Here is a 110,842-nt window from a genome sequence, read left to right as displayed (position 1 = left end):
CTGGGGGCTGCCCGACGAGTGGATCGAGGACGGCGCCGAGATCGTCGTCGACGCCGACGCGCGGGACCGCCGGGTGCTCCGGGCCGTCGCCACGCCCGGGCACACGCGCGGGCACGTCGTGTTCGCCGACGAGGCCGGTGAGCTGCTGTTCGCCGGTGACCACGTGCTCCCGCGGATCACGCCGTCGCTCGGGCTGGAGCCGAAGCCGCCCGCGAGCCCGCTGGCCGAGTTCCTCGCGTCCCTCGAACTGGTGCGCAACCGCCCGGACGCGGTGCTGCTCCCCGCGCACGGACCCACCGGCATGAGCGTGCACCAGCGCGTGGACGAGCTGATCGCCCACCACGCGAAACGCCTCGACGCCACGCTCGCCGCCGTGGAGGCGGGGCGGTCCACCGCCTACGAGGTGGCCGAGGTGCTGCCCTGGACCCGCCGGGACACGCCGCTGGCCGAGCTCGACCTGTTCAACGCGATGCTCGCCACCCTGGAGACCGGGGCGCACCTGGAGGTGCTGGCCGAGCGGGGCCTCGTGACCGCTCGGGAGCAGAACGGCATCGTCCACTACACATCGTGATAACGATTCACTCTTCGTAGAACCCCACCGGCGACAGCTGCGCCGTCCGGCCGTACGCTCTGCTCCATGTCGAGGCCCCGGGGATCGGTGCGCGCGTTCGCGCGCGGCGGCCTGGCCCTGGCCACGTGCGGTCTCGCCGTCACGGGGGTCCTCGTCGCCACGGACGGCACGACGTTCCCGGGGGTGTCGGCGCCCACCGTCGCGCTCGCCCCCGCGGTAGCGGTCGTCGAGTGCGCCGCCGCGGGCCCCTACCGGATCCCCGAGCGCGGCAGCGTCGGCGTCCCGGCCGACGTCACGCTGTGCCCGAGCGGGCCGCGCACCGTCACCGTGCCGGGCGCCGTGCTGGACGGCTGGGAGGTGCGCGGCGGGATCGTCGTCGCGGCGCCGGACGTCGTGGTGCGCCGCAGCCGGATCGTCGGCGACGGCTCCACGCCCTTCGGCATCCGCACGGAGGGCGAGGGCTCGGTGCGCATCGAGGACGTCACGCTCACGGGGGACTTCCCGGAGGCCGCGATCGGCGGGGACCACTGGAGCGGCGAGCGGGTGGAGATCTGCGGCGTGACGCGCGACGGCGCCCGGCTCGGCGACTCCGCGCGGCTGCGCAACAGCAGCGTGCACGACTTCGCCACCGCTCCCGGCGACGCGGCGTCCGCGCTGGTCGTGCGGGGCACGGGCCGCGACGTCCTCGTCGAGGACAACACCGTGGAGCTGGGCAGCGGCCCCGGCCGCGACAGCGCGGTCCTGCTGGCGCCCGAGGACCCGGCGGAGGCCCGCGAGGGACCCGTGGTGATCCGGGGCAACGTGCTCGGCGGCGGCCGCTACACGCTGCGCCAGGACGAGCCGCGGATGCCCTCGGACGTCCGGATCACCGGCAACCGGTTCCGCCGCGACGCCGAGCAGGCGCCGCTGCGCGTGTCGCGGCGCGCGGTGCTGGAGGACAACACCTACCTGGACGGGGGGCGGTTGCCGCTGCCCTGACCGGTGACGCCTCCCGGGGTGCGACACGCCCGGGCGGCAGCCCGGCTGGCGCGAGTCGCGCCGCACCGGGCAGACTGATCACCACAACCGAGATCGGCGGACCCGAACGGGACACGAGGGCGTAGGGGAAGACGTTCCTCGTCGACGTTGGAGGTCTGCAGTGAATGCACGCGGCGTGGTCTTCGTCCACTCGTCGCCGACTGCGGTCTGTCCGCACGTCGAGTGGGCGATCTCCGGCGTGCTCGGGTCCAAGGTCTCGCTGCAGTGGGCTCCACAGCCCGCCGCTCCCGGCCAGATGCGGGCCGAGTGCAGCTGGAGTGGTCCCGCGGGCAGCGGCGGGGCGCTCGCCGGCGCCCTGCGGGCGTGGCCGATGTTGCGCTTCGAGGTGGCCGAGGAACCCAGCCCGGGTGTCGACGGCGAGCGGTTCTGCCACGTGCCGACGCTCGGCCTGTGGAGCGGGCGCACGAGCGCCAACGGCGACATCGTGGTGGGGGAGGACCGGCTGCGCAGCCTGGTGGCCGAGGTGCCGGCGAACCGCCTCGCCGGGCGGGTGCACGAGCTGCTCGGCGGACCGTGGGACGACGCGCTCGAGCCGTTCCGACTGGCCGGCGACGGCGCCCCCATGACGCTGCTGCACCAGGTGGGGTGACCGGCCGGTAACGATCCGGACGAGGAGTCGGACGAAACGGTCCGAACCTCACCCGGACGAGCGACCGCTACTCCGTTCGGCCGTTAGCATCGCCGGGATCCGCGGGGCAGATCCCCTGCGCGGCAACGGGAGGACGGCAACGGTGGCGGACACAGTCGGGACGGCCGGCCCATCACGTCGAACGGTCTTCGGTCACCCGATCGGGCTGACGAACCTGTTCGGTGTGGAGCTGTGGGAACGGTTCTCGTTCTACGGGATGATCCTCATCCTGGGGTACTACCTGTACTACAGCCTCGAGGAGGGCGGGCTCGGCCTGCCGCAGGCCACCGCCACGGGCATCGTCGGTGCCTACGGCGGCGTGGTCTACCTGAGCACGGTGCTGGGCGGGTGGCTCGCCGACCGCGTGCTCGGCATGGAGCGGATGGTCTTCTACGGCGGCGTCGTGGTGATGCTCGGCCACATCGCGCTCGCCGTGCTGCCGGGGCTGTCCGGCGTCGGGGTGGGCCTCGTGCTCGTCGCGCTGGGCAGCGGGGCGCTGAAGGCCAACGCCTCGTCGCTGCTCGGCACCCTCTACGAGAAGGACGACCCGCGCTGCGACGGCGGCTTCACCCTGTTCTACCTGGGCATCAACCTCGGGGCGTTCATCGGGCCGCTCATCACCGGGCTGCTGCAGACCTCCGCGGGGTTCCACGTCGGGTTCGGGGCCGCGGCCGTCGGCATGGCGCTGGGGCTGCTCCAGTACGGGCTGTTCCGCCGCAACCTCGGCGACGCAGGACGGCACGCGCCCAACCCGTTGCCGCGCTCGGCGCTGCCCAAGGCCGTCGGGATCGGCGTGGCGATCGTCGTGGTGATCGCGGTCGTCGCGCTCACCGGGCTGGTGACGCTGGCGACGTTGCCCCGCGTGGTCACCGGTGTGCTGGTCGTCGGGTCGATCGCGTACTTCGCCACGATGTTCACGAGCCCGAAGGTGACGGCGAGCGAGCGCACCAAGCTGCGCGCCTACATCCCGCTGTTCATCGCCAACGCAGCGTTCTGGTCGCTGTTCCAGCAGATCTTCACCGTGCTCGCGGTGTACTCGGACGAGCGGATGGACTGGACGATCTTCGGCTGGACCGCGCCCGCGTCCTGGATCGGCTCCCTGGAACCGATCTGGATCATCATCCTGTCGCCGGTGTTCGCGGCGCTCTGGACGCGGCTCGGGCGGCGCGCGCCCTCGACCCCGCACAAGTTCGCGTTCGGCGTGATCGGGATGGGCGTGGCGTTCCTGCTCTTCCTGATCTTCGCGGGCGGTACCGGGCCCAGCACACCCGCCGTGGCCGTGCTGTTCATCCTCGCGCTGTTCGCGATCTCCGAGCTGATGCTCTCGCCGATCGGGCTGTCGGTCACCACGAAGCTCGGGCCGGAGTCGTTCCGCGCGCAGATGATGGCGCTGTACTTCTTCTCCGTGGGCCTCGGGACGTCGATGTCCGGCGTGCTGGCGAAGTTCTACTCGCCGGACGCCGAGTTCGCCTACTTCGGCCTCAACGGTGCGGTCGTGATCGTGATCGGGCTGGTCGTGCTCGCGCTCAGCCCGTGGATCGTGCGCCACATGGAAGGCGTGCACTAGGTGTACTGCCCTGGGAGGACCCCGCTGTGACCCGCTGGGCGACGCCTGCCGTCGCGCTGCTGCTCGGTGCGCTGCTCGTGGCGGGCGGGGCGACCGCGCTCGCCACCCGGGCGACGGCCGGGCCCGCACCGCTCGCCGCACCACCGTCCGTGCCCGCCGAGGGAGTGGGGTCGGGGGAGGTTCAGCTCTCCGCGGACGCCGCGCAGCACCCGGCGGCCGACTCCGTGCGCGCGCAGCTGCAGCGCCACTACGACGCGATCAACGAGCGCGACTACGCCGGGTGGCGCACCACGGTGGTGCCCGCCCGGGCGGAGGCGCTGCCCGAGGACGACTGGCAGGACGCGTACGCGACGACCCGGGACGGCACGATCCGGGTGGACCGGATCGACGCCGATGTCGACGGCGGCCTGCTGGTGCGGGTGCGTTTCGTCAGCGCGCAGGCGTTGCAGGACGCGCCGGCAGACCTGCAGGCGGAGCGCATCTGCTGGCGCTCGACCCTGCCGATGCGCGGAGTGCCGCCCCTGATCGACGTGACCGGGGGCGGCAGCTCCGCGCCCGAGGAGTGCTGACGCGGGGTCCGGTCAGACCTTCGTGAACGCGACGGCGGCGTTGTGACCGCCGAAGCCGAACGAGTCGCAGACCGCCGCCGTGAGGTCGACCTTGCGGGGCTCGCCCGCCACCACGTCGAGCTCGACGCCCGGGTCGAGCTCCTCGAGGTTGAGCGTGGCCGGGATGACCCCCTCCTTGATCGAGAGGAGGGTGACGATGCTCTCGACGGCGCCGGCCGCGCCGACCAGGTGCCCCAGCGCCGACTTGGGCGCGGTGAGCACCGGGTGGTCGCCGAGCGCCTTGCGGACGGCACGGGTCTCGCCCACGTCGCCCGCCACCGTGGAGGTCGCGTGGCAGTTGACGTGCCCGACGTCGGAGGGGTCGAGCCCGGCCTCGCGGACCGCCTTGGCGATGGCCCGCGACTGCCCGACGCCCTCCGGCTCGGGGCCGGTGATGTGGTAGGCGTCGGCGGTGAGCCCGGCCCCGGCGAGGCGGCCGTGCACGGTGGCACCGCGGGCCGCGGCGTGCTCGGCCCGTTCCAGCACCAGCACCCCGGCTCCTTCGCCGAGCACGAACCCGTCGCGCCCGGTGTCGAAGGGACGCGAGGCCCGCTCCGGGTCGTCGTTGCGCTGCGAGAGCGTGCGGGCCTGCACGAAACCGGCCACCGTGATGCCCGTGATGCAGGCTTCGGCGCCGCCGGCGAGCACGACGTCGACCTCGCCGCTGCGCAGCAGGGTCAGCGCCCAGGCCAGCGCCTCGGCGCCGGACGCGCACGCGGAGACCGGTGCGTGCACCCCGCCGCGGGCGCCGTACTCGATGCCGACCCAGGCCGCGGGACCGTTCGGCATCAGCATCGGCACGGTGAGCGGCGAGACCTTGCGCAGGCCGTCGGACTCGAGCAGGTCGTCCTGGTCGAGGAGGGTGACGGCGCCGCCGATCCCGGTGCCGATGACGACGCCGAGCCGCTCGGGGTCCACCTGCTCGCCCGGCTCGCCCAGTCCGGCGTGCTCCCACGCCTCCTTGGCGGCGACGAGGGCGACCTGCTCGCAGCGGTCCAGGCGCCGGGCCTTGACGCGGGGCAGCACCTCCGTCGGCGCCACCGCGAGCGGCGCGGCGATCTTGACCGGGAGCTGGTGGCGGGTCACCCACTCGTGCTCGTCGTCGTCGATCCGCCGGACGCCGGAGCGCCCGGCGAGCATGGCTTCCCAGGTCGACGCGACGTCCCCACCGAGCGGGGTCGTCGCGCCGAGCCCGGTGACGACGACCTCGACCTGGGTGCCGCCGACCTGGGAAGTCACTGGTTCTTCTGGATGTAGTCGACGGCGTCGCCGACCGTCTTCAGCTCGGCCAGCTGGTCGTCCGGGATCTTCACGCCGAACTTGTCCTCGGCCTGCACGGCGATCTCGACCATGGACAGCGAGTCGATGTCGAGGTCGTCGACGAAGGACTTCTCGGCGGACACCTCGGCGGTGTCGATGCCGGCGACCTCCTCGACGATCTCGGCGAGCCCGCTGAGGATCTCGGTGTTGTCGGCCACGGTGGTTCTCCTTCTGGTGGGGGACTGGAGCTTGTCACGCGAGCTGATCCGCGCGGGTTCCGCAGGGATCCTAAGGACAGACGACGACCTGGCCCGCGTAGGACAGGCCGGCGCCGAAACCGACGAGCAGCACGGTGTCGCCGGAGCGCACGCGGCCCGCGGCCCGCATGTGGTCGAGCGCGAGCGGGATCGACGCCGAGGAGGTGTTGCCGGAGTGCACGATGTCGTCGGCCACGACCATGTCGTCGCGGGCCCCCGAGGCACGCAGCCGCTTGGCGACGGCCTCGACGATGCGCAGGTTGGCCTGGTGGGGGACGAAGACGTCGATGTCGGCGGGCGTGACGCCGGCCAGCTCGATGGCCTTCAGGGCGATCGGGGCGATCTTCGTGGTCGCCCAGCGGAAGACGGCCTGGCCCTCCTGGTAGAGGGCGTTGGTGTCCGGGTTGACGCGGATGGTCTGGGCCATGTCGCCCGCGCTGCCCCAGGCCAGCGGCCCGACGCCGACCGAGGCCTCGTCGGCGGCCGGTCCGAGGACCGCGGCGCCCGCGCCGTCGGCGAAGATGATCGCGGTGGAGCGGTCGGTCCAGTCGATCCAGTCCGACAGCTTCTCCGCGCCGATCACCAGCACGTTCCGCGCGGAACCCGCGCGGACGAGGTCGGCGCCGGTGCCCATCCCGTAGCAGAAGCCGGCGCAGGCGGCGTTCAGGTCGAACGCCCCCGGCGCGGGGATGCCGATGCGCTCCGCGGTCTGCGCCGCGGCGTTCGGGATCCCGTTGGGCATGGTGCAGGTCGCCACGATGACGGTGTCGATCTCGGTCGGGGCGAGGCCGGAGTCCTTGACCGCCCGGGAGCCTGCCTCGGCCGCCATGTCGACCAGCAGCGTGCCCTCCTCGGCGATGCGCCTGCTCTGGATGCCGACGCGCTCGCGGATCCACTGGTCGTTGGTGTCCATGCGCTGGGCGAGGTCGTCGTTGGTGACGACGTTCTCGGGCTGCGTGCTGCCCAGGCCGAGGAGCCGGGCGCCGGCGGCGGCCCGCGCGGTTCGGAGGGATGTCACGTGTCGGCTCCCGCGTGCTCGGTGATGAGGGCGACGGCCTTGTCGAGGTCGTCGGGAGTCTTGAGGGCCAGCGTCGCCGTGCCCTTGAGCTCGCGCTTGACGAGGCCGACGAGCGTGCCCGCGGGCGGCAGCTCGATCACCGCGGTGACGCCGAGCTCGCGCAGCCGGGCCATGCAGGAGTCCCACCGCACGGGGCGGGTGACCTGCGCGACCAGCCGGCGCAGCGCCTCCGCGCCGCCGGTGACGACGTCGCCGTCGGCGTTGGAGAGCAGCGGCCGCGCGGGGTCGGCCGCGGTGACGGACTCGGCGTGGCGGCGCATCGCGTCCTCGGCGGGGGCCATGAAGCGCGTGTGGAACGCGCCCGCCACCGGCAGCGGGATCACGCGGGCGCGTTCGGGCGGGGCGGCGGCCAGTGCCTCGAGCGTCTCGAGCGGACCGGCCGCGACGACCTGACCCGCTCCGTTGCGGTTCGCCGGGTCCAGCCCCAGCTCGGCGAGCTTCGCCAGCACCTCGTCGGGTTTCCCGCCGAGGACCGCGCTCATGCCCGTCGGCTCGAGGGCGCACGCGGCGGCCATCTCCCGGCCGCGCACCGCGGCGAGCGACACCGCGGCGTCGGGGGAGAGGACCCCGGCCACGGCGGCCGCGGCGAGCTCGCCGACGGAGTGCCCGGCGACGGGCGCGGCGGCGGGGAGCGCGGTGCGCTCGCCGAGCCGGGCGGCGGCCAGCAACGCGGTGGCGACCACCAGCGGCTGCGTGACGGCGGTGTCCTTGATCTCGTCGGCGTCGGCCGTGGTGCCGAGGCGGCGCAGGTCGAGACCGGTGTCGGCGGACCAGCGGGCGAGGGTCTCCGCGGCGGCGTCGGAGCCTTCCCGCCCGTCGAGCCACGGGGCGAGCATTCCCGGGGTCTGCGAACCCTGGCCGGGCGCGAGGAGGGCTATCACGACTGCGAGCAAACCCGGTCGCGGTCCGCGGGGGCACCCCTGACGCCCACCAAGTCCGGCAGCGGGGTTTGGAGGTTTCCTCCAACGACGTCGTCCCGTCCGTCGGGGTACTGCACTGCGCCACCGTCCTCGTTCGTCGGGTCTCCGCAGCTCACCCGGGGTCTTCCGGGCCGCGGTCGGTGCCCAGTCTGGCGGCCAGGACGGCGATGCGCAGCACCAGCGCGTCGCGCGGATCGGTGGGCTGCAGCCCGGTGAGCTCGCTCACGCGGCGCAGCCGGTAGCGCACGGTGTTGGCGTGGACGAACAACGCGCGGGCGCACGCCTCGAGCGCGCCACCGCCGTCGAGGAACGTGGCGAGCGTGGTGAGCAGCTCGCCGCCCGCCGCGGTCAGCGGGTCGACGTAGGCCGTGACGAGCTTGCGGTGCGCCACCGGGTCGCCGGCGAGCGCGCGCTCCGGCAGCAGGTCGTCCGCCGCCACGGGGCGCGGGGCGTCCGGCCGGGCGGGCGCCGCCCGCAGGCCGGCGAGCGCATCGCGGGCGCTGACGTGCGCGGTGGTGAGGTCGGCGACGCGTGGCCCCACGACGACGGGGCCGGGCCCGAAGGCCTCGACGACCGTGCCGATGTCACCGCCCGTGTCGAGCCCGGGCGGCTCCGAGAGCAGGACGACGAGCCGGTTGCCCTGCACCCCGACGAGCACGGACTGGCCCGAGCGGTCCGCCTCGCGGCGCACCTCGGACAGCAGGTCCTCACGGGCTTCCGGCGCAGGGGTGCCGACCACCACGCGCAACGGCTCGGTCGGGTCCCACCCCAGCGCGGACGCGCGTGAGACGAGGCCGTCGGCACTGCTGCGGGCGGTGCTGCCCGGATCCGCGCCGGGCCCGCGGACGACGGCGTCGACCACCACGGCCTCGACGCGCGCGTCCCAGGCCCCGCGGTTCTCCGCCTCGCCCGCGTACACGGTGGCCGCGGAGAAGGCGATCTCCCGCCCGAACCGCAGGACGCCCTCGACCAGGGCGCGGCGCTCGGCCTCGTCCGCCGCCAACGGTGGCAGCTGCTGCTCGAAGACCTGCGTCGCGATGCGGACGAGGTCGACGGTCTGGGACAGGGTGAGCCGGCGCGCCAGATCGCGCGGCGCGATGCGGAACGCCTCCGCCGTGAGCCGCACCCGTTCGCCGCGCTGGCCGAGCCAGGCGACGAAGTTGGCGACCCCGGTCTGCGTGACGAGCTGGACGCCCGCCCGCATGCCGGCCGGCAGCCGGGCGAACCACGGCAGCCGCTGCTCCATCGCCGCGAGGCATGCGGCAGCCAGGTCTCCAGCGGCCAGCTCCAGCCTGCGGAGGGTGGCCGTCGATACCGGCGCGGCAGCGCCGGGACCTGCAGCGTCAGGACCTGCCGGTGTTCCGGCGATCAGCCGAGCGGGGTGACCTTGGTGGCCTGCGGGCCCTTCTGGCCCTGCTCGATGTCGAACGACACCCGCTGACCCTCGTCGAGGCTCTTGTACCCGTTGGTCTGGATCGCCGAGTAGTGCACGAACACGTCCGCGCCACCACCGTCAGGAGCGAGGAAGCCGTAGCCCTTCTCGCTGTTGAACCACTTGACGGTGCCCTCTGCCATTCTTGCTCTCCTCGTACCTGGTGCCGGGGCACGTCCGCCCCGGTCGGGACACCGTTCGCGAGATCACCCGCGCCGGCGTCGCGCCGGAGCGTATCGTGTTCGGGCCCCGCTGCCGAGAGTTGATGACCAGTGTTTTTTCGGCGACCGGTGGCGTGGGAGAGCCGCGTTCGCGCGGCGACGCGGCTCTCCCGCACCGGCGGGGTCAGGCCACTCCGCTGTCGCTGGTCTGCGGTCCGGCGGCCTGCGGGTCGTCGATCCGGTACTTCGCGGCGGCCTCGGCCACCGCGGCGCGGTCGAACTCGCCGCGCCCGGCGAGCGTGGCCAGCGCCGCCACCGTGATGGACTCGGCGTCGACGTTGAAGTGCCTGCGCACCGCGGGGCGCGTGTCGGACAGGCCGAACCCGTCGGTGCCGAGGCTGGTGAACGGCGCCGGTACCCACTGGCGGACCAGGTCGGGCAGCGCCCGCATCCAGTCCGAGGCCGCGACCACGGGGGCGTCCCCGTCGAGCGCCCGGGTGACGTGGGGGACGCGCGGCTCGGCGTCCGGGTGCAGCAGGTTGTGCTGCTCGCACTCGACGCCGTCGCGGCGCAGCTCGCCCCACGAGGTCACCGACCACACCTCGGCGCCCACACCCCACTGCTCGGCCAGCATGTCGCGGGCCTGCAGCGCCCACGGCACCGCGACGCCCGACGCCAGCAGCCGCACCTGCGGGCCCTCGGACCGCGGGCTGGCCGCGTACCGGTAGATGCCGCGCAGCAGCCCGTCGACGTCGAGGCCCTCGGGCTCGGCGGGCTGCACGTAGGGCTCGTTGTAGACCGTCAGGTAGTAGATGACGTTCTCGCCCTCGAGCGTGTCGCCGTCACCCCCGTCCGTGCGTGCCCCATACATGCGGCGGAGCCCGTCCTTGACGATGTGCGCCACCTCGAAGGAGAACGCCGGGTCGTAGGACACGACGGCCGGGTTGGTGCCCGCGAGCAGCATCGAGTGCCCGTCGTTGTGCTGCAGGCCCTCGCCGGTGAGCGTGGTGCGTCCGGCCGTGGCGCCGACGAGGAAGCCGCGCGCCATCTGGTCGGCCGCGGCCCAGATCGAGTCGCCGGTGCGCTGGAACCCGAACATCGAGTAGAAGACGTAGACCGGGATCATCGGCTCGCCGTGCGTGGCGTACGAGGTGCCCGCCGCGGTGAACGAGCCCACGGAGCCCGCCTCGTTGATCCCCTCGTGCAGCAGCTGGCCCTGCTCGCTCTCGCGGTAGGCCAGCATCAGCGAGGCGTCCACGGACGTGTACTGCTGCCCGTTCGGGTTGTAGATCTTCTGCGTCGGGAACATGGAGTCCATCCCGAACGTGCGCGCCTCGTCCGGGATGATCGGCACGAACCGGCCGCCGATCTCGGGGTCCTTGACGAGCTCGCGCAGCAGCCGGACGAACGCCATCGTGGTGGCGACCTCCTGCTTGCCCGAGCCCTTGCGGACGATGTCGTAGACCTTGTCGCCCGGCAGCACCAGCGGTTTCGCCGTGACGCGCCGCGAGGGCAGGTGCCCGCCGAGGGTCCGCCGCCGCTCCTGCATGTAGCGGATGGCCGGGTCGTCCTCGCCCGGGTGGTAGTACGGGGGCAGGTACGGGTCGGCCTCGAGGTCCTTGTCCGGGATCGGGATGCGCTGCGAGTCGCGGAACTCCTTGAGGTCGTCCAGCGAGAGCTTCTTCATCTGGTGCGTGGCGTTGCGGCCCGCGAAGTGCGAGCCCAGCCCGTAGCCCTTGATGGTCTTCGCGAGGATGACGGTGGGCTGGCCCTCGTGCTCCAGCGCCGCCGCGTAGGCGGCGTAGACCTTGCGGTAGTCGTGCCCGCCGCGCTTGAGGTTCCAGATGTCGGCGTCGGACATCGGCTCGACCAGGGCCTTCGTCCGCGGGTCGCGGCCGAAGAAGTGGTCGCGCACGTAGCCGCCGTCGTTGGCCTTGTAGGTCTGGTAGTCGCCGTCCGGCGTCTGGTTCATCAGGTTGATCAGCGCGCCGTCGCGGTCGGCGTGCAGCAGGGAGTCCCACTCCCGGCCCCAGATCACCTTGATCACGTTCCAGCCGGCGCCGCGGAAGAACGACTCCAGCTCCTGGATGATCTTGCCGTTGCCGCGGACCGGCCCGTCGAGGCGCTGCAGGTTGCAGTTGATGACGAACGTGAGGTTGTCCAGACCCTCGGTGGCCGCCACGTGGATCATCCCGCGGGACTCCGGCTCGTCCATCTCGCCGTCGCCGAGGAACGCCCACACCTGCTGCTGGGAGGTGTCGGACAGCCCGCGGTCACCCAGGTACCGGTTGAACCGGGCCTGCATGATCGCGTTCATCGGGCCGATGCCCATCGAGACCGTGGGGAACTCCCAGAAGTCCGGCATCAGGCGCGGGTGCGGGTAGGACGGGAGGCCGTGGCCGGGCCCGCCGTGCGAGAGCTCCTGGCGGAACCCGTCGAGCCGGTCCTCCGTCAGCCGCCCCTCGAGGTAGGCGCGGGCGTAGATGCCGGGGGAGGCGTGGCCCTGGATGTAGATCTGGTCACCCCCACCCGGGTGGTCCTTGCCCCGGAAGAAGTGGTTGAAACCCACCTCGTAGAGCGTGGCCGAGGACGCGTAGGACGAGATGTGCCCGCCCACGCCGATGCCGGGCCGCTGCGCGCGGTGCACCGTCATCGCGGCGTTCCAGCGGATCCAGCGGCGGTAGGCCCGCTCGGCCTCCTCGTCACCGGGGAACCACGGCTCGCGGTCGGTGGGGATGGTGTTGACGTAGTCCGTGCTGGTCAGCGAGGGAACGCCGACGTGCCGCTCCCGGGCGCGCTGCAGCATCCGGAGCATCAGGTACCGAGCCCGCTGCTGACCCGCGGCGTCGAGCATGGCGTCGAAGGAGTCGAGCCACTCGGCCGTCTCCTCGGGATCGATGTCCGGCAGGTGCGCGGCGAGCCCGTCGCGGATGACGTGCACGCGGCGCGGCCCAGACCCAGAAGTCCGGGTACTGCCGTCGTTGTTCTGGCCGGTCAAGGGATCTCCCTGCATGGCTCGTGCTGAGTCGGTGGACGCTGCTGTCGTCCCCTATCGTGCCCCTCGGCGCTCGATCTCGTAACGAGTGGTTGCGCGCCGGACAGTCGTCGTGTTCGGATTCCGCAACCGACGGGCCGGACCTGCACCAGTCAGGGCCGGTCGAACCAGGGTACGAGGTAAAGGGGTACACGCGTGGTCGCCGCGGATGATGCCGGACGTTCGTCCGACATCGCGGGCAAGCTCGGCGTCGAGCCGGGAATGGTCGTCCAGGAGCTCGGTTGGGACACCGACGTCGACGAGGCGGTGCGCGACGCCGTCGAGGAGAGAGCCGGGGACGAGCTTCTCGACGAGGACGCCGTCGAGGTGGTGGACCTCGTCCTGATGTGGTGGCGGGACGGGGACGGCGACCTGGTCGACGCCCTGATCAACGCCATCGGTCCGCTCGCGGACAACGGCGTGATCTGGGTCCTGACCCCGAAGACCGGTCGGACCGGGCACGTCGAGCCCAGCGAGATCGCCGAGGCCGCCCCGACGGCGGGGCTCTCGCAGACGTCCAACGTCACGGTCAGCGACAGCTGGGTCGGGGCGCGGCTGGTGTCGCCGAAGTCGGCGAAGTCGAAGCGCTGAGCGGAGCGAACAGAGGGCGCTGAGCGGAGCGAACAGAGGGCGCTGAGCGGAGCTCGCGGAGCGAACAGACGGCGCTGAGCGGAGCTTGAGGAGCGAACAGGCAGCGCTGAGAGCCGAGCCCCTGCTCCCGGCAGGTCCTCACCAGCGGTGCCGGAAACGGTCCCGCCAGGGGCGGCCGTCCGGGTCGTAGAGCATCCGGTACGCGGGCACCGCCCACGACCGGGTGAGCTTGCTCATCCGTTCGGGTCGGTGCCGGCGCAGCCGGCCCGCGGGTCGTGGGCCCGTCCGGCCGGCGTCGTGCCATGCGTCCAGCGCGTCGGCCGCGGCCTCGACGGCGCGCACTGCGCCGTCCGCCTCGACCAGGTCGGCGTCGTCGCCGGGGTCCCGGTCGAGGTGCTCGCGCAGCAGCTCCAGCCGCAGGTCGCGGGCGAACGCAGCGTCCAGGACGGCGACCGACAGCTCGCTGTCGTGGGTCCAGGAGCGCCGGTTGAGGTTCGCGCTGCCCGCGCACGCCCACGTGTCGTCGACGACGGCGACCTTCGCGTGCACGTACACCGGCGTGCCCTCGTGGTTCTCCAGGTCGTAGACGTGCACGCGGTCCGGGGCCGCCCGGTGGCACACCTCGATGGCCTGCAGGCGCCCGACCTGGTTGGGCGGCAGCGCGAACCCGCCGTCGACGTCGGGGTGGCGGGGCACGACCACGACGAGGTGCAGCTCGGGGCTGCGGCGCAGGGCGTCCGCGAGCAGCTCGGCGATGTGCGGGGACCACATGTACTGGTCCTCGAGGTAGACCAGCCGCCGCGCCCGCCGCAGCACCTTCGCGTAGCCGCGGGCCACCGACCGCTCGCCGCGGGGCGCGAAGGGGTAGCCGGGCCGGATGGCCGGGTAGGTGCGCAGGACCTGCACGCGCGCGTCCCCCGCGGGTGGCGGGTCCGGCGGGCGCTCCGGCAGCGGGTCGGCGACCAGGTCGGCCCGGAAGAACAGGTCGCGCAGGTGCGCGATCGGGTTGTGCGTGTCCAGCGAGTGCGGGTCCTCCCAGCGCTCCCGGAACACCGCGTCGAGCAGGCCGACGGCCGGGCCGCGCACCTCGAGCTGCACGTCGTGCCACGGCGGCCGGTCGCCGTATGCCCCCGACATCGGCACCGCTTGCGGGTCGCCCGCGTGCGTGGCGTCGTCGCGGCGGGAGTGGCACAGGTCGATGCCGCCCGCGAACGCGACGTCGCGCTCGGGGGCACCGGGGCGGCGCAGCACCACCAGCTTCTGGTGGTGCGACCCGGCCCGGCGCACCCGCTGGTCCAGCAGCACCTCGCCGCCCGCTGCGCTGACCTCGTCCCCGAGCTGGCGGTTCTGTTCCTCGCTGTAGGACAGCTCGTCGCGGTGCGAGCGCCACATCAGCCCCTTCACGAGCACGCCGCGGCGTGCGGCGTCGCAGAACAGCTCGCCGACGGTCGGCCCGCCGGGGCAGAGGCGCTCGTCGGCGTCGCCGCGCCAGTCGGTGAAGAAGAGGTGGTCGCCGCGCCCCAGCCGCCGCACCTCGTCGACGAGGCGGGCGAAGTAGGCCGACCCGTGCACGTGCGCCACGACCCGGTTCCCCTCGCACCACTCGGGCAGCCGGCACGCGTCGTTGCCGCGCTCGGCGCCCGCGAGGAACCAGTCCTCGGTCCGCATCCCCACCCCTTCCCGCCGGCCGCGGAGACTAGGCTCCCCGCGACCGCACCGCACGAGTCGAGGAGATCACGCGATGGCGCCCGAGGCCGGCACCGAGGCACCGGACTTCACGCTCAAGGACCAGGACAACCAGGAGATCACGCTCTCGTCGTTCCGCGGCGAGCGCAACGTGCTGCTGGTCTTCTACCCGTTCGCGTTCTCCGGCACCTGCCGGGGGGAGCTGTCCGCCGTGCGCGACGACCTCGCGAGCTTCCAGAACGACGACCTGCAGATCCTCGCGGTCTCCGTCGACCACCCGTACACCCTCAAGGCGTGGGCGGACGCCGAGGGCTACCGCTTCCCGCTGCTGTCGGACTTCTGGCCCCACGGCGCCGTGGCCCAGGCCTACGGTGTGTTCCAGGAGGTCCGCGGCATGGCCCTGCGGGGCACGTTCCTGGTCGACAAGTCGGGCGTCGTGCGGTTCGCCGAGGTCAACCAGCCCGGTGAGGCGCGCGACCAGGCGGTCTGGAAGAAGGCGGTCGCGGCGCTCGCCGGATAGGGTCGGTCCCGCCCTCAGGGCGCGTAGCTCAGCGGGAGAGCACTCGGCTTACACCCGAGCGGTCGCAGGTTCGAACCCTGCCGCGCCCACCAGTCCGACCAGGACATGTGCCGGGACGTCCGACGGGCGGGACGCGCGAGGAGCAGCGCAGCCTCGTCGAGCCGACGACGGGCTACCGCGTCCCGGTGGGTCCTGCTCCGGGTCAGCTCGACGTACGGCCGGTGCAGCGGTCCCGATCGGCGAGCGCTGCGGCGTACAGCTCGATGTCTCGCAGGCCGACGCCCCGCCCGCTCGCCCGCAGCCGACCGACCAGCGGCACCACCTCGTCGGCCCACCAGCGCTGCCCCAGCTCGCGCGGGCCGATACCGGCCAGTCCACGGCGAAACCCCCAGGCCTCGGCGGCGTCGGCCAACCGCGCCCAGTCGGCGGGACGGTCCAACCACAGCTCGGACCGGGTCTCGTCGGGCAGCGACACCCGCAGCAGGAACTCCCGCTCGGCCGCCTTGCTGGCCAGGTGCGACAGCCGCAGGCACCACATCGCGTACGCCGTCGTGCAGATTCGACGGACGATCGCCGGTACGCTGTGCTGCTCGCGCTCCCGGGCCACCGACACCCGGTGGTGCCCGTCGACCACGAAGTACATCTCGCCGAGCTGGATCAGCTCCACCCGGGGCAGCACGATCCCGCAGGCCACGGCATCCGCCACCGAGCGGTGACGCGACCGCAACGCCCGGTTCAGCAACCGGAACCGCGCGTCGAAGTCCCCGGCACGCCCCACGGTGCCCACGATCCGGTCGGTGCGCACGTCGTCCGGGTAGACGATCATGTCGCCGTCCCGGCCCAACGCGGCGATCGCGTCCGCGAAGACCAGCGGCGCACGGCCGTCCGGGTCGTCGCCGCGCAGGTCCCGCCACCACTCACCCATTCCCTCACTGTAAGGCGGCACTGCGGCCCACCTCGTGTCTTCGGGGCCCGGGTTGCGTGGGCGGCCGATGGCAGGTCACCGCGGCGATCAAGGGCTGACGGTCGCTGTTGGAGATCGTTTGTGGTCCTCGGGACCATCGCGCCCGCGAGGCCTCTGATCCGCCGGGAGCGATGGCGGCCTACCGGCCGACCGCTCCGTCGATCCGCTCGCGCAGGATGTCGGCGTGGCCCGCATGGCGGGCCGTCTCGGTGATCATGTGCTGGAGGATCCATCGGGCGGTGCAGCGCGGCCTGCCGTTCGCCGGAGTGTCGATGATCTGGTCGAGGTCGGTCCACCCGGCGATGATCACGTCGGACTCCTGCGTGGAGCGGTTGTACCCGGCGACGAGTCCGGCCACGGTGTCGTCACTGGCGAGTGCCGCGGCCGCCGCCATGTCGTCGATCGTGGCTCCGCCGAACCAGAACCGCTCGGATACCGTCAGGTGCTTGATCGTGAGCCGTACCTGACGGTGGCGGCCGCTGTGGGGTGCGGCTCGGACCGATCACGTCCTCGTGATCGCAGTGAGCCGCACGTGAGGGTGGCGCCGGCGCTGTGGCGTACGGCTCGGAGTGACCATGGCCTCGTGATCGCTGTGAGCTGCACGTGGGGGTGGTGCCGGCCGCTGTGGGGCGCGGCTCGGATCGATCACGGACCTGATCGTTGCGCGCCGCACGTGGCGGTGGTGCCGGCCGCTGTGGCGTGCGGCTCGGATCGATCACGGACCTGATCGTTGTGTGTCGCACGTGGGGTGGCGTCGGCGCTGTGAGGCGCGGCTCGGGCTGATCACGTCCTAGTGATCGTTGTGAGTCGCACGTGGGGGTGGTGCCGGCCGCTCTGGTGTGCGGCTCGGGCCGATCACGTCCTGTTGGGCTTGCGCGCCTCGACCAGATAGCGGTGGTCGTGGAACACGACACGGCCGTTCGCGCGGATCGTCGCGTCGAGCTCCCGCAGCCGTGCCTCGTGCCGGTCCACGGCGAAGTCCGGCACCTGCCAGGACACGGCCTTCAGGAAGTACACGAGCGCACCGATGTCGTGGAGGGCGTGCTCGGGCGTCTCCTCCCGGCTGTCGACGATCTCCAACCCGGCTGCCTGCAACGCCGCGCTCGCGGCGGCGAGCGTGGACGTCTCCGCGTAGTCACCGGGCGGGGCGCCCAGTGCCCTGTTCAGGTCGTCGAGGTTGTGTGCGCCGACGCCTTGCTCCAGGTAGGTGCCACCCGCGCGCAGGACGCGGGCGATCTCCCGGGCCGGGGCAGCGCCGTGGTGGTTGAGGACGAGGTCGAACTCGCCGTCCCGGGCGGGGAGCGCGTCGCCGTCGGGCGTCCGCACCTCGACGCCCAGCGGAGTGAGGCGCTCGCGGGCGAGCGGGACGTTCGGCTCCCAGCTCTCGGTCGCGACGGCGTGCCCCGGCAGCGGTGCCAGGCTCCCCAGCAGCTCGCCACCGCCGGTGTCGACGTCGAGGAGGCTCGTGGCGCCGGCGATGAGGTGCCACGCCCGCGTGTCGTAGGACCAGGACGGTTCGGCCTGGTGGGCCCGTCCGCGGAGCCAGCCGAAGTCCCAGCCCTGGAAAGGAGCGGCGAGCGCAGCGGCCACCAGCTCCTCGTAGGACTTCATCGAACCTCCCGTGTCCGGTGCTGACGTCGTGAGGTCATCGGCGCGGAAGCCTCCGTTGCTGGCGAGGAGCTGACCGTTGATCCACTGTCCGTCGGGCGAGCAGAGGAACCGGATCAGGTGCGCGGTGTCCTCGGGTGTGCCGAGGCGCCCCAGCGGCGTGGCGGTCGTAGCGCTCGCGCGGATCTCCTCGGACATCCACCCGGTGTCGACCGGGCCGGGGTTGATGACGTTGGCGGTGACGCCGAGGTCGGCGAGCTCGTGCGCCGCGGCGAGGGTGATGCGGTCCAGAGCGCCCTTGCTGGCGCCGTAGGGGAGGTTGTGGGTCGTGTGGTCGCTGGTGAGGCTGATGATCCGCCCGGATCCGTGCGGGCCGGTGAAGCGCATGGCGAACTGGCGGATGAGCAGCCAGGTCGCGCGGGCGTTGACCGCGAAATGCCGGTCGAAGCTCTCCACACTGGTGTCGAGCAGGCCCGAGGCCACGGACTCGCAGTGCGCGATGATCAGTGCGGTGACCGCACCGAGGTGCTCCTCGACGGCGTCGAAGATCCGGTCCGGGGAGTCGGGGTCGGCCAGGTCGGCCTCGAGGGGAAGGACAGCGCCCCCGTGCCGGCGGCAGGCGTCGGCGATCGAGCTGGTGGCCCCGGGCTCGGCACCCCATGGCATGCGGCGGTCGTAGGCGTCCCAGTGGGTGAAGGCGATGTCCCAGCCCTCGGCGGCGAGCCCGGTGGCGATGCCTGCGCCGATCCCGCCGGTCCGCCCGACGCCGGTCACGAGCGCGACGGGGCGGGTCGGACTCCCGGTGCGATCAGAGTGGGTGGTCACCGTCAGGCAGCTTCGCGCGTGCCGTTGGTGGCGCGCAACCGGTTTCCTGGACGCGTGCTCGTCGCATCGGTCGTACTCACGGGCAGCCGGCCGACGGTGATCGGCCCGAGGCGTACCTCAGAGCGGTTCCGACCGCCGTGGCGTGCTTCTCGCGGCGCTCGTGGAGCGGCTCGGCTGCCGCTGCGTCAGGGCGCGAGGTGGCGGCGGAACCACCTGGTCAGGCCGGAGTCCACCTCGCGGGCCAGCGGCAGCTGTGGCGCCGGCTCGATGCCCGGCTCCTCGGCGAGGGGGTGCGCCAGCCCGGAGATCGACAGCAGTTCGGACTCCGGCCCCAGCGCGTCGACGAGGCGCAGCGCGTCGGCACGCAGCCCCGGGTGGTCCAGCTCGCCGCTGACGACCATTAGCGGCGCACGGCCGGCGATGGTGTCGGCGTCGGCGAGGAAGTCCAGACTGTCGACGGCCTTCTCGGACTCGGCGTCGTACGGGTAGTCGCCCGGGAACAGCTCCACGACCGACCGCATCCGGATGGCGGCGTTCACGACGGCGCCGGCGAAGACCGGGATCTCGGTGTCGGCGAGGACCCGCAGCGCGACGGCCCCGCCCAGCGAGCCGCCGAGCACGCCGATCGGGCCGTCCTCGACCGGCAGCTGCGCACGGATCGACGCCAGCGCCGCCGGGAGCTCCTCGGTCGCCTGCCGGACGAACGGGTGCAGGAAGGACATCAGGACGTCCTCGCGTATCAGCTCCCCGACGGCGTCCACGCTGCCGTCGACCATGCGCGCCCCGCACATCGGCATGCCGAGGTGCACCCGCCACGCGGGCAGGCCGTCCATCGGCAACGCGGCGGCGAACGCCGCGTCGGACCGCGGGGCGTCCAGCATGTGCCAGGTGACGATCAGCGGGGCGGGGCCGTCGCCGGGCGGCGGCAGGGCGGTGAACGGCACCCCGGCGGCCGTGCCCGTGATCGAGGACTGCATGCGGCGACGGTAGGACCCGGGCTGCGCGGGCGGAACCGGTTACGCCGTCGGCGGAATCACGGTGATCAGCGGAGGGTCGCGTCCAGCTGCCGGATCAGCTCCCCGACCCGCCCACCGCCGCTCGGGGCCGCCGGGTAGCGCCTCAGGACGTCCACCACGACGGGACCGGCGAGGGTCCGCGACAGCGCGATGTGCCCGGCTCCGACTGCGGGATCGTCGCCCGCGGACAGCTCGAGAGCTCGTGCCGCATGGGCGGCCGGTCCGAGGATGTGCCTGACCTGGGTGGCATTCGCCAGGGGGTGCAGGTACGGCGCACCAGCCGCCGCGAGGGCCGCGCGCGCCGCATCGCTCGCCGCGGCCTGCCCCGCGTCGCGGGCCTCCTGCGCGGCCCGGTGCGCGGCCCACGCGCTGTCCCGGATCGCCTTGGTGCGCTCGCCTCCCTCCGCGAACGCCTTCGCGGCCTCGAACGCGGCCCGGACCCGCCGATCCCCGGGGCGCTCCCGCTCGAAGATCGCCAGGGCCGGTAGTGCGCAGGCCACCGCGTACTCGGTGACCTCCCGGAGCTCGGACCGGCTGAGGTCGATGGCCCTGGCAGCTCCCGACATGGCCGCATCCTCCCGCGCAGCGGTGTGCTTCGCCGGGACCGGTTCCCGCCGGTGGCCGGCGGCCTCTCGAGAAGGGGACTCGCGCTGTCGGAACGGGAGACTCGCGCTGTCGGAACGGGAGACTCGCCCTGTCGGAACGGGATACTCGCCCTGTCGGAACGGGAGACTCGTGCTGTCGGAACGGGAGACTCGCCCTGTCGGAACGGGGGACTCGCGCTGCTCAGGCGGGGGACTCGCGCTGTCGAGACGGGGGACTCGCGCTGCTCAGGCGGGGGACTCGCGCTGTCGAGACGGGGGGCTCGCGCTGCTCAGGCGGGGGACTCGCGCTGTCGAGACGGGGGGCTCGCGCTGCTCAGGCGGGGGACTCGCCCTGGTCCGGTCGTGGCATCTCGCGCAGTCGCGCGTAGGTGCGGCGGAGGACGTCGAGCTGGGCGGCGTTGTAGAGGTCGTGCATCGCCCGGTTGGCCGTCTCCTGGGCGAAGCGCGAGCCGCCGGGTGCGTCCGCGTTCACGTCGACGAGCCCGGGGTTGTCGGCGAGCAGGTCGCGGACGTAGGGGGCCATGCGCACGGCCAGCGCGTCGCGGGTCTGTTCGTCGGCGTCGGGGGGCAGGTCGTCGAACTTGCCCAGGGTGGGGTCGGCGCGCAGGTTCTGCAGCATGTCCGCGTAGGTCTGCAGGCCCCGGGGGCCGAGCACGCGGGTCATGACGACGACGAGCGAGCGGTCGGCGTCGGAGAGCCCGGCCTCCGCCGCGGCCGGAGCGAAGTCGGGGGGCAGGTCGGTCGGTGCGGACCGGCGCAGGATCAGGCCGAGCTCGACGCGCACGCGCTGGAGCCGTTCGATGGTGGCGGCCAGCTCGGCGTCGAGGCTGCGCAGTTCCTCCGCGGGGTGGTCGTCGGCGTCTCCCATCGCGGCGATCTGGGACAGGGAGAACCCGAGGTCGGTGAGGCGCTTGATGCGCAGGACGCGGACGAGGTGGGCGACGCCGTACTGCTTGTACCCGTTGGCGCGACGTTCCGGCTCGGCGAGCAGCCCGACCTCGTGGTAGTGCCGCACCGCACGCACGGTGGTGCCGGCGAGCTCGGCGATCTCACGGGTGCTCCACGCCACGACTGCCACTCCTGTCCGGATCGGGCACCACCGGGACCGTGCCGCTGTGCGACATCCTGCGCGAACGGTTCCGCACAGGCACGGTCGCGGTCGGCCGTGCGGACGTGTGACACCCGTCCGAGGTGCATGATCTCGATCACCGGAGGGGGCTGCGGCGCAGCCTGCCGAGGCGGTAGCGTCGCCCGCAGAAGCGGGAGAGGCACGCGTCCGGTGGCTGGGTTGGCGCGTCTTCGAGGCATGCCTGGAGACGCCCGTGACCTGTCCCGCACCCATGTCCGAACCCGTTGCCGCCGCGCCCGGTCTGCGGGCCTACCTGCGGGTGCTGAGAACGCCCTGGGTGGCGGTGCCCGCGCTCGGCGCCGCGGTCGCGTCGGTACCGATCGGGATGCTCGGGCTCAGCCTGCTGCTGCTCGTGCAACAGCGCAGCGGGAGCTTCGCCGCGGCCGGGGCCGTCGTGGCGGTGCTGGGGATCGGCACCGTCGTCGGCATGCTCGTGCAGGGGCGCCTCCTCGACCGGATCGGGCCACGGCGGGTCCTCGCAGTGAGCTCGGCGCTGCGTGCCGTCGCCTCCGTGGCGTTCGTGGCGGTGGCCGGGACGGGGGCACCGCTGCCCGTGCTGGCGGCCCTCGCGTTCGCGATCGGGGCCGGTGAGCCGCAGGTCAACGGCGCGCTGCGCGCGATGTGGCCGTCGCTGGTCCGGCGGGAGCTGCTGCCGGCGGCCAACGCGGTGTCGTCGGTGGTGTTCGAGCTGCCCGTGGTGGCCGGGCCCTTGCTGCTCGCGCTGGTGATCGCGGTTCTCCCGGTCGAGGTCGCCGTGCTGGGCGCGGCGGGGTTCGCCGTCGCCGGCGCGTGGATGTTCGCCCGCAGCGGTGCGGCCCGCCGGTGGCGGCCGCGCCCGCCGCTGCGGGAGCGGGGCCGCGCGGCCGGGCTGCTGGGCCCGCTCGCGATCCCCGGCGTCCGGGTGATCGTGGTGGCGATGTCGGTGCCGGGCACGGCGCTCGGGGTCCTGCAGGTCACGAGCGCGGCAGCGGTGGACGCTGCGGGCGCTCCCGCGCAGGCCGGGCTGCTGTACGCGCTGCTGACCGCGGGAAGCCTGCTCGGGACCGTGCTGTACGGGAGCCGGGCGCGGGCCGTCGGCGGTCGCAGGCTGCTCCCGGCGCTGCTGGCCGCGGAGGCGGCAGCGCTCGTGGCGGCCGCGGTGGCGCCGGGTGTGCCGTTCCTGGCCGTCGTCGTGTTCGGCTTCGGGATGTGCGGCGGCCCGATCGCGGTGCGCTGCTTCATCGACCTGCAGCGGTGCACGCCCGAGGCACCCGCGGCCGCCGTCACGCTCGTGATCGCGGCAGGGCTGGCCGCGACGTCACTGGGAACCGCGGCGGCGGGCTGGGCGGCCGACACCTGGGGGCTCGCCCCGCCGCTCGTCGCCTGCTCCGGCCTGCTGCTCGCCGTCGCCGCGGGCCTGCTGCGGAAGCGGTGACGACGGGTCAGGTGTGCACGCTGCCGGAGTCGCCCCACGCCCCGCTGATGCCGCCGATCGGCCGGTGCCGGGCGGGTCGCGGCCCGTCGGGATCGGTGTCGCGCACGGGCCGGGTCGCGAGGTACCGATCCAGCGGGTCGGCGCGGCCGGCGCGGCGGGCGGCCTCGCTGATCACGTCGGACAGGTTGTGCAGGTACCAGTCGTGGGAACGGTGCGACTCGAGCCAGATCTCGTAGAGCAGCTGCCCGTCCGGGTCGGCCGACTCGTAGCGTTCCCACTGCTCGGTCCGGTAGAGGAACAGGACGCGCTTCCGCTCGTCCGCCGGGAGGTAGCCGGCGTCGATCGCCGCCGCCAGCGGCTCGACGTGGTCGGGGTACGACCGCCGCTGCGCGAGCTCGCACACCCGCTCGCGAGCCGCGCCGGGCCCCAGCCGCCGCAGGGACCGGCGGTACCGCTCGGCCAGACCTGTTCCGGTCAGACCGGTGCCGCGCACCAGCGCGTCGGCCGTCCCGGCGTGCTCGTCGTCGATCAGGTCGAGGCGGCCCTTCGCGACGGCGAGGAGCACGTCGTCCCGCTCCCGTGGGACGAGGTGGGGGTTCGCGACCGCGGCCTCGGCGGCGAGCGGGTCGGGCAGGAAGTGGGGGCGGCGCCACGGCGCCGCCAGCGCGTCGAGGATCAACGGGTGATCGGTCGTCGAGAGGAGGTCCTGCAGATCCTCGCGGCGGGGGGAGTCGGAGGAGGCGCCCATCACCAGCGAGCTGACGAGGCGCTCGCGAACGTCGCGCCCGCCGGCGGGCTCCGGGCCGGCGTCGAGGAACGCGATGAGCCGGACGTGCGGCACGTGGCGACCGGGTGGGGTGGGCGCGAGCAGCAGCGGCGCGGCCACCGACGACCACACCCGCGCCGACTGGTCCGAGTGCGGGCCGCCCGACTGCAGCAGGCACTGGAAGGCGATCTCGCCGAAGACCTCGGGGTCCGCGCTCATCCGGTCCAGCGCGGCCAACGCCCGTCCGGCGCTGGGGCCGGGCGCGCCGGCAGCGATGCGGACCAGCGGACCCGCGACGGAGGTGGCGCGGCGGCGGGTCAGCTCCCGGGCCAGCCATGCGGTGGCCGAGGAGGCGAGCGGGCCGGCGCCGCTCAGGCCCCAGCGCTCCAACCGGCGGCTCGTGCGGTGGGAGATCACCCGGTACACGCTGCGCGGCGAGGCGTGGCAGGGCAAGACCTGTCCCGTTCCGCGCCGGGTGTCATCCCCTGACGGCACGTAGCCTCTCCGACATGAGCGTCAGCACGCGACCGCTGCTCGAGCTGGGCGACGCCTACGCCACCGAACTGCCCCGGCTGTCGGTGCCGTGGACGGCCGCGCCGGCGCCGGCGCCCACCCTGCTGGCCCTCAACGAGGAACTGGCGGGCGAGCTGGGCGTCGACGCCGCGGCGTTGCGGGAACCGGCCGGCGTCGCGCTGCTCGTCGGCAACGAGGTCCCCGAGGGGGCGCACCCCGTCGCTCAGGCATACGCCGGGCACCAGTTCGGCGGCTACGTCCCGCGGCTGGGGGACGGGCGTGCGCTGCTGCTCGGGGAGCTCGTCGACGGCCGCGGCCGCCGCCGGGACCTGCACCTGAAGGGCTCCGGACGCACCCCCTTCGCGCGCGGCGGGGACGGGAAGGCCGCTGTCGGGCCGATGCTGCGCGAGTACGTCATGGGCGAGGCGATGCACGCGCTGGGCATCCCCACCAGCCGGGCCCTCGCAGTGGTCGCCACCGGGGACCGCGTCGTGCGGGAGACGGTGCTGCCGGGCGCGGTGCTCGCGCGGGTCGCGGCCAGCCACCTGCGCGTCGGCACGTTCCAGTACGCGGCCGCGTCCGGCGACGCGGCGCTCGTCCGCGCGCTCACCGACCACGCGATCGCGCGCCACCACCCCGAGGCCGCCGAGGCGCAGAACCCCGTCCTGGAGTTCTACCGGCTGGTCGTCGACGCGCAGGCATCCCTCGTCGCCCGCTGGATGCTGGTCGGGTTCGTGCACGGTGTCATGAACACCGACAACACGACGATCTCCGGCGAGACCATCGACTACGGGCCCTGCGCCTTCATGGACACGTTCGACCCCGCCACCGTGTTCAGCTCGATCGACCACGCCGGCCGGTACGCCTACGGCAACCAGCCGGGGATCGCGCAGTGGAACCTGGCGCGGCTGGGCGAGACGCTGGTGCCGCTCATCGACCCCGACCCCGACGCCGCGGTCGCGGCCGCCACCGAGGTCGTCACCTCGTTCGTCCCGCGGTACGAGGGCTACTGGGCCGACGGCATGGCCGCCAAGCTCGGCCTGGACGCGCCCGCGCCCGAGCTGGCCCGGGACCTGCTGGCGCTACTGCACGCCCAGCGCGTCGACCACACCACGTTCTTCCGGGCGCTGTCGTCGCACCTGCGGGGCGGGCAGCCGCGGTCGCTGTTCCCCGAGCCGGAGGCGTTCGACGCGTGGACCGCGCGGTGGGAGGCGCTGCTGCCCCGCGACCGCGACGCCGTGGCGGTGGCGATGGACCGGGTCAACCCCGTGCACATCCCGCGCAACCACCTGGTCGAGGAGGCGCTGACCGCGGCGACCGCGGGGGACATGGGGCCGTTCCAGCGCCTGGTCGAGGTCGTCACCGACCCGTTCACCGAGCGTCCGGGGCTGGAGCGCTACGCGGAGCCGGCACCCGCGGGCTGCGGCCCCCACGTCACCTACTGCGGCACCTGAGATGAGGATCGGCGGCGCGGACCTGACGTGACCTGGTACCGGGGCGACTGCCACGTGCATTCGGCGTACTCGTCCGGAGCCGACCTGTCGGCCGGGCAGATCGCGGCCGAGGCCCGTCGTGCGGGCCTGGACTTCCTCGCGAGCACCGAGCACAACACTCCCGCCGGGCACCGGCAGTGGGGTGCGCACACCGACGGGCTCGTGGTGGTCCTGGGCCAGGAGGTCACCACGGAGACGGGGCACTGGCTGGCGCTCGGCATCGAGCCGGGACAGGTCGTCGACTGGCGGTACCGCGTCCGCGACGACGTGATCGACCGGCACCTGGACGCGGTGCACCGGGCAGGCGGGCTCTGCGTGGCGGCCCACCCGCACGCGCCGTACGTCTCCGGCACGTTCATGTACCCCTACGAGGGGTTCGACGTGGTCGAGGTCTGGAACGGGCCGTGGACCTCGGACCGGCCCTGGCAGGCCGACAACGAGGCCGCGCTGGCCGAGTGGGGCCGCACCCTGGCCGCCGGCGTCCACCGCGGGCGGTGGATCCCCGCGATGGGCAACAGCGACGCCCACCTGGCGGGCCAGATCGGCACGCCGCACACCGTCGTGCGGGCCGAGGAGCTGAGCGCCGCGGCGGTGCTGGACGCCATCCGGGCGGGCCGGAGCTGGGTCGCCGGATCGGCCGCGGTCGACCTGTCGCTCACCGTCGCGGCAGGCGACCGCGTCGCCGGGATCGGGGACCGGTTGCCGACCCACGGTGAGCCGGTGCTGCTGCGGCTCGACGTGCGTGGTGTGCCCGACGGCACCGTCCGCGTCCACACCGACCGGGGCGCCGTGCACCGCAGCCCGTTGCCCGCGACCGGAGCCGGCACGGTCGAATGGGGGACGAGCGCGCGGGAGTCGGCATTCGTCCGCGTCGAGGTGCGGCACTCCGACGGCACCATGGCCGCGCTGACCAACCCGGTGGTCCTCAGGGGCGCAGCCGCACCAGGGCCGGGTCGAGCTGGTCGATCCGGGAGACGCCCAGCAGGTGCATCGTGCGCCTCAGCTCGCTCCCGAGGATCTCGATGACCTTGTCGACGCCCGCCTCGCCGCCCGCCATCAGCCCGTAGAGGTAGGGGCGGCCCACGAGGCAGGCCTTCGCCCCGAGCGCCACGGCGGCGGCGACGTCCGCGCCGGTGCGGACGCCGGAGTCGAGGAGGACGTCGAGCCGGTCGCCCAGTTCGGCGACGACCTCGGGCAGCACCTCCAGCGGCACCGGTGAGCGGTCCAGCTGGCGCCCGCCGTGGGCGGAGACGACCACGCCGTCGGCGCCGTGGTCCGCGGCCCTGCGGGCGTCCTCGACGGTCTGGATCCCCTTGAGCACCAGGGGGCCGTCCCACGCCTCGCGCACCATGGCGAGGTCGGCGAACGAGACGGCGGGGTCGAAGACACCGTCGATGAACGCGGCGTGCGCCTCGGGCTCGCCCGCGGGGATGGTCGCGAAGACCAGCTGCTCGGTGGTGAGGAGGTTCAGCCACCAGGCCGGGCGACGGGCGATGTCGAGGACGGTGCGCGGGGTGAGCTTGGGCGGCACCGAGAAGCCGTTGCGCACGTCCTTGCGCCGCTGCCCGGTGACCGGCGTGTCGACGGTGATCGCGAGGACGGAGTAGCCGGCCGCCTTGGCTCGGTGGATCAGCTCGACGGTCAGGCCGCGGTCGCGCATGACGTAGAGCTGGAACCACCGCTCCGCGTCCGGCCCGCCGACGGCGGCGACGTCCTCGATCGAGACCGTGCCCATCGTCGTCAGCGCGAAGGGGATCCCGGCGGTGGCCGCCGCACGGGCGGCGGCCCGCTCACCCTCGTGGTGGGACAGGCGGCAGAAGCCGGTCGGGGCGAGGACGACCGGCAGCGCCGACGGCCGCCCGAACAGCGTGGTCGACGGGTCGACCACGGCCGCCCCGCCGAGGACGCGCGGCCGGAACTCGACCCGGTCGAAGGCCTCGCGGGTGCGGCGGATCGTGAGCTCGTCCTCGGCGCCGCCGTCGACGAACTCGAAGACCGAACGCGGAACCCGGTGCCGCGCGGCGGCGCGGAGGTCCTCGACCGTGACGGCCCGCTGCAGCCTGCGCTGCCGGGCGGTCGGCCGGATCGGCTCGAACTGCAGCAGCGTCCGGACCTCGGACCACTTCGGCACGCGCCGGGCGACCTTCTGCCGCGGCGGGACGGTGCGGCCGGACCGGGCCGGCTGCGGGGCGGGCGCGGGGACCTCGGGAGTGGCGGGCGTGCGCGGGGGCGTCGTCATCGGCGTCCTCCTCGGGGACGGACGGGACGGGCTCGGCCGGTGCCGAGGATCATGCGCCGGTCGTGCGTTGTCGCTGGTAGTGGCGCGCCGCCTTGGCGCGGCTGCCGCAGCCGTCCATGGAACACCAGCGCCGAGTGCCGTTGCGGGAGGTGTCGTGGAAGAACAGGATGCAGGCCGGGTGGGCGCAGGGCCGGATCCGGTCCGGCCGGCAGCGCAGCAGGTCGAGGTAGTCGCGGACCGCACGCCAGGCGGGTAGCCAGGCGCTGTCGACGTCGTGGATCTCGCGCGGCGTCGCGTCGTGCAGCGCGTAGCGCGATGCCCCCCGGGCCAGGATCGCGTTCAGGTCGTCCTCGCTGTGGGGTCCGGGCTGCTCGAGCGCGCGCCGCAGGGCCGCGCGGGCCTGCCGCAACGGCTCCTCGGCCGACGCGGGATCACCCGGGAGGTCGTGCTCGCCGAGCCACGCGCGCACGCCTCCGGGTTCGTCGAACAGGTCCACCGCCTGACCCCGATCCACCCACTGGGTGTTCACCAGGTCCAGGGCGAGGGGCTCCCCTACCAGCGGCCGCTGCCTCATCCCCATCACCTTACCCCTGTCCGGCGTTTGACAGGTGAGTCCGTTCGGCTTACGTTCTTACCGTTCACTGCGACCACAGAGGTTAGAACCGCTGGATCGTTCCTCGCCGAGAAGGGACAACCACCATGGGGACGAGCGCACCCCGGACCGGCGCCGTCGCACCCGCCGTGTACCACCGCACCGCGGTCGTCGACGGGCGCACGGTCTACTTCCGGGAGGCCGGGGACCCGGCGGCGCCGACGGTGGTGCTGCTGCACGGCTTCCCCACGTCGTCGCACATGTTCCGGCGGCTGATCGTCGACCTCGCCGACGCCTACCACCTCATCGCTCCCGACCACCTGGGCTTCGGCTACTCCGACGCCCCGCCGGTGACCGAGTTCGACTACTCCTTCGACAACCTCACGCCCGTCACGCTCGGTCTGCTCGATGAGCTGGGGCTGGAGCGCTTCGCCCTCTACATCCAGGACTACGGGGCGCCGATCGGCCTCCGGATCGCCTCGCGCCGTCCGCAGGCGGTCACCGCCCTGATCGTGCAGTCGGGCAACGCCTACACCGAAGGGTTCACCCCGTTCTGGGACGTGCTGTTCGCCCACGCCGCGGACCGCGGCGGCAACGAGGCCGAGGTGCGCAAGCTCCTGGAGCCCGAGGCGACCCGGTGGCAGTACACCCATGGTGTTCCCGCGGACCGCCTCGACCGGCTCACCCCCGACACCTGGACGCTCGACCAGGCGCTGCTGGACCGTCCCGGCAACAAGGACGTCCAGCTGCAGTTGTTCTACGACTACCAGTTCAACCTGGACGCCTACCCGACCTTCCAGGAGTACCTCAGGGAGCACCGTCCTCCGACGTTGATCACCTGGGGAGAGCACGACGAGATCTTCGGTGCGGACGGAGCCCGGGCGTTCATCAAGGACCTGCCCGACGCCGAGCAGCACCTGCTCGACGCGGGCCACTTCGCCCTGGAGACGCACGGCGACGAGATCGCTGTGCTGATCCGCGACTTCCTCGGCCGCGTCCTGCGCTGACGACCGTCGCGACGCCACCCCCTGACCCGTACCGCGAGAGGACTCCCATGAGCACGGACGACCCCACCGCTGCCGAGCCGCCGCGCCACCCGCTGCCGCCGTTCACCGCGGAGACGGCGCGCACCAAGGTCCAGGCGGCCGAGGACGCCTGGAACACCCGCGATCCCCGACGGGTCGCCGCCGCCTACACGCGCGACAGCACCTGGCGCAACCGGTCCACCTTCCTCACCGGCCGGGACGAGATCGAGGCGTTCCTGACCGAGAAGTGGCGGCGGGAGCTCGACTACGCCCTGCGCAAGCAGTTGTGGGCGTTCCACGAGAACCGGATCGCCGTGCGGTTCCAGTACGAGTGGCACGACGACGCCGGCCGGTGGTGGCGCAGCTACGGCAACGAACAGTGGGAGTTCGACGAGCGCGGCTACATGAGCCGTCGCGAGGCCGGCATCAACGACGTCGCCATCACCGAGGACGAGCGCCGCATCCACGGCCCCCGGGCCCCGGGTGACGACGGCGGGATACCACTGCGCTGACGCCTCGGGCCGGCCGCACCGCCCGGGCGTGGTGAACGAGACGCCCCGCGTCCGGTCGGACATCATGCCGTGGCGGGTCGAGGAGCCGACCCTTCGACCGCAAGGCCGTCAACCGGCCGGAGGAGGAGTGAGAGGCATGGCGGACAACCCCTACAGCACGCTGTTCCGGCTCGACGGCAAGCGCGCGCTGCTGGTCGGAGCCGGTGGGATCGGACGCGAGGTCGCCCTCGCCCTCGCCGCGCACGGGGCCCGCGTCGTGTGCGCGGACCGGGACCCGGAGGCCGCCGGGGCGACCGCCGCGGCCGTCGACGGCGAGGCCGTGACGCTCGACGTCACCGACGCCGACGCGGTCGGGCGGGCGGCCGCGCAGCTCGGTGACGTCGACGTCCTCGTGCTCACGGCGGGCACCAACGTCCGCAAGCGGATCCTCGACTACGCGCCCGAGGAGTTCGACCGCGTCGTCGGGCTCAACCTCACCGCCACCTTCACCGTGCTGCAGGCCTTCGGGCGGGCCATGGTGCAGCGGGGGAGCGGGAGCATCGTCGTCTTCTCCTCCGTGCGCGGCCAGGTCGTCGAACCCGGGCAATCCGTGTACGCGGCGACCAAGGCCGGTGCGATCCAGCTGGTCAAGACGGCGGCGGCGGAGTTCGGCGAGGCCGGGGTGCGGGTCAACGCGGTCGCCCCCGGCGTGGTCGAGACGCCGCTGACCGCCCAGATCAAGGCCGACCCGGAGTGGTACCGCGCCTACGCCACCAAGGGCGCGCTCGGGCGCTGGGCCCGCCCCTCGGAGGTCGCCGGTGCGGTCGTGTTCCTCGCCTCCGAGGCCGCGAGCTACGTCACCGGCTCCACCGTCATGGTGGACGGCGGCTGGACGGCCGTGGACGGCCGGTTCACCCCGCCGACCTGAGCGCGGGCGCCGGTGCCGGTCAGCGGCCGTTCAGCGCGTCCGCCAGCGGACCGAGCGGCGGTGCCCATTCCCGGATCTCGGCGCGCGCGACCACGCCCGCCGTCGTGAACGGGTCGTCGTCCACGTACACCTGCACCGCGGCCTTGTCCTCGGCCCGGAAGACCAGCAGGCCGCCGGGCTCCTCGACCGGGGCCCAGGCGCCGGCCACGAGCAGCGCGCCCTCGTCGGCGAGGCCGCGCAGGTACTCCCGGTGCACGGGGCGCGTCTCGTCCCGCAGCGCGGCGTCGTCGGTGTAGGTGTAGAGGACGGCGAAGGTCGAGGCCATGGGCCGATCCTGCCATCCGGCGCACCCCCGAGGCCAAGATCCGCGGTATCGGTCGTCCATCGTCGTGCGGACGGCGATGAGCAACCGATACCGCGGATCTTGGTGCGGCGGCTCAGCTCGGCGTCACCTCGTCCCCGACGCGCACGACCCCACCGCGCACGACCTCGGCGTAGCAGCCCGCGCAGGGCAGCACCCCGAAGCCGGGCACGTCCACGCGGTTGGCGGTCATCAACGTCCGTACGGCGTGCGCGGCCCGGGGGAGCGGGCCGTGCTCGAGGGTGGGGACCGAGCAGCGCGGGGTCGGCAGCACGATCCGCAGCACCACCTCCCCGACGGCGATCTCGCGCCCGACCCAGTCGTTCTCGACGAACGGCGGCGTGCCCGGCGGCGTCTCCACGACGAGGTTCGGGCGGTAGCGGACCTGCTCGGCGCCGATCGCCTCCAGCGTCGCGCTGGTGATCAGGTGCACCGGGGCGTAGTCCACGAACGTCTCGCCGGGTGTGCCCTGCCCGATCTGCAGCGTGGCCGCGGGGACGACCGCGTCGACGCCCCGGTCCAGCACGTCCGCCGGGTCGGGGCGTTCGACGGTGGCGCCCTCCGGGCGCTCCGCGCTGACGCGGACCGCTCGACCGAGCCGGTCGGAGAGCCTGCCGTCGACGTCGTCGGCTCGCGCGTCGAGCGTCCACCCGGCGGGAGAGGTGATCACCACCCGTCCGTCGCGGACCTCCGCCGAGTGCGTGAGCAGGTCGCGCCACAGGCGCGGGTGCTTGGCGGTGGCGACGAGGCCGGTCACCTCGTCGATCACCGCGAGGCCGCGGTCGAGCGCGAGGCCGTCGGGCTCCACGCGCGCCTCGTCGAGGCGCTCGCCGAGCATGGACTTCACGGGGTAGCGCCACAGGGTCGTGATGCGCATCGGGTTCGCTCGCTCCTCCTTCATCGGTACTACGTCGTGGGCGAGCACCAGGGCTGGGCGTGCTCGGGGTCCTGCACGCCGGCGGACGGTGCGGCCTGCGCCCCGAGGCCCTTCGCGGCCGCGGCGGCCCGGACCGCCTCGATGACCAGTTGCAGGGACGGTCTGCGGGCGTCCCTGGTGCGGTAGGCGATCGAGACCGTCCGCATCACCGGTTCGGTCAGCGCCACGACGTCGACACCGGGTGGGCACAGGGAGAGCCCGAGGTCGGACACGAGGGTGACGCCGAGGCCCGCGGCCACCATCGCCAGCGCGGTGGTCTGCTCCCCGACCTCGTGGTTGATCGTGGGCTCGAACCCGCTGCGCTGGCAGGCGATCCGCACCGCCCGCCCGAAGTGCGACCGCGGGCCGGCCAGGATCCAGGGGTGCTCGGCCAGCTCCGGCAGGGACACGGTCGCCGCGGGCAGGGCGCCTGCGGGCACGGCGGCGTGCAGCCGTTCGACCGCGATCTCCGCCCGGGACAGGGCCGCGTCCCACGGCATGGCGTAGCTCGAGTAGTCGATCACGAAGGAGAAGTCGAGCGCGCCCTCCCGCACCGCGCCCGCGGTGTCCTCGGGTGCGAGCTCGCGGGTCCGGACCTGGATCCCGGGGTGCTCGGTGGCGAGCGCGGTGAGCGCCGAAGGCAGCAGGCCCGTGGCGACCGACGCCCACACGCCGGCCGTGAGCCGCACGGAGACCGTCTGCTGCGCCTCCTCGAGCGCCCGGGTGGCGCGCTCGACGGACCCGAGGATCTCCTCGGCGTGCTCGGCCAGCACCATCCCGAGCTCGGTGAGCTGGACGCGCCGGCCGAGCCGCTCGAACAGCGAGGCGCCGACGTCGCGCTCGAGCTGGGCGAGCTGCTGGGACACCGCCGAGGCCGTGTAGTGCATCGCGGTGGCGGCCGCCGTGACGGTGCCCCGACGATGCAGCTCCCGAAGCATCCGCAACCGCTGCAGCGAGAGCTCCACACGGCTCAGGGTAAGCAGTCGCGACTCGTGCTGTGTAGGAACCGTGAACGCCACCGTGCATGGTCCTTAACTGGACGCCGGCCTCGGGACCGGCGCACTCTGGGATCACCCGGGCGAGTACGCCGACGACCCGGATCCTCCGCGCACAGCAGCCGCGCACCGCGATGGTGCCGCGGCCGACGTGTGCTGCGCGGGGGCGTCCGGACGGTCGTGCCGGGCGGTGGTGGCAGGTCGAGTACGGGAGTGGAGGCGAGTCGAGTGACGACGATGCAGGACCCGATGGGGCCGGCCGGCGCGGAGGCGCTGCACGCGGTGCCGCAGGCGGGCGTTCCGGGTCCGCGGGACAGCGAGCCCCTGCTGCGCCTGACCTGGACCGACCCGGTCACCGGCGCCCACGGCTACCTCGTCGTGCACTCGCTGGTCTCCGGGCTGGCCACCGGCGGCACCCGGATGCGGGCCGGCGCCACCATGTCCGAGGTCGAGGACCTCGCGCGGGGGATGGCGGCGAAGACCGCGGTCTTCGACCTGCCCGTGGGCGGGGCGAAGGGCGGCATCGACTTCGACCCGAAGGACCCGCGCGCCGTCGAGGTCCTCGAACGGTTCTGCCAGGCCATGCGCCCCTGGCTGGACGCGCACTGGGTGACCGCGGAGGACCTGGGCGTGCCCCAGCACCTGATCGACGAGGTCTTCGCCCGGATCGGGCTCGGGCAGTCCTACCACGCCGCCATCCGCCGCTCCGCCGACCCGGAGCAGACTCTGCGCCGGGTGCGCGCCGGCCTGGACACCCCGGTGCCGGGCGGCCTGCTCGGCGACGTCATCGGCGGCTACGGCGTGGCGCAGGCCTGCCTCGCCGCCGCGGGCGCATGGGGCTGGCCCCTCCCCGACACCACAGTGGCCGTCCAGGGCATCGGGACGATGGGCGGCGGTGCCGCCTGGTACCTGCACGAGGCGGGCATGCGGGTCGTCGCCGTCGCCGACGCGGCCGGCACCCTGTACGACCCGGCCGGGCTGGACGTCCCGGCCCTGCTCGACCTGCGCGACGCCTACGGCGAGGTCGACCGCACGCGCCTGCCGGCCGGGGTCCGGCAGCTGCCGCGCACGGCGGTGATCGCCACGCAGGCCGACATCCTGGTACCCGCCGCCATCTCCTACGCGATCACCCCGGACAACTCCTACGACGTGGCCGCGCGCGTCGTCGTCGAGGCGGCCAACACCGCGACGACGCCGGAGGCCGAGGCCATGCTGGCCGGGCGGGGCATCCCCGTCATCCCGGACTTCGTGGCCAACGCCGGTGCCGCCGCGTGGGCGTGGTGGCTGCTGCTCGGGCAGGTCGGCACCGACCCCGAGGACTCGTTCCGCCGCCTGCGCACCGAGATGCGGAGCAAGGTCGCGCTGCTGCTGGACCGGTGGGACACCGACGGGGTGGCACCGCGCGAGACCGCGTGGGGCCTGGGTGCCGACCGGCGGAGCGCGCCGGCCGGGGGAGAGCCGGCAGCGGAGCTCGTCATCCCCTGACGCCACGTCGGGAGCGGATTCGCATGACGAACGGCACTTTCGTCGGTTAGGTACCGACGAGAGTGCCGTTCGTCCGGATGGGCCTGGGAACACGCTTCGGCAACCGTTGACGGTGTGGTTAGCCTAACTTCCGGAGCGTGGCCGTCCCCTTGCGCAGAGCCGCGGGTCATGTTTGGTTAGGAGAGCCTAGCCTCACCGACCGCGGGAGTAGCTCGTGCCACCGTTCGTCCCATCCGAACCGACCCTCGCTCTGGTGACGGGGGCGGCGCACGGGATCGGGGCCGCGGTGGCGCGCGCGTTCGCCGCCACCGGCGCGCCGGTCGCCCTGCTCGACCGGGACGAGGCGGTGCGCGAGGTCGCGGCGGAGCTCGGCGCCCCGGCGGTCGTCGCCGACGTCGGCGACGCCGAGGCGGTCGAGTCGGCGGTCGCGCACGTCGAGCACGAGGCCGGTCCGATCGGGGCGCTGGCGAACGTCGCCGGCGTCCTGCGCGGCGGGCCGGTGCTCGAGCTCGACGACGCCGACTGGCACACCTGCATCGCGGTCAACGCGACCGGCGTGTGGAACACCGGCCGGGCGGTCGGGCGGCGGATGCACCGGCGCCGCAGCGGCAGCATCGTCACCGTCGCGTCGAACGCCGCCGCCGTCCCGCGCACGGGCATGGCGGCGTACGCGGCGTCGAAGGCCGCGGCGGTCGCGCTGACGCGCTGCCTCGGGCTGGAGCTCGCGCCGCACGTGCGCTGCAACGTCGTGTGCCCCGGCTCCACCGACACCCCGATGCTGCAGGCCTCGCTGCCCGCGGGCGCGGGCACCGAGGCCGTGGTCGAGGGCGTCGCCGAGCAGTTCCGGGTGGGCATCCCGCTGGGTCGGATCGCCGCTCCCGCCGACGTCGCCGCGGCCGTGCTCTTCCTCTCCGGGTCCGCGGCGCGGCACATCACCCTGCAGTCGCTGACCGTCGACGGCGGCGCCGCGCTCGGCGCCTGATCCCCCTCCGGCGAAAGGAACACCTCACGTGTCCACTCCGGCCCTGGTCCGGCCGCGTCCCGAGCATCGCGCGGCCGATCTGCTGGCGGCCTACCTGCCGGGCTCGTTCTTCTACTCCTCGACGAGCGGCAGCCTGCTCGCCGACGGCGTGCACGCGCTGGTCGGCACCGGCGACGGACCGCGGGCCGACGCGGCCCGCGACGCACTGGCCGGTGCCGTCGCGGCGGGGGTCGACGACGCGGTGGTGGTCGGCGCGCTCGGCTTCGGGCCGGACGCGGAGGCGAGCCTCGTCGTGCCCGCGCTCGTCCGCCGCGCAGGCGCCCGCAGCGCCCAGCCCGCGCCGCCGCCACTGCCGGGCCGCTTCACGGTGCGGCGCCGGCCCGAGCCGCAGGGCTACGTCGACGGGGTGCGCCGCGCCCTGGGCCTGATCGCGGACGGCGCGCTGGAGAAGGTGGTGCTGGCCCGCGGCCTGGAGCTCACCGCGGACCGGGCGGTGCCGGTGCCGGCGCTGCTGGCCCGGCTGGTCGCGGCCGACCCGGCGGCGCACGCGTTCGCCGTCGACGTCACCGCCCCCGGCGACGCGGCGCCGCGCACGCTCGTCGGCGCGAGCCCCGAGCTGCTGGTCTCCCGGGACGGCGACGCGGTGCGCGCCAACCCGCTGGCCGGGTCCCTCCCGCGGGCCGGGGACGCGGCCGAGGACGCCCGCCGGATCGCGGCGCTGCGCGCATCGGACAAGGACCGCCGCGAGCACGCCCTGGTCACCGCGCAGGTGGCCGAGGTGCTCGGCCGGTTCTGCACCGACGTGGCGGTGCCCGCAGAGCCCGAGGTGCTGGGCACGGCGACGATGTGGCACCTGTCCAGCCCGGTCACCGGACGCCTCGCCGACCCCGCGGTGTCGTCGCTCGCGCTGGCCGAGGCCCTGCACCCGACGCCCGCGGTGTGCGGGACGCCGCTGGCGGCCGCGCGCGGCGCGATCGCCGAGATCGAGGGCGTGGACCGCGGCTACTACAGCGGCCTCGTCGGCTGGTGCGATGCCGACGGCGACGGCGAGTGGGCCGTGACGCTGCGCAGCGCGGAGGTCTGCGGCGACACGGTGCGGCTCTTCGCGGGCGCGGGCGTCGTCGCGGGGTCGGACCCGGACGCGGAGCTGGCCGAGACCGGCGCGAAGTTCCGCACCCTGCTGCGGGCGATCGGGCTGGAGGACGCATGAGAGGCCCGGACCACACGCCCTGGCCCCCCGACTTCGCCGCCCGCTACCGCGCGGCCGGGCACTGGCGCGGGCAGACGTTCGGCGCCCTGCTCACGGCGCTGGCGGCGGCCCACGCCGACCGGACCGCCGTCGTCGGGGAGGGCGCGCGCTTCAGCTACGCCGAGCTGGACGAGCGCGCGCACCGGCTCGCCGCCGGGCTCGTCGATCTGGGGGTGCGCCCCGGCGACCGGGTGGTGGTGCAGCTGCCCAACGTGCCGGAGTTCCTGCCGGTGGTGTTCGGGCTGTTCCGGGTGGGCGCATGGCCGGTGTTCGCGCTGCCCGCGCACCGCGACACCGAGCTGGTGCACTTCGCGGAGCAGGCCGAGGCCGTCGCGATCGTCACGGTCGACGCCCACGACCGGTACGACCACGCCGCGTTGGCGCGCCGGGTCGCCGACCGGGTGGCGTCGGTGCGCCATGTCGTCGTGCTGAGCGGAGCTTGCGGAGCGAACATCGGTGCTGTGGAGCCGCCTGCCGGGGCGCTCGCCCTCGACGAGCTGGGCCGGGCGCCGCGCGAGCTGCCCGACCCCGACCCGGCGGGCGTGGCGTTCCTGCAGCTCTCCGGTGGCAGCACCGGGCTGCCGAAGCTCATCCCGCGCACGCACGACGACTACCTCTACAGCGTGCGGGAGAGCGCCCGGATCTGCCGGCTCACCCCCGAGAGCGTCTACCTCGCCGCGCTCCCGGTGGCGCACAACTACCCGCTCAGCTCGCCGGGGGTGCTCGGGGCCCTGCACGCCGGTGCCACCTGCGTGCTCGCCCCGCGTCCCGATGCCGACACCGCGTTCCGGCTCATCGAGGCCGAGCGCGTGACGATCACGGGGGTGGTGCCGCCGCTCGCCGCCGCGTGGGTGCAGGCGGCCTCCCGCACCGAGCTGGACCTGTCGAGCCTGGAGGTGCTGCAGGTCGGTGGGGCGAAGTGCGGCGCCGAGCTGGCCGCGCGGATCGGGCCTGCGCTGGGCTGCGCGCTGCAACAGGTGTTCGGCATGGCGGAGGGCATGGTCAACTACACGCGCCTGGACGACCCCGCCGACGTCGTGCTCGTCACGCAGGGGCGGCCGATCTCGCTCGACGACGAGGTGCGCGTGGTCGACCCGCTGACGGACGAGGACGTGCCCGCGGGGGAGACCGGCGCCCTGCTCACGCGCGGGCCGTACACGATCCGCGGCTACTACCGCGCCGCCGCGCACAACGCCACCGCGTTCACGCCCGACGGCTTCTACCGCACCGGTGACCTCGTGCGCCGGTGCGCGTCGGGGCACCTCGAGGTCGTCGGACGCGTGAAGGACCAGATCAACCGGGGCGGGGAGAAGGTGGCGGCCGAGGAGGTCGAGAACCACCTCATGGCCCACCCGGACGTCCTCGACGCCGCCGTGGTCGGGGTGCCCGACGAGTACCTGGGCGAGCGCAGCTGCGCCTACGTGGTGCCCGTCGCCGGCGCCCGGCCCAGCGCCGGTGAGCTGCGGCGCTTCGTCCGCGAGCGCGGGGTGGCCGCGTTCACCGTGCCGGACCGGGTGCTCGTCGTCGACGCGTTCCCGGCCACCCCCGTCGGCAAGACCAGCAAGCGAGAGCTGCGCGCCGCGATCGCCCGGTCGCTGGTGCCCGGATCGAAGGAGAGGTGAGCAGCATGTCCCGGAACCGCGAGTCACTGCCCCGCATCGAGCCCTACCCGTTGCCGGACGCGACCGACGTCCCCGCCGGGCGTGTCGGGTGGCGGCCCGACCCCTCGCGGGCCGCGCTGCTCGTGCACGACATGCAGCGCTACTTCCTCGCCGCGTACGCGCCGGACGCGGAACCGCTGGCGAGCCTGATGCGCAACGTCGCCGCGCTCGTCGCGACCTGCCGCGAGCGCGGGGTGCCGGTGTTCTACACCGCGCAGCCCGGGCGGCAGGACCCCCGCGACCGGGGCCTGCTCACGGAGTTCTGGGGTGCCGGCATCGGTGCGGTGATCGACACCGACCCGCACGCCGCGGAGATCGTGGACGAGCTCGCGCCCGCCCCGTCGGACGTGCAGCTGACGAAGTGGCGCTACAGCGCGTTCCAGCGCAGCACGTTCACCGAGCAGCTCGCCGCGCGCGGGCGGGACCACCTGCTGATCACCGGCGTGTACGCGCACATCGGCTGCCAGACCACGGCCGTGGAGGCGTTCATGCGCGACGTGCGGCCGTTCCTCGTCGCCGACGGGGTCGCCGACTTCTCCCGCCGCCACCACGAGCAGGCGCTGGAGTACGTGGCGCAGCGCTGCGGGGTGGTCACCACGACGGCCGCGGTGCTCGAGGCGCTGGACGCGCGCGTGCCCGCCGGAGCGGCGCGGTGAACGCCGCGGGGAACGACCCGGTGCTCGCCCCCGAGCAGGTCCGCGCCGACGTCGCCGACCTGCTCGGCTGCGACCCGGCCGAGATCGACCCCGACGAGGACCTCCTCGACCGCGGCGTCGACTCGATCCGGTTGATGTCGCTGGTCGAGCAGTGGCGGCAGGCCGGCGCCACCGGGCTGGAGTTCGCCGACCTGGCCGAGCAGCCCGTGCTGCGGCACTGGGAGAAGCTGGTCGGAGGGGGAGCGTGAACCCCTTCGACGATCCGGACGGCACGTTCCGCGTGCTCGTCAACGACGAGGACCAGCACTCGCTCTGGCCGGAGTTCGCGCCGGTGCCCGCGGGCTGGCGCCCGGCCTTCGGGCCGGACACCCGCGCGGCGTGCCTGGAGTTCGTCGAGCAGCACTGGAGCGACCTGCGCCCGCGGAGCCTGCGCGCGGCGATGGGACACTGATGACCATGGCACGGGAACGGCACCTGGAGCGGATCGCCGAGGTCAGGGCGGGCACGAGCAGCGAGCGGGTTCCGTACCCGATCCACATCCGGGAGTGCGAGGTGCTCGGCGCCCGCATGCTGGGCTCGGCGCTGCTGCGCCTCACCCTCGGCGGCGACGGCGCGGCGGGCTTCGAGAGCCACGCGCCGTGCGAGCACGTCAAGCTGATCTTCCCCGACGAGCACGGCGAGCTGCGGCTGCCCGAGCCCGACGGGCTCAAGCTGCGGTGGCCGCGGCCCATGCCGGTGAGCCGCGAGTACACGGTGCGCCGCTACGACCCGGACGCCCGGGAGATCGACCTCGACATCGCGCTGCACGCCGGCGGGCTCGCGGCGGACTGGGCCACGACGGTCGCCCCCGGCGCCCGCGTGCACGTCGCAGGCCCGCCCGGCGGCGTCGTGGTGCCCGACAGCTACGACAGCTACCTGCTCGGTGGCGACATCACCGCCCTGCCGGCCATCGCCCGGCGTCTGGAGGAACTGCCGGCCACCGCGGCCGGGTGGACGTTCGTCGAGGTCGCCGACGGGTCCGAGGAGATCGAGCTCGTCGCGCCGGAGGGCGTCGCCGTCCGGTGGCTGCACCGCGGCACCGCGGCGCCCGGCACCAGCGACATCCTCGAACGCGCCGTCCGCACCGTGCAGGTGCCGCGCGGCGAGCGCGTCTTCGTGTGGCTGGCGGGCGAGGCGGGCGTGCTCAAGCCGCTGCGCCGCTGGGTGCGCGACGAGCTGGGCATCCCCCACGAGGACTGCGACATCACCGGCTACTGGAAGCGCGGCGTGACGAACTTCGACGAGGACCACAACGACGGCGAGGGCCACGGCCACGGCCACTGACGAGGCGAGCCCCCACCGAACCAACGGCACTCTCGTCGGCTAGGTAGCGACGAAAGTGCCGTTCGTCCGGTGTCACTCGCAGTGGCCCTGGGGAGGCGGGACGTCCAGGGCCGGGTTGCGGTCGAAGAAGCCCACCGGCTGCAGCAGGAAGCCCACGTGCTGCACCGGCATCACCGGCCAGTCCTCCAGCCGGGCCACGTGGTGCGAGCCGAACGTGTACCAGACCACGACGTCGGTGTCGGTGACGTCGCGGTCGGCCGCGGTCCAGCGGGGCAGGCCGTCGCCGCCGGAGTGCTGGTTGGGGTACTCGCCCGCGGCGTGCCGCTCGTGCTCGTCGTACGGGGTGACCCAGAGGTGGTGGGCCATGAACCCGGCCCGTCGCATGACGCTGGCCTCCGGCCGCACGAACGGCACCGTCGTGCCGTGCGGCTTGATCGCGTACCCGGTGGGCTCGCCGACGGCGTTGCGGGCCTCGGCGCTGCGCACCACCCAGTACCGGGCGCGGTCCAGGCTCACCCGCCGCTGCGCGGCCGACTCGGTCTCCAACCGGGTGGCGGTGGTGCGGAACGCGTTGCCCAGCGGGTTGTCCGGGCCGGGCGGGTCGGTCTCGGTGTCGATCTCGTAGACCGAGTTGGCAGTGCCGTCGACGTCGAAGTCCAGCCGCATGTTGAACACGTGCTGGTGGATCGGCGCGTAGAGGCCGTCGGCGTTGAGCAGCTGCCCGTGGGTCGGGGTGGTGCCGGGCGGCACGGCGCCGGTGGACATGATCCCGGTGAGCTTGACGTCGAACTCGATCGTGCCGTCCTGGTAGAGGTACCAGAAGAAGCCGTACTCGTAGTTGCCCACGGTGGCGACGAACGAGATCACCAGCCGGCGGGAGCGGCGGACCTCGACCTTCTCGGTGCGGAAGTCGGTGTGCTTCCACAGCAGGCCGTGGTCCTCCTCGTGCAGGCACACGGCGTTGGGGATCGTGAGCGGGTTCCCGTCGCCGTCGGCGAGCACGGCGTCGAAGTAGCGGATCTCGCCGAGGCAGTCGCAGCCCAGCTCGAGGGGGTTGGCGAGGGTGCCGATGTTGTACTCGCCGGCGTCGAACGCGTTCTTGCGCCGGTGCGTGGGAGCGGGGTCGCCGTAGGGCACCACCATCTCCGAGAGCGACGCGCGGTGCAGGACGGGGCGTTCCCGGCCGGCGTCGTCGTAGCGCACGGTGTGCAGGACCAGGCCCTCGCGCGGGGTGAACCCCACCCGGAAGCGCCACTTCTGCCAGCGCACCTCGTGCCCGTCCACGGCGAAGGACGTGCCGTCGGGCTGGGTGATCGAGATCGGCTTCAGGTCGGTGCGCGGCTCCACGTCCGCGGCCGTGTAGTTGCCGGGCTGCTGCGGCACGGGCACGACGCCGTGGTCCTCGAGCTTCGCCACCCGCCCGGCGAGGGTGTCGACGTAGACGACGAGGTTCTCGACGGGGTGCGCGTAGCCGTTGTCGTCGGGCCCGCCGATCTTGACCCAGACCAGGGCCCGCACCAGCCTGCCCTCGGTCTCGTCGCCGTAGTGGCCCGCCGACCACGGGTCCACCATCACGCCGCCGAACTCGGTGATGCCGCGCTCCCGCAGGGCCTCCTGCACGCCCGGGTCGGCCTTGACGATCTCCTCGCAGGCGAAGAACTCCTCGAGCAGCACTTGCGGCTGCACACCGGGCACGTGCTCCCAGCGCGTCACGGCCGAGTCGGTCAGCGACACGGTGGCCTCGTAGGTGCGCCCGTCGGCCCGGTCCAGCACGACCGCGGAGGCCTCGCGGGCGGTGGGGGTGCCGTCGGCGTCGAACGCCAGCACCGCGGCCTTCGGCGGCTCGTGCAGCACGAGCGAGACGAACCGGCACGTGGGGCCGGCGTGGCCGGTCTCGCGCAGCAACGCGGCTGCGGCCCCGACCTCGGCGGCCGACAACGGCTCCAGGGGATGCGTGACGGTGGTGGACGGACGCTGCTCGGTAGCGGTCACGAGAAGGCTCCTTCTCCGGGTTCGTCCCCACTGTCTCCCGCACCGGCCGGCGACACCACCCGCCGATCGGGCCGAAACCGGGTAACGAACCGCACGCCGATGCGGAGTCATCCAGGCGTCCGCGGTGATCCCCCCGGCTGCGGGCGCATCGGCCGGGGTCCGCCCCGGCCGGCGGCAGCACCCGCCCTGCCCGGGCGGGTGCTGTTCGTCGGGTCAGTACCCGATCGTGGAGGGGAGGCTCGGGGAGGAGGCCGGATCAGCCCAGGATGCGCTGCAGGCGCGGGGCGCGGCGCGGGGCGCTGGTGCGTTCGCGGATCGCTGCGCACAGCAGGCACGGCTGGCCGTCGGGCTCCACCATCGAGGCGGCGGTGATGCGGTGGCCGCAGAGCGCCTGGAAGTAGCCGTCGAGACGGCGGGCGGCCTCGGCGAGCTCGGCGTCGGGAACCTCGTGCGCGCGGCTGTCCACGCAGCAGGTCACGGTGATCGTGTCGACGGTACCCGGACCTGACCGATCGCCCCCGCTCATGGGAGTCAGTGTCCCCACTCCGGCTTGCGGATGCAAGCACGTCTGCAAGTACATTCGTCGCGTACATCTGTCGCGCCCATCTGGGATTGGCATCGGGGAGACGCACATGCAGCACATCGAGGACAACGGCATCGCCGCGGACGAGCTCGGTGCCGTGACCTGGCGCAAGAGCCGGGCGAGCAACCCGAGTGGTGACTGCATCGAGGTGGCGGCCCTGGCGAGCGGTGCGGTCGCGATGCGGAACTCGCGCGACCCGCACGGCCCCGCCCTCGTGTACACGCGGGCCGAGATCGCCGCCTTCCTCCGCGGGGCCAAGGACGGGGAGTTCGACGACCTGGCGGGCTGAGGCCGCGCACCGCGCCGTCACATGATCACGAGTTCGGCGCGTTCCCGGGCGGGATCCGCCCGGGAACGCGCCGAACGTCTGATCACATGAGCGGGCGCCTGCCCTACGCCTTGCGCGCGACCCCGCCCGCGTAGAGCGTATGCACCGGCCCGTCCACCCGGGTGTGCTCGTCGGGCCGCCAGTCGTTGGCGTACACCAGGCCCGGCTCCACCAGTTCCCAACCGCCGAAGTAGCTGCGCAGCTCGTCCCACGAGCGGAAGCGGCCCGAGCCGAGCCCGCCGTGCAGGAAGGCGCGCTCGAGCGCGAACGCGCGCGACTCGTCGTCGAAGAGGAAATGGGTGATGAGCAGGTGGCTGCCTGCGGCGAGCCGGTCGCGCACCGTGGCGACGACCGCCGCCGGGTCGTCGTCGTCGGAGAGGTGGTGCAGCACACCGCTCAGCAGCACCGCGACGGGCTCGTCGAGGTCGATCAGGTCGTTCGCGCCGAGCTGGTCGAAGATCGAGTCGGGCTTCCGCAGGTCGGCCGTGACCACCGTGGTGCGCTCGTCGGTGGCGAGCAGCGCCCGCGCGTGGGCCAGCACGACGGGGTCGTTGTCGACGTAGGCGATGCGCGTGCCCGGATCGACGGCGTGCGCGACCTCGTGCACGTTGCCGGCGCTCGGGAGCCCGGAGCCGACGTCGACGATCTGGCGGATGCCGGCCTCGCCCACCAGGTACTCCACCCCGCGGCGCAGGAAGCTGCGGTTGTCCTTGGCGATCTCGGCGGCCTCGGGGACGACGTTGAGCAGGGCGTTCGCGGCGCGCCGGTCGACGTCGAGGTGCTCCTTGCCGCCCAGCAGGTAGTCGTACACGCGGGCGATGGAGGGGCGGGAGAGGTCGACATCGGAGGACGCCGGCACCTGGTCGTCCACGCAACCCTCCTCCGGCGGCCCGTCCCGGCCGCCCCCGTCCGATGTGCGCGCCGACAGTAGCGTGATCGTCGCGCTACGGGAAGCCGCGCGGTGAGCGCTTACCGACGTAGTGTCGAGCCGTGGATGTCGCCGCCCTGCTGACCGACTCGTACTCGCGCATCGGGGAGGAGGTGCACGCCGCCGTCGAGGGGTTGTCCGCGGAGCAGCTCGCCTTCCGCGTGGACCCGCAGGCCAACTCCATCGGCTGGCTCGTCTGGCACCTCACCCGCGTCCAGGACGACCACGTGGCCGGTGTCGCAGGCACCGAGCAGGTGTGGACCGCGCAGGGCTTCGCCGAGCGCTTCGCGCTGCCCTTCGGAGTCGGCGCGATCGGCTACGGGCACTCCTCCGACGAGGTGGCCGCGGTGCGGGTGGGGTCCCCGGAGCTGCTCACCGACTACTACGACGCCGTGGCCGCGGCCAGCCTCGACTACATCGGCCGGCTGACCGGGACCGACCTCGACCGCGTGGTCGACGAGGCGTGGGACCCGCCCGTCACCCTGGGCGTCCGGCTGGTGAGCGTGGTGGACGACTGCGCGCAGCACGCCGGGCAGGCCGCGTTCGTCCGCGGGATCCTGCAGCGCCGCTGACCCGTGCGGTCAGCCCGGCGGGAGGGTGCGGTGCAGCAGGGCCGCCGCGCCCGGCCAGTCCAGGGCCAGCACCTGCGCCGCGCGGTCCGCGCCGACGCAGTCGGTGACCTTCCGGGCGAGGTCCTCCTCGGTCGGCGGGCGCAGCGGGTGGCCGTCGGGCACGTCGAGGCGGGCCTCGTCGCTCGTGCCGTCGGCGTGCTCGCGCACGATCAGCACGTCGCCGTCGAGGATCCCGGTGCCACCGGCCGGCGCGTCGACCTCGACGCAGCCGACGAGCCGCTGCGCCGCGGGCCGGGTGACGGCGGCGTCGGTGAAGCTCGCGGCGCCGGGGAAGCCGTCCAGCAGCGCGGTCGCCACGGCGTACTGCAGGGAGAACTTGCCCTCCAGGCCGGTCCGCGGCCGGTCGTGGATCAGCGGCTGCAGCGCGGCGGCCGGGGTGCGCACCCGCAGGCGCGTCACCTCCTCGACCGGCACGGGCGGCAGCGCGCGGGCGGCGGAGATCGGGCGCTGCAGCGCGTAGCAGCAGGGGTGGAGCTTGATCGCGAGCCCTTCGGGGACGAGCGGCCCGGCCAGCTGCACCTCGCCCGAACCGCCGACGAGGTCGAACCAGAGGTCGAGCGCTGCCGGGTCGGCCGAGGCCCCGGCGGCGGCCAGGTGCGCGGCGCGCACGCCCGCCGCCGCGGCGAACCCCACCTGCAGGGACTTCGCGGCGGTGCCGAACGCGCGCTGCACCCCGCCCGCGGCCGGCACCGCCAGCGCCATCGCCCGTGCGAGCCGCCCGGCGTCCAGGCCGAGGGAGAGCCCGGCGGCCACGGCGGCGGCCGGCGCGCCCGCGGTGCAGGTGGCGTGCCAGCCCGACCGGTAGTGCTCCCAGCCCAGCGCCGCGCCGAGGCGGGCCATCACGCCCGCGGCGGCGAGGTACTCCCGCGCGCCGCCGCCGCAGGCCAGGGTGGCGGCCGTGCACACCACGCTGACGTGCGAGGTCGAGGGCAGGTGCACGTCGTCGAAGTCCAGGACGTGCCCGACCGCGGCCCAGCGCAGCGCCGCGTCCGACCCGGCGGTGAAACCGGCGACCGGGTCGTCCACCGCGGCGAGGGTGACGGCCACGGTGTCGACCAGCGAGCGCCGGGCCAACTCGAGGTCGGCGTCGCCGGGGCGCACGTCGCACGCCCAGTCGGCCAGCTCGGCGATGCGGGCGCTCATGAGAGCAGCCCCGGCAGGAACGTGGCGATCTGCGGAAAGGCGATCATGATGACCAGCAGGAGCCCTTCGATGGCGACGTAGGGCGCGATGCCCCGGAAGATGTCGGCGAGGTCGAGCTCGGGGACCACCGACTTCATCGTGTAGAGGTTCAGCCCGACCGGCGGCGTGATCACCGCGATCTCGAGGTTCACGACCAGCAGCACGCCGAACCACAGCGGGTCGTAGCCCAGCTCGCTGATCGCGGGCACCAGGATCGGCGTCACGACCAGCAGCAGCGACGCGGCGTCCACCAGGCACCCGAGCAGCACCAGCACCAGCATGATCCCGATCATGATGACGGTGGGCGGGACGTCGAGCCCGACGATGAACGCGGTGAACGCGTCCGGCACCCGGGCCAGCACCAGCATCTGCGTGAACACGAAGGCCGCGCCGACGATCGCGAGGATGGCCGCGGTGACCTGCGCCGTCGAGACGAAGATCCGCTTGAGGTTCGCCCAGCCGAGCTTGTGGTAGATCGCGCCGGTGACGACGAACGCCGCGAGCGCGCCGACCGCGGCCGCCTCGGTGGGCGTCGCGATCCCGGTGTAGATCGAGCCCAGCACGAGCAGGATCAGCAGCAGCGCGGGGGAGATCCTCCCCAGCGCGACGAGCCGCTCGCGCCAGGTGAAGCGGTCGGGGTCGACCGGCGCGTCGGCGGGCGAGAGCTTCGCGCGCACCACGACGTAGGTGATCATCATGGCGGCGAGCAGCAGCCCGGGGATCAGCCCGCCGGCGAACAGGTCCGCCACGCTCTCGCCGGTCACCGACGAGTACAGGATGAACATCAGGCTCGGCGGGATCAGCATCGCGAGCGCCCCGGACGCCGCGACGGTGCCGCTCGCGAACGCCGGCTTGTAGCCGCGCTCCAGCATCTCGGGCACGGCCATCCGGCCGATCACCGCGACCGAGGAGATGCTCACCCCGGACATCGCGCCGAAGATCGTCGACGATCCCACCGCCGACGCCCCCAGGCCGCCGGGCACCCGGTTGAACCAGCGGTGCGCGGCACCGAACAGGTCCCGGCCCAGCCCGCTGACGGCCAGTGCCTCGCCGAGCAGGATGTAGAGCGGCGCCGCGACGAGCGCGTACTCCTGCAGCTGGGAGACCAGCGCCAGCGGCACGAGCTCCACGCCGGTGAACCCGCCCATGCCCAGCAGGCCGGCGACGCCGGCCACGCCGAGCGCCACGAAGATCGGCGTCCGCAGCGCGATGAGCACCAGCAGCAGCGCCACCGCGAGCGCGACGACCACACCATCGGCGATCATCAGGCCACCCCCTGCGCATCGGCGCGGGCGTCGACGTCACCGGGCACGGCGGCCGGAGCGTGCGCGTCCGGGGGAGTGGCCGGGAACAGCAGCGCCACCAGGACGAGGAACACTCCTGAGACGCCCAGGACGGCATCGGGCACCCACAGCGGGATGTTGAACGTGCCGGCACCGATGAGACCGCCCGCCCAGGCGACCGCCATGGAGTGGAACGCGGTGACGGCGAGCACCAGCCCGAGGAACGCCGTCGCCACCGTCGTCACCGCGTCGGCGGCCCGGCGCGCGCCCGCGGGCAGGGCGCGGTGCAGCAGGTCCATCGAGATGTGGTTGCCCGTCGCGTACAGGTGCGGCACCGCGAGGACCGTCGCGACGAGGACACCGGCGGAGTTGAGCGGGTAGGCCCAGTCGGTGGGGGCGACGAACGCGTAGCGCATCACCACGTCGTAGCTGATCGTCAGCATCATCACCCCGACGACGACCATCGCGACGACGGCCATCGCCCAGGTGCAGGCCAGCACGGCCCGGCGGATTCCATCCACGGTTCCTCCTAGGCCTCGTTGATCAGTGCGACGGCCCGGTCGGTGACGGCGGGGTCGCCGATCAGGTGCTCCCACCGCCCGTAGACCGGCTCCACGGCCGCGCGGAACGCCTGCAGCTTCGCGCCGCTCGGTTCGACCAGCTCGACGCCGCCCTCGAGCACCGCCTTCAGGTACTCGCCCTCGTGCACGCCGACCATCACCTCGGTGCCGTCGCGGTAGAGGGCGCGGCCGGCCTCGTCGAGCGCGGCGCGCAGCGGTGGCGGTTGGGCGTCGTACCAGTCGGTGCGGCAGTAGGCGTCGACGGTGTAGGCCCCGACGTGCGCGCGCGTCCCGTACCGGACGATCTCCTGCAGGTCCCGGGACACGATCGTGCCCAGGTAGCTCATCAGCCCGTCGATGGTCCCGCGCTCGAGGGCCTCGAACACCTCCGAGGACCCCATGAACACCGGCGCCCCGCCGAGCGCCTTGACGGTCTCGCCCTCGATCTCGCCGGCGACGCGGATCCGCAGGCCGCGGGCGTCGGCGGGTTCCAGGATCGGTCGGTCGACGGTCCAGAGGTACTCGAACGTGCACGGCATCCCGCCGAGCAGCCGCACGCGCTGCTCGGCCAGCTGCTGGTTGATCAGCGCGTACAGCGGGCCGTCGGGATCGAGGGCGCGGCGCTGCTTCGCGAAGTCCTCGGCGCCGAAGGGCAGCTCCGCCGCGCCGAGGATCGGGAAGCTCGACGAGACGTACGAGCTGGTCTGGAACATCACGTCGGTCACCCCGAGCAGCAGGCCCGGGAGGAGCTGCTCGGCGCCGAGCAGGGCGCCGGAGTCGAACATGTCGCAGGCCATCCGGCCGCCGCTCGCCGTGGCGAGGGTGTCCATGAACGTCTGGATGCCGGGGTAGAGGTCGTCGTAGGACTGCGGGATGTAGGTCGTGGTGGTGACCGTCTGCGGGCCGCCGGCCTCCGCGCGGGCGCAGCCGGAGAGGCCCGCGATCCCGAGCCCGGCCGCGGCGAGGAAGGCCCGCCGCCCGAACGTCGCGCTCATGCGGGCACCCCCGCCAGCGCGGGCAGCACCTCGTCGGTGAGCCGCTGCAGGCTCTCCATCACGCGCTCATGCGGTAGGCCGGGCCACTGCGGGCGCAGCAGGACGTGCGCGGCGCCGGTCGTCGCGATCAGCTCGGCGAGCCGGTCGCGGCAGGTCTGCGGCCCGCCGAGGACGAACCGGCCGCGGCGCAGCTCGTCGAACTCCCGGTCGAAGCTCTGCGAGTCGGGCAGGATCCGGTCCTGGCCCCACGAGCGGTAGGTCGCGTACTTCATGGCGAGCGCGTCGCGCACGTCCTCGACGGCCTGTTCGTCGCTCGCGCCGACGTAGACCTCCTGCAGCACGTTGATCTCGGCCTCCCGGCCGTGCTCGGCGCACCGGGCGCGGAAGAACGCGGCCTGCGTGTGCAGGTGGTCGGCGTCGACGTGGGCGGCGGCGGCGATCCACGGCAGCCCGGTGGCCGCCGTCCGGGTCAGCGCGGAGTCGGTGTGCCCGGCCAGCCAGATCGGCGGGTGCGGGCGCTGCACCGGCCGCAGCTGCGGGCGCAGCCCGTCGATGCGTCCCGCGTCGCCCTCGAAGGTGACCTCGTCCTCGGTCCAGAGCTTGCGGACCAGGTCGAGGTTCTCCCGGAACCGCCGCAGCCTGCGGTCGCGCGGCACGCCGAACGCGTCGAACTCGACGTCGCGGTAGCCCAGACCGGCGCCGACGACGAGCCGCCCGCCGGAGAGGATGTCGAGCGTCGCGAGCTGCTCGGCGAGGTCCACCGGGTGGGCGAGTGCCATCAGCGTGATCGCGGTGCCGATCCGCATGTCGCCGGACTCGGGCACGAGCCGCCCCAGCACGGCCAGCGGGTGCAGGTACTGCACCTCCTCGGCCAGGTAGTGCTGCGTCGCCCAGACCGAGGTGAACCCGTGGTCGCGGGCGAAGTGCACCTGCTCGACCTGCTCGGCGAAGCGGGCCGCCGCGTCGTCGCCCGGCAGGAACTGGCTGCACAGGACGAGGCCGTATTCAGGAGCGTCCATCGTTGGACTCCTCAGGTCAGAACGAGCGGGGCATGCCCAGCACGTGCTCGCCGACGTAGGACAGGATGAGGTTGGTCGATATCGGCGCCACCTGGTACAGGCGCGTCTCGCGGAACTTGCGCTCGATGTCGTACTCGGCGGTGAAGCCGTAGCCGCCGTGGGTCTGCAGGGCGACGTCCGCGGCCTCCCACGAGGCGTCGGCGGCGAGCATCTTGGCCATGTTGGCCTCGGCGCCGCACGGCTGCCCGGCGTCGAACAGGTCGGCGGCCTTCCAGCGCATGAGGTCGGCCGCCTCCACGTGGACGTGCGCCCGCGCGATCGGGAACTGGACGCCCTGGTTGCGCCCGATCGGGCGGCCGAACACCTCGCGCTCGGTGGCGTAGCGGCTGGCCCGCTCCACGAACCAGCGCCCGTCGCCGATGCACTCCGCGGCGATGAGGATGCGCTCGGCGTTCATGCCGTCGAGCACGTAGCGGAAGCCCTTGCCCTCCTCGCCGATGAGCGCGTCGGTGGGGATGTGGACGTCTGAGAGGAAGACCTCGTTGGTCTCGTGGTTGACCATCGTGCGAAGGGGCCGCAGCTCGACGCCCTTCACCTCGCGCAGGTCGAGCAGGAACAGCGACAGCCCCTCGGACTTGCGCGCCACCTCCTCGCGCGGGGTGGTCCGCGCCAGCAGCAGCATGAGGTCGGAGTGCTGCACGCGGGAGATGAACACCTTCTGCCCGTTGACGACGTAACCGTCGTCGGTCCGCCGGGCGGTGGTGCGGATGCTCGTGGTGTCGGTGCCCGCGGTCGGCTCCGTGACGCCGAACGCCTGCAGCCGCAGCTCCCCGGACGCGATGCCGGGCAGGTAGCGGCGCTTCTGCTCCTCGCTGCCGTGCCGCAGCACCGAGCCCATCGTGTAGAGCTGCGCGTGCACCGGCCCGGCGTTGCCGCCGTTGGCGTTGATGCCCTCCAGCAGGACCGAGGCGTCCCCGAGGCCCAGGCCCAGGCCGCCGTACTCCTCGGGCACGAGCGCGCCGAGGCAGCCGGTGCCGGTGAGGGCGTCGACGAACTCCTCGGGGTAGCGCCGGGCCTCGTCGACCTCGCGCCAGTAGGCGTCGGGGTAGTCGGCGCAGATGCGGTCGATGAGCTCGCGCAGGTCCTTGCGCAGCTCGGCCTTCTCGGTCATGAACCCTCCGCCCGCGGGCCGTGCCCGCGCTTGTAGACCAGCAGCGTGCGGGTGAACTCCACGACGGTCTCGCCGGTCTGCTTGTACCCGGTGGTGCTCACGGTGACGAGGCCGAGCCCGGGCCGGGACCTCGACTCCCGCACGGCCTCGACCGTCGAGCGGGAGTGGATCGTGTCGCCCTCGAACACGGGGTTCGGCAGCCTGATCCCGTCCCACGACAGGTTCGCGAACACGTTCTGCGAGACGTCGGTGACCGTCTGGCCGGTGACGAGCGCCAGCGTGAACGCGGAGTTCACCAGCGGCTTCCCGAACTCGGTGCGCTTGGCGTACTCGTGGTCGAAGTGCAGCGGCGCGGTGTTCTGCGTGAGCAGCGTGAACCAGATGTTGTCGGTGGTGGTGACCGTGCGCCCGAGCGGGTGCTCGTACACGTCACCGACCACGAAGTCCTCGTAGAACCGGCCCTGCCATCCGGTGTGGACGGTCACTGTCCCTCCTCCAGTTCGGCCAGCACGGCCGCGGTGTGCGCGCCGAGCGCGGGCACGGCGCCGTCGGTGGCCACCCGGTCGCTCGGCGCCGCGGGCGGGCGCAGCGTGCGCACCTCGCCCGCGGGAGTCGTGGTCGAGAGCCAGCGCCCGTCGGGCGCGAGCTCCGGGTGGTCGGCGAGGTCGGCCAGCTCGGTCAACCGGCTCCACGCGATGCCGGCGGTGTCGAGGCGCGCGATCAGGACGTCGGCCGGGTGCCCGGCGCACGCGGCCGCGAGCGCGGCGTCCAGCTCGGCGCGGTGGGCCACGCGCCGGGAGTTGGACGTGAACCGCGGGTCGGCGGCGAGCGCGGGGTCGTCGAGGACCTCGGCGCACAACCGCGTCCACTCGCGCTCGTTCTGCACGGCGATCATGATCGACCGCCCGTCGGCAGCCGTCACTGCCCCGTACGGGGCGATCGTGGGGTGCGCGGTGCCCATCGGCTCCGGCGCGGTGCCGGAGTGGCGCGTGTAATAGAGCGGGTAGGCCATCCACTCGGTGAGCGCGCCGAACAGCGAGACGTCCACCGGCAGCGCCTCGCCCGTCCGGTCGCGGTGGCGCAACGCCGCGAGCACCCCGCTGTACGCGTAGCAGCCGGCGGCGATGTCGGCGATCGAGATGCCGACCTTGGCCGGCGCCCCCGCGCTGCCGGTGAGCGACATCAGCCCGGCCTCGGCCTGCACGAGCGCGTCGTAGGCCTTCTTCCGGGCGGAGGGGCCGCCGGGCGGGTAACCGCTGATCACGCACGTGATCAGGTGCGGGTGCCGGGGCGCGAGCGCGGCGGCGGTGAGCCCGCGGCGCTCGAGGGCGGCGGGGGAGAGGTTGGCGACCAGCACGTCGGCGCGGGCGAGCAGGCGGTGCAGGGTCGCGAACCCGTCCGGGTCTGCCAGGTCGAGCTGCACCGACTCCTTGCCGCGGTTGAGCCAGACGAAGGCGCTGGACTCGCCTCCCACCACCGTGTCGTAGCCGCGGGCGAAGTCGCCGCCGTCGGGGCGCTCGACCTTGATGACGCGCGCGCCGAGGTCGGCGAGCTGGCGGGTGGCGAACGGTGCGGCCACGGCCTGCTCCAGGCCGACGACCGTGACGCCGTCCAGCGGGAGAGCGGTCATTCCTGCACCCCCAGCAGCGCGGTGGCCCGGCGCAGCACCGGGGCGTCCACGAAGGTGCCGTCCGCGAGGCGGAACGCGCCCGAGCCGGCTTCCCGCGCGGCCGCGACGACCTCCCGGGCGCGCGCGAGCTCGGCGGCCGTCGGGGAGAACGCCTCCTGCACCGGCGCGAGCTGGCGCGGGTGCAGCACGACCTTGCCGGTGAAGCCGAGCTCGCGGGCCAGCACGCTCGCGCGGACCAGGCCGTCGGCGTCGTCGAGGGCGGCGTGCGGGCCGTCGAGCGGGCCGGGCAGCCCGGCCGCCGCGGTCGCGAGCACCACCTGCGAACGGGCGTGCAGCAGCTCCCGGCCATCGACGGTGGGCGTCACACCGAGGTCGGAGGCCAGGTCGAGGGTGCCGAACAGCAGGGTCGCCACCCGCGGACCGGCCGCGGCGACGGCGGGCGCGGCCAGCACACCGCGTGCGGTCTCGACGATCGGGAGCACGGCCGTGGCGCCGACCGGACGGCCCGCGGCCGCCTCGAGCCCGGTGAGCAGCTCGTCCAGGCGCTGCACGGCCCTGGCGTCCTCCACCTTCGGCAGCAGCACGCCGGCCAGCCGGGGCAGCAGCGCGGCGACGGTGGCCATGTCGTCGGCGAAGTGGGGGGTGTCCAGGGCGTTCACGCGCAGGAACAGCCCGGCTCGCGGGGGTGTGGCGGCGACCGCGCCGGGGACGGCCTCCCGGGCCCGGGCCTTCGCGTCCGGGGCGACGGCGTCCTCGAGGTCGACCGCGACCGCGTCGGCGGTGGTGGCGACCGCCTTCCCGATGCGCTCCGGCCGGTCGCCGGGCACGAAGAGGAGCGTCCGGCCCACGAGCATCTCCGCTCCTCCATTCGTGCCGTCTCCCGGCACATGTTCCGTGCTGCGGTCCGGGCTCGTGCCACCATCGGGGAGTCGTCCGCGCCTGTCAAGAGGAGACCTCTGATGAGTCCTGCCGCCGAGTCGGGCATGCGCGTCGTCCGGACCGCCCTGCGCGTGCTCGAGGCGGTGTCGGAGCTGCAGCCCGTGGGGGTCTCGGAGATCGCCCGGGTCACCGGCGTGCCGAAGAGCTCCGTGCAGCGCTGCCTGGTGAGCCTGCGCGAGGCCGGCTGGATCGCGGCGCCGCCGGGTGGGCCGCAGCGCTGGTCGCTCACCGGGCGGGCGCTCGCCGTGGGGCTGCGGGGCTCGGCCGAGCACGGCCTGCGGGAGGCCGCGCACGCCGTGATGCAGGACCTGCGCGACGCGACCCGCGAGACCATCCACCTCATCGGGTTCGGCGCCGAGCACGCCCCGGCCTCCGACGCCGGTCCCGCGGCCCTCGTGGTGATCGACCGGTTGGACAGCCCCGAGCCCGTGCGCACCTGGGTGCGGCTGGGCACGCCGGTCCCGCTGCACGCGAGCTGCAGCGGGCGGGCGGTGCTGTCCCGCCTGCCCGCGGTCGAGGCGCGGTCCCTGGTCGGCGACGCGCTGGAGCGCTACTCGGAGCAGACGATCACCGATCCGGACGCGCTGGCCGCCGAGCTGCGCGCGGTGCGCGGGCGCGGCTACGCGATCGCCGACCAGAGCTGGCGCTCGGGCGTGGGCGCCGTCGCGGCGGCCGTCGTCGACGCGGCGGGCCGCCCGGTCGGGGCGCTGGCCGTCTCCGCGCCGCAGCAGCGGTTCGACGCCGATCGCGCCGTGACGCTGGGAGCCGCGGCGGTGGCGGCCGCGGAGCGGGTGAGCGCGGCCATGCGCTGACGGTTCCCGGAACGGGCGCGGAACGGACATCCCGGCTGCCCGGGAAACGGCGGGTGAACGCTCAACGACATCGCCCTGCAAACATCGGACTTCTCTCGTCGGCCCCTTGATCCCGGGCGTGTCGGCACTCTAGGGTGATCGCACCCACCAGGGAGGACCTCCCCGCAACATGTCCACCGCCACCTCGCCGCCGGACGCCCCGATCCGGCCGGCCGGGTTGCGTCGTGCGCCCGATTCCCGACGGCGCGCCCGATCTCGCAACCGGCTGCGCAACTGGCTGCTCTTCGCTGTTCTCGCCGGGCCGAACATCGCATTGCTGGTGGTGTTCACCTACCGCCCGCTGCTGCAGTCCTTCTTCTACTCCACGTTGCAGTGGAACCTGGGTTCGCCGACCGCGATCCCGATCGGGCTGGACAACTACGTGGCGTGGTTCTCCGACCCCGGTACGCCGCGCACCGTCGCCATCACGGCGGTGTTCACGCTGGCCACCGTGGGCGGTGGCATGGTGATCGGGCTGCTGCTGGCCCTGCTGCTCAACCGGAAGCTGCGCCTGCGCGGCGCGGCCCGCACGATCGTCGTGGCCCCGTACGTGCTCTCGGGCGTCGCGATCGGGTTGCTGTGGCTGTTCGTGTTCGACCCGAACTTCGGTGTGCTCTCCGCGCTGCTGCGGGTCGTCGGAATCGGTTCGCCGGACTGGTACACGGATCCGCAGTGGGCACTGGCGATGATCATCATCGTGTACCTCTGGAAGAACGTCGGATACGTGGCCATCATCTACCTCGCCGGATTGCAGGCGGTGCCCAAGGATCTGCTCGAAGCGGCCACCCTCGACGGTGCCTCCAGCACTCGGACCTTCTTCTCCGTGGTGCTGCCGCTACTCGGCCCCACCACGTTCTTCCTCAGCATCACGACGCTGCTGACGTCCTTGCAGTCGTTCGACATCATTCGCGCGATGACGAACGGCGGACCGCTCGAGGGAACGACCACGATGATGTACCAGATCTACCTCGAGGGATTCGCGAACGGCCGCGCCGGATACTCCTCGGCGGTCGCGACGATCCTGTTCGTGGTGCTCTTCGCCATCACCGTGGTCCAGCTGCGGTTCGTGGAGAAGAAGGTGCACTACTCATGAGCGTCGTGACGCGGGACGCACCGGTCGCCGCGCCCCGGGCGCCGCGGCCCGCCGTGGGCGGCTACCTCGCGCTGGCGCTCGCCGTCGCGGTGATGGTGCTGCCGCTGGTCTGGATGGTCCTGGCCAGCTTCAAGGGCCTCGACGAGATCTACCGGCTGCCGATCCAGTGGCTGCCCGAGTCGTTCGCGCCCACGAACTACGGCACGGCCACGCAGACCGTGCCGTTCGGCCGGTTCTTCGTCAACAGCGCGATCGCCACCGTGCTCGGGGCCGGGCTGAAGATGCTGCTCGGGCTCATGACCGCCTACGCGCTGGTGTTCCTCGACATCCCGTTCCGCCGGTTCTTCTTCTGGCTGGTCGTGTGCGCGTTGCTGGTGCCCCAGCAGATCGTGCTCATCCCGAACTACGTGCTGATCGCCGACCTCGGCTGGCTCAACACCTACCAGGGCTTGATCATGCCCGGGCTGGCCAGCGCGTTCGGCACGTTCCTGTTCCGTCAGCACTTCCTCACCCTGCCCCGCTCGATCCTCGAGGCCGCGGAGCTGGACGGTGCGGGGCACTGGCGGCGGCTGTGGCGGTTCGTGGTGCCGCTGTCCGGGCCCACCATCGCCGCCGTCGGCCTCGTCTCGATCGTCACCGAGTGGAACGACTACCTCTGGCCGCTGCTGGTGATCGACCGGCCGGAGATGATGACGCTCCCCGTCGGGCTCACCCTGTTGATCAACAGCGACGGCCTCACCGACTGGGGCGTGGTCATGGCCGGCACCGTCCTGGTCACGGTGCCCGTCCTCGCCGTCTTCCTCCTCCTCCAGCGCCGGATCGTCGCCGGGCTGGTCGCCGGCGCCGTCACCGGCTGAACCTCCTCGAAAGGCGTTCGATGCGTACTCTCGACCTCTCCCGGCGCGACCTGCTGCGCCTGGGTGCCCTGCTGGGCGGCTCGGCCGCGCTGGCCGCCTGCGGCGGGCCGAGCCTGAGCGGCGGCGGTGGCGCCGCGCAGAGCGACACCGACTGGTCCGGTGTGCAGCCGGCCTCGCAGATCACCTGGTGGAGCAACCACCCCGGCACCTCCATCGCGCTGGAGCAGGAGTACATCCGCCGCTTCCAGGAGCAGAACCCGGGCATCACGGTCAACCTGGTCACCGCGGGCAAGGACTACGAGGAGATCGCCCAGCGCTTCCAGGCGGCCAGCGGCACGGACAACGTGCCCGACCTGGTGGGCGCCAGCGACGTCTGGTGGTTCCGCTACATGATCAACGGCCAGATCATCCCGCTCGAGGGGCTGGCGCAGCACCTGCAGATCGACACCGCCGACTACAACCGCACCCTCTACGACGACTACGCGTTCAACGACCAGCACTGGGCGCTGCCCTACGCGCGCTCCACGCCGCTCTTCTACTACAACCGCGAGGTCTGGCAGCGCGCCGGACTGCCCGACCGCGCCCCGCAGACGTGGGACGAGTACGAGCAGTGGGCGCCGGCGCTCGCCGGGGTCGTCGGCGCGCCGCCGCTGGGCCTGGGCAAGGGCCCGTCGTGGACGGCGTGGTGGTTCTGCAACATCATGTGGGGTCGCGGCGGGGCGTACTCCGACGAATGGACGGTGACCCTCGACAAGCCGGAGACCCTGGACGCGGGGGAGTACCTGCGAGCGATGGTCAACGACCGGAAGGTCGCCGCCGTGTCCGCCGGCGCATCGGACGGGTACGTCGTGGACTTCACGGCGGGCGTCACGGCGTGCACCATGGCCTCCACCGGGTCGTTGAGCGCGATCCTGAAGCAGGCGCAGTTCGAGGTCGGCACCGGGTTCCTGCCCGAAGGCCCCGCGGGCCCCGCCTGCCCCACCGGCGGTACCGGGATCGCGATCGCCTCGGCGAAGTCGCCCGAGCAGCAGCTCGCCGCCGGGATGTTCCTGAAGTTCCTCACCGAGCCCGAGCAGACGGCCCACTTCTCCGCCGGCACCGGCTACATGCCGGTGCGCACCTCGGCCGTCGACAGCCCCGACATGGCCGCGGTGTTCGCCGAGCGCCCGCAGGCCCGCACCGCCGTCGACCAGCTCGCGACCACCCGCGTGCAGGACTGGGTGCGCACCTTCGTCCCGTCCGGCGACCAGTACCTCACCACGGCCCTGGAAAGGATCATGCTCCAGAACGAGAACCCGGCCACCGCCTTCTCCGCGGCCGCCGCCGAGATCACCACCTCGTACGAGCAGAACGTTGCCCGCTATCTCTAGCCCGCGCAGTGGGGGCACGCAGCCGAGCGACCTGCTCCCCGAAGCCCTCCGCCCGCAGCCCGGCCGGATCCGCACCATCGCCCACCGCGGCGACTCGGCGTCCGCCCCGGAGAACACGATCGAGGCGTTCGCCGCGGCCGTCGCCGCCGGCAGCGACCTCATCGAGATCGACCTGCGGCTCACCGCCGACGGCGACGCCGCCGTCATCCACGACGCGTCCGCGCTGCGGACCACCGGGATCGACGCCCCGGTGGCCGAGCTCACGGCCGCGGCGCTCGGTGCGGCCGACGCCGGCAGCTGGTTCGGGTCCGAGTTCGCCGGCGCGCGGGTGCCCATGTTCGGCGCCGTCGCCGAGTGGGGCGCGGCGCACCCGGACGTCGGCTGGCTCATCGAGCTGAAGGGCCGCTGGACGGCCGCGCAGCTCGCCGGGCCGGTCGCCGCGATCCGGCGCCACGGCCTGGCCGGGCGCACGATCCTGCAGGGGTTCGAGCCGGAGACGGTCGCCGCGGCCCGCAACGCCGCCCCCGACCTGCCCCGGTCGCTGCTCGTGCTCCGCCGCGAGGACCCCGAGGCACTGCTCGGGCGGCTGCGCGCGCTCGACGTGGCCGGCTGCAACCCGATCGGACAGCTGCCCAGCCAGGTGCCCGGCCTCGCGGCCCGGCTGCGCGAGGCCGGTTACAGCGTGTACCCGTGGACGCTCGACGAGCCCGACGAGTGGGGCGCCGCGGGCGCCTCGGGCGTCGACGGCGTCATCACCAACCGGCCGGGCCCGTTCCGGAGCTGGCACGGGCGGCGCTGGAGCCCGGCGGGTGCGGAGGCGCTGGCGTCGTAGCCGGTTCCGGCTGTTGCGCGGGGACTCCCCCGGAGCGCAGCGCGGCCGTCGAGACGGCGGCCGCGAGGCACCAGAGGAGCGGGCCGGAGAGGCCGCCGGCGACGTCGACGTGTCCGGGAACGACCATGACGACGAGGAACGCGGCGTCGACGGCCCCGAGCACCGCGAGGTTCAGCCAGTAGCCGACGCGGTCGTTGCGCCGGTTGAGGGTGAGGGCGACGACGATCGCCTGGACGCCGAAGACGATGGCGCAGAGGAAGTACATCGCGCTCTCGGCCTCGAGCTCGCCCGCGGGCGGACCGCTCGCGAGCGCGCTCCACGACATCGCCGTGCCCAGGCCGAGGTGCAGCAGTCCCCAGGCGGAGTAGAGCCCCGCGGCGATCGCGGGCAGGTGCCGGTTCGGCATGGTGGTCCTCCACGGCGGTAAGATGATTTACGCCGTGAAATGTACACCGTGCGAAGGAGTCGGTATGGACAGCGAGGCGGCCGCGGTCGTGCGCGCGGCTCGCGAGCTGCACGCCGCCACCGAGGCCCTGCTCGACGCCGTCGCGGCCCGCTACGGCGTCAACCGCAACGACCTGCGCTGCCTGGAGATCCTCGAGCGCGACGGGCCGATGACGGCGGGCGCGCTCGCCGCGGCGAGCCACCTCAGCCCGGCCGCCGTCACCAAGGTGGTCGACCGGCTCGAGGGCGCCGGCTACGTCACGCGCCGCGCGAGCCGCGACGACCGGCGGGCGCACATCGTCGAGGTCTCCGACGCGCACGCCGACCTGCGTGGCGCGGTGTGGCAGCCGCTCCTGGACGACGCAGGGCGGTTGCTGGGGTCGCGCCCCGCGCGGGAGCTGCACGGGCTGGCCGACGACCTCCGCCGCCTCGGGGAGCTGAACCGCGGGCACGCCCGCCGGTTGTCCGCGGACCGCTGACCCCTCGCCCCGGGGGACCGCGGGTCAGTAGGGGGAGCCGCCCAGGTCGCGGCCGGGCACCGGCTGGCCGGCGTGCTCGCGGCTGCCGGCCCGGGTGCGCTGCGGGTCGGGCGCGCTGTCCTGCGGGAAGCGGCGCAGGAACTCCTGCTCGAGCGCCAGCATCCGCTCGGTGTGCGCCCGCAGCGCGGACTCGCTGCCGTGCAGGAGCGTCTCGTGCCGGGTCTCGTGCAGGTGGGCCACCTCGCGGCGGAGGTCGTCGTCGGCGAGCTCGTCGGGCGCGATGCCGTGCGATCGGTCCGTCATGGGGCAGGAGTGCCCGGTGCGCGCAGCGACCATGCCTGCGGCCGCGGCACGTCCCTCGTCACGCCCACCGGCGCGCGTCCCCCGCCGGTGATCGGGCAGGATCGATCGGGTGATCGTGCGACTGACGGTGCAGGGCGCCGTCGTGCAGGACCCCGACGACCTGGCCGGCGTGCGCCTGCGCACCGACCTCGACGCCGACGGCCTGCGTACCGCCCTCCAGACGACTGGCACCGGCGAGCCGGCGGGCGCGGACGCCGTTCTGATGGACGTGGCCGTCCTCCGCTCGCTGGCGATCATGAGCCCCACCGCCCCGGACTGGCCGCAGCGCTGGGCGTCCATGATCGAGGACGCGCGGCGCAGCGGGCTGCTCGCGGCCGACGGCCGTTCGATCCGGGTGCCGATCGAGCGTTCGTAGGGCGTTGACCACCGGCGATCGCCGGCTCCCAGCACTCGCTCACGTCGATCAGGTCGGGCGACCGGTGTTCGCGCCACTGATTCCGCCGGACGCCCGCCGCCCGACACGGCATCCGCCACCGGGCATGCGGCCCCGAACGACCGGGCGAGCAGCTGCGCGCGGCGGGCTCCCGGCACCATGGAGGTGCCCTCGATCGAGCATCGGGTCGGTGCGGCCGCGGAGGCGGCGCTGGCCGGCAGCACCTCGGTGTCCCCGCTGGACGTGCTCGGTGTGCTGGGCTGCGGGTGGACGCGGTGCTCGACAGGTGGCGCTGAACCACCTGACCGCCCGCGGCGATCGGCTTCTCCGAGCCCGCCCGCCCACCGCCGTCACGCCGAGGGAGACCTCGGGCGCCCTTCGGCCGGGCGCTGATCGGGGACCACACGTGTCAACGCGATCAGCAGTACGGGGATCAGCACCGCCAGCCACAGGCTGATCACGAGGTACAGCAGCTCGCCCGTGGTGAGCCCGTCGAGATGAGCCATGTGGAACGCGAGGTGCGGCGCGGCGAACACCAGGAGGGCGCCGAACGCGGTCCTCGCCATCCACACCTCCCCCGAGCGGGTGAGCGCAACCCAGAACACGAGTGCCAGCGCCAGGTTCATGAAGCCGTAGTCGCGCAGCAGGTGCTCGTTGTAGGGCTGCATGTCGACGCCGGGCACGACGTCGTAGAAGCTGCGCGGCAGCACCGAGGTCCACAGGCCCAGGGCCGTCTCGACCACCGCGAACGCGGCGAGCCCGGCCCGCACCACGAGTCCGGCGTTCACGCGGCGGCTCCCGTCGAGTGGAGGAACTCGGTGAACGTCGTGCGGCCGTGGGCGGGCCCCCGAGTGCGGTGGTATCCCGCCCGGTACGCCGACACGGTCCTTCCCCATGCGGGGATCGGCACCACGAGGCGACGCTTCCCGAGCCGGTGGAGGCAGGCCCGGACGAGATCCTCGCCGCGATGCACGTCGGGACCGCCGATGTCGGGCATGCGGCCTCGCGGCTCGCCCGATACCAGTGCGACGAGTCTCGCGGCCACCTCGTCGGCCGCGATCGGCTGGAACCACACCCCTGCGGGCACCGGGACCAGGGGCGACCGGCTGAGCATCCTGGTGGCCTCCAGGAACAGCTCGTGGAACTGCGTCGCCCGCTGGATCGTCACCGGCAGCCCCGACTCCTGCAGCACGGCCTCGACCTGATGCTTGACCCGGTAGTAGCCGAGCGGGATCCGGTCGACCCCGACGATGCTGATGTAGACGACGTGCGGCCGTCCGGTGGCGGCACCGGCGTCGACCAGGACGCGCGCGCCGACGAGGTCGGCCTTCGACCTGACGCTGCTCGCGCAGTGCACGACGGCGCCGACACCGTCGAGGGCGGCCCTCATGCCGACCGGGTCGGTCTGGTCGCCGGTGATCCAGGTGACCGGTGGTGGCGCGTCCGCCGGCCGCGGCCGGCGGCTGACCAGCCGCACCGGAACCCCCGCGGCGGTCAGCCGCCTCACGACGAGACGACCGAGCGTGCCGCGGCCCCCCGTGACGAGTACCTCGTCACTCCTGTTCCCCATGCCTGTCCCCTTCCTGCTGTCAGGGGGAGGAACCGGTGACCGCCTCGATTCGTGACAGCTGCCGGCCGATGAACACGAGCTTGTCCGGGTTCATCACGACCCGCAGGCCGGCGATGCCCTCCGGAGCGAGCTCGAACACCGCCACGGCGATGAGCCGCTCGCCCGCCCGGGCGACGAGTGCGGGCTCGCCGTTGACCTCGACGACCCGCAGGGTCGGCTCGCCCCCGAACCGCTCCACCACGAGGTTGTCCACGGTCCTGCGCTGGAACGGCGCCCACGCGAACCGGGCGACGCGCTCGGCGCCGACGACCGGGCGCCGCCCGGCGGAGACCCTGCCCCCGCCGTCGGACCAGGAGATGACGTCGGCGGCGAGGAGGTCCTCCAGGCGTTCGAGCTCGCCGCCCCGGGCGGCGGCGAGGAACCGCGCGACCACCTGCCGGCCGTGCTCGCGCGACACCTCGTGACGCGGTCGCGCCGTCGAGAGGTGCTGCTTCGCCCGGCGGTGGAGCTGGCGACAGCCGGACTCGGTGTGGCCGATCACGTCGGCGATCTCGCGGAAGCTGTAGGCGAACGCCTCCCGGAGCACGAAGACCGCGCGCTCGGCCGGGGTGAGCCGCTCCATCGAGGTGAGCAGCGCGAACGACACCGAGTCGCGTTGCTCGACGGCCTCCAGCGGGCCGAGCGCGTCGTCTCCGCCGGTCAGGACGGGCTCGGGCAGCCACGGGCCGGTGTAGATCTCGCGCTGCGCGCGGGCGGACGTGAGCCGGTTGAGGCACAGGTTGGTGACGACCTTCGCCAGCCACGCGGGCGGTGCCGCAACCGCCGCCGGATCGACGCCGTGCCAGCGCAGGTAGGCCTCCTGCACGACGTCCTCGGCCTCGGTGGCGGACCCGAGCAGCCGGTAGGCGATGCCGAACAACCGCCGCCGCTGGTTCTCGAACACCGTCACCGGATCCGCGGTCGCCATGCCCCCAGCCTTCCGGATCGTGCCGACCCGGATCCCACGGCAGACTCGGCGGGATGCGAGGCGACGACACCCGGCAGGCCGGGACGTTTCATCACGCGACCAAGTACTACTCGCTCAGCGACACCGAGCCGGGCGACGAGCGCATCGGCATCGGCGACCCGGCCACCCGGACCGAGGCGATCTGGCAGCGGGACTGGGACATCAAGCCCTTCCTGTACAAGGTCTACGACACGGTGCCGCCGATCGCGCTGACGCGCGACCTGCCCGACACGGGCCCGCCGGCGCTCGAGGCCATCGCGGCGACCGGAGCGGACGTGCCGGCGTCGCCGGGCGTCCCCGACCGGGCGCTGCTCGGCCGGCTCGGCCTGCTGACGAACGGCTCGCTCGAGCGCACCTGGACCACGCCCGACGGCCGCCGTCATCACTACCGCACGGCAGGCGGCACCGGCGCGCAGTACCACCTCGAGCTGTACGTCGCCTGTACCGATCTCGCCGACCTCGACGCCGGCGTCTACCACTACTCCGCGATCGACCACAGCCTGCGCCTGCTGCGCGCGGGCGACTTCCGTGCCGCGCTCGTGGAAGCGACCGGCGACGAGCCGGCGATCGCCGCCGCACCGGTGGTACTGGCCGTGACGAGCACGTTCTGGCGCAACGCGTGGCGCTACCGGGAGCGCGCCTACCGGCACACGTACTGGGACGCAGGCACGTCGCTCTCCCACATCCTCGCGGTCGCCGCGTCCGCGCGCGTCGCGACCGAGCTCGTGTTCTCCTACGCCGACCCGCTGGTCAACGCGCTGCTCGGTATCGACGGGGTGCGCGAGTCCGCGGTGGCGCTCGTCGCGCTCGGCCACGCCGACGCCGCACCGGCGACCGCGCCGGCGCTGCACCCGCTCGGCCTTCCCACGAGGAGGCTGTCGCCTGCGGAGGTGACGTTCCACGCGATCACCGACCTGCACCTCGCGTCGTCCCTCGGCAGCGGCGCGGAGGCCGCGCAGTGGCGGTCGCGCCGGTGGCGCCGGCCGGCACAGCCTCCGACCGGCGAGCTGACCGAGCTGCGCCCGGTGCCCGCCGACCAGCTCGATCCCCGCCCCGTAGAGCAGATCATCCTCCGCCGCCGCTCGACCCGGAACTACGACACCGACGTGACGATCCCGTTCGACGCGTTCTCCACGCTGCTGGAGCGTTCGACGCGTGGCGTGGCGTCCGACGTGCTCACGCCGGGTGCACCGCTCACCGACCTCTACCTGATCGTGAACGGCGTCGAGGGACTGACGCCGGGCGTGTACCTGCACCACCCGGATCGGAGTGCGGTCGAGCTCCTCCGCGCGGGCACCTTCCGCAACGAGGCCACCCGCATCGCGGCGAACCAGCAGTACGCGGGCGATGCGCACGTGAACCTCTACTACCTCGCACACCTGCCGTCGATCCTGGAACGGTACGGCGACCGCGGCTACCGCCTCGCGCAGCTCGAAGGCGCCTTGCACGCCGGCAAACTGCATCTCGGCACGCACGCGCTGGGCCTGGGGGCGGTGGGCTCGACGTCGTTCGACGACGAGGTGGTCGAGTTCTTCTCCCCGCACGCCGCGGGCAAGGACTACATGTTCGTCACCGTGTTCGGCAAGCGCCGCCGGGCGTCGTGACCGTGCACCGTGCGGTGGTCTCGAGCCGGGGACGACGGCCTCGGGAGAGCGGGCCGCGTGCTCACGCCCCCCGAGTCCCCAGGCCCTGCGCGAGCCGGTGGACGTCCGGGACCGCCGGCCTCAGAGCGTCGGCGCCCCCGCGCTCTCCACGATCCGGGCCTGCACGCCGCCATCGACGACCCGTGCGGCGAAGACAGGGACGGCGGCCGTGGCCGGACCGTGCACGACGCAGCCGTCGGTGAGCGAGAACTCGCTGCCGTGCCACGGGCAGACGATCCGCGCGTCCCCGTCGGAGCCGGTCACCTCGCCGTCCGAGAGCGGCGCGGACAGGTGCGGGCAGCTGTTCGCGAGCACGGTGACCTCGGTGCCGCGGCGCAGGACGAACACCGGCACCTCGCCCGCGTCGCGGCGCACGGGCGCGCCGTCGGGCAGGTCGGCGAGCCTGCCCAGCGGGCGCCACTCCTGGGGTGCGTGGTCGCGGACGCGGTCGGTGTGGTTCGGGCCGAGGGACTGGTGGTAGGCCAGGTGCCCGCCCAGGGTGGCGCCCACCGTGCTGATGGCGGCGCCGAGCAGCGACAGCACCCGTCCGCTGCGCCCGCGGGCCCGCTGCACCAGCGCGGCGGCGTAGCAGGTGACGGCCAGGCCGTTCGCGGCGGCGTGCACGACGCCGACGCGCTGCTGGTCGGGGTTGGAGTCCGACCAGTCGGCGGCGCCCGCGGCGACGGTCGGCGGCGTGAGCAGCAACCCGGTGGCGATCAGCCCGCTCGACACGCTGCGCCGGCCCCCCACCAGGTCGACCAGCGACGCCGACAGCAGCGACCCCAGCGTCACCTGCACCAGCACGGGGTGCAGCGGGTGCCCGAGCCAGACGCCGTGCAGGGCGTCCTTGAGCGGCTTCCGGTCGTCCAGGAGGCGGTGCACGGCGGCGCGCGCCGGCGCCGCAGGCCGGTCGAGCTCCGCGCGCCGCTCCAGCCGGTCGATCTCGTCGAAGGGCCACATGGGCGCAGAGTTGCCGGGGGCGTACGGGGCAAACGCCCGGGTACCCGGACGACCATGAGCAACCCCGCACCGCTGTCCGCGCTCGCCCTCAACTGCACGCTGACCCCGTCGCCCGACGAGTCGAGCACCGAGATCATGGCCGACCAGGTCCTCGAGGCACTGGGCAAGCACGGCGTGACCGGCCAGAGCGTCCGGGTCGTCGACCTGGACGTGAAGCCGGGCGTGCAGAAGGACATGGGTGCGGGCGACGCGTGGCCGGGCATCCGGGAGCAGGTGCTCGCGGCCGACATCCTCGTGTTCGCCACCCCGACCTGGATGGGCAACATGAGCAGCATCGCCCAGCGCGTGCTGGAGCGCCTCGACGCTGAGCTGTCCGAGACCGACGACGAGGGCCGGATGGAGACCTACGGCAAGGTCGCCGTCACGGCCGTCGTCGGCAACGAGGACGGCGGCCACGCGATCACCGCGTCCCTGTTCCAGGGCCTCAACGACGTCGGCTTCACGATCCCGGCCAACGGCGGCGTGTACTGGAACGGCGAGGCGATGACCACCACCGACTACAAGGACCTCGACGAGACGCCGGCCGCCGTCGCGTCGACGCTGCAGAAGCTCGCGACCAACGCCGCCCACCTCGCCACCCTGCTCAAGCAGCAGGGCTTCCCGCCCCCCGCCTGAACCACCCGCCCGGCCGGGTGCGGTGCCCCCGCCCGTCGTAGCGGTCCGCGGTGCGGTCGACGGTGTCGCCCATCAACCACAGCATCGGCGGCCACAGGCCCACGAACAGGGCGCGCCGCTCCGCGTTGCCCCGCTCGGTCTGGTCGACGGTCTTGGCGCGCACCCACAGCCCGATGCAGAGGCCGATCGAGGCGAGCGAGGCTGCGCGGGAGGTGAGCGCGGCGCGCCGGAGCAGCGCTCCGTTGGAGATCATGCCGAGCGGGTACCCCGGCTCTCGTGCTGATACGCCGTCGCCGCCGTCCGGGCGGCCCCGTGCACCGGCTCGGGATCGCCCTGCGCTGGCCGTTGGGCCTGGCCCGGGTGAGCTGGCGCTACATGTGGCGCGTCACCGCCGTGCACCGGAGCGAGGCCGACGGCGGGCCCGCCGACGCGCCCGATCCCGTCCCGCCGGACGTCCTCGACGACGACGTCCAACGCGTCGAGGACGGCGTGGGCCCGCTGCTGAAGCGCCGCTACTCCGTGCGCATCGAGGGTTCGCCGCTGCCGCCCGACCAGGTCATCGGCCGGTTCTCCGGCGACCCGAACTGCGGCGCGCCGTCGGAGGTCGCGGTCTTCGAGAAGGTGCGCGGGCAGGACGGCAGGCTGCACGTCGGCGACGAGTTCCTGATCCGGATGCCGGGGCCGTGGGACGGGCCGGTGCGCGTGATCGGCACGGGACCGGCGTCGTTCCGGCTCGCGACGCTGCGCGGGCACCTGGAGGCCGGGCAGATCGAGTTCCGCTGCCGGGCCGACGACGGCGCGCTGCTGTTCGAGATCGAGTCGTGGGCGCGCTCCGGCGACCGGCTCTCGGACCTGCTCTACACCAGGCTGCGGCTGGCGAAGGAGATCCAGCTGAACCTGTGGGTGGAGACGTGCCTGCGCCTGACGCGCGACGCAGGCGGCCGCCCGCGCGGCGGCGTCCACGTGGACACCCTCCGCATCCCCCTCCCCACCTGACCCCGCGAGTCTCCCGTTCTGACCGGGCGAGTCTCCCGTTCCGACCGGGCGAGTCCCGCGTTCGGGCAGGGGCGTGCCTCAGACGCCGTCGGGTGCGCGGGACCCGGCGGGAGAGGCAGGGGCTCACGCCGGAGGCTGCTCCCGTGCCGTACCGGGCGTCGGGCCGAGCAGCGTCTCCGCGGCCCGCCGCACGTGGGCGGTGACGACGGCGGCGTCCGGTGCCGGGCGGGCGTGCAACCCCCGGTACAGCAGGGCGATGCCGAGCAGCCAGGCCACCAGCAGCTCGGCGCGCACCGTCGCGTCGGCCGGGTCGTCGGTGCCGGCCTGGGTGGCGAACGCGTCGACGTAGGCGGCGCCGAGGCGCTCCCGCACGCCCGCGCCGACCTGGGCGCTGCCGGTGGCCCGCAGGACCGCCATCAGGACCTCACCGCCGCGGTCGTCCTCGGCGAGGATCGCGGACAGGGTGCGCGTCAGCAGGTCCTCGCGCGACCCCTCGGCGAGCAGCTGGACCGCGTCACCGAGCACCGCCTCGCCGAAGAGCCCCTCCTTGCTGCCGAAGTAGCGGAAGAGCAGCGCCTGGTTGACGCCGGCGCGCTCCGCGATACCGCGCACCGTCGTGGCGTCGTAGCCGGCCGTGGCGAAGAGCGCGCGGCCGGCGTCGAGCAGCGCCCGGCGGGTCGCCGCGGCGTCGCGCGGACGCGTCGCCCGCTTCGGCTCGGTCATGAGGCCCTCCTGCACGGCTCGCCGGACGGCGATCGCAGCACGGCGATCAGCACCTGTGATCAGCACGGTGATCACAGCACACACCGACCACCCGGACGTGTCGCGGCCGGGTGTGGCACGACGGGGACCGGGGTAACCGGTGCCCGATCGCTATCGAGGAGGTGCACCGCCGCATGGCGCAGCGCGACTACGAGGAGCAGCCCGAGGCCCCTGACCTCGGGGCATCCGTGCAGCTGGAGAGCGACGAGCACCTCGCGGCACCACCCGGGGACCGCGACGGCCTCGACGCCGGGTACTCGCCACCCGACCGGCCCTACGCGGCGGAGGAGGACGGGGTGACCGCCCGCGGCATGCGGGAGGGCGACTCGCTCGACGACCGGCTGCGCCGGGAGCGGGGGGACGAGGCGCCGGACGAGGACCGGACCGGCCGGATCGCCCTCGAGGGGGAAGGGGCCGCGCTGGAGACGCCGGACGCGATGGACGGTGTCGACGTCGGGATCGACGGTGGTGCCGCCGGTGCCGAGGAAGCGGCCGTGCACGTGGTCGACGACCCGGGCGCGCCCGTGGAGACGGAGCCGTCGGTCGCGGGATCACCCGCACTGGAGGATCCGGAGCTGGACGAGGTCGCCGGTGGCGACCCGCAGGCGGACCGGGCGCGGGCGGAGGCCGCGCGGGACGTCCGGGCCGACGGGCAGGTGTTCGATCCCGGCTCCACGGAGGCGCCGGTGGCGGAGAGCGGTGAGGACGTCCGCGGCCCGGCCGCACCGGAGGGCGGTGACCCGGCGGGCGGGGACCTCACCGGTCGCGGTCCCGACCCCTCCCGGCCGCGTGATCCGTTCGATGCGGATCCGGCGCGCCGCGAGCTCGCCGGGTCGATCGACGAGTCGCCGGACGCAGGCGGTGCGGCCGCCGGAGCCTCGGGCCGCCAGGACGCCGGGCCGGAGGCCTGGCGCGGGTAGGGCCCTCTACTCCGCGCAGCTGCTGGTGATGCGGGCGATCTCCTCGTCGAGGTCGATCCGGCCGGACTCGTCACCGAGCGCGACGACATCGAGCGTGGCGTCCACGAAGTGGCGCAGGAGGTCGCGGTCGACCTCGAGCACGGCGCGGCCGTCGTGCGAGCAGATCTCGATCTCGACGATGTCGTAGCCCTGGACCGAGCACGGGCGCATCCGCACATCGCCCTCGCCCGCGGGGCCGGTCAGGCCGTCGATGACGAGCTCGCGGCCGACGAGCCATTCCACCCACCGGTCGTGCCGGGTGCGGACCGACAGCGAGACGGCGAACGGGTCCGCCGCGCTGTAGCCCCACCGGGTCACGACCGGTGCCGGCTGGCCGTGCAGCACGGTGAACATGTCTTGCTGAACGGTGTCGCTGGTCATCTCGCCCCCTGGGCGCCGGGGCCGCCCTCTCGTGCGGGCGGCGTCACTGGGTGCATCGCCGCCCCGACCTGAAACGCTGCACTTCCCGGCGCTCTTCACCCGAACAAGTGATCGGGTACACGCGCTCGCACGCACCGTGACGAGCCGCTACGCCGACCGAACGGGGCTGTTCCCGCAGGTCGAACGGGCGATCCGCGGCCCGCGCCGGTGCTCGCCTCAGCGCCCGCCCCGGTGCTCGGCGGTCACGACCCAGATGCCGTCGTCACCGGTGCGTGCGGGCTGGGCGAGGCTGAGGCTGATCCGGTCGCCCGCCGCGTTGCGGACGTCCACGCTGGTGCCGTCGGGGCCGGGGTAGGCCTCGGCGTCGGGCCAGCCGTGCGCCGCCGCGGCGTAGGCGATCGCGACCTCCGACGGGTCGAGCAGCCACGGCTGCGACCCCCGGTCCACCTCGGTCTGCAGCGCCGCCGCCTCGGCGGCGCCGGCGGCGGGCCACGGGAGCTCGACCGGTTCGACCGAGGCCTCCTGCCCCGGGGACGGTGCGGGCGGCGTCGCACCCGGCGCGGCGGCGCGTGGCGCGAGCTCCGCGCCCGCCGGGACGCCGGACGTCGGCGGCTCGGCCGTGCAGCCCACCAGCAGGAGCCCGCCGAGCAGGAGCCCGCCGAGCAGGGGGGCGGCGCCGGCGTGCCGGGCGGGCGTGGTCACCGTGCCACGGTAGTGCGGCGCGGACCCCGGGCCGGGGCGCGCGGCGTCGCGCGTCCGGGGGATGCCCTCGGGAGGTGCCCCGCACCGGGGGCCGATCGCTAGGGTGCGGATCGGCAGCGTGGCAACTCCCGAGGTGAGGTCATGAACCAGTCCGCAGCGTCGTCCCTGGCGAACTTCTACGCCGCCCGCGAGTTCCTCGCGGCGCACCGCGAGGACTACGACACCGCCTACCGCGACTTCCGCTGGCCCGAGATCGACGAGTTCAACTTCGCGCTGGACCACTTCGACGCCGTCGCCGCCGACCCCGAGCGCGGCGCCGCGCGGGCGCTGTGGATCGTCGAGCAGGACGGCTCCGAGGCGCACTGGAGCTTCGCCGAGCTCGCCGACCGCTCGAACCGCGTGGCGAACTGGCTGCGCTCCCACGGCGTGCGCCGCGGCGACCGGATCATCCTCATGCTCGGCAACCAGGTCGAGCTGTGGGAGACCCTGCTCGCGGCGATGAAGCTCGGTGCGGTCGTCATCCCCGCCACCACGCTGTTGACCGCCTCCGACCTCCGGGACCGGATCGACCGCGGCGGGGCCCGGCACGTGGTGGTGGGCGGCGCCGACGCCGGCAAGTTCGACGACGTCGAGGGCGACTACACCCGCGTCGCCGTGCGCGGCGCGCCCGAGGGGTGGCTCGACTACGCCGACGCCGCCGCGGCGTCCGCCGACTTCACGCCCGACGGCGTCACCCGCGGCTCGGACACCCTGCTGCTGTACTTCACCTCGGGCACCACGGCGAAGCCGAAGCTCGTGGAGCACACCCACGCGTCCTACCCGGTCGGACACCTCTCGACGGTCTACTGGATCGGGCTGCAGCCCGGCGACGTCCACCTCAACATCTCCTCGCCGGGCTGGGCGAAGCACGCGTGGAGCAACGTCTTCGCGCCGTGGATCGCGGAGTCCTGCGTGCTGGTCATGAACTACGCCAAGTTCGACGCCGAGAGCGTCCTCGGGGTGCTGGACCGCTGCGGGGTCACGAGCTTCTGCGCCCCGCCGACGGTGTGGCGCATGCTGATCCAGGCCGACCTGTCGAGCCTCGCGAACCCGCCGAGCAAGGTCGTCGGGGCGGGGGAGCCGCTGAACCCCGAGGTCATCGAGCAGGTCGAGAAGGCGTGGGGGATCCGCATCCGGGACGGCTTCGGGCAGACCGAGACCACCGTCCAGATCGGCAACCCGCCCGGGCAGCCCGTGAAGCCGGGCTCGATGGGCCGGCCGATCCCGGGCTACCCGATCGTCCTCGTCGACCCCGCCACCGGCGCCCCCGCGGACGAGGGCGAGATCTGCATCGACCTCGCGCAGCGCCCGCTCGGGCTGATGGTCGGCTACTCCGGCGACGCGGAACGCAACGCCGAGGCCATGGCCGGCGGCTACTACCACACCGGGGACGTCGGGTCCCGCGACGCGGACGGCTACATCACCTACGTCGGCCGCTCCGACGACGTGTTCAAGGCCTCCGACTACCGCATCAGCCCCTTCGAGTTGGAGAGCGTCCTCATCGAGCACCCCGCGGTGGCCGAGGCCGCCGTCGTGCCGTCGCCGGACCCGGTGCGCCTCGCCGTCCCGAAGGCCTACGTGGTGCTCGCCGCAGGCCACGAGCCGACGGAGGAGACCGCGCGGGCGATCCTGGAGTTCGCGCGCGACAACCTGGCGCCGTACAAGCGGATCCGGCGCCTCGAGTTCGCGCCCCTGCCCAAGACGATCTCGGGCAAGATCCGGCGCGTCGAGCTGCGGGGCCGCGAGGCCGAGCTGCACGCCGACGCCACGGCCACCCCGTCCGGCGAGTTCACCCTCTGACCCGGCGAGTCTCCGGTTCGGACCGGGCGAGTCTCCCGTCTGGACCCGGCGAGTCTCCCGTTCGGACCGGGCGAGTCTCCCGTCCGGACCGGGCGAGTCTCCCGTCCGGACCGGGCGAGTCTCCCGTTCGGACGGGGCGAGTTCCGCGTCCGGGAGTCCGGGCCGGCCTCCACAACCGCATGCGGCGAACGGCGGTCGCCAACCGATGATCGGTCGTGCACGACGCTATGGCGCACGTCACGAGCGGTCGATCGCGCCCCGAGCGCCGCTCGCCGACGAGCCCCTCCAGGTGGAATAGCTCCTCTGACCGGTTGCGGTTGGAACGGGCGTGATGCTTCCAGAGACGCCGGGCGGGCTCGCCGACGTCATGGCCGGGATGCCCGAGGTCTGGCGTCGGCTGCTCGCCGCGCACGTGCCGGACCGGCTCGGCCGCTGTACGGCCTGCCGGAACTCCAGCGGTTCCGGGGAACGCTGGCCCTGCTCGCTGCACCACATCGCCAGCAACGCCCAGCACCTGCACGGGCTGCGGCTGGGCCAGGCGGTCGGGGGCGACTAGAGCCTGTTTGATAAGTCGCGGAGCCAGGTGTCGATGGTGGCGACGTGGACGGTGGCTTGGTAGCGGACGGCGAGTTTGTCGTAGCGGCTGGCCACAGCGCGGTGCTGTTTGTACTGGTTGATGCCGCACTCCACGGCGTGGCGCTGCTTGTAGGTCTCAGCACAGAACGTCGGTGGGCGGCCACCGGCGCGGCCACGTCGGCGCCGGTTGCGGATCTGGTCTGACGGTTCCGGGATGGTCGCGGCGATGCCACGTCGTCGCAGGTAAGCGCGGTTGGCGCGGGAGCTGTAAGCCTTGTCGGCCAGGACGCGATCTGGCCGGGTGCGAGGCCTGCCGGGGCCGGTGCGGGCGACGCGGATGGCGTCGAGCACGGCGGTGAACTGCGGGCTGTCCCCGGCTTGCCCGGCCGACAGCACCACCGACAGCGGTTTGCGGCCCTGCTCGCACGCAAGATGGAGCTTCGTGGACAGCCCGCCGCGGGAACGCCCCAGCCCGTGATCGGCCGGCTCCGGACCGGGCGGTTCGCATTGCCGGTCCGGCTCATGGCGGGCACCGGCGGCGTGCTGGTGGGCGCGCACCACGGTGGAGTCGACCGACACATCCCAGGTGATCAATCCGGCCGCGTCGCCGAGCTCCTGCAGCCTGGACCAGACCCGGGCCCAGGTGCCGTCGCGCTGCCAGCGCCGAAACAGCCCATAGATGGACTGCCAGGAGCCGTAGCGTTCGGGCACGTCGCGCCACGGGGCGCCGGTGCGGATCCGCCAGCGGATCCCGTTGATCAGTTGGCGTCGGGTCCAGATCGGGGGCCGGCCGAGCACGCTTGTCGCTGGCAGGAGTGGCTCCAGCAGCTGCCACTGCGCGTCGGTGAGGTCCTTGCGTCCGCCCGCGGGTAGGTTCCCCACGAGGTCTCCGGTGTGATGGTCGGCTTGGTCGTTGATCCATCTACCGGAGACCTCACTTGTCTCCGCTCACCGACACGCAGGCGAAGATCGACTTTCCAAACAGTCTCTAGGTCCCCCCGCCGCAAGCCCGCTGGGTGAGTGGGTGCATCCGGGTTCTCGCTGCTGTGCCGGTCGGGTGCACTCGGGTCGTCGACCGGTGCGCGCAGCGTGGAGCTGGGCCGCCGAATCGTTCGGCGGATCCGGCGGGGCCGCTAGGGCCTGTCCTGGGCGTCCCTGCCGTCGGTGGGGCGGCGGGCCGCGAAGTGGCCGGGCCACTCCCGGTGGGGGATCCGGGTGATGTCGAGGACCTCGCCGATCGTGGACCACTCGTCACGCCCGAGGCGGGCCAGCGGGCGGAGCCTGCCGATGGCGGGCAGCCCACCCTCGTGCGGGTCGGCGTCGAACACGTCCGGGGCGACCGCGGCGTGCAGGACCCGGCCGATGACCACCGTCGAGTCGCCGAGCTCGAGCGACTGGTGCAGCCGGCACTCGAGGGCCACCGGCGACTCCGCGACCCGGGGCGGTGCCACGCGCGTGCTCCGCTCCGGGGTCAGGCCGACCTCGCCGAACTCGCTCACCCCGGCCGGGAAGTTCGTGCCCGTCGCGTTGACGTGCTCGAACAGCGGTTCCGTCGCGAGGCAGACGACGAACTCGCCGGTCTCGAGGACGTTGCGCAGCGAGTCCTTCCTGCCGACGCTGGTGAACTGCACCATCGGCGGGTCCACGCACGCCACCGTGAAGAACGAGTGCGGCGCCAGGTTGTCGACGCCCTCGGCGGAGCGGGTGGACACCCACGCGATCGGGCGCGGGACGACGACCGCGGTGAGCAGCTTGTAGAACGGCCGCGGGCCCAGCTCGGTGGGATCCAGGTCGGTGCGCATGCCCGCGATGATGACCCGCCCGCGTCGGGCGCGCTCCCGCGAGTCGTGGTCCCGAGTTCGCGGCGTACGCGACTCGCACACCGACTTCTGCCCTGGCACACCGACTGCAGTCGGTGTGCCAGCTCCAGAATCGGTGTGTGACCTCCGGGAGCCGTCGGCGGAGCGCGTACGGTCCGGGCGTGCGGAGGCGGGTGTGGGTGCGGCCGGCGGGGTTGATCGTGGGTGCTGCGGCCGACGCCCTGCTCGGCGATCCGCGCCGCGGGCACCCCGTGGCCGGCTTCGGCCGGCTCGCCGCCGCGCTCGAACACCGCTGGTACGCCGACGAGCGTGCGGCCGGGCTGGCGTACGCGGCGGTGCTCGTCGGCGGGGCGGCCGGGCTGGGAGCGCTGGGGGAGCGGCTCGCCGCGCGTCGCCCGGTCGCCGGGCTGCTGCTCACCGGGGTGGCGACCTGGACCGTGCTGGGCGGATCCTCGCTCGCCGCGCACGGCGCCGACCTCGCCCGCGAGCTCGGGACCGCGGACCTCACCCGCGCCCGTGCCCGGATGCCGTCGCTGTGCGGGCGCGACCCGGCCGCGCTGGACGCCGCCGGAATGGCGCGCGCGGGCACCGAGTCCATGGCCGAGAACACGTCCGACGCCGTGGTGGCGCCGCTGCTGTGGGGGGCGGTCGCGGGGCTGCCGGGGTTGCTCGGCTACCGGGCGCTGAACACCCTCGACGCGATGGTGGGCTACCGGTCGGCGCGGCACCGGCGGTTCGGCTGGGCCGCGGCCCGGCTCGACGACGCGGCGAACCTCGTGCCCGCGCGCGTGTCGGCGCTGCTGTTCGCCTGCCTGGCCCCGGCCGTCGGCGGGTCGCCCCGGGCGGCGCTGGCGGCGTGGCAGCGCGACGCCGGCGCCCACCCCAGCCCCAACGCGGGGCCGGTGGAGGCTGCCGCGGCGGGAGCGCTGGGCGTCCGGCTCGGGGGGCGGACCGTCTACCCGCACGGCGTCGAGGACCGACCGGCGCTCGGCTCCGGCGCCCCTCCCACCCCGGCCGACCTCGCACGGGCCGCCCGGCTGTCCCGCCTGGTCGGCGCCGCGGCGGCCGTCCTGGCGGCCGGGCTGGCCACCGGCGTGGGCCGGTGGCGCCGCGGGCGGGACGAGATCGTTCCGAACCGCACCTGACGGCGGCGCGAGGCGGGGTGCCCCGTCGCCTCCGGGTCGACTGGAGGCAGGTTGATCGGTCCGAGAAGCGCGCGAGCGACCCGTGAACAACGCTGTCGTACGTCTGAGACCGATCAGGGCTGGTGATCGATCTCAGGCGTGCGGGGCCGCGATCGAGGCGGCTCGGGCCGATCGGACCGGCGATCGGTGTGAGTCGTACGGGGGTGCGGTTGTGGGGGTGCTGGTGTGCGGCTCGGTTGGATCAGGGGTTGGTGATCGGTCCGGGGCGTACGGGAGTGCGGTCGCAGAGGCGCTGTGGTGCGGTTCGGAACGATCAAGCTGGTGATCGATGTGAGGCGAACGCCAGTGCGGTCGCCCACGCGCTGTGGTGCGGTTCGGACGGATCAAGGGCCGTGGTCGGCGGGACGCCGCCTACGTGGGCGCGGGCCCGGAGCGGGGGATCGCGGCGCGCCGGGTCAGCGGTCCGCCGGGGGCTCCGCAGGCTCGTCCTCGCCGGCCAGGGCGCGGCGCAGGGCGGCGCGCTCGGACTTCCGGTTGCCGCCGCCGCCGCGCTGCAGCAGCTCCAGCCGCACGAAGTAGGCCAGCGCGAACAGGGCGATGAGGCCGAACGTCAGCCACTGCAGCGCGTAGGAGAGGTTCGTGAACGGGGCGCCACCGCCGGTGGTGGGGGCCACGTCGAGCGGGTCGAGCACGCCGGGCTGCTCGGGGGCGAGCTGCAGGAAGCCGGGCTCGGGGTCGAGCCCGGTGGCGGCGGCGAGGGCGCGGGAGTCGGCGGCGTAGACCTGGCGGTGCCCGTCGGTCTCGATCGGGTCGCGGCCCTGGGGGTCGGTCTCGTCGAGGCGGAGCCGGGCCGTGAGCGTGACCGTGCCTGCGGGGGGTGGCGGGTAGCCGGGCACGACGCTGCCGCTCTCGGCGGTGACCGAGCCCCGGTTCACCACGAACAGCCGCCCGTCGTCGGTCCGGAACGGGGTGAGCACCTCGACGGCGGGCCGCCCGTCCACCACGCGCAGCCGCACGAGCGCCTCGCCGTCGGGCAGGTAGCTGCCGGTGACGAGCACCTGGCGCCACTCGTCGGCGGGGGACACCGCGTCGCCGGGGGGCACCAGGGTGTCGAGCGGGACGGGGGCGGTGGCGCTCGCTGTGTCGATGGCGCGCTGCTGGGCCTCGCGCTCGGCCTCGCGGCCGAACTGCCACGGGGCGAGCAGCGTGAACGCGGCGACCGCGAACCCGACGATCACCGCGATGAGGGCGAGCCAGCCGGGACGCAGGAGGAACCGCACGGTTCGACGATACTGGCGGCGTGCGGGGTGCGGTGCTGGTGGCGGGTACGACGTCGGACGCCGGCAAGAGCGCCGTCGTCACCGGGATCTGCCGGCTGCTCGCGCGCCGGGGTGTCGCGGTGGCGCCGTTCAAGGCGCAGAACATGTCGAACAACTCGGTGGTCACGACGGACGGCGGCGAGATCGGTCGCGCCCAGGCGGTGCAGGCGCTGGCGTGCGGGCTGCAACCGAGCGTCGCGTTCAACCCGGTGCTGCTCAAGCCGGGCAGCGACCGCAGCTCCCAGGTCGTCGTGCGGGGCCGGGTGGACGGCACCGTGAGCGCCCGGTCCTACCAGGAGCGCAAGGCCGCGCTGCTGGACGTCGTCACCGGCAGCCTCGCCGACCTGCGCGCCCGTTACGACGTGGTGGTCTGCGAGGGCGCCGGCTCGCCCGCGGAGATCAACCTGCGGGCCTCGGACATCGCCAACATGGGCCTGGCGCAGGCCGCCGACCTGCCGGTCCTGGTGGTCGGCGACATCGACCGCGGCGGTGTGCTCGCCCACCTCTTCGGCACCCTCGCCGTGCTGGACGCCGCCGACCAGGCGCGGATCGCGGGGTTCGTCGTCAACAAGTTCCGCGGCGACCCCGCACTGCTCGCTCCTGGCCTCGACCAGCTCGCCGCGCTCACCGGCCGCCCGACCCTGGGCGTGCTGCCGTGGGAGGAGCGGCTGTGGCTGGACGCGGAGGACTCGCTCTCGGCCGTCGCCGACGGGGTGCTCGGTCGCCCGGCGCCACCGCACGGCGCGCAGTGGCTGCGGGTGGCCGTCGTGCGGCTGCCGCGGATCTCCAACGCCACCGACGCCGAGGCGCTCGCGGTCGAGCCGGGCGTGGCCGTCCGGTACGTGACCGAGCCGTCCCGGCTGGCCGACGCCGACCTCGTGGTGCTGCCCGGCTCCAAGTCCACCGTCAGCGACCTCGCCTGGTTGCGCCGCACGGGTCTGGCGGACGCCGTGCGGCAGCACGCCCGCGCCGGACGCCCGGTCCTGGGGATCTGCGGGGGCTACCAGATGCTGGGCAGGCGGATCCTCGACCCGCTCCGCGTGGAGGGCGCCGATGCCGAGGGCCTCGGCCTGCTCGACCTGGAGGTCGCGTTCGACGCCGAGAAGCACCTCGGCAACCCCACCGGCACCGCATGGGGCGAGGCGGTGCGCGGCTACGAGATCCACCACGGGCGCGTGGTGCACAGCGGCGATCCGCACCTGCTCGACGGGGAGGGTTCGGACGGCGGCGCCGTGCTCGGCACGCACTGGCACGGCCTGCTGGAGAACGACGGGTTCCGGCGCGCCCTGCTGCGTCGCATCGCCGCGCAGGCCGGCCGCACGGGCTTCGTCGCGGCCCCCGACACGTGCTTCGCGGCCGAGCGCACCGCCCAGCTCGACGTGCTCGGCGACCTCGTCGAGCGGCACGTCGACATAGGCTCACTTGAACATGTCATCAATCACGGTTCGCCCCCGGACCTCCCGACGGTGACCTCCTCTCTGGCAGGCTCCCCCCGGTGACCGCATCGCCTTATCCCTTCTCCGCGCTCGTCGGCCACGACGACCTGCGCCTGGCGCTGCTGCTCAACGCCGTGCACCCGGGCGTGGGCGGCGTGCTGGTGCGCGGGGAGAAGGGCACCGCGAAGTCGACGGCCGTGCGCGCGCTCGCCGCGCTGCTCCCGGCCCTCGACGTGGTGCCCGGCTGCCGCTTCGGCTGCGCGCCGGGCGCTCCCGATCCCGCCTGCCCCGACGGCCCGCACGCCGCCGGCGGGGCGGGCGAGACCCGCCCGGCGCGCCTGGTCGAGCTGCCGGTCGGGGCCACCGAGGACCGGCTCGTCGGCTCGCTGGACCTGGAGCGGGCGCTGTTCGAGGGCGTGCGGGCCTACCAGCCGGGCCTGCTCGCGGACGCGCACCGCGGCGTGCTCTACGTCGACGAGGTCAACCTCCTGCACGACCACCTCGTCGACCTGCTGCTCGACGCGGCCGCGATGGGCCGCGCGCACGTGGAGCGCGACGGCGTCTCGGTGTCGCACGCGGCGCGGTTCCTGCTGGTCGGGACGATGAACCCGGAGGAGGGCGAGCTGCGCCCGCAGCTGCTCGACCGCTTCGGGCTCGCCGTCGAGGTGCGGGCGGCGCGCGAGGTCGAGACGCGCGTGGAGGTCGTGCGGCGCCGGCTGGCGTTCGAGGCCGATCCGGACGGGTTCGTCGACCGGTGGCGCGACGCCGAGGCCGACACGGCGGAGCGGATCGCCGCGGCCCGGGCCCGCCTGGCCGCGGTCACGCTCCCGGACACCGAGCTGCGCCGGATCGCCGCCGTGTGCGCCGCGTTCGACGTCGACGGGATGCGCGCCGACCTCGTGATCGCCCGCGCCGCCGTCGCGCACGCGGCGTGGCGCGGGGCCCCGGCCGTCGGCGAGGAGGACGTGCGGGTGGCGGCCCGGCTCGCGCTGCCGCACCGCCGCCGCCGCGACCCCTTCGACGAGCCCGGTATGGACGACCAGGCGCTCGACGACGCCCTGCGCGAGGCGGGGGAGCAGGAGCCCCCGGAGGGGCCGGACGACGACGGCCCCGGCGGCGGCCCCGACGGCGGCGGCGGACCCGATGACGGTCCGGACGGGGGCGGTCCGGACAACGGGGCCGACAGCGGCGCGCCGGACCCCGCGACCGGCGGAGAGCCCACTGCCCGTCCTGGAGGCGACGGGCGCACCCAGGCCTCGCCGCCGGCGTCGGCACCGTTCCGGGCGCGGCTGCTCGAGGTTCCCGGGGTCGGGGAGGGCGCGCCGGGCCGGCGGTCGCGGGCGCGCACCGGCACCGGGCGGGTCGTTCGCGCGTCCGGGCGCACCCCGCGCCGGGCCGCCGACCTGCACCTGGCGGCGACGGTCGCCGCCGCGGCACCGCACCAGCGCGCCCGCGGGCGAACCGGCGCCGGGCTGCGGCTGCACCCGGACGACCTGCGCAGCGCCGAGCGCGAGGGCCGCGAGGCCAACCTCGTCCTGTTCGCCGTGGACGCCTCCGGCTCGATGGCCGCCCGGCAGCGGATGGCCGCGGTGAGCGGGGCGGTGCTGTCGCTGCTGCGCGACGCCTACCAGCGCCGCGACAAGGTCGGCCTCGTCTCCTTCCGCGCCGGGGGCGCGGAGCTGGTGCTGCCGCCGACGTCGAGCGTGCCCGCGGCGCAGGCGCGGCTCGCCCAGCTGCGCACGGGCGGGCGCACCCCGCTGGCCGACGGGTTGCTGCGGGCGCGCTCGGTCCTGCGCGTCGAGCGGCTGCGCGACCCGCGACGGCGTTCGCTGCTGGTGCTGCTCACCGACGGGCGCGCCACGGTCGCGGCCCGCCCGGGTGGCGACGCGGTGCACGACGCGTGCCGGGCCGCCGCACTGCTCGCCGGTGACGGGGTGGCGACGATCGTGGTCGACTGCGAGAGCGGGCCGGTGCGGCTCGGCCTCGCCGGCCGGGTCGCGGCCGCGGCGGGCGGCCCGGTGCTGGGGCTCGCCGAGCTGTCGGCCGACCAGGTCGCGGGCGTCGTGCGCGCCGTGCGCGCCGCGTAGGAGGGACGAACATGCCGCAGGGTCAGGTCACCACCGTGCCCGACGACGGGCTCACCACCCGCCAGCGCCGCAACCGGCCGCTGGTCGTCGTGCACACCGGCGAGATGAAGGGGAAGTCGACCGCGGCCTTCGGGCTCGCGTTGCGCGGCTGGAACCAGGGCTGGTCGATCGGGGTGTTCCAGTTCGTGAAGTCGGCGAAGTGGAAGGTCGGCGAGGAGGCCGCGTTCCGCGCCCTCGGCCGGGTGCACTCCCAGACCGGCGAGGGCGGGCCCGTCGAGTGGCACAAGATGGGCGAGGGCTGGTCCTGGACGCGCAAGCACGGCACCGAGGAAGACCACGCCGCGGCGGCCGCCGAGGGCTGGGCGGAGATCCGCCGCCGCTTCGAGGCGCAGGCGCACGACGTCTACGTGCTCGACGAGTTCACCTACCCGATCAAGTGGGGCTGGGTGGACGTGCACGAGGTCGTGGCGGCGCTCGCGGCGCGCCCGGGCCGCCAGCACGTGATCATCACCGGCCGCGACGCCGCGCCGGAGCTGATCGCGGCGGCCGACCTCGTGATGGAGACGACGAAGGTCAAGCACCCGATGGACGCGGGGCAGAAGGGGCAGCGCGGGATCGAGTGGTGACCGCGCCCCGGCCGGGGGAGTAGACAGACGCCATGGAGTACACGCGACTGGGTTCCACCGGACTGCAGGTCTCCCGCATCTGCCTGGGGATGATGAGCTTCGGCTCGCCGAGCTGGCGCGAGTGGGTGCTCGACCTCGACGCGTCCCGGCCGCTGGTGCGCAGCGCCGTCGACGCCGGGATCATCTTCTTCGACACCGCGGACATGTACTCGCTCGGCGCGAGCGAGGAGGTCACCGGCACCCTCCTGCGCGAGTGCTTCGCCGACCGCGACGACTACGTGCTCGCCACGAAGGTCTTCAACCCGATGGGCGACGGGCCGAACGACCGCGGCCTGTCCCGCAAGCACGTCATGGCGAGCATCGACAAGTCGTTGCAGCGCCTCGGCACCGACCACGTGGACCTGTACCAGATCCACCGCTACGACCCGCACACGCCGATCGAGGAGACCATGGAGGCGCTGCACGACGTGGTGCGCGCCGGCAAGGCCCGCTACATCGGCGCGTCGAGCATGTACGCGTGGCAGTTCGCGAAGGCGCAGCACACGGCCGACCTCGGCGGCTGGACGCGCTTCGTCGCGATGCAGGACCACTACAACCTGATCTACCGCGAGGAGGAGCGGGAGATGCACCCGCTGTGCCTCGACCAGGGCATCGGGGTGATCCCGTGGAGCCCGCTCGCACGCGGCCGGCTCGCGCGGCTGCCGGAGGAGCGCACCACCACCCGCTCCTCCAGCGACCCGATCGCGGACCGCATGTACACCGAGTCCGACGACGCGGTGGTGCGCGCGGTCGCCGACGTCGCCAAGGCCCGCGGCCTGCCGCTCGCGCAGGTCGCACTGGCCTGGATGCTGCACAAGGAGGCGGTCAGCGCGCCGATCGTCGGGGCCACGAAGCCGGGGCACGTGGAGGACGCCGTGGCCGCGGTGGACGTCGAGCTGTCCGACGACGAGATCGGCGCGCTCGAGGCGGCGTACGTGCCGCACCCGGTGCTCGGTCACTAGGCGCTGCGCCGACGACGTCCGCAAGATCCGCAGTATCGGTTGTCCATCGCTGCTGTCACGACGACGAGCAACCGATACTTCGGATCTCGGCGGCGAACGCTCAGAGCTGGATCATGCCGAGCTGGCGCAGCTGCGAGAGGACGTCGACGACCCCCCAGACCTCCACCACCCGGCCGTTCGCGAAGCGGACGACGAAGATCTCGTTGTACGTGACCGACCTGCCGGTCGGCGGGAGGCCCCGGTACTCGCCGAGGTGGGTCCCGGTGACCGTGTTCCGGAAGACGACCTCGTCGCCCTCGGCGATCATGTCCTCGACCGTGACGCGGATGTCGGGGAACGCCTGCAGGAGCACGGCCCACACCTGAGTGATCGCCTGCCGCCCCGTCGCGCCCATCGGCACCGGGGCGTGGAAGAGCACGTCCGGATCGACGACCTCGTCGATGGCCTGCGCGATGAGGTCGAGATCGCGGGTGTTCAGCGCGTCGTGGAACCGGCGGTAGACCGCCTTGTTGGTCGCCGGGTCGCTCGCCGGGGCGGTCATCGCTCGTCCTGCGCGGTCAGGACGGCCTCGATCTCGAGACTGATCGACACGGTGGCGCCCACTGCTTCCACCGGTACCGTCGGGCCGATGCCGAAGTCGCGCCGGTCGATCCGGGCCGTCGCGGAGAAGCCCGCCCGCTGCCCGCCCCACGGGTCGGGGCGGAACCCGTTCACCGCGACGGCGAGCGGCACCTGCCGGGTGACGCCGTGCAGCGTCAGCTCGCCCTCGACCACCCAGCCGTCGCCGGCGGGCCGGATCCCGGTGGAGCGGTAGGTCATCGTCGGGTGGGTCTCGACCGCCAGGTGGTCGGCGGAGCGGAGGTGGGCGTCCCGGGTCTCGTTGCCGGTGTCGACGGACGCGAGGTCGATCGTCGCGACGACCGACGACGAGAGCAGGTCCTCGCCCGTGACGATCCTGACGTCGTAGCCCGTGAACCGGCCACGGGTCCGGCCGATCACGAGGTGCCGGGCGGTGAAGGCGATGTCGGAGTGCGCCGGGTCGGCCGTCCAGGTGCCCGCCAGGTATCCCGGGATCGCGGCGGTCGTGGGAGCGGTGGTCATGATTCCCTCCTCGGATGCGGGTACGTCGTCGCCGGGTACGACGGCAGGGCGCGGGGGAATGTGAGGCCTCACGTTCCGCTGTGCTGTCCCGTCGGAAGGGGGAGGACAGGGCGAGGAGGGGAGCGGCGACACCATGAGCAGCGAAGCCGGGCGAGGAGGGCCCGATCCGGGCCTGGACGCGATCATGAGCGAGCGGCGTCAGCTGCTCGGTCTCGCCTACCGGATGCTGGGATCGCTGGCCGAGGCCGAGGACGCGGTCCAGGAGACCTATGCCCGCTGGTACGCCATGTCGACCGAGCAGCAGGGCGCCATCCAGGTCCCCGGCGCCTGGCTGACGCGGGTGGCGAGCCGCATCTGCCTCGACCTGCTCGGCTCGGCGCGGGCGCGCCGGGAGCGCTACGTCGGCGAGTGGATCCCCGAGCCGCTGCCCGGACCGACGGAGTGGATCAGGGGCCTGCCGGGTGGGGCCGAGGGCGACCCGGCCGACCGGGTCACGCTCGACGAGTCGGTCAGCATGGCCTTCCTCGTCGTCCTCGAGTCGATGACGCCGGCCGAGCGCGTCGCCTTCGTCCTCCACGACGTCTTCGGCTACCCCTTCGCGGAGGTGGGCGATGTCGTCGGGCGCTCTCCGGCGGCCTGCCGCCAGCTGGCCTCGTCGGCCCGCCGCCGCGTTCGCGCGTCACCGGCGCCGGTCTCCTCGTCGGCCGAGCAGGCCGGGCTCGTGAGGGCTTTCAGACAGGCGTGGGAGGCGAGGGACATCCGGGCCCTCGTCGGCCTCCTCGACCCCGACGCCACCGCGGTCACCGACGGCGGCGGCCTCGTCAGCGCCCTGCTCCACCCGCTGGACGGCGGCGAGCGGATCGCGCGCGCCTGCCTCGACATCGCCGTGCGGGTTCCGGACATGACGGTCGTGGAGACCACGGTCAACGGCCAGCCTGGGCTGCTCGCCATGCAGGACGGCAGGACGGTGACGGTGTTCGCCTTCGCCGTGGCGCGCGGGCGGATCACGCACATCTGGAGCGTGCGCAACCCCGAGAAGCTCCGCTCCTGGACGAGCGGCTGACGCGGCTGGGTAGCCTCCCGGCCTGTGACCCGCGCCCTGGTGGTGGCCGCGCCCGCCTCGGGCAGCGGCAAGACGACCGTCGCGACCGGGTTGATGGCCGCGTTGCGCCGCCGGGGCACGGCCGTGGCGCCGTTCAAGGTCGGGCCGGACTACATCGACCCCGGCTACCACGCGCTCGCCGCGGGTCGGCCGGGGCGCAACCTCGACCCGGTGCTCGTCGGCGCCGACCGGATCGGCCCGCTGGCCCGGCACGGGTCCGCGGGTGCCGAGGTGGCCGTCGTCGAGGGCGTGATGGGGCTGTTCGACGGCCGGGTGCCCGAGCGGAGCGCAGGCGCAGCGAGCGTCGGCACGGCCGGGGCCGGGTCCACCGCGCAGGTCGCGTCCCTGCTCGGGGCGCCGGTCGTGCTGGTCGTCGACTGCAGGGGGATGTCGCGCAGCCTGGCCGCGCTGCTGCACGGGTTCCGCTCGTTCGACCCTGGCCTGCGGATCGCCGGTGTCGTGCTCAACCGGGTCGGGAGCGAGCGGCACGAGGACGCGCTGCGCGCCGCGGCCGACGAGGCAGGGCTCCCGGTGCTGGGGGCCCTCCCGCGCCGTGACGCGCTGGCGGTCCCGTCCCGGCACCTCGGGCTCGTCACCGCGGCGGAGCACGGCGCCGCGGCGACCGGCGCCGTCGACGCGATGGCCGATCTGGTGGCCGCGCACGTCGATCTGGACGCCGTGGTCGCGCTGGCAGCGCCGCTGCCGGCGGTACCGGCGTGGACGCCCGCGGACGCCGTGGGACGGTCCGGACGCGCGACTCACCCTGTCCGAACGGGAGACTCGCCGGGGCGGAACGGGGGACTCGCCGGGGTGGGGCCGGTCGTCGCCGTGCTCGGTGGGGCCGCGTTCACGTTCGGCTACGCCGAGCACGTCGAGCTGCTAGCCGCGGCGGGGGCGCAGCCGGTGACCGTCGACCCGCTGCGCGACGAGGGCCTCCCGCCCGGTACGGCGGCGCTCGTGCTGCCCGGCGGCTTCCCCGAGGAGCACGTCGCGGAGCTCGCCGCGAACACGCCGCTGCTCGCCGCGGTGCGCGAGCTGGCGGCGTCCGGAGCACCCGTGCACGCCGAGTGCGGCGGGCTGCTGTACCTGTGCGCGACCCTCGACGGCGCGCCGATGGCGGGGGTGCTGCCGGCGGCGGCGACCCGCGCCGGGCGGCTCACGCTGGGCTACCGCGACGCCGTCGCACTCGGTGACTCCCCGCTGTTCCCGCAGGGCACGCGGGTGGCCGGGCACGAGTTCCACCACTGGTCGGTCACCCCCCGTGCCGGCGCGACCGCGGCGTGGGGGTGGCGCGGGGCGGGCCCGGAGGGCTTCGTCGCAGGCGGCGTGCACGCGTCGTTCCTGCACACGCACCCCGCGGGACACCCGGAGGCGGTCGCGCGGTTCGCCGCTGCCGCCGCGGCCGCGGCGCGTCCCTGATCAGGGGATCCCGCCCGCGCCTCCTCGCTTGCTACCGTTCGGTAACCGACGCTCACCGGGGAGGTCGTCGTGCCGGACGCGCTCACGCCTCGGTCCCGCTCCCGCCGCCGCGCGCCTCGCGTGGGCCTCGTGCTCGGAGCCGGCGGACTGCTCGGGTCCGCCTGGACGGCCGGCGCCCTCGCCGTCCTCGCCGAGCGCCTCGACCGCCCCCCGGGCGATGCCGACCTCGTGCTCGGCACCAGCGCGGGCGCCGTGCTCGGGGCCGCGCTGCGGTGCGGCATGGACGTCCCCGAGCTGGTGGCGCACCAGCGCGGCGACGACCCCGCCGCCGCCCCGGACCGCAGGCCCGGCGACCTGCCGCAGGTCCGCGACCTCGAGTGGGAGTCCGGAGATGGATGGCCCCCGGTGCCGGTGCCGCTGCTCGGCTCGCCCCGGCTGCTGGCGGCCGCCGCCGCGGCGCCGCGCCGGATGAACCCCGTGGTGGCCGCGTCGGGCCTGCTGCCGCGCGGCCGGGCCCGCATGACCTCGCTCGTGCGGATGGTGGACGTCCTGGCGAGCCGCGGGGGCACGAGCGCCGACGGCTGGGTGGCGGGCCGGGCGCTGTGGGTCGTGGCGGTCGACTACGACGCCGGACGCCGGGTCGTGTTCGGACGGCCGGGCGCGCCCGCGGCCCCCGTGGCCGACGCCGTGCTGGCGTCCTGCTCGATCCCGGGCTGGTTCGCCCCGCACGTGATCGGCGGGCGGCGCTACGTGGACGGCGCCGTCGCCTCCGCCACCTCGGTGGCGCTCCTGGCCCGGCCCGGCGCCCCGGCGCTGGACGAGGTGTACGTACTGGCCCCGATGGCCAGCCACGCCTACGACCGGCCCGTCGACCCCGTCGCCGTCGTGGAGCGCCGGGTGCGCAGGCTGCTCACCCGCTGGCTCGACGCCGAGGTGCGCGCGGTGCGGGCCCGGGGCGTCCGCGTCACCGTGCTCACCCCGGGCCCCGCCGACCTGCAGGCCATGGGCGGCAACCTGATGAACCCGCGCCGGCGGGCGCGGGTGCTGGACACGGCACTGGCGACGTCGGCGGCCGCGCTGGACGCGGCTGCCCGGTGCGACGCGGCCTGATCCGGACCGGCGGCTCTCAGCCCACGGTCGGGCGCGTGTGGTCGGGCAGCGTGAACGACTGCGCCGCCCCGTCGATCCGCCCCGACAGCAGCCGCTTCAGCGGCCCGAGGTGGGGGAGCGCGGCGAGGAATCGGTCGCGCAGCCAGAGCGCGGTGCGCGTGGCCGGGATCAGCGTGGCGCCGCCGGACCGGGCGAGGTCCTGGTTGCGGTCGACGAACGGGCGCAGCGCCTGCTCGTAGGAGCCGAACGCCACGGCGGGGTCACCGCCGGCGCGGGCGAGCTCCCCGGCCAGGACGTAGGCCCCGACCAGGGCGAGGCTGGTGCCCTGGCCCGACAGCAGCGCCGGGGCGTAGGCGGCGTCGCCGACGAGCGCGACCCGCCCCGTGCTCCAGCGCGGCATCCGGATCTGGCTGACCGTGTCGAAGAAGAAGTCCTCGGCCGTCCGCATGGCGGCGACCAGTCGGGGCACCTCCCACCGGCCGTCGGCGAAGGCGGCGGCCACGACGTCGCGCTGCCCGTCGGTGTCGCCGGGCTCGACGGTGAACCCCGGCGGGGTCGCGAAGGCCAGCACCCCGACGAGCCCCGGCTGCCCGCGCACCGCGTAGTACCCGGCCATCCGCCCGGGGGTGTTGTGCACGAGCACCTCGCGCTCGACCCCTTCGGCGAACCCGGTGCGGTCCAGGGAGAAGCCGGCGAACGCGAAGCCGAGGTCGTGGCGGAAGGCGGTCTCGGCGCCCAAGGCGAGCCTGCGGACCGCCGAGTGCAGGCCGTCGGCGCCGACGACGAGGTCCACCGTCCGGGGCGGGCCGTGCCGGAAGGTGACGTGCACGCCGTCGGACCGCTGGTCGAGCGCGGTGATCGAGTCCTCGAAGACGTACTCGACGTCGTCGCGCGTGCGCTCGTACAGCAGGCGGGCGAGCTCGCCCCGGGAGAGCTCGACGTCGCGGCCCTCGGGGCTGCCGGTGAACATCTCGGGGGTGATCCGGGCGATCACGCGGCCGCGGGCGTCCACGAACGTCGTGCGCTGCGTGTCGACGTGGGCGTCCCGCAATGCGGGCAGCAGCCCCATGCGCTCGACGACCTCGATCGCCGAGCCGCGGACGTCGATCGGGTAGCCGCCGCCCCGCACGGTGGCCGCCCGTTCCACGACCACGGGCCGGAAGCCGTGGTGGTGCAGCCAGAAGGCGAGTGCCGGCCCGGCGATGCTCGCGCCGGAGATCAGGACGGTGCGGGGCATGATGTTCCCTCCTGGTTGTCTACTTGCCGCACGGTAGGCTGGTACTGACCGGCTGGCAAGTAGGTAACCGGGCGACCGGCAGTTGGCTACGCTCCGGAGAGCCGGAGGAGGGAGCGCCGTGCCGCGCCGCAACACCGACACGCGCGAGGAGATCCGCGCCGTCGCGAGGGAACTGTTCGCCGCGAACGGGTTCGAGCAGACGAGCCTGCGCCAGATCGCCGAGCGGCTCGACATCACCAAGGCGGCGCTGTACTACCACTTCCCGTCCAAGGACGACCTGCTGGCCGACCTCGCCCAACCCATGATCGACGATCTCGACGCCTTCCTCGCCGACATGGCGGACGCCGGCCCGGCTGACGCCCTCGACGTGGTCGAGCGCTACCTCGCGCTGTGCCACCGGAACCGCTCGTTGCTACAGGGCATGCTGCGCGACCCGGCGGCGCTCGCCCGGCTGGACGTGCTCACCGCGCTGCTCTACCGGCGCCTGGAGATCGACCGGGCGCTGGTCGGCAGCGACCGGCCTGCCGACCGCGTGCGCGCGATCATCGCCTTCGGCGGCTTGCAGGACTGCGTGGTGCTGATGGGTGACGAGCCGCTCTCGAGCTACCGGGACGCCGCGCTCGCGTCGGCGCTGCGGGCCCTGCAACCCGGCTGACGTCCGACGTCCTGACGTGCGCAACGTCGCAGTCCGCTCGGCTGGATGGACGCGGCCGCCGTGCGCGGCACAGACTGACCGGCGTGGAGCGCGGGAAGGTGTCGTTCATCGGGGCCGGGCCGGGCGCGGCCGACCTCATCACGCTGCGCGGGGCGCGGCGGATCTCCGAGGCCGATGTCGTGGTCTGGGCGGCGAGCCTGGTCACGCCGGAGTGCGTCACCGAGCACGCGCGACCCGGCGCCGAGCTGGTCGACTCCTCGCAGATCGCGCACGAGGACGTCCTCGCGCTCTACCGGCGCGCCGCCGAGGAGGGCCTGCGGATCGCGCGGGTGCACTCCGGCGACCCGTCGCTGTGGGGTGCGGTCCAGGAGCAGTACGACGCGGCCGAGGAGCTCGGGCTCGACGTGGAGATCGTGCCCGGGGTGTCGGCGTTCGGGGCGGCGGCGGCCGTCGCGGGCCGGGAGCTGACCATCCCGGAGGTCGCGCAGTCGGTGGTGCTCACGCGGCTGGAGGGCGGCAAGACCCCGATGCCGCCCAAGGAGCGGCTGCGCGAGTTCGCCCGGCACGGCACCACGATGGCGATCTTCCTGTCCGCGGCGCGCTCGGCGCAGATGGTCACCGAGCTGCGCGCGGGCGGCTACGCCGACGACACCCCGGTGGTCGTCGCCCACCGCACCAGCTGGCCCGACGAGCTGACGCTGCGCTGCCGGCTCGACGAGGTCGAGTCCGTCTGCAAGCGACACAAGCTGTGGCGGCACACGCTCTTCCTCGTCGGCCCCGCCCTGGGCGCGAGCGGTACCCGCAGCCACCTCTACCACCCCGGGCACTTCCACACGTTCCGCAAGCCGGACAAGGCGGCCCGCCAGGCCCTGCGCGCGTCCCGCGCCGCGTCCCGCCCGGCCCCGTGACCCGCACCCCCGAGCAACGAACGGCACTTTCGTCGGCTAGGTACCGACGAGAGTGCCGTTCGTTGCCGCAGGGGGCTCGCGTCACCGTGATCGGGATCGATGGCGGTGGCCTGCCGCCGGGTGCCGATGACGCGCTCGCCGCCGCCGAGGTCGTGCTCGGGGGCGCTCGTCACCTCCGCTCCGTGCCCGTGCCGCCGTCCGCCTCGCGCGTGGAGCTGGGGCCGGTCGAGCCCGCCCTGGAACGGCTGGCCGGGCGCCGCGGCGTCGTGCTGGCCAGTGGCGACCCCGGCTTCTTCGGCATCGTGCGGCTGCTGCGCGAGCGCGGGTACGAGCCCGTCGTGCTGCCGGCGCGCTCCAGCGTCCAGCTCCTGTTCGCCCGGCTCGGCCGCTCGTGGGACGACGTCGCCGTCGTCAGCGCGCACGGGCGCGCCCTCGGCCCGGCCGTCAACGTCTGCCGCGCGCGACCGGCCGTCGCCGTGCTCACCGCGCCGGGCGCCGGGCCGGCCGAGATCGGTGCCGCCCTGGACGGCTGGCCCCGCACCCTCGTCGTGGCCGAGGACCTCGGCGGGCCGGACGAGCGGCTCACCACGCTGCCCGCCGCCGAGGCGGCCGCGCGCGACTGGCACCCGCTCACGGTCGTGCTGTGCCTGCGCGACCCCGACGCCGTGCCCGGCCGCGGCTGGCACGCGGGTGGCGAGCCCGTCCCGCCCGGCCGCGGATGGGCCCTGCCCGACGACGCGTTCGACCACCGCGCCGGGATGGTCACGAAGGCCGAGGTCAGGGCGCTGGTGCTGGCCCGGCTCGCGCCGCGCCCCGGCACGCTCGTCTGGGACGTGGGCGCGGGCTCCGGGTCGGTCGCGGTCGAGTGCGCCCGCCTGGGGGCCGCCGCGCTCGCCGTCGAGCGGCGGGCCGACGACGCCGCCCGGATCGCCGCCAACGCCGCCGCGCACGGCGTCGACGTCCGGGTGGTCGAGGGGGAGGCGCCCGCCGCGCTCGCCGGCCTGCCGCACCCGGACGCGGTGTTCGTCGGTGGCGGCGGCCCGGAGGTGGTCGCGGCCGCCACCGGCGCCGACCGCGTCGTCGTGGCGCTCGCGGCCCTGGACCGGATCGCGCCCACCCGCGCCGCGCTGCACGCCGCAGGGCTCGCGGTGGACGGGGTGCAGCTCGCGGCGTCCCGGTTCGCCGACCTGCCCGACGGGAGCGTCCGGCTCGCGGCCACCAACCCGATCACCATCCTGTGGGGGACCCGTCCATGATCGCCCTGTTCGCCGTCACCGACGCCGGGCGCCGCGCCGCCGCCGAGGTGGCGCCCGCGCTCGAGGCGGACGTGCACCCGCTCGACGCGCTGCCCGCGCTGTGGCCCCGCCTCGACGGCGCGGTGTTCTTCCTGGCCACCGGCGCCACCGTCCGGCTGGTCGCGCCGCTGCTGGCCGACAAGCGCTCGGACCCGGGGGTCGTCTGCGTCGACGAGGCCCGCCGCTTCGCCGTCGCACTCACCGGGGGGCACGAGGGCGGGGCGAACGCGCTGGCCGAGCGCGTCGGCGGGCTGCTCGGCGCGCAGCCGGTGGTCACGACGGCCTCCGACGCCGCAGGCAGCACCGGGATGGACGAGCTGGCCGCCGCCTTGGACGCGGTGGTGGACGGCGACGCGGCCGCGGCCGGTCGGGCCCTGCTGGACGGCACGGCGGTGGTCGAGAACCCCGCGGGCGTGCCGCTGCCCCCGCTGCCGGTTCCCACAGAGGTCGGGTCGGGGCACCGGATCGTCGTCACCGACCGACCCGGGCCCGCGGGCGAGGACCTCACCCTGGTCGTGCCGCGCACGCTCGTCGTCGGGATCGGGTCCGCCCGGGGCGTTCCCGCGGAGGCCGTCGCCGCGGCGCTGCGGCGGATCGAGACCGACCACGGGTACGACCTGCGCGCCGTCCGCGCCTACGCGAGCGTCGACCTCAAGGCCGACGAGGCCGGGATCCTCGCCGCCATCGCGCCCGCGGAGCTGCGGACCTACCCGGCGGAGGTGCTCGCGCGCGTCGAGGTGCCGAACCCGAGCGAGGTCGTGCGGGCCGAGGTCGGGACGGCCAGCGTGGCCGAGGCCGCCGCCCTGCACGCCGCGGACGAACTGGCCGGTGGCGGCCCCGTCGAGCTCGTCGTGGAGAAGGTCAAGGGCGAGAACGTCACGGTCGCGGCCGCGCGGATCCGGCCCCGCGGCCGGCTGGCGATCGTCGGGCTGGGGCCGGGTGCGGCCGACCTGCGGACGCCGCGCGCCGAGGCCGAGCTGCGGCGCGCGTCGGTCGTCGTCGGGCTCGACCAGTACGTCGAGCAGGTCCGCCACCTGCTGCGACCCGGCACCGAGGTGCACGCGAGCGGCCTCGGCGACGAGGAGCAGCGCGCCGCCGACGCCGTCGCGCTCGCCGGGAAGGGCCGCGCCGTCGCGCTGATCGGCTCCGGCGACGCGGGCGTCTACGCGATGGCGAGCCCCGCGCTGCAGCAGGCCGGGGCGGACATCGAGGTCGTCGGCGTCCCCGGCGTCACGGCCGCGCTCGCCGCCGCCGCGCTGCTCGGCGCCCCGCTCGGGCACGACCACGTGCTGATCTCGCTGTCGGACCTGCACACGCCGTGGCCGGTGATCGAGCGGCGGGTCGCCGCGGCCGCGGCGGCCGACCTCGTCACCTGCTTCTACAACCCGCGCAGCCGCGGCCGGCACTGGCAGCTGGGCGCCGCCCTCGACGCCTTCCGCGAACACCGCCCGCCGTCCACGCCGGTCGGGGCCGTGCGGCAGGCGAGCCGCACCGGCCAGCGGGTCTGGACCGCGCCGCTGTCCGAGTTCGACCCGGTCGAGGTGGACATGCTCACGACGGTGGTCGTCGGGTCCTCGGCCACGCGGATGGTGGGCGGGCGGATGGTCACGCCGCGCGGCTACCGCTGGAGCTGAGCGGCGCCGAAAAAATCTCGGGGGATTCGCATCGCGGTGTCGAATCCCGGTGGGCGCGTTCGTGGCCATGGTGAGGGACCGGCATCCCGCCGGTCTCCGCACCACCGGAGGTCCCCGTGACCAGCACCGCCTCGATCGACGCCCCTGCCCGCACCGACGCCCCGACCGCCGGCTCCCTGCTGCTGGCCGGCTCGGCCGCCACGGTCGCCGCGGCGGCCGCCACCGCCCTCGTGGCCGTCGCCGGCCAGGCGGCCGGCATCAGCACGGCCGTCTCGGGCGCGTCGATCCCCCCGTCCGGGTTCGCCGTCCTGACGGTGATCTTCTCCGTCCTCGGCCTGGGGATCGCCGCGCTGCTGCGCCGGTTCGCCCGCAGCCCGCGCGTCGCGTGGGTCCGCACCACCGTCGCGCTGACCGTGCTGTCCTTCGTGCCGGACGTGCTCGCCGACGCCACCGTCACCACGAAGGTGTTCCTGATGGTGACCCACGTCGTGGCAGCGGCCATCGTGATCCCCGCCGTCGCCCGCAAGCTGTCCTGACCTGTCCTGACCGACCACCGCCGACCGACCGCACGCGAGGAGCGACATCATGACCGCCACGTACACCTTCGACGTCTTCAGCAGCCTCGACGGCTACGGCTCCTACGGGGGCGACGGCGACTGGGGCGGCTACTGGGGCAAGCAGGGCCCCGAGCTGCTCGACCACCGCCTCGCCTCGTTCGAGGCGGAGCAGCGGATGGTCCTCGGGGCCACCACGTTCCGGCAGTTCGTGCAGATGCTCGCCTCGAGCACCGAGGGGGACGAGGTGCGCGACCCGTGGGTCACCCGGATGCGGAGCATGCCGGCCACGGTGGTGTCCTCCACCCTGGACGGCCCCCAGGACTGGCCGGACGTGACCGTCGTGCGCGGCGACGCCGTCGACGTCGTCGCGCGGCTCAAGGAGGAGTCGGAGGTGCCGTTGCGTTCCCACGGCAGCCTGTCGCTGAACTGGGCGCTGATGGCCGCCGGCCTGGTCGACCGCGTGCAGGTGACCCTCTTCCCCGTGATCACCGGCCGGACCGGGACGGACCCGGTCTTCGGCGGCGCGGGCGACTTCGACCTCGAACTGCTCGAGCACCGGACGCTCGATGGCAACATCCAGGAGCTCGTCTACCGGCCCACCCCGCACGCCTGATCTTTCCGAGGAGCTCGCCATGACGAAGTACCTGCTCGCCGTCCAGTACGACGAGAGCGCGCCGGAGACCGACGAGGAACGCCGGGAGCAGATGGCCCGCACGGCCCGGGTCACCGCCGAGATGCAGGCCGCCGTCCCGTGGGTGTTCGTCGGGGGCCTGCGGCCCTCGCACGCCACCACGGTCGTGCGGCCCGCGGGCGGCACGACCACGATGACCGACGGCCCGTTCGCCGAGACCAAGGAGCAGCTCGGCGGGTTCTGGGTGATCGAGTGCGACGATCTCGACCAGGCGCTGGCCTGGGCGCAGAAGTGCGTGCTGGCCTGCGGGTCCCCGATCGAGGTGCGCCCGTTCGAAGACGCGCAGCGGGCGTGAGCGCGGATGGACCTGGACGGCGTCTACCGGGCGGAGTACGGCCGGTGCGTGGCCACGCTGACGCGGCTGCTCGGTGACATCGGGCTCGCCGAGGAGGCCGTCCAGGACGCGTTCGCGGTCGCCGTCCAGAAGTGGGATCGGGCACTGCCCCCCAACCCGGGCGGATGGATCGTGACCACCGCCCGCAACCGGGCGATCGACCGGCTGCGCCGGGAGTCCACCCGGGAGGCCCGCCACGCGCAGGCGCTGCTGCTGCACGGCCCCGACGAGCCGCAGGAGGTGGGACCGGTGCGCGACGACCAGCTCCGCATGATCTTCACCTGCTGCCACCCGGCGCTGTCGCCCGCCGCGCAGGCCGCGCTCACGCTGCGCCTGCTCGGGGGGCTGGAGGTGGCGGAGATCGCCCGGGCCTACCTGGTGCCGGAAGTGACCGTCTCGCAGCGGATCGTCCGGGCGAAGAAGAAGATCCGGGACGCCGGGATCCCCTACCGCGTGCCCGACGACGCCGACCTCCCGGATCGGCTGGCCTCGGTGCTCACCGTCCTCTACCTGATCTTCAACGAGGGCTACGCGTCCACGTCGGGGGAGCTGCTGCGCACCGACCTGTGCCTGGAGGCCGTCCGCCTGGCGCGGGCGCTCGCCGAGCTGATGCCCGACGAACCGGAGGTGACCGGGTTGCTGGCGCTGCTCCTGCTCGTCGAGGCCCGCCGGCCCGCGCGGGTGGGGCCCTCCGGTGAGCTGGTGGTGCTCCCGGAGCAGGACCGGTCGCTGTGGGACCGGGAGCTGATCGCCGAGGGGCACGAGCTGGTGCGCCGGTGCCTGCGCCGCAACCGGCCGGGGCCCTACCAGTTGCAGGCCGCGATCAACGCCGTGCACACCGACGGGCCCGCGACCGACTGGACGCAGGTGCTGGCGCTCTACGACCTGCTGCTGCAGCACACCCCGACCCCGATCGTGGCGCTCAACCGCGCGGTCGCCGTCGCGGAGGTGCACGGACCGGCGCCGGCACTGGCGATCATCGACCGGCTCGAGATCCCCGGCTACCACCTGCTGCCCGCCACCCGCGCGGACCTGCTCGCCCGCCTCGGCCGCACCGCCGACGCCGTCGCCGCCTACGAGGAGGCGATCTCCCTGGCCGCCAACGACACCGAACGGGCCTTCCTCCGGACGCGGCGGGCGCGCCTGGTCGAGGACGCCTGACCGGAACCATCTTCTGACAGCGGTGGTATCACGGCGGTATCGTCGTCGCATGGCGATGACCCTGCGACTCACCGACGAGGAGACCGAGGCCCTCCGCGCACAGGCCGAGATCGAATCGCGTTCGATGCAGGAGGTGGCCCGAGCCGCCCTGCGCGAGTACGTCGCGCGCCGCGGCAACGCCCGGCTCGTGGACGAGGAGCTGCAGTACGTCGTCACCACGTACGAGGAGGCGCTCCGCCGTCTCGGCGACTCGTGACCCGCTACCTCTCGCTCGACAACCTCCTGCGGATCGCCGACGCGTCGGTGGAGGGCGACGTCCTCGTGCGCGACATCGGGCTCCTGGATTCCGCGCTGGGTCGCCCACGGTCTTCGGCGCCGACGCCTATCCGAGCCTCCATCTGAAGGCCGCCGCGCTGCTGCACTCGCTGGCGCGCAACCACGCGCTCGTCGACGGGAACAAGCGCCTGGCCTGGGCGGCGCCCGCGGTCTTCCTCGGCATCAACGGCCATCGGGTCGTCATCGGCCAGGACGAGGTGGTCGACCTGGTGGTTGCCGTCGCCGCCGGCACCCTCGACGACCTGGACGAGATCGCGGCCCAGCTCGCCGCCTGGTCCCCGGCCCGCTGATCGCGGTCACCCACTGCCGGCCGGCGCGCCCGACGTCGTCCGGCGGGTGGTGAGCATGACGAGCAGCGACGCCGCCGTCAGCGCCGCGCCGAACCAGATGACGCTCCGTACACCGGCGTTGTCGACCAGCAGCCCGCCGAGGAGCGCGCCGATCGCGATCGACGAGTTGTACGCCAGGGTGTTGAGCGACATGGCGGCTTCGAAGGTGTCGGGTGCCGCGGCCTGCGTCATGGTGAGCTGGCTCAGTTGGACGACGCCGAAGGAGATCCCCCAGAGGCCCAGCAGGACGAGCGGGGCTGCCGGGACCTGACCGATGGCGAGCAGCAACAGCAAGGACCCCACGAGTCCCGCAGCGCCGACGACGAAGCTGGTCCGCACGCTCCTGGTCACGGTGTACCCGGCGATGACGTTGCCGATCGCACCGCCCGCACCGAAGATCATCAGCGCGGCCGTGATGTAGACGGGTGTGGCGGAGGCGTCGCTCTCCAGGAAGGGGCGCACGAAGGTGTACGCCCCGAAGTGGCCGAGCACGAACAGCACGACGACGACCAGCACCAGCCGCAGCCGCACGTTCCATAGCGGGAGCCCGAAGACCTCCCGAACCGCAACCGCGTTCTGCGACGGCAGTGAGGGGACCGTGGCGGCGACCGCGACGAGCACCAGCACGCCGAGACCGGCCCAGATCAGGAACGTGGTGCGCCAGCTGGTGAGGCTCTCGACGACCGTTCCCAGGGGGATGCCCGCCACCGTGGCGATCGAGATGCCCGACATCACGACCGCGGCCGCCCGGCTCGCGTGGTGCGGCGGAACGATGCGCATCGCCATGCTCACACCGATCGCCCAGAACACGCCGCTGGCGAATCCCATGACGAGTCGCGTGGTGAGGACCAAGGGGTAGTTCGGGGAGATCGCGGTGACGAGGTTCCCCACCGACAGCACCACCAGGAGCGTGGACAACAGGACGCGCCGGTTGACGCGCCTGGTCCAGGCCACGATGAACGGCACGCCCATCCCGGCCGAGATGCCGTACAGGGTGACCATCAGGCCGGCGGTTCCGGCAGTGATCTCCAAACTCGTGCTCAGCGGGGTGAGCAGGCCGATGGGCATCAGTTCGGTGGTGAGGAAGACGAACAGGCTCGCCGTGATCGCCGCTACTCCCAGCCATCCTCTCGCGGTGGAGTGCGTACGTTCATCCTGTGTGACCATTTCATCCTTCTGACTGTTCACATCGTGGGTTTGAATTGTGCGAGCAGCACGCCGGCGAGGATCACCAGGATCCCGACCACCTGCAGGAGCGACAGCGTCTGGCGCAGGAACAGGTATCCGAGCAGGGTGGCGACGATCGGGCTGCCCAGGGCGAGGAAGGAGACCGCGAATGCCGGCAACCTCTCGATCCCGCGGAACCAGATCGCATAACTGAGTACGGCACCCAGCACGATGAGATAGCCGAAACCGGCGATGTTGGCTCCGGTGAGTACTCTCGGCAGCCCTTCGATCGCCAGCGTGAAGGGCAACGACACGAGCCCGCCGGCGGTGAGCTGCCAACCGGTGAACGCGAGCAGCCCCACTCCGTCGGGACGTCCCCACAGCTTGGTCAGCGTGATGCCGGTGGCCATGGAGGCTGCCGCGGCCAGTGCCGCCGCCACACCGACGAGATCCGGTGCCGCCGCGCCCTGGAACACGAGCAGTACGACACCGCCTGCGCCGAGGAGGCACGCCACCACGTGCGGGACGCGGATCCGGTCCTTGAGGAGCAGGGCCGCCAGGACCAGCACGACCATCGGCTGCACCGCCATGATCATCGCTGCGACCCCACCGGGTAGGCGGTAGGCCGCGACGAACAGCAGGAAGTTGAACGCGCCGACGTTGAGCGTCCCGAGCACCAGGGCGCGCCACAGCCACATACCGGTCGGCAGCATGCGGGCGAAGGGCAGCAGGATCAGGCCTGCGGGAAGTGCCCGCACCGTGGTGGCGAGGAGCGGGCGGTCCGGCGGCAGCCACTCGGTCGTCACCAGGTAGGTGCTGCCCCAGATCGCCGGCGCCAGCGCCGTCATACCCGCGGTGCGCAACCGCCGGCGGCTCGTCGTCGCGCGCGGTCCACGTGCGTTCAGGTTCGCGGTCACGCGAAGGCGTGGTCGCGGTTGCGGTTGCGTGTGAGTTCGAAGAACCCGTCGGTGCCCGTCACGGCGAGTACGCCGTCCCAGAGGCGGCCGCGGCCTCTCCCCGCGGAGTGGGGGACACCACCGGGCCGAAGAACGCGATGAGTTCCCCGTCGGGCCCCGGGACATGGATGACGGGGGAGCCGATCTCGGCGCCGACGGGATCCATGCCGGCGTGGTGACTCGCGCGTGGCGCCGCGTCGAAATCGCTCACATCCGCCGCGGCGACGAGGTCGGCCGGGAGACCGGCATCGGCGAGCGCCATGCCGGATCCCAAGCCGGATTGCTGGTGATGGATCCGGCTGCCCATGGGCGGTGTAGAGCGGTCGCAGCACGTCGCCCCCGTACTGCTGCTCGGCGGCGATGCAGACGCGCACCGGGCCCCGACCCTCGACCATTCCCTTCCGGTACTTCTCCGGAACTTCCCGACCCTCGTTGAGGACCGAGAGGCTCATCACGTGGAAACGCGTCTCGATGGGACGGACCTGTTCGACTTCCCGCAACCAGCGCGAGGTGATCCACGCCCACGGGCAGCGCGGATCGAACCACATGTGGACGGTGGTGGACTGCTTTTCGGTCACGCCCGAAGTCTCATCCGCATCAACCTATGAGTCCAATACATGCTTGTCATTCCATCGATCTCGATGCACGATGGATGGATGGAGCTCCAGCAGCTGCGCTACGTGGTCGCCGTCGCCGAGACGAGCAACTTCACCCGGGCCGCGGAGCGCTGCCTCGTCGTTCAGTCCGCGCTCAGCCACCAGATCGCCCGCCTGGAGCGGGAGCTGGGAGCGCGGCTGTTCGAGCGCACCAGCCGGCGGGTGCGGCTGACACCGGCCGGTACAGCGTTCCTCCCGGCCGCCCGCCAGTGCCTGGACGCCGCCGAGCGCGCGGCCGCCGAGGCCGCCGCGGCAGTCGGGGAGGTGCGCGGCCGGCTCGCCGTGGGCCTGATCTCCACCGTCGCCGCCGTCGACATCCCCGCGGCCCTGCGTGCCTTCCGCGAGCGGTATCCGCACGTCCGAGTCGGCCTGCGCGTGCGCGCGAGCGAGGAGCTCGTCGAGCAGGTCGAGCAGGGAGCCGTGGATGTGGCGTTCCTGGGCCTGCCGACGTCGGTACGCCCCCGCGGTGTCCACGCCCACGAGCTCGCCCGCGACCGGCTCGTCGCGGTGGTGGCCCCGGACCACCCGCTCGCCGGGGAGCAGGTGGTCGACCTCCGCAGGCTCGCCGGCGAGGTGTTCGTGGACCTGCCGGCCAGGACGGCCGGCCGTGCCGAGTCCGACGACGCCTTCTCGGCCGCCGGTCTCACCCGCGACGTCGCCTTCGAGGTGACGACCGCGTTCCTCATCGCCCGGCTCGTCGAACAGGGCCTCGGGATCGCGATGCTCCCGTCCGCCTACGTGCCCCAGCTCACCGGCGTGACCACGATCGAGGTCGTCGACGCGCCGACCCGCGTCGAACACGTCGTCTGGAGCCGCGACGGCGCCACGCCCGCGGCCGCCGCGTTCCTCGCCGTTCTCGGCGTCGACGATCCCGGTGGTGGCTCGGCGGGTGCGACCTCGCGCACGTGACGGACGGGCCGGGGCCGACGCCGGGATAGGCTCGCCCGGCTGCGCGGGAACCCGGTGCGAGACCGGGGCGGACCCGCCACTGTGATCCGGCGCCGCGGCGCCGGGGAGCCAGACCTCGCGTGGCGCACCCACCACCGACCCCGTCCGGGCGTGGACACCCGGGGAGGAGCACCGTGAACGCGCGCGCCGCCGTGCACCCGATCGAGCAGGAGTCGTACGCGATCCTGCGCCGCAGGCTCGACACCACCGATCTGCCGCCGCTCACCCGCGCCGTCGTCGAGCGCGTGGTGCACACGAGCGCCGACACCACGTGGGTGGGCGACCTCGTCACCGCCGAGGACGCCCTGCGCGCCGGCCGGGAGGCGCTGCTCGCGGGCGCGCCGCTGGTCACGGACGTGCGGATGGTCGCCGCCGGGATCACCGCCCGGCAGGCGACGGTCGCGCTCGACCTGGCCGCCGCGCCGGAGCCGGGGCTCACCCGCTCGGCCGCGGGGATCCGCGCCGCCGTCGCCCAGCACCCCGACGGCGCGGTGTGGGCCATCGGCAACGCCCCGACCGCGCTGGCCGAGCTCGTCCGCTGCGCCGCCGAGGGGCTGCTGCGCACCCCCCTCGTCGTGGGGTTGCCGGTCGGGTTCGTCGGCGCCGTCGACGCCAAGGCGGCGCTGCGCGCGTCCGGGCTCCCGGCCGTGTCCAACCGCAGCGAGCGCGGCGGTGCGGCGGTCGCGGCCGCCGCCGTCAACGCGCTCCTCTACGCCGAGGAGGCACCGTGAGCGCGCCGCTGCTGCTCGTCGGGCACGGAACGGTCGACGCCGGGGGCGTCGCGGAGTTCGTCGCGTTCACCGACCGGATGCGGGGGCTGCTCGCCGCCGACGGGATCGATGCCGCGGGCGGCTTCATCGAGCTGTCCGCGCCGACGGTCCACGAGGCCTGGACCGACCTGTCCGGCCGCGGGCACACGACGATGGCCGCGGTGCCGATGGTGCTGGTCGCCGCCGGGCACGCGAAGGGCGACATCCCCGCGGCCCTGCAGCGCGAGGTGGTGCGCGACCCGGCCACCGGCTACGTCTTCGGGCGCCCGCTCGGCCCGCACCCGCTGCTGCAGCAGGCCGTCGAGGCCCGCATCGCCGAGGTCGCGCCCGCGGAGGGCACGGCCGTGCTGCTCGTCGGCCGCGGCTCCACCGACCCGGACGCGAACGCCGAGGTCTGCAAGGTCGCCCGGCTGCTGCAGGAGGGTCGCGGCTACGACTTCGTCGAGCCCGCGTTCGTCTCCCTGACCGGCCCGGACGTGCCCGGCGGCCTCGCCCGCTGCCGGGCGCTGGGCGCGCGCCGCGTCGTCGTGGCGCCCTACTTCCTGTTCGACGGCGTGCTGCCGCGCCGCGTCGGCGACCAGGCCCGTGCGTTCGCCGCCGCGCACCCGGACGTCGACGTGCGCGTGGCCCCGCACATCGGCGACTGCCCCCAGCTCGCCGAGCTGGTGCTCGAGCGCTACCGCGAGGCCCTGCACGGCGACATCCGGATGAACTGCGACACCTGCGCCTACCGGGTGCTGCTGCCCGGGTTCGAGGACAAGCTCGGCGCCGCGCAGACCCCGCACCACCACCCGGACGACCCGTCCCACGGGCACGGACACGGGCACGGGCACGGTCACGTGCAGGCGGGATGATGCTGCCCATGGACCCGTATCTCGTCGGGCTCGACCTCGCCGGCCGCCGCGTCGTCGTGGTCGGCGGCGGCGTCGTCGCCCAGCGCCGCCTCGGCGGGTTGCTCGCGGCGGGCGCCGACGTGGAGGTCGTCGCCCCGGAGGTCACCCCGGCCGTCGAGGGCATGGCAGGCGCGGGCGAGGTGCGCTGGACCGCGCGCGGCTACCGCCCCGGCGACCTCGACGGCGCCTGGTACGCGATCGCCTGCACCGACGACGCGGACGTGAACGCCGCGGTGGGCGCGGAGGCCCACGAGCGGCGCGTGTTCTGCGTCCGCGCCGACGACGCCCCGGCCGGCAGCGCGGTCACCCCCGCCGTCGGGCGCCACGACGGGCTCACCGTCGGCGTCCTCGCCGGGCGCAACCCGCGCCGCTCCGCCGCCGTCCGCACGGCGCTGGTCGAGGCCCTGCACGCCGGCCTCGTCGACGACTCCGCGGAGCCGGTGCACCCGGGCGTCGCGCTCGTCGGCGGCGGTCCCGGCGACCCCGAGCTGATCACGGTGCGCGGGCGGCGGCTGCTCGCACGCGCCGACGTCGTGGTCACCGACCGGCTCGGCCCCCGCGACCTGCTCGACTCCCTCGCCCCGCACGTCGAGGTGATCGACGCGTCCAAGATCCCCTACGGGCGCGCGATGAACCAGGCGCGGATCAACGAGCTGCTCGTCGAGCACGCGCGGGCGGGCAAGTTCGTGGTGCGGCTCAAGGGCGGTGACCCCTACGTCTTCGGCCGCGGCTTCGAGGAGGCGCTGGCCTGCGCCGAGGCCGGGGTGCCGGTCACGGTCGTGCCTGGCGTGACGAGCGCGTTCGCCGCCCCGGCCGTCGCCGACGTGCCGGTCAGCCACCGCGGCGTGGCGCACGAGATCGTCGTGGTGTCCGGGCACGTCGCGCCGGACGACCCGCGCAGCCTCGTCGACTGGCCCGCCCTCGCGCGGCTGCGCGGCACGGTGGTGCTGCTCATGGCGGTCGAGCGGATCGGGGCGTTCGCCGCGGCGCTGATCGACGGCGGCCGCCCCGCCGACACGCCCGTGGCCGTGGTGCAGGACGGCACGATGCGCATCCAGCGCTCGCTGCGCGCCACGCTGGCCACGGTCGCCGACGCGGTGCGCGAGCAGGGGATCAACCCGCCCGCGGTGGTCGTGGTGGGGTCGGTGGCGGGCCTGGCTGACGGGGTCACCGACGGCGGCGGTTGAACCGCCGCACAGACCCGACCTGCGCCGCACACACGTCCTGTGGTGTGTGCGGCCACGACGGGATCTGTGCGGCAGGAGCGCGGGCCCGGCGGTCTGCGAGAGTGGCCGCGTGCCCGATGCAGCCTCTGAACCGGAGCGGTCCCTGCTCGACCTGACCGTCCGCGAGTTGCTCGACTCCGTCGCCGCCCGCACGCCCGCGCCCGGCGGGGGCGGGGTCGCCGCGCTCGTCACGGCAATGGCAGCCGGGCTCACCGGCATGGCCGCCCGGTTCGGCGACGGCGCCGTGGCCGCGCGGGCGGACGAGCTGCGCGCCGCGGCGGCCCCGCTCGCCGACGCCGACGCCGCCGCGTACGGGGCGTTCCTCGCCGCGACCCGGCGGCCGCGCGACGAGCCCGGCCGGGCGGAGGCGGTCGCGCGGGCCCGCGCGGACACCATTGCGGTCCCCGTCGTGATCGCCGACGTGGCCGGCGAGGTCGCAGGCCTCGCCGCCGACCTCGTCCTGAACGGCAACCCCAACCTGCGCAGCGACGCGGCCGCGGCCGTCCACCTCGCGGCGGGCGCGGCGGCGACGGCGGCCGAGCTCCTCGCCGCCAACGTCAAGGGCGAGCAGGGGGCCGCCGAACGCGACCGCGCCCGCGAGATCGCCGAAGCCGCCCGGGTGCTCACGACGCAGGTGGGCCGGGAGTGACCGCCGCCCGCCTCCCGACGAACGGCACTCTCGTCGGTACCTAGCCGACGAGAGTGCCGTTCGTCGGTCACGCCGGCGTCGCCGGGACGGTCGGGATCATCACCCCGCGTTGACCCGCGACCCGCGGGTGTGTTGCAGTGCTCGCGACGGCAGTGCAGGAAGCCGGTGCGAGTCCGGCGCGGTCCCGCCACTGTCACCGGGGGCGACCCCGGGAGCCAGACACTCGCTGCCGTCACGACTCCACCGAGCAGAGGGCGCGGACCCTCGGGAGGAACACCGATGACGCAGCCCGTCCTGCTGCTCTCCACCGCCGACACCGAGCTGCTGGCCGCCCGCAGCTCCGGGGCGCTCTACCGCACCGCCAACCCGGCCCGCGTCGAGCCCGACGGGCTGCCTCCGTTGCTCGACGGCGTGGCCGTCGTGGTGCTGCGGCTGCTGGGCGGGCGCCGGGCGTGGCCGGAGGGGGTCGACGCGCTGGTGGCGTCCGGCCTGCCGGTCGTGCTGCTGGGCGGGGAGTCCGCGCCGGACGCCGAGCTGATGGCCGCGTCCACGGTGCCCGCGGGCGTCGCGTCGGAGGCGCTGGCCTACCTGGCGGCCGGCGGCACCGCGAACCTGCGGGAGCTGCACCGGTTCCTGTCCGACACCGTGCTGCTCACGGGCGAGGGCTTCGACCCGCCCGCCGCGACGCCGGAGTTCGGGGTGCACGGCTCGCGGGTGCAGGACCCGGCGCGCCCGACCGTCGGCGTGGTCTTCTACCGGGCCCACGCGCTGTCGGGCAACACCGCGTTCGTCGACGTCCTGTGCGACGCGATCGAGGCCCGTGGAGCCAACGCGCTGCCGGTGTTCTGCGGCTCGCTGCGGGGCGCGCAGCCGGAGCTGATGGGGCTGCTGGGCGGGGCGGACGCGCTGGTCGCCACGGTGCTCGCGGCCGGCGGCACGGTCGCCGCCGACGCGAGCGCGGGCGGTGAAGAGGACTCCTGGGACGCGGGCGCCCTCGCCACCCTCGACGTGCCCGTCCTGCAGGGGCTGTGCCTGACGACCTCGCGCGCGACGTGGGCGGAGTCGGACGCCGCGCTCTCCCCGATGGACGCCGCGATGCAGGTCGCGATCCCCGAGTTCGACGGCCGGCTGATCACGGTGCCGTTCTCGTTCAAGGAGACCGAGCCCGGCGACGACATCCCCGTCTACCGCGCCGACCCCGAGCGCGCCGCCCGGCTGGCCGGGCTCGCGGTGCGGCACGCGCGGCTGCACGCCACCCCGGTCGCGGACCGGAAGCTGGCCGTGGTGCTGTCGAGCTACCCGACGAAGCACTCGCGGGTGGGCAACGCGGTCGGGCTGGACACGCCCGCGTCCGCCGTCGTGCTGCTGCGCGCGCTGCGGGAGGCCGGCTACGCGGTCGGCGAGTTCCCCGAGGACTCCGACGAGCTGATCCACTCGCTCATCGCGGCCGGTGGCCACGACGTGGAGTGGCTCACCGAGGAGCAGCTGGCCGCGGCACCGGCCCGCGTGCGCCTGGCCGACTACCGGCGCTGGTTCGACGCCCTGCCGTCCCCGCTCACCGACGGGATGCGGGAGCACTGGGGGGAGCCGCCGGGGTCGCTCTACGTGGACGGCGACGAGATCGTCCTGGCGTCGCTGACCTTCGGCAACGTCGTGCTGATGATCCAGCCGCCGCGCGGGTTCGGCGAGAACCCGGTGGCGATCTACCACGACCCGGACCTGCCGCCCTCGCACCACTACCTGGCCGCCTACCGCTGGCTGGACGCCTCAGCAGATCAGCAGGGCTTCGGCGCCGACGCGGTGATCCACCTGGGCAAGCACGGCACCCTCGAGTGGCTGCCCGGCAAGGGCCTCGGCCTCGCCGCAGAGGACGCCCCCGACGCCGTGCTCGGCGAGCTGCCGCTGGTCTACCCGTTCATCGTCAACGACCCCGGCGAGGGCACGCAGGCCAAGCGCCGCGGGCACGCCGTGGTGGTCGACCACCTCGTGCCGCCGATGGCCCGCGCCGACACCTACGGCGAGATGGCCAAGCTGGAGCAGCTGCTCGACGAGTACGCCACGGTGCAGGCGATGGACCCGGCGAAGCTCCCGGCCCTGCGCACGCAGATCTGGGAGGTCGTGACGGCGGCGCAGCTGCACCACGACCTGCACGTCGACGCGGCCCCCGGCGAGGACGACTTCGACGACTTCATCCTCCACATCGACGGCTACCTCTGCGAGGTCAAGGACGTCCAGATCCGGGACGGCCTGCACATCCTGGGGGGCCCGCCGGCCGACGAGGCCCAGGTGAACCTGGTGCTCTCGATCCTGCGGGCCAGCCAGGTGTGGGGCGGGAAGGCGGCCCTCCCCGGCCTGCGCGCGGCCCTGGCGGCGTGGGCGGGCTGGGACGAGCAGGCGCTCCTGGCGAACCCGGGCGAGCGCCCCGGAGCGGCCGCTTCCGAAGTTCAGGAAAGCCACTTTCCTGTCCTGCAGGTTCATGAAAGTGGCTTTCCTGAACCTGGGCCGGCGCGGCTCGGGCGGCTCCTCGCCGTCGCCCCCGGGCCTGCCGTCACCGGAGCCGATCTCGTCGACGTCCTCGAGGGCGTGGCCCGGGCGCTCGTCACCCGCCTGCAGGAGCGGGGGTGGGCCGAGCCCGCCGCCGTCTGCGCCGACCTGCTGGGCGAGGAGATCCCCTCCGTCGTGGCCGTGCTCGACTTCGGCTGCCGCGAGGTCGTGCCGCGCCTGGAGCGCACCACCGACGAGGTCACGGCCGTCCTGCACGCCCTCGACGGGGGCTACGTCCCGGCCGGGCCGTCCGGCTCGCCGACGCGCGGGCTGGTCAACGTGCTGCCGACCGGGCGGAACTTCTACTCGGTCGACCCGAAGGCGATCCCCTCGCGGAGTGCGTGGGAGATCGGCTCGGCGCTCGCCGACTCGCTGGTCGCCCGCCACCTCGCCGACACCGGCGCCTACCCGTCCAGCGTCGGGCTCACGGTCTGGGGCACGAGCGCCATGCGCACCCAGGGCGACGACCTCGCCGAGATCCTCGCGCTCATCGGGTGCCGCCCGGTCTGGGACGACGCGTCGCGCCGGGTCACCGGGTTCGCGATCGTGCCGCTCGACGAGCTGGGCCGCCCGCGCATCGACGTCACCGTGCGCATCTCGGGGTTCTTCCGCGACGCGTTCCCGCACGTCATCACGCTGCTCGATGACGCGATCCGGGCCGTCGCGGAGCTGGAGGAGCCGGCCGAGCAGAACTACCTGCGCGCGCACGTCGAGGAGGACACGGCCGAGCACGGCGACCGCCGCCGCGCCACGTCGCGGATCTTCGGGTCGAAGCCGGGCGCGTACGGGGCGGGCCTGCTGCCGCTGATCGACGCCCGCAACTGGCGCAGCGACGCCGACCTCGCCGAGGTCTACGCGGTCTGGGGCGGCTACGCCTACGGCCGGGGCCTCGACGGGCGCGAGGCGCGCGCCGACATGGAGCAGTCGTTCCGCCGGATCGCGGTGGCGGCGAAGAACCAGGACACCCGCGAGCACGACATCGTCGACTCCGACGACTACTTCCAGTACCACGGCGGCATGGTCGCGATGGTCCGCGCGCTCACCGGCCGCTCGCCCGCGGCCTACGTCGGCGACTCCGCGGTGCCGCAGGCCGTCAAGACGCGGACGCTGGCCGAGGAGACCAAGCGGGTCTTCCGCGCCCGCGTCGTGAACCCGAAGTGGATCGCGGCGATGCAGCGCCACGGCTACAAGGGTGCGTTCGAGCTCGCGGCCACGGTCGACTACCTGTTCGGCTACGACGCCACCGCGGGCGTCGTCGACGACTGGATGTACGGCCGGCTCGCCGAGAGCTACGTGTTCGACGAGACCAACCGCGCGTTCATGGAGAAGAGCAACCCCTGGGCGCTGCGCGGGATCACCGAGCGGCTGCTCGAGGCCGCCGACCGCGGCATGTGGGCCAAGCCCGACGACGCCGTGCTCGACCGGCTCCGGCAGACCTATCTGGACCTCGAAGGGGACCTGGAGGGCCAGGAGTGAACACCCTGGTCGGAGTCGGCGTCGGACCCGGCGACCCCGAGCTGGTCACCGTCCGGGCCGCGAACCTGCTCGCGAAGGCCGACGTCGTGTTCGTCCCGGTGGCCGACTCCGGGGAGACCGGCCGCGCCGAGCAGACCGTCCTCTACTACGCCGAGGCGTGGCGGGTGGAGCGCGTGGTGTTCGCGCTGCACGACCGCGAGCACACCGAGCGGCGCGAGCGCGCGTGGGACGCCGCCGCCGCCCAGGTGGCGGCCTGGTTCGCCGCGCACCCGGGCGGCACCGCGGTGTTCGCGACCATCGGCGACCCGTGCGTCTACTCCACCTTCAGCTACCTCGCCGCCTCCGTGCGGGAGGTGCTGGGGGAGCTGGACGTGCAGCTCGTCCCGGGCATCACGGCGATGCAGGACCTCGCCGCCCGCTCCGGCACACCGCTGGTGGAGGGCCGGGAGCCGCTGTCCCTGTTCCCGATGACGGCCGGACCCGAGCGGTTCCGCGAGGCCCTGGAGCGCGGCGACGCCGTGGCCGCCTACAAGTTCGGCCGGATGCTGCCCGAGACCCTCGCCGTGCTGGAGGAGACCGGACGCCTGGACGAGGCCGTGTACGGCGCCGGCCTGGGCCTGCCGGAGGAGGACATCCGCCCGGCCAAGGACCTCGATCCCCGGAAGCGGGGCCCGTACCTGGCGACGCTGATAGTCCCACCGAAGCGCACGGGCCGAGGCGGAGCGTTGTGAACCCCGATCCCCGTGACGAACGGCACTCTCGTCGGTACCTAGCCGACGAAAGTGCCGTTCGTCGGGACTGCTTCCCGCGCGACCTGCTCGCCGAGACCGTCGCCGCGATCACCCCTGGGGACGCCACGGCCCGGGCCGCCGCCGTCGAGCGGCTGGACCGGATGACGAAGCCGCGCGGGGCCCTCGGCCGCGTGGAGGACCTCGCCATCGCGCTCGCCGGCATCGCCGGGACCTGCCCGCCGCCGGTGCCCGAGCCCGCCGCGGTGGCCGTGTTCGCCGGTGACCACGGGGTGCACGCGCAGGGCGTGACGCCGTGGCCGCAGGAGGTCACCGCGCAGATGGTGGCCAACTTCCTCGGCGGGGGAGCGGTGGTCAACGCGTTCGCGCGGCGGCTCGGAGTCGAGGTGTGCGTGGTGGACGTCGGCGTGGCCGCGCCCCCGCTCGACCCCGTGCCCGGCCTCCTGCCCCGGCGCGTCGCCGACGGCACCGCCGACCTCGCCACCGGTCCCGCGCTCACGCGCGAGCAGGTCGAGGCCGCCGTCGGGGTGGGGATCCAGACCGCGCGCGACCTGGTGGCCGCGGGCAACCGCTGCCTCGTCACGGGCGACATGGGCATCGCCAACACCACCGCGGCCGCGGCGCTGATCAGCGCGTTCACGGGGGCGGGCGCGGAGGAGGTGACGGGCCGCGGCACCGGCGTCGACGACGCCACGCTGGCCCGGAAGACGGCCGTGGTCGCGGCGGCGCTGCACCGGCACCGGCCCGACCCGGCCGACCCCCTCGGCGTGCTCGCCGCCTTCGGCGGGCTGGAGCACGCGGCACTCGCCGGGTTCGCGCTCGGCGGGGCCGCGCTGCGCGTCCCGGTGCTGCTCGACGGGGTGAGCGCAGGCGCCGCGGCGCTCGCCGCCGCCGCGCTCGCCCCGGCCGCGGTGCCGTCGTGGATCGCCGGTCACCGCTCGGCCGAACCGGGCCACGCCCGCGCCCTCGCCCACCTCGGCCTCGAGCCGCTGCTGGACCTCGGAATGCGCCTCGGCGAGGGCACCGGCGCGCTCCTGGCCCTCCCGGTGCTGCAGAGCGCGGCCCAGGCCCTCCAGGACGTCGCCACGTTCGACGCGGCCGGCGTCACCGACAAGACCACCGACAAGACCACCGACAAGACCACCGCGACACGCGCGCGCTGACTCCCGCGCGCTGCGTCAGGGGCGGGGCAGCACGGTCGGGGCCGCCGCGCCCGTCGCCGCCCCCGTCGCTGCGCCCGAGCGGACCGCCGACCACGACACGCGCACGAGCTGGACCGCGAGGGCCGACACGACCGCGACCTGGAAACCGAGGACCACCCGCTGCAGGACGCCTCCGACGTCGACGGATCCGAACAGCCCGGGCACGAGGTCGTCCAGCCGGCCCACGATGTAGGCCGCGGCGATGACGGCCGCGCCGATCGAGAGCATCCGGACCGTCGGGACGACGGGCCGCCACGCCGGGCTCTCGGCCAGGCGCGGAGCGGCCGCGAGGCCCGCGAACGACAGCAGCGCGAGGATTCCGGCTCCGGCGAACTGGTGCACCCAGCCGGCGAAGGTGAGGATCCGCGGGGAGTCGTCGATGGGGAACACCGCGGCGAGCACCAGGCACAGCGCCCACACCGCGAACAGGACGGTGGGGCGCCCGGCCATCCGCACCCCCGACCGCGCCATCCCGACCAGCACGGCGAGGGCCCCGACGGCCATCGCCACCGCGGCCGAGGTGAACAGCTGCTCGCCGCCGTCGACGAGGACGTAGTAGCTCAGCGGGGCGGTCACCGGGTTCAGCTCGTCGCGGTAGGCGAAGCCGAGGTAGATCATGATGAAGCTCGCGCGGGCCGCCGCGAGCAGCGCGAGCACGGCGAGCAGCAGCGTCGCCACGCTCAACAACCTCGACCGCTGCACACCCCTCATCCTGGCCCCCCGTTCGTCGCCGCGCGATCATCCGAACGCGGCGAGCCGGGTGGTGTGTTCCCGGATCAGAGAGCGGGGCCCACAGGAGCCGGGGCCGTGCTCTCCAGCGCGTCGAGGAGGTTCTCGACCGTGATCGAGCCGTGGAAGAGCTCCCCGTTGACGAACAGCGACGGCGTGCCCCGCACACCGCTGCGCACGCCGGAGTTGAAGTCGGCCTCCACCCGGTCCTCGACGAACCGCGTGGCGGGCCAGAGCACCTTCTCCGGCGGGATGCCGATCTCCTCCGCGTAGCGGCGCAGGTCCTCCTGCCGCAACGCAGGCTCGTCGCCCGCGTACAGCCGGGCGTGCATCGGCCAGAACTGGCCCTTCAGCGCCGCGCCCTCGGCGGCGACGGCGGCCGACAGCGCGAACGGGTGCAGCTCGGCCAGCGGGAAGTGCCGGAACGCGAAGACGATCCGGTTGCCCAGGCGCGTGACGACCTCGTCGATCACGGGCGCGGCGAGGCGGCAGTAGGGGCACTCGAAGTCGCCGTACTCCACCAGCGTGAGCTCCGCGCCGAGCACGCCCTGCAGGTGGTCGTAGCTGCCGATGCGGGGTTCGAGCGGCATCGTCTGACCTCCATGGCTCGTGGACGGCGTGCAGATCCGGGCGGGATCTCCAGGTGGCAGGATCATGCAGGTGACGGTCACGACCTTAGCCGAGCGCGGTGACCTCAGCCGCGCCGCGCGCTCGTTCCTGCGCACCGAGTCAGGGTCGGCCGCGCTGCTCCTCACCGCCGCGGTGCTCGCCCTCGCGTGGGCGAACCTCGGCCCGGGCTACGAGGAGTTCTGGCACACCGAGGTGGCGTTCTCCTTCGGTGGCACGGAGCTCGCCCTCGACCTGCGGCACTGGGTCAACGACGGGCTGATGGTGCTGTTCTTCTTCAGCGTCGGCCTGGAGATCTCGCGCGAGATGGTGCTCGGAGAGCTGCGCGGGCTCCGCGCGCTCGCGGCGCCCACGATCGCGGCGATCGGCGGGCTCGTCGTCCCCGCC

113 protein-coding genes, 1 tRNA gene, 4 pseudogenes and 1 riboswitch (2 of these 119 running past the window's edge) are annotated in these 110,842 nt (G+C 74.1%); of the genes and pseudogenes, 65 read left to right on the top strand and 53 right to left on the bottom strand.

Annotated features, from left to right (window positions below; translation table 11 throughout):
• The 5 genes from FB558_RS05150 to FB558_RS05130 form a co-directional block, all read left to right on the top strand.
• A protein-coding gene (locus FB558_RS05150; protein WP_142048599.1) for an MBL fold metallo-hydrolase crosses the window boundary here: on the top strand, nucleotides 1-571 show its 3' portion. The gene continues 476 nt to the left of window position 1, outside the view; only the last 571 of its 1,047 coding nucleotides appear in the window; its start codon lies off the left edge, out of view; the stop codon is at nucleotides 569-571.
• A gap of 66 nt (nucleotides 572-637) precedes the next feature.
• Nucleotides 638-1,549, top strand: a complete 912-nt coding sequence (locus FB558_RS05145; RefSeq protein WP_142048598.1) for a right-handed parallel beta-helix repeat-containing protein — start codon at nucleotides 638-640, stop codon at nucleotides 1,547-1,549.
• 160 nt (nucleotides 1,550-1,709) lie between these two features.
• Entirely contained in the window at nucleotides 1,710-2,198 is a 489-nt protein-coding gene (locus tag FB558_RS05140; protein ID WP_170231192.1) for a DUF3145 domain-containing protein, read from the top strand.
• Between the two features lie 142 nt (nucleotides 2,199-2,340).
• Nucleotides 2,341-3,804, top strand: a complete 1,464-nt coding sequence (locus tag FB558_RS05135; protein WP_142048596.1) for a peptide MFS transporter — start codon at nucleotides 2,341-2,343, stop codon at nucleotides 3,802-3,804.
• A gap of 26 nt (nucleotides 3,805-3,830) precedes the next feature.
• On the top strand, nucleotides 3,831-4,373 hold the full coding sequence (locus FB558_RS05130) for a hypothetical protein (protein WP_142048594.1): 543 nt from the start codon (nucleotides 3,831-3,833) through the stop codon (nucleotides 4,371-4,373).
• Between the two features lie 12 nt (nucleotides 4,374-4,385).
• Here FB558_RS05130 and FB558_RS05125 read toward each other — a convergent pair whose 3' ends face one another.
• The 7 genes from FB558_RS05125 to aceE form a co-directional block, all read right to left on the bottom strand.
• Nucleotides 4,386-5,651: a beta-ketoacyl-[acyl-carrier-protein] synthase family protein gene (locus FB558_RS05125; protein ID WP_142048592.1), complete on the bottom strand. Its 1,266-nt coding sequence runs from the start codon at nucleotides 5,649-5,651 to the stop codon at nucleotides 4,386-4,388.
• On the bottom strand, nucleotides 5,648-5,890 hold the full coding sequence (locus FB558_RS05120; protein WP_094925099.1) for an acyl carrier protein: 243 nt from the start codon (nucleotides 5,888-5,890) through the stop codon (nucleotides 5,648-5,650). Before FB558_RS05120 ends, FB558_RS05125 begins: the two co-directional genes overlap by 4 nt.
• A 70-nt stretch (nucleotides 5,891-5,960) precedes the next feature.
• Nucleotides 5,961-6,947, bottom strand: a complete 987-nt coding sequence (locus tag FB558_RS05115; RefSeq protein ID WP_142048590.1) for a beta-ketoacyl-ACP synthase III — start codon at nucleotides 6,945-6,947, stop codon at nucleotides 5,961-5,963.
• Complete coding sequence (locus FB558_RS05110; RefSeq protein ID WP_142048588.1) at nucleotides 6,944-7,888, bottom strand: ACP S-malonyltransferase; 945 nt, start codon at nucleotides 7,886-7,888, stop codon at nucleotides 6,944-6,946. The genes FB558_RS05115 and FB558_RS05110 overlap by 4 nt, the downstream gene beginning before the upstream one ends.
• A 151-nt stretch (nucleotides 7,889-8,039) precedes the next feature.
• Complete coding sequence (locus tag FB558_RS05105; RefSeq protein WP_142048586.1) at nucleotides 8,040-9,173, bottom strand: PucR family transcriptional regulator; 1,134 nt, start codon at nucleotides 9,171-9,173, stop codon at nucleotides 8,040-8,042.
• Nucleotides 9,174-9,295: 122 nt separating this feature from the next.
• Nucleotides 9,296-9,502: a cold-shock protein gene (locus FB558_RS05100; RefSeq protein ID WP_075941971.1), complete on the bottom strand. Its 207-nt coding sequence runs from the start codon at nucleotides 9,500-9,502 to the stop codon at nucleotides 9,296-9,298.
• Nucleotides 9,503-9,704: 202 nt separating this feature from the next.
• A complete protein-coding gene (aceE, locus tag FB558_RS05095; RefSeq protein WP_425467968.1) occupies nucleotides 9,705-12,533 on the bottom strand; it encodes a pyruvate dehydrogenase (acetyl-transferring), homodimeric type in 2,829 nt (942 codons plus the stop codon).
• A 177-nt stretch (nucleotides 12,534-12,710) separates the two neighbouring features.
• On the opposite strand from aceE, the gene FB558_RS05090 reads away from it, so the two are divergent.
• Entirely contained in the window at nucleotides 12,711-13,145 is a 435-nt protein-coding gene (locus tag FB558_RS05090; protein WP_142048582.1) for a DUF3052 domain-containing protein, read from the top strand.
• A gap of 138 nt (nucleotides 13,146-13,283) precedes the next feature.
• Here FB558_RS05090 and FB558_RS05085 read toward each other — a convergent pair whose 3' ends face one another.
• A complete protein-coding gene (locus FB558_RS05085) occupies nucleotides 13,284-14,813 on the bottom strand; it encodes a phospholipase D family protein (protein ID WP_142048580.1) in 1,530 nt (509 codons plus the stop codon).
• Nucleotides 14,814-14,886: 73 nt separating this feature from the next.
• Between FB558_RS05085 and FB558_RS05080 the strand changes: the two genes are divergently transcribed.
• Nucleotides 14,887-15,351: a peroxiredoxin gene (locus FB558_RS05080; protein ID WP_142048578.1), complete on the top strand. Its 465-nt coding sequence runs from the start codon at nucleotides 14,887-14,889 to the stop codon at nucleotides 15,349-15,351.
• Nucleotides 15,352-15,368: 17 nt separating this feature from the next.
• Nucleotides 15,369-15,443 (top strand) — tRNA-Val (locus FB558_RS05075).
• 110 nt (nucleotides 15,444-15,553) lie between these two features.
• Here the strand turns inward: FB558_RS05075 and FB558_RS05070 are convergent.
• The 6 genes and pseudogenes from FB558_RS05070 to FB558_RS05045 form a co-directional block, all read right to left on the bottom strand.
• A complete protein-coding gene (locus tag FB558_RS05070) occupies nucleotides 15,554-16,276 on the bottom strand; it encodes a ParB N-terminal domain-containing protein (RefSeq protein ID WP_142048576.1) in 723 nt (240 codons plus the stop codon).
• Between the two features lie 178 nt (nucleotides 16,277-16,454).
• Nucleotides 16,455-16,772, bottom strand: a pseudogene (locus FB558_RS05065) (mycothiol transferase); the annotation flags it as partial.
• 398 nt (nucleotides 16,773-17,170) lie between these two features.
• Nucleotides 17,171-18,748 carry a methyltransferase domain-containing protein gene (locus FB558_RS43820; protein WP_142048572.1) on the bottom strand — a complete coding sequence of 526 codons (1,578 nt, stop codon included), beginning with the start codon at nucleotides 18,746-18,748 and terminating at the stop codon, nucleotides 17,171-17,173.
• A 185-nt stretch (nucleotides 18,749-18,933) separates the two neighbouring features.
• Nucleotides 18,934-19,725 (bottom strand): alpha/beta hydrolase family protein, encoded by a 792-nt coding sequence (locus FB558_RS05055; protein WP_142048570.1) that lies wholly within the window; start codon nucleotides 19,723-19,725, stop codon nucleotides 18,934-18,936.
• Nucleotides 19,726-19,790: 65 nt separating this feature from the next.
• Nucleotides 19,791-20,330 carry a putative immunity protein gene (locus FB558_RS05050; RefSeq protein ID WP_142048568.1) on the bottom strand — a complete coding sequence of 180 codons (540 nt, stop codon included), beginning with the start codon at nucleotides 20,328-20,330 and terminating at the stop codon, nucleotides 19,791-19,793.
• A gap of 352 nt (nucleotides 20,331-20,682) precedes the next feature.
• Nucleotides 20,683-21,438, bottom strand: coding sequence for a helix-turn-helix domain-containing protein (locus FB558_RS05045; RefSeq protein WP_142048566.1), 756 nt, complete (start codon nucleotides 21,436-21,438; stop codon nucleotides 20,683-20,685).
• Nucleotides 21,439-21,709: 271 nt separating this feature from the next.
• Between FB558_RS05045 and FB558_RS05040 the strand changes: the two genes are divergently transcribed.
• Nucleotides 21,710-22,912 (top strand): MFS transporter, encoded by a 1,203-nt coding sequence (locus FB558_RS05040; protein ID WP_142048564.1) that lies wholly within the window; start codon nucleotides 21,710-21,712, stop codon nucleotides 22,910-22,912.
• A gap of 7 nt (nucleotides 22,913-22,919) precedes the next feature.
• Here FB558_RS05040 and FB558_RS05035 read toward each other — a convergent pair whose 3' ends face one another.
• Nucleotides 22,920-24,095, bottom strand: a complete 1,176-nt coding sequence (locus FB558_RS05035; protein WP_142048562.1) for a hypothetical protein — start codon at nucleotides 24,093-24,095, stop codon at nucleotides 22,920-22,922.
• 92 nt (nucleotides 24,096-24,187) lie between these two features.
• Between FB558_RS05035 and FB558_RS05030 the strand changes: the two genes are divergently transcribed.
• The gene (locus tag FB558_RS05030) at nucleotides 24,188-25,645 is read left to right on the top strand and encodes a protein adenylyltransferase SelO (protein ID WP_142048559.1); all 1,458 of its coding nucleotides are present in this window, start codon (nucleotides 24,188-24,190) and stop codon (nucleotides 25,643-25,645) included.
• A 27-nt stretch (nucleotides 25,646-25,672) separates the two neighbouring features.
• The gene (locus tag FB558_RS05025; protein WP_170231191.1) at nucleotides 25,673-26,710 is read left to right on the top strand and encodes a CehA/McbA family metallohydrolase; all 1,038 of its coding nucleotides are present in this window, start codon (nucleotides 25,673-25,675) and stop codon (nucleotides 26,708-26,710) included.
• On the opposite strand, the gene FB558_RS05020 is transcribed toward FB558_RS05025, so the two are convergent.
• On the bottom strand, nucleotides 26,610-27,923 hold the full coding sequence (locus tag FB558_RS05020; RefSeq protein WP_142048557.1) for an alpha-hydroxy acid oxidase: 1,314 nt from the start codon (nucleotides 27,921-27,923) through the stop codon (nucleotides 26,610-26,612). The genes FB558_RS05025 and FB558_RS05020 overlap by 101 nt on opposite strands.
• Before the next feature lie 49 nt (nucleotides 27,924-27,972).
• Nucleotides 27,973-28,497: a CGNR zinc finger domain-containing protein gene (locus tag FB558_RS05015; RefSeq protein WP_142048555.1), complete on the bottom strand. Its 525-nt coding sequence runs from the start codon at nucleotides 28,495-28,497 to the stop codon at nucleotides 27,973-27,975.
• Between the two features lie 125 nt (nucleotides 28,498-28,622).
• Between FB558_RS05015 and FB558_RS05010 the strand changes: the two genes are divergently transcribed.
• From FB558_RS05010 to FB558_RS05000, 3 genes are all read left to right on the top strand, one after another.
• Nucleotides 28,623-29,522 carry an alpha/beta fold hydrolase gene (locus FB558_RS05010; protein WP_142048553.1) on the top strand — a complete coding sequence of 300 codons (900 nt, stop codon included), beginning with the start codon at nucleotides 28,623-28,625 and terminating at the stop codon, nucleotides 29,520-29,522.
• Between the two features lie 47 nt (nucleotides 29,523-29,569).
• Nucleotides 29,570-30,052, top strand: a complete 483-nt coding sequence (locus FB558_RS05005) for a nuclear transport factor 2 family protein (protein WP_142048551.1) — start codon at nucleotides 29,570-29,572, stop codon at nucleotides 30,050-30,052.
• 136 nt (nucleotides 30,053-30,188) lie between these two features.
• Nucleotides 30,189-30,959 carry an SDR family NAD(P)-dependent oxidoreductase gene (locus tag FB558_RS05000; protein ID WP_142048549.1) on the top strand — a complete coding sequence of 257 codons (771 nt, stop codon included), beginning with the start codon at nucleotides 30,189-30,191 and terminating at the stop codon, nucleotides 30,957-30,959.
• A gap of 19 nt (nucleotides 30,960-30,978) precedes the next feature.
• On the opposite strand, the gene FB558_RS04995 is transcribed toward FB558_RS05000, so the two are convergent.
• From FB558_RS04995 to FB558_RS04985, 3 genes are all read right to left on the bottom strand, one after another.
• Nucleotides 30,979-31,284 (bottom strand): YciI family protein, encoded by a 306-nt coding sequence (locus FB558_RS04995; RefSeq protein WP_142048547.1) that lies wholly within the window; start codon nucleotides 31,282-31,284, stop codon nucleotides 30,979-30,981.
• Between the two features lie 112 nt (nucleotides 31,285-31,396).
• Nucleotides 31,397-32,197 carry an MOSC domain-containing protein gene (locus FB558_RS04990; protein ID WP_142048545.1) on the bottom strand — a complete coding sequence of 267 codons (801 nt, stop codon included), beginning with the start codon at nucleotides 32,195-32,197 and terminating at the stop codon, nucleotides 31,397-31,399.
• 29 nt (nucleotides 32,198-32,226) lie between these two features.
• Nucleotides 32,227-33,201, bottom strand: a complete 975-nt coding sequence (locus tag FB558_RS04985; protein ID WP_142048543.1) for a LysR family transcriptional regulator — start codon at nucleotides 33,199-33,201, stop codon at nucleotides 32,227-32,229.
• Between the two features lie 258 nt (nucleotides 33,202-33,459).
• Here FB558_RS04985 and FB558_RS04980 point away from each other — a divergent pair, with 258 nt between their 5' ends.
• The 8 genes from FB558_RS04980 to FB558_RS04945 all read left to right on the top strand — a co-directional run bounded on the left by FB558_RS04980 (nucleotide 33,460) and on the right by FB558_RS04945 (nucleotide 40,587).
• Entirely contained in the window at nucleotides 33,460-34,716 is a 1,257-nt protein-coding gene (locus FB558_RS04980; RefSeq protein ID WP_425467967.1) for a Glu/Leu/Phe/Val dehydrogenase dimerization domain-containing protein, read from the top strand.
• 253 nt (nucleotides 34,717-34,969) lie between these two features.
• Entirely contained in the window at nucleotides 34,970-35,698 is a 729-nt protein-coding gene (locus FB558_RS04975) for an SDR family oxidoreductase (RefSeq protein WP_246106257.1), read from the top strand.
• A gap of 28 nt (nucleotides 35,699-35,726) precedes the next feature.
• Nucleotides 35,727-36,908, top strand: a complete 1,182-nt coding sequence (locus tag FB558_RS04970) for an isochorismate synthase (RefSeq protein ID WP_142048539.1) — start codon at nucleotides 35,727-35,729, stop codon at nucleotides 36,906-36,908.
• The gene (locus tag FB558_RS04965) at nucleotides 36,905-38,569 is read left to right on the top strand and encodes a (2,3-dihydroxybenzoyl)adenylate synthase (RefSeq protein WP_142048537.1); all 1,665 of its coding nucleotides are present in this window, start codon (nucleotides 36,905-36,907) and stop codon (nucleotides 38,567-38,569) included. Before FB558_RS04970 ends, FB558_RS04965 begins: the two co-directional genes overlap by 4 nt.
• Nucleotides 38,570-38,574: 5 nt before the next feature.
• The gene (locus tag FB558_RS04960; RefSeq protein WP_142048535.1) at nucleotides 38,575-39,264 is read left to right on the top strand and encodes an isochorismatase family protein; all 690 of its coding nucleotides are present in this window, start codon (nucleotides 38,575-38,577) and stop codon (nucleotides 39,262-39,264) included.
• Nucleotides 39,261-39,512 (top strand): phosphopantetheine-binding protein, encoded by a 252-nt coding sequence (locus FB558_RS04955; protein ID WP_246106256.1) that lies wholly within the window; start codon nucleotides 39,261-39,263, stop codon nucleotides 39,510-39,512. Before FB558_RS04960 ends, FB558_RS04955 begins: the two co-directional genes overlap by 4 nt.
• On the top strand, nucleotides 39,509-39,715 hold the full coding sequence (locus FB558_RS04950) for an MbtH family protein (protein ID WP_281288552.1): 207 nt from the start codon (nucleotides 39,509-39,511) through the stop codon (nucleotides 39,713-39,715). Before FB558_RS04955 ends, FB558_RS04950 begins: the two co-directional genes overlap by 4 nt.
• A gap of 5 nt (nucleotides 39,716-39,720) precedes the next feature.
• Nucleotides 39,721-40,587: a siderophore-interacting protein gene (locus FB558_RS04945; RefSeq protein WP_425467966.1), complete on the top strand. Its 867-nt coding sequence runs from the start codon at nucleotides 39,721-39,723 to the stop codon at nucleotides 40,585-40,587.
• Between the two features lie 72 nt (nucleotides 40,588-40,659).
• Here FB558_RS04945 and FB558_RS04940 read toward each other — a convergent pair whose 3' ends face one another.
• Both FB558_RS04940 and FB558_RS04935 read right to left on the bottom strand, forming a co-directional pair.
• Nucleotides 40,660-42,579 (bottom strand): primary-amine oxidase, encoded by a 1,920-nt coding sequence (locus tag FB558_RS04940; RefSeq protein ID WP_246106255.1) that lies wholly within the window; start codon nucleotides 42,577-42,579, stop codon nucleotides 40,660-40,662.
• A gap of 256 nt (nucleotides 42,580-42,835) precedes the next feature.
• Nucleotides 42,836-43,105 (bottom strand): hypothetical protein, encoded by a 270-nt coding sequence (locus FB558_RS04935; protein WP_142048529.1) that lies wholly within the window; start codon nucleotides 43,103-43,105, stop codon nucleotides 42,836-42,838.
• A 106-nt stretch (nucleotides 43,106-43,211) separates the two neighbouring features.
• On the opposite strand from FB558_RS04935, the gene FB558_RS04930 reads away from it, so the two are divergent.
• Entirely contained in the window at nucleotides 43,212-43,451 is a 240-nt protein-coding gene (locus tag FB558_RS04930) for a DUF397 domain-containing protein (protein ID WP_142048527.1), read from the top strand.
• 103 nt (nucleotides 43,452-43,554) lie between these two features.
• Here FB558_RS04930 and FB558_RS04925 read toward each other — a convergent pair whose 3' ends face one another.
• Complete coding sequence (locus FB558_RS04925; protein WP_142048525.1) at nucleotides 43,555-44,361, bottom strand: SAM-dependent methyltransferase; 807 nt, start codon at nucleotides 44,359-44,361, stop codon at nucleotides 43,555-43,557.
• A 119-nt stretch (nucleotides 44,362-44,480) separates the two neighbouring features.
• Between FB558_RS04925 and FB558_RS04920 the strand changes: the two genes are divergently transcribed.
• Complete coding sequence (locus FB558_RS04920; protein ID WP_142048523.1) at nucleotides 44,481-44,990, top strand: mycothiol transferase; 510 nt, start codon at nucleotides 44,481-44,483, stop codon at nucleotides 44,988-44,990.
• Nucleotides 44,991-44,999: 9 nt separating this feature from the next.
• Here the strand turns inward: FB558_RS04920 and FB558_RS04915 are convergent, their stop codons facing one another.
• Genes FB558_RS04915 through FB558_RS43805 form a run of 9 tightly spaced genes read right to left on the bottom strand, consistent with a single transcriptional unit; the run spans nucleotide 45,000 to nucleotide 53,744 of the window.
• A complete protein-coding gene (locus FB558_RS04915) occupies nucleotides 45,000-46,193 on the bottom strand; it encodes an MmgE/PrpD family protein (protein ID WP_142048521.1) in 1,194 nt (397 codons plus the stop codon).
• Nucleotides 46,190-47,497: a TRAP transporter large permease gene (locus tag FB558_RS04910; RefSeq protein WP_211366094.1), complete on the bottom strand. Its 1,308-nt coding sequence runs from the start codon at nucleotides 47,495-47,497 to the stop codon at nucleotides 46,190-46,192. Before FB558_RS04910 ends, FB558_RS04915 begins: the two co-directional genes overlap by 4 nt.
• Nucleotides 47,497-48,036 (bottom strand): TRAP transporter small permease, encoded by a 540-nt coding sequence (locus tag FB558_RS04905; protein WP_142048519.1) that lies wholly within the window; start codon nucleotides 48,034-48,036, stop codon nucleotides 47,497-47,499. Before FB558_RS04905 ends, FB558_RS04910 begins: the two co-directional genes overlap by 1 nt.
• A gap of 8 nt (nucleotides 48,037-48,044) precedes the next feature.
• Nucleotides 48,045-49,070, bottom strand: a complete 1,026-nt coding sequence (locus FB558_RS04900) for a TRAP transporter substrate-binding protein (protein ID WP_142048517.1) — start codon at nucleotides 49,068-49,070, stop codon at nucleotides 48,045-48,047.
• Nucleotides 49,067-50,089 carry an LLM class flavin-dependent oxidoreductase gene (locus FB558_RS04895; RefSeq protein ID WP_142048515.1) on the bottom strand — a complete coding sequence of 341 codons (1,023 nt, stop codon included), beginning with the start codon at nucleotides 50,087-50,089 and terminating at the stop codon, nucleotides 49,067-49,069. Before FB558_RS04895 ends, FB558_RS04900 begins: the two co-directional genes overlap by 4 nt.
• A gap of 16 nt (nucleotides 50,090-50,105) precedes the next feature.
• Complete coding sequence (locus FB558_RS04890; RefSeq protein WP_142048513.1) at nucleotides 50,106-51,260, bottom strand: acyl-CoA dehydrogenase family protein; 1,155 nt, start codon at nucleotides 51,258-51,260, stop codon at nucleotides 50,106-50,108.
• Nucleotides 51,257-51,745, bottom strand: a complete 489-nt coding sequence (locus FB558_RS43815; protein WP_142048511.1) for a MaoC family dehydratase — start codon at nucleotides 51,743-51,745, stop codon at nucleotides 51,257-51,259. Before FB558_RS43815 ends, FB558_RS04890 begins: the two co-directional genes overlap by 4 nt.
• Nucleotides 51,742-52,890 carry a CaiB/BaiF CoA transferase family protein gene (locus FB558_RS43810; RefSeq protein ID WP_142048509.1) on the bottom strand — a complete coding sequence of 383 codons (1,149 nt, stop codon included), beginning with the start codon at nucleotides 52,888-52,890 and terminating at the stop codon, nucleotides 51,742-51,744. The genes FB558_RS43815 and FB558_RS43810 overlap by 4 nt, the downstream gene beginning before the upstream one ends.
• Nucleotides 52,887-53,744, bottom strand: coding sequence for an HpcH/HpaI aldolase/citrate lyase family protein (locus FB558_RS43805; protein WP_142048507.1), 858 nt, complete (start codon nucleotides 53,742-53,744; stop codon nucleotides 52,887-52,889). The genes FB558_RS43810 and FB558_RS43805 overlap by 4 nt, the downstream gene beginning before the upstream one ends.
• A gap of 105 nt (nucleotides 53,745-53,849) precedes the next feature.
• On the opposite strand from FB558_RS43805, the gene FB558_RS04870 reads away from it, so the two are divergent.
• From FB558_RS04870 to FB558_RS04850, 5 genes are all read left to right on the top strand, one after another.
• A complete protein-coding gene (locus FB558_RS04870) occupies nucleotides 53,850-54,641 on the top strand; it encodes an IclR family transcriptional regulator (protein WP_170231190.1) in 792 nt (263 codons plus the stop codon).
• Between the two features lie 169 nt (nucleotides 54,642-54,810).
• Nucleotides 54,811-55,773 (top strand): carbohydrate ABC transporter permease, encoded by a 963-nt coding sequence (locus tag FB558_RS04865; protein WP_142048503.1) that lies wholly within the window; start codon nucleotides 54,811-54,813, stop codon nucleotides 55,771-55,773.
• Nucleotides 55,770-56,630, top strand: coding sequence for a carbohydrate ABC transporter permease (locus tag FB558_RS04860; protein WP_142048501.1), 861 nt, complete (start codon nucleotides 55,770-55,772; stop codon nucleotides 56,628-56,630). Before FB558_RS04865 ends, FB558_RS04860 begins: the two co-directional genes overlap by 4 nt.
• A gap of 20 nt (nucleotides 56,631-56,650) precedes the next feature.
• A complete protein-coding gene (locus tag FB558_RS04855) occupies nucleotides 56,651-58,000 on the top strand; it encodes an ABC transporter substrate-binding protein (RefSeq protein ID WP_142048499.1) in 1,350 nt (449 codons plus the stop codon).
• On the top strand, nucleotides 57,984-58,832 hold the full coding sequence (locus tag FB558_RS04850) for a glycerophosphodiester phosphodiesterase (RefSeq protein ID WP_142048497.1): 849 nt from the start codon (nucleotides 57,984-57,986) through the stop codon (nucleotides 58,830-58,832). Before FB558_RS04855 ends, FB558_RS04850 begins: the two co-directional genes overlap by 17 nt.
• Here the strand turns inward: FB558_RS04850 and FB558_RS04845 are convergent.
• Complete coding sequence (locus tag FB558_RS04845; RefSeq protein WP_211366091.1) at nucleotides 58,753-59,238, bottom strand: hypothetical protein; 486 nt, start codon at nucleotides 59,236-59,238, stop codon at nucleotides 58,753-58,755. The genes FB558_RS04850 and FB558_RS04845 overlap by 80 nt on opposite strands.
• A gap of 64 nt (nucleotides 59,239-59,302) precedes the next feature.
• Here FB558_RS04845 and FB558_RS04840 point away from each other — a divergent pair, with 64 nt between their 5' ends.
• The gene (locus FB558_RS04840) at nucleotides 59,303-59,755 is read left to right on the top strand and encodes a MarR family winged helix-turn-helix transcriptional regulator (protein WP_170231189.1); all 453 of its coding nucleotides are present in this window, start codon (nucleotides 59,303-59,305) and stop codon (nucleotides 59,753-59,755) included.
• Between the two features lie 24 nt (nucleotides 59,756-59,779).
• Here FB558_RS04840 and FB558_RS04835 read toward each other — a convergent pair whose 3' ends face one another.
• Nucleotides 59,780-60,058 (bottom strand): DUF6158 family protein, encoded by a 279-nt coding sequence (locus tag FB558_RS04835; protein WP_142048493.1) that lies wholly within the window; start codon nucleotides 60,056-60,058, stop codon nucleotides 59,780-59,782.
• Nucleotides 60,059-60,167: 109 nt separating this feature from the next.
• Here FB558_RS04835 and FB558_RS04830 point away from each other — a divergent pair, with 109 nt between their 5' ends.
• The gene (locus FB558_RS04830; RefSeq protein ID WP_142048491.1) at nucleotides 60,168-60,473 is read left to right on the top strand and encodes a hypothetical protein; all 306 of its coding nucleotides are present in this window, start codon (nucleotides 60,168-60,170) and stop codon (nucleotides 60,471-60,473) included.
• 368 nt (nucleotides 60,474-60,841) lie between these two features.
• Here the strand turns inward: FB558_RS04830 and FB558_RS04825 are convergent, their stop codons facing one another.
• The 3 genes from FB558_RS04825 to FB558_RS04815 are packed head-to-tail and all read right to left on the bottom strand — an operon-like array spanning nucleotide 60,842 to nucleotide 63,028.
• Nucleotides 60,842-61,279, bottom strand: coding sequence for a hypothetical protein (locus FB558_RS04825; protein WP_142048489.1), 438 nt, complete (start codon nucleotides 61,277-61,279; stop codon nucleotides 60,842-60,844).
• Nucleotides 61,276-62,061, bottom strand: a complete 786-nt coding sequence (locus tag FB558_RS04820; RefSeq protein WP_142048487.1) for an SDR family oxidoreductase — start codon at nucleotides 62,059-62,061, stop codon at nucleotides 61,276-61,278. The genes FB558_RS04825 and FB558_RS04820 overlap by 4 nt, the downstream gene beginning before the upstream one ends.
• A gap of 19 nt (nucleotides 62,062-62,080) precedes the next feature.
• A complete protein-coding gene (locus tag FB558_RS04815) occupies nucleotides 62,081-63,028 on the bottom strand; it encodes an RNA polymerase sigma-70 factor (protein WP_142048485.1) in 948 nt (315 codons plus the stop codon).
• Nucleotides 63,029-63,081: 53 nt separating this feature from the next.
• Here FB558_RS04815 and FB558_RS04810 point away from each other — a divergent pair, with 53 nt between their 5' ends.
• Nucleotides 63,082-64,671, top strand: a complete 1,590-nt coding sequence (locus FB558_RS04810; protein WP_142048483.1) for a SagB/ThcOx family dehydrogenase — start codon at nucleotides 63,082-63,084, stop codon at nucleotides 64,669-64,671.
• Nucleotides 64,672-64,791: 120 nt separating this feature from the next.
• Here the strand turns inward: FB558_RS04810 and FB558_RS04805 are convergent, their stop codons facing one another.
• Entirely contained in the window at nucleotides 64,792-65,670 is an 879-nt protein-coding gene (locus FB558_RS04805) for a Rieske (2Fe-2S) protein (RefSeq protein ID WP_142048481.1), read from the bottom strand.
• Nucleotides 65,671-65,724: 54 nt separating this feature from the next.
• On the opposite strand from FB558_RS04805, the gene FB558_RS04800 reads away from it, so the two are divergent.
• Nucleotides 65,725-66,345 (top strand): flavodoxin family protein, encoded by a 621-nt coding sequence (locus FB558_RS04800; RefSeq protein ID WP_142048479.1) that lies wholly within the window; start codon nucleotides 65,725-65,727, stop codon nucleotides 66,343-66,345.
• Between the two features lie 58 nt (nucleotides 66,346-66,403).
• On the opposite strand, the pseudogene FB558_RS04795 reads toward FB558_RS04800, so the two are convergent.
• Nucleotides 66,404-66,598, bottom strand: a pseudogene (locus tag FB558_RS04795) (hypothetical protein); the annotation flags it as partial.
• Between the two features lie 23 nt (nucleotides 66,599-66,621).
• Here FB558_RS04795 and FB558_RS04790 point away from each other — a divergent pair.
• Nucleotides 66,622-67,341, top strand: coding sequence for a DUF1990 family protein (locus tag FB558_RS04790; RefSeq protein WP_246106253.1), 720 nt, complete (start codon nucleotides 66,622-66,624; stop codon nucleotides 67,339-67,341).
• 123 nt (nucleotides 67,342-67,464) lie between these two features.
• Here the strand turns inward: FB558_RS04790 and FB558_RS04785 are convergent, their stop codons facing one another.
• Entirely contained in the window at nucleotides 67,465-68,064 is a 600-nt protein-coding gene (locus FB558_RS04785) for a TetR/AcrR family transcriptional regulator (RefSeq protein WP_142048476.1), read from the bottom strand.
• A 173-nt stretch (nucleotides 68,065-68,237) separates the two neighbouring features.
• Between FB558_RS04785 and FB558_RS43800 the strand changes: the two genes are divergently transcribed.
• Nucleotides 68,238-69,023 carry a DUF5709 domain-containing protein gene (locus tag FB558_RS43800; RefSeq protein WP_211366088.1) on the top strand — a complete coding sequence of 262 codons (786 nt, stop codon included), beginning with the start codon at nucleotides 68,238-68,240 and terminating at the stop codon, nucleotides 69,021-69,023.
• A gap of 6 nt (nucleotides 69,024-69,029) precedes the next feature.
• On the opposite strand, the gene FB558_RS04775 is transcribed toward FB558_RS43800, so the two are convergent.
• Together FB558_RS04775 and FB558_RS04770 are read right to left on the bottom strand one after the other, a co-directional pair.
• Nucleotides 69,030-69,443: an SsgA family sporulation/cell division regulator gene (locus FB558_RS04775; RefSeq protein ID WP_142048474.1), complete on the bottom strand. Its 414-nt coding sequence runs from the start codon at nucleotides 69,441-69,443 to the stop codon at nucleotides 69,030-69,032.
• Nucleotides 69,444-69,659: 216 nt separating this feature from the next.
• Nucleotides 69,660-70,145: an acyl transferase gene (locus FB558_RS04770; RefSeq protein WP_142048472.1), complete on the bottom strand. Its 486-nt coding sequence runs from the start codon at nucleotides 70,143-70,145 to the stop codon at nucleotides 69,660-69,662.
• A gap of 141 nt (nucleotides 70,146-70,286) precedes the next feature.
• Between FB558_RS04770 and FB558_RS04765 the strand changes: the two genes are divergently transcribed.
• Nucleotides 70,287-71,984 carry an AMP-binding protein gene (locus FB558_RS04765; protein ID WP_142048470.1) on the top strand — a complete coding sequence of 566 codons (1,698 nt, stop codon included), beginning with the start codon at nucleotides 70,287-70,289 and terminating at the stop codon, nucleotides 71,982-71,984.
• A 328-nt stretch (nucleotides 71,985-72,312) separates the two neighbouring features.
• Complete coding sequence (locus tag FB558_RS04760; RefSeq protein ID WP_142048468.1) at nucleotides 72,313-72,540, top strand: hypothetical protein; 228 nt, start codon at nucleotides 72,313-72,315, stop codon at nucleotides 72,538-72,540.
• Here FB558_RS04760 and FB558_RS04755 read toward each other — a convergent pair.
• Entirely contained in the window at nucleotides 72,537-73,442 is a 906-nt protein-coding gene (locus FB558_RS04755; RefSeq protein WP_142048466.1) for an IS5 family transposase, read from the bottom strand. The two genes, FB558_RS04760 and FB558_RS04755, sit on opposite strands and share 4 nt — an antisense overlap.
• Nucleotides 73,443-73,693: 251 nt before the next feature.
• Complete coding sequence (locus tag FB558_RS04750) at nucleotides 73,694-74,362, bottom strand: flavin reductase family protein (RefSeq protein ID WP_142048464.1); 669 nt, start codon at nucleotides 74,360-74,362, stop codon at nucleotides 73,694-73,696.
• A gap of 179 nt (nucleotides 74,363-74,541) precedes the next feature.
• Here FB558_RS04750 and FB558_RS04745 point away from each other — a divergent pair, with 179 nt between their 5' ends.
• Complete coding sequence (locus FB558_RS04745) at nucleotides 74,542-75,525, top strand: cobalamin biosynthesis protein (protein ID WP_246106252.1); 984 nt, start codon at nucleotides 74,542-74,544, stop codon at nucleotides 75,523-75,525.
• 455 nt (nucleotides 75,526-75,980) lie between these two features.
• Here the strand turns inward: FB558_RS04745 and FB558_RS04740 are convergent, their stop codons facing one another.
• Entirely contained in the window at nucleotides 75,981-76,805 is an 825-nt protein-coding gene (locus tag FB558_RS04740; protein WP_142048462.1) for an SURF1 family cytochrome oxidase biogenesis protein, read from the bottom strand.
• A 20-nt stretch (nucleotides 76,806-76,825) separates the two neighbouring features.
• Between FB558_RS04740 and FB558_RS04735 the strand changes: the two genes are divergently transcribed.
• The 4 genes from FB558_RS04735 to FB558_RS04720 are packed head-to-tail and all read left to right on the top strand — an operon-like array spanning nucleotide 76,826 to nucleotide 81,994.
• Nucleotides 76,826-78,343 (top strand): cobyric acid synthase, encoded by a 1,518-nt coding sequence (locus FB558_RS04735; RefSeq protein ID WP_142048460.1) that lies wholly within the window; start codon nucleotides 76,826-76,828, stop codon nucleotides 78,341-78,343.
• Nucleotides 78,340-80,367 carry a putative cobaltochelatase gene (locus tag FB558_RS04730; protein WP_142048458.1) on the top strand — a complete coding sequence of 676 codons (2,028 nt, stop codon included), beginning with the start codon at nucleotides 78,340-78,342 and terminating at the stop codon, nucleotides 80,365-80,367. Before FB558_RS04735 ends, FB558_RS04730 begins: the two co-directional genes overlap by 4 nt.
• A gap of 11 nt (nucleotides 80,368-80,378) precedes the next feature.
• Complete coding sequence (gene cobO / locus FB558_RS04725) at nucleotides 80,379-80,993, top strand: cob(I)yrinic acid a,c-diamide adenosyltransferase (RefSeq protein WP_142048456.1); 615 nt, start codon at nucleotides 80,379-80,381, stop codon at nucleotides 80,991-80,993.
• 32 nt (nucleotides 80,994-81,025) lie between these two features.
• Nucleotides 81,026-81,994 carry an aldo/keto reductase gene (locus FB558_RS04720; RefSeq protein ID WP_142048454.1) on the top strand — a complete coding sequence of 323 codons (969 nt, stop codon included), beginning with the start codon at nucleotides 81,026-81,028 and terminating at the stop codon, nucleotides 81,992-81,994.
• Between the two features lie 100 nt (nucleotides 81,995-82,094).
• Here FB558_RS04720 and FB558_RS04715 read toward each other — a convergent pair whose 3' ends face one another.
• A complete protein-coding gene (locus FB558_RS04715) occupies nucleotides 82,095-82,535 on the bottom strand; it encodes an ester cyclase (RefSeq protein WP_142048452.1) in 441 nt (146 codons plus the stop codon).
• On the bottom strand, nucleotides 82,532-83,095 hold the full coding sequence (locus FB558_RS04710) for a YceI family protein (protein ID WP_142048450.1): 564 nt from the start codon (nucleotides 83,093-83,095) through the stop codon (nucleotides 82,532-82,534). Before FB558_RS04710 ends, FB558_RS04715 begins: the two co-directional genes overlap by 4 nt.
• Nucleotides 83,096-83,228: 133 nt before the next feature.
• Here FB558_RS04710 and sigJ point away from each other — a divergent pair, with 133 nt between their 5' ends.
• From sigJ to FB558_RS04695, 3 genes are all read left to right on the top strand, one after another.
• Nucleotides 83,229-84,158, top strand: coding sequence for an RNA polymerase sigma factor SigJ (sigJ, locus tag FB558_RS04705; protein ID WP_142048448.1), 930 nt, complete (start codon nucleotides 83,229-83,231; stop codon nucleotides 84,156-84,158).
• A 24-nt stretch (nucleotides 84,159-84,182) separates the two neighbouring features.
• Nucleotides 84,183-85,616 carry a cobyrinic acid a,c-diamide synthase CobB gene (locus tag FB558_RS04700; protein ID WP_211366085.1) on the top strand — a complete coding sequence of 478 codons (1,434 nt, stop codon included), beginning with the start codon at nucleotides 84,183-84,185 and terminating at the stop codon, nucleotides 85,614-85,616.
• 129 nt (nucleotides 85,617-85,745) lie between these two features.
• The gene (locus FB558_RS04695) at nucleotides 85,746-86,726 is read left to right on the top strand and encodes a patatin-like phospholipase family protein (RefSeq protein ID WP_170231188.1); all 981 of its coding nucleotides are present in this window, start codon (nucleotides 85,746-85,748) and stop codon (nucleotides 86,724-86,726) included.
• A gap of 16 nt (nucleotides 86,727-86,742) precedes the next feature.
• On the opposite strand, the gene FB558_RS04690 is transcribed toward FB558_RS04695, so the two are convergent.
• Nucleotides 86,743-87,963: an FAD-dependent monooxygenase gene (locus tag FB558_RS04690; RefSeq protein ID WP_142048444.1), complete on the bottom strand. Its 1,221-nt coding sequence runs from the start codon at nucleotides 87,961-87,963 to the stop codon at nucleotides 86,743-86,745.
• A 118-nt stretch (nucleotides 87,964-88,081) separates the two neighbouring features.
• Here FB558_RS04690 and FB558_RS04685 point away from each other — a divergent pair, with 118 nt between their 5' ends.
• From FB558_RS04685 to FB558_RS45450, 11 genes and pseudogenes are all read left to right on the top strand, one after another.
• Nucleotides 88,082-88,618, top strand: coding sequence for a TetR/AcrR family transcriptional regulator (locus tag FB558_RS04685; protein WP_142048442.1), 537 nt, complete (start codon nucleotides 88,082-88,084; stop codon nucleotides 88,616-88,618).
• Between the two features lie 83 nt (nucleotides 88,619-88,701).
• On the top strand, nucleotides 88,702-89,526 hold the full coding sequence (gene cobM, locus FB558_RS04680) for a precorrin-4 C(11)-methyltransferase (RefSeq protein WP_142048440.1): 825 nt from the start codon (nucleotides 88,702-88,704) through the stop codon (nucleotides 89,524-89,526).
• Nucleotides 89,527-89,612: 86 nt separating this feature from the next.
• Nucleotides 89,613-90,782, top strand: a complete 1,170-nt coding sequence (gene cbiE / locus FB558_RS04675) for a precorrin-6y C5,15-methyltransferase (decarboxylating) subunit CbiE (protein WP_246106251.1) — start codon at nucleotides 89,613-89,615, stop codon at nucleotides 90,780-90,782.
• Complete coding sequence (cobJ, locus tag FB558_RS04670) at nucleotides 90,779-92,455, top strand: precorrin-3B C(17)-methyltransferase (protein WP_142048436.1); 1,677 nt, start codon at nucleotides 90,779-90,781, stop codon at nucleotides 92,453-92,455. Before cbiE ends, cobJ begins: the two co-directional genes overlap by 4 nt.
• Nucleotides 92,456-92,571: 116 nt before the next feature.
• Nucleotides 92,572-92,991, top strand: a complete 420-nt coding sequence (locus tag FB558_RS04665) for a DUF6069 family protein (RefSeq protein ID WP_246106250.1) — start codon at nucleotides 92,572-92,574, stop codon at nucleotides 92,989-92,991.
• 49 nt (nucleotides 92,992-93,040) lie between these two features.
• A complete protein-coding gene (locus FB558_RS04660; protein ID WP_142048434.1) occupies nucleotides 93,041-93,625 on the top strand; it encodes a dihydrofolate reductase family protein in 585 nt (194 codons plus the stop codon).
• A 19-nt stretch (nucleotides 93,626-93,644) separates the two neighbouring features.
• The gene (locus tag FB558_RS04655; RefSeq protein ID WP_142048432.1) at nucleotides 93,645-93,998 is read left to right on the top strand and encodes a YciI family protein; all 354 of its coding nucleotides are present in this window, start codon (nucleotides 93,645-93,647) and stop codon (nucleotides 93,996-93,998) included.
• Nucleotides 93,999-94,004: 6 nt separating this feature from the next.
• Complete coding sequence (locus FB558_RS04650; protein WP_142048431.1) at nucleotides 94,005-95,198, top strand: RNA polymerase sigma factor; 1,194 nt, start codon at nucleotides 94,005-94,007, stop codon at nucleotides 95,196-95,198.
• 49 nt (nucleotides 95,199-95,247) lie between these two features.
• The gene (locus FB558_RS04645; protein ID WP_142048428.1) at nucleotides 95,248-95,454 is read left to right on the top strand and encodes a ribbon-helix-helix protein, CopG family; all 207 of its coding nucleotides are present in this window, start codon (nucleotides 95,248-95,250) and stop codon (nucleotides 95,452-95,454) included.
• The gene (locus FB558_RS45455) at nucleotides 95,451-95,600 is read left to right on the top strand and encodes a hypothetical protein (protein ID WP_342787284.1); all 150 of its coding nucleotides are present in this window, start codon (nucleotides 95,451-95,453) and stop codon (nucleotides 95,598-95,600) included. Before FB558_RS04645 ends, FB558_RS45455 begins: the two co-directional genes overlap by 4 nt.
• Nucleotides 95,597-95,707: pseudogene (locus FB558_RS45450) on the top strand (Fic family protein); the annotation flags it as partial. The gene FB558_RS45455 and the pseudogene FB558_RS45450, both read left to right, overlap by 4 nt.
• 123 nt (nucleotides 95,708-95,830) lie before the next feature.
• Here the strand turns inward: FB558_RS45450 and FB558_RS04635 are convergent.
• The 3 genes and pseudogenes from FB558_RS04635 to FB558_RS45635 all read right to left on the bottom strand — a co-directional run bounded on the left by FB558_RS04635 (nucleotide 95,831) and on the right by FB558_RS45635 (nucleotide 98,534).
• A complete protein-coding gene (locus FB558_RS04635) occupies nucleotides 95,831-97,030 on the bottom strand; it encodes an MFS transporter (protein WP_142048426.1) in 1,200 nt (399 codons plus the stop codon).
• 17 nt (nucleotides 97,031-97,047) lie between these two features.
• Nucleotides 97,048-97,947 (bottom strand): EamA family transporter, encoded by a 900-nt coding sequence (locus FB558_RS04630; RefSeq protein WP_246106249.1) that lies wholly within the window; start codon nucleotides 97,945-97,947, stop codon nucleotides 97,048-97,050.
• A gap of 58 nt (nucleotides 97,948-98,005) precedes the next feature.
• Nucleotides 98,006-98,534, bottom strand: a pseudogene (locus FB558_RS45635) (mycothiol-dependent nitroreductase Rv2466c family protein).
• Between the two features lie 108 nt (nucleotides 98,535-98,642).
• Here FB558_RS45635 and FB558_RS04620 point away from each other — a divergent pair.
• The 8 genes from FB558_RS04620 (at nucleotide 98,643) to cobT (ending at nucleotide 109,060) form a co-directional block, all read left to right on the top strand.
• The gene (locus FB558_RS04620; protein WP_211366079.1) at nucleotides 98,643-99,551 is read left to right on the top strand and encodes a LysR family transcriptional regulator; all 909 of its coding nucleotides are present in this window, start codon (nucleotides 98,643-98,645) and stop codon (nucleotides 99,549-99,551) included.
• 173 nt (nucleotides 99,552-99,724) lie between these two features.
• Nucleotides 99,725-100,321: a precorrin-8X methylmutase gene (locus FB558_RS04615; protein WP_142048422.1), complete on the top strand. Its 597-nt coding sequence runs from the start codon at nucleotides 99,725-99,727 to the stop codon at nucleotides 100,319-100,321.
• Nucleotides 100,318-101,214 carry a sirohydrochlorin chelatase gene (locus FB558_RS04610; RefSeq protein ID WP_142048420.1) on the top strand — a complete coding sequence of 299 codons (897 nt, stop codon included), beginning with the start codon at nucleotides 100,318-100,320 and terminating at the stop codon, nucleotides 101,212-101,214. The genes FB558_RS04615 and FB558_RS04610 overlap by 4 nt, the downstream gene beginning before the upstream one ends.
• A gap of 8 nt (nucleotides 101,215-101,222) precedes the next feature.
• The gene (gene cobA, locus FB558_RS04605; RefSeq protein WP_425467965.1) at nucleotides 101,223-102,440 is read left to right on the top strand and encodes a uroporphyrinogen-III C-methyltransferase; all 1,218 of its coding nucleotides are present in this window, start codon (nucleotides 101,223-101,225) and stop codon (nucleotides 102,438-102,440) included.
• 109 nt (nucleotides 102,441-102,549) lie between these two features.
• Nucleotides 102,550-103,128 (top strand): cyclodeaminase/cyclohydrolase family protein, encoded by a 579-nt coding sequence (locus FB558_RS04600; protein WP_170231187.1) that lies wholly within the window; start codon nucleotides 102,550-102,552, stop codon nucleotides 103,126-103,128.
• 130 nt (nucleotides 103,129-103,258) lie between these two features.
• Nucleotides 103,259-103,373, top strand: a riboswitch (cobalamin riboswitch).
• A 34-nt stretch (nucleotides 103,374-103,407) separates the two neighbouring features.
• The gene (cobN, locus tag FB558_RS04595; protein WP_142048414.1) at nucleotides 103,408-107,148 is read left to right on the top strand and encodes a cobaltochelatase subunit CobN; all 3,741 of its coding nucleotides are present in this window, start codon (nucleotides 103,408-103,410) and stop codon (nucleotides 107,146-107,148) included.
• Complete coding sequence (gene cobI, locus FB558_RS04590) at nucleotides 107,145-107,879, top strand: precorrin-2 C(20)-methyltransferase (protein WP_142048411.1); 735 nt, start codon at nucleotides 107,145-107,147, stop codon at nucleotides 107,877-107,879. The genes cobN and cobI overlap by 4 nt, the downstream gene beginning before the upstream one ends.
• Nucleotides 107,876-109,060: a nicotinate-nucleotide--dimethylbenzimidazole phosphoribosyltransferase gene (cobT, locus tag FB558_RS04585; RefSeq protein WP_142048409.1), complete on the top strand. Its 1,185-nt coding sequence runs from the start codon at nucleotides 107,876-107,878 to the stop codon at nucleotides 109,058-109,060. The genes cobI and cobT overlap by 4 nt, the downstream gene beginning before the upstream one ends.
• 15 nt (nucleotides 109,061-109,075) lie before the next feature.
• On the opposite strand, the gene FB558_RS04580 is transcribed toward cobT, so the two are convergent.
• Nucleotides 109,076-109,777, bottom strand: a complete 702-nt coding sequence (locus FB558_RS04580; protein ID WP_170231186.1) for a DUF998 domain-containing protein — start codon at nucleotides 109,775-109,777, stop codon at nucleotides 109,076-109,078.
• A gap of 98 nt (nucleotides 109,778-109,875) precedes the next feature.
• Nucleotides 109,876-110,418, bottom strand: a complete 543-nt coding sequence (locus FB558_RS04575) for a DsbA family protein (protein WP_142048405.1) — start codon at nucleotides 110,416-110,418, stop codon at nucleotides 109,876-109,878.
• Nucleotides 110,419-110,488: 70 nt separating this feature from the next.
• Between FB558_RS04575 and nhaA the strand changes: the two genes are divergently transcribed.
• On the top strand, nucleotides 110,489-110,842 hold the 5' end (the start) of the coding sequence (gene nhaA / locus FB558_RS04570; protein ID WP_142048403.1) for a Na+/H+ antiporter NhaA. The gene runs 987 nt beyond the window's last position; the window shows 354 of its 1,341 coding nt (coding positions 1-354); its start codon is at nucleotides 110,489-110,491; its stop codon lies beyond the right edge, outside the window.

This window comes from Pseudonocardia kunmingensis (assembly GCF_006716445.1).
Lineage (GTDB): Bacteria > Actinomycetota > Actinomycetes > Mycobacteriales > Pseudonocardiaceae > Pseudonocardia > Pseudonocardia kunmingensis.
This window is presented reverse-complemented; position numbering and strand designations above follow the sequence as displayed.

Bases quoted from the DNA above. Each gene is read 5' to 3' on its own strand.
- FB558_RS04660 (WP_142048434.1), top strand. From the start codon at position 93,041: ATGACCGCCACGTACACCTTCGACGTCTTCAGCAGCCTCGACGGCTAC.
- FB558_RS43810 (WP_142048509.1), bottom strand. From the start codon at position 52,890: ATGACCGCTCTCCCGCTGGACGGCGTCACGGTCGTCGGCCTGGAGCAG.
- FB558_RS04910 (WP_211366094.1), bottom strand. From the start codon at position 47,497: ATGATCGCCGATGGTGTGGTCGTCGCGCTCGCGGTGGCGCTGCTGCTG.
- FB558_RS04720 (WP_142048454.1), top strand. From the start codon at position 81,026: ATGGAGTACACGCGACTGGGTTCCACCGGACTGCAGGTCTCCCGCATC.
- FB558_RS04710 (WP_142048450.1), bottom strand. From the start codon at position 83,095: ATGACCACCGCTCCCACGACCGCCGCGATCCCGGGATACCTGGCGGGC.
- FB558_RS04815 (WP_142048485.1), bottom strand. From the start codon at position 63,028: ATGGCGACCGCGGATCCGGTGACGGTGTTCGAGAACCAGCGGCGGCGG.
- FB558_RS04715 (WP_142048452.1), bottom strand. From the start codon at position 82,535: ATGACCGCCCCGGCGAGCGACCCGGCGACCAACAAGGCGGTCTACCGC.
- FB558_RS04810 (WP_142048483.1), top strand. From the start codon at position 63,082: ATGCGAGGCGACGACACCCGGCAGGCCGGGACGTTTCATCACGCGACC.
- FB558_RS05010 (WP_142048553.1), top strand. From the start codon at position 28,623: ATGGGGACGAGCGCACCCCGGACCGGCGCCGTCGCACCCGCCGTGTAC.
- FB558_RS04895 (WP_142048515.1), bottom strand. From the start codon at position 50,089: ATGGACGCTCCTGAATACGGCCTCGTCCTGTGCAGCCAGTTCCTGCCG.
- FB558_RS05015 (WP_142048555.1), bottom strand. From the start codon at position 28,497: ATGAGGCAGCGGCCGCTGGTAGGGGAGCCCCTCGCCCTGGACCTGGTG.
- FB558_RS05055 (WP_142048570.1), bottom strand. From the start codon at position 19,725: ATGCAGTCCTCGATCACGGGCACGGCCGCCGGGGTGCCGTTCACCGCC.
- FB558_RS04575 (WP_142048405.1), bottom strand. From the start codon at position 110,418: ATGCCGCTCGAACCCCGCATCGGCAGCTACGACCACCTGCAGGGCGTG.
- FB558_RS05080 (WP_142048578.1), top strand. From the start codon at position 14,887: ATGGCGCCCGAGGCCGGCACCGAGGCACCGGACTTCACGCTCAAGGAC.
- FB558_RS04855 (WP_142048499.1), top strand. From the start codon at position 56,651: ATGCGTACTCTCGACCTCTCCCGGCGCGACCTGCTGCGCCTGGGTGCC.
- FB558_RS04945 (WP_425467966.1), top strand. From the start codon at position 39,721: ATGGCACGGGAACGGCACCTGGAGCGGATCGCCGAGGTCAGGGCGGGC.
- FB558_RS04840 (WP_170231189.1), top strand. From the start codon at position 59,303: ATGGACAGCGAGGCGGCCGCGGTCGTGCGCGCGGCTCGCGAGCTGCAC.
- cobA (WP_425467965.1), top strand. From the start codon at position 101,223: ATGGACCCGTATCTCGTCGGGCTCGACCTCGCCGGCCGCCGCGTCGTC.
- FB558_RS04845 (WP_211366091.1), bottom strand. From the start codon at position 59,238: ATGCCGAACCGGCACCTGCCCGCGATCGCCGCGGGGCTCTACTCCGCC.
- FB558_RS04805 (WP_142048481.1), bottom strand. From the start codon at position 65,670: ATGTGGCCCTTCGACGAGATCGACCGGCTGGAGCGGCGCGCGGAGCTC.
- FB558_RS04990 (WP_142048545.1), bottom strand. From the start codon at position 32,197: ATGCGCATCACGACCCTGTGGCGCTACCCCGTGAAGTCCATGCTCGGC.
- FB558_RS05070 (WP_142048576.1), bottom strand. From the start codon at position 16,276: ATGGGTGAGTGGTGGCGGGACCTGCGCGGCGACGACCCGGACGGCCGT.
- sigJ (WP_142048448.1), top strand. From the start codon at position 83,229: ATGAGCAGCGAAGCCGGGCGAGGAGGGCCCGATCCGGGCCTGGACGCG.
- FB558_RS05000 (WP_142048549.1), top strand. From the start codon at position 30,189: ATGGCGGACAACCCCTACAGCACGCTGTTCCGGCTCGACGGCAAGCGC.
- FB558_RS04750 (WP_142048464.1), bottom strand. From the start codon at position 74,362: ATGCGCACCGACCTGGATCCCACCGAGCTGGGCCCGCGGCCGTTCTAC.
- FB558_RS05145 (WP_142048598.1), top strand. From the start codon at position 638: ATGTCGAGGCCCCGGGGATCGGTGCGCGCGTTCGCGCGCGGCGGCCTG.
- cobO (WP_142048456.1), top strand. From the start codon at position 80,379: ATGCCGCAGGGTCAGGTCACCACCGTGCCCGACGACGGGCTCACCACC.
- FB558_RS04890 (WP_142048513.1), bottom strand. From the start codon at position 51,260: ATGACCGAGAAGGCCGAGCTGCGCAAGGACCTGCGCGAGCTCATCGAC.
- cobJ (WP_142048436.1), top strand. From the start codon at position 90,779: ATGATCGCCCTGTTCGCCGTCACCGACGCCGGGCGCCGCGCCGCCGCC.
- FB558_RS05020 (WP_142048557.1), bottom strand. From the start codon at position 27,923: ATGACGACGCCCCCGCGCACGCCCGCCACTCCCGAGGTCCCCGCGCCC.
- FB558_RS04995 (WP_142048547.1), bottom strand. From the start codon at position 31,284: ATGGCCTCGACCTTCGCCGTCCTCTACACCTACACCGACGACGCCGCG.
- FB558_RS05040 (WP_142048564.1), top strand. From the start codon at position 21,710: ATGTCCGAACCCGTTGCCGCCGCGCCCGGTCTGCGGGCCTACCTGCGG.
- aceE (WP_425467968.1), bottom strand. From the start codon at position 12,533: ATGCAGGGAGATCCCTTGACCGGCCAGAACAACGACGGCAGTACCCGG.
- FB558_RS04800 (WP_142048479.1), top strand. From the start codon at position 65,725: ATGAGCAACCCCGCACCGCTGTCCGCGCTCGCCCTCAACTGCACGCTG.
- FB558_RS04650 (WP_142048431.1), top strand. From the start codon at position 94,005: ATGGACCTGGACGGCGTCTACCGGGCGGAGTACGGCCGGTGCGTGGCC.
- FB558_RS05100 (WP_075941971.1), bottom strand. From the start codon at position 9,502: ATGGCAGAGGGCACCGTCAAGTGGTTCAACAGCGAGAAGGGCTACGGC.
- FB558_RS05085 (WP_142048580.1), bottom strand. From the start codon at position 14,813: ATGCGGACCGAGGACTGGTTCCTCGCGGGCGCCGAGCGCGGCAACGAC.
- FB558_RS04655 (WP_142048432.1), top strand. From the start codon at position 93,645: ATGACGAAGTACCTGCTCGCCGTCCAGTACGACGAGAGCGCGCCGGAG.
- FB558_RS04860 (WP_142048501.1), top strand. From the start codon at position 55,770: ATGAGCGTCGTGACGCGGGACGCACCGGTCGCCGCGCCCCGGGCGCCG.
- FB558_RS05005 (WP_142048551.1), top strand. From the start codon at position 29,570: ATGAGCACGGACGACCCCACCGCTGCCGAGCCGCCGCGCCACCCGCTG.
- FB558_RS04820 (WP_142048487.1), bottom strand. From the start codon at position 62,061: ATGGGGAACAGGAGTGACGAGGTACTCGTCACGGGGGGCCGCGGCACG.
- FB558_RS04935 (WP_142048529.1), bottom strand. From the start codon at position 43,105: ATGAGCGGGGGCGATCGGTCAGGTCCGGGTACCGTCGACACGATCACC.
- FB558_RS04690 (WP_142048444.1), bottom strand. From the start codon at position 87,963: ATGCCCCGCACCGTCCTGATCTCCGGCGCGAGCATCGCCGGGCCGGCA.
- FB558_RS05050 (WP_142048568.1), bottom strand. From the start codon at position 20,330: ATGTCGGGAGCTGCCAGGGCCATCGACCTCAGCCGGTCCGAGCTCCGG.
- FB558_RS04965 (WP_142048537.1), top strand. From the start codon at position 36,905: ATGAGAGGCCCGGACCACACGCCCTGGCCCCCCGACTTCGCCGCCCGC.
- FB558_RS05105 (WP_142048586.1), bottom strand. From the start codon at position 9,173: ATGGAGCAGCGGCTGCCGTGGTTCGCCCGGCTGCCGGCCGGCATGCGG.
- FB558_RS04645 (WP_142048428.1), top strand. From the start codon at position 95,248: ATGGCGATGACCCTGCGACTCACCGACGAGGAGACCGAGGCCCTCCGC.
- FB558_RS43800 (WP_211366088.1), top strand. From the start codon at position 68,238: ATGGCGCAGCGCGACTACGAGGAGCAGCCCGAGGCCCCTGACCTCGGG.
- FB558_RS04960 (WP_142048535.1), top strand. From the start codon at position 38,575: ATGTCCCGGAACCGCGAGTCACTGCCCCGCATCGAGCCCTACCCGTTG.
- FB558_RS05030 (WP_142048559.1), top strand. From the start codon at position 24,188: ATGAGCGTCAGCACGCGACCGCTGCTCGAGCTGGGCGACGCCTACGCC.
- cobN (WP_142048414.1), top strand. From the start codon at position 103,408: ATGACGCAGCCCGTCCTGCTGCTCTCCACCGCCGACACCGAGCTGCTG.
- FB558_RS04900 (WP_142048517.1), bottom strand. From the start codon at position 49,070: ATGAGCGCGACGTTCGGGCGGCGGGCCTTCCTCGCCGCGGCCGGGCTC.
- FB558_RS04635 (WP_142048426.1), bottom strand. From the start codon at position 97,030: ATGGTCACACAGGATGAACGTACGCACTCCACCGCGAGAGGATGGCTG.
- FB558_RS04835 (WP_142048493.1), bottom strand. From the start codon at position 60,058: ATGACGGACCGATCGCACGGCATCGCGCCCGACGAGCTCGCCGACGAC.
- FB558_RS04785 (WP_142048476.1), bottom strand. From the start codon at position 68,064: ATGACCGAGCCGAAGCGGGCGACGCGTCCGCGCGACGCCGCGGCGACC.
- FB558_RS04865 (WP_142048503.1), top strand. From the start codon at position 54,811: ATGTCCACCGCCACCTCGCCGCCGGACGCCCCGATCCGGCCGGCCGGG.
- FB558_RS04930 (WP_142048527.1), top strand. From the start codon at position 43,212: ATGCAGCACATCGAGGACAACGGCATCGCCGCGGACGAGCTCGGTGCC.
- FB558_RS43805 (WP_142048507.1), bottom strand. From the start codon at position 53,744: ATGCTCGTGGGCCGGACGCTCCTCTTCGTGCCCGGCGACCGGCCGGAG.
- FB558_RS04870 (WP_170231190.1), top strand. From the start codon at position 53,850: ATGAGTCCTGCCGCCGAGTCGGGCATGCGCGTCGTCCGGACCGCCCTG.
- FB558_RS04620 (WP_211366079.1), top strand. From the start codon at position 98,643: ATGGAGCTCCAGCAGCTGCGCTACGTGGTCGCCGTCGCCGAGACGAGC.
- FB558_RS04775 (WP_142048474.1), bottom strand. From the start codon at position 69,443: ATGACCAGCGACACCGTTCAGCAAGACATGTTCACCGTGCTGCACGGC.
- FB558_RS04915 (WP_142048521.1), bottom strand. From the start codon at position 46,193: ATGAGCGCCCGCATCGCCGAGCTGGCCGACTGGGCGTGCGACGTGCGC.
- FB558_RS04765 (WP_142048470.1), top strand. From the start codon at position 70,287: ATGAACCAGTCCGCAGCGTCGTCCCTGGCGAACTTCTACGCCGCCCGC.